This window comes from Rathayibacter sp. PhB179, assembly GCF_004345345.1.
Classification (GTDB): domain Bacteria; phylum Actinomycetota; class Actinomycetes; order Actinomycetales; family Microbacteriaceae; genus Rathayibacter; species Rathayibacter festucae.
Map to the genome: position 1 here is coordinate 111425 of NZ_SLVD01000009.1, position 103181 is coordinate 214605.

Here is a 103181-nt window from a genome sequence, read left to right on the forward strand (position 1 = left end):
CCGAAGAACCGCATCGGGTTCACGTACTCCCCGTCCTCGCGCACCCCGAGGTGCATGCACGAGCCGTCGCAGTGCCCGCCCGAGCCCACCGAGCCGATGACGTCCCCGGCGCGGACCTCCTGACCCTTCGCGACGGACGGCTCCACCGGCTCCACGCTCGACACCAGCCCGTCGGCGTGCGCGATGCTGACCACGCTCCTGTCGACCACCCGCCCCGCGAAGGACACCCGCCCGTCCGCGACGGCCCGCACCGGAGAACCCGCCGTGGCAGCGAGGTCGATCCCGCGATGCCCCGCGGCGTAGCGATGCGCGGGCGCCCGCCACGGCTCGACGACGGGGAAGCCGTCCACCGGCGGGGTCCAGAGCATCGGACCGAGCAGGGCGAGCACCAGGAACACGCCCGGGCGGAGGAGGAGAGGAGCAACCATGCGGACACCCTCGCCGACAGCGCAGAGGCGCGGGCGACTCGCGGCCCGACCGGGGGAGAAGCACCGGAGGACGCCGCCTGTGGAGGAGCGACTGCGAAAGCAGCGCTCCGCAACCCGTCCCGGCGGATTGGCAGGCGGGAGTAACGTGCCTGTGATCCGGAGCGGGCGCGGAGACACCGCACCCACCGGCGGCGAGAATCGGAGACGACCATGACCAGCGGACGATCTGACACCATCCCGAACCCCTCGGCGGCGAAACTGAAGAGGAAGGTGATCGGTCTCGCCATCGCGGCGGCGGTCGGCGGCTTCCTCTTCGGCTTCGACTCGTCCGTGGTCAACGGAGCCGTCGAGGCGGTGCAGGGCGAGTTCGAGCTGTCGGCCGCGCTGATCGGCTTCGCCGTCGCGTCGGCCCTCCTCGGCTGCGCGGTCGGCGCCTATCTGGCCGGTCGCCTCGCGGACCGCTGGGGCCGCATCAAGGTCATGCTGCTCGGCGCAGGCCTCTTCTTCATCTCCTCGATCGGCGCAGGCGCGGCCTTCGCCGTGTGGGACCTCGTCCTCTGGCGCGTCGTCGGCGGCCTGGGCATCGGCATCGCCTCGGTGATCGCCCCCACCTACATCTCCGAGATCGCGCCCAAGGCGATCCGCGGTGCGCTCGCGTCGCTGCAGCAGCTCGCGATCACGCTCGGCATCTTCGCCGCGCTGCTCTCGGACACCGTCATCGCCGAGGGCGCGGGCGGCGCGTCCGAGCCGTACTGGTTCGGCGTCGCGGCCTGGCGCTGGATGTTCATCGCCTGCGCCGTCCCCGCCGTGATCTACGGCCTCCTCGCCCTGACGCTGCCGGAGTCGCCGCGCTACCTCGCCACGCGGGGTCGCTCGCAGGACGCGCGCAAGGTCCTCGCGACGGTCACCCCGCGCGACGAGGTGGACGAGGCACTGGCCGACATCCAGAAGAAGATCGACGAGGACGCCGAGAACGCCCAGCGCTCGAGCCTGCGCGGTCCGGCGCTCGGCCTGCTGCCGGTGGTCTGGGTCGGCATCCTGCTCTCGGTGTTCCAGCAGTTCGTCGGCATCAACGTGATCTTCTACTACTCGACCTCGCTCTGGAGCGCGGTCGGCTTCGACGAGTCGAACTCGTTCGCCATCTCGGTCTTCACCTCGGTCGTGAACGTCGTGGTCACCTTCGTCGCGATCTTCCTGGTCGATAAGGTCGGCCGGAAGCCGCTGCTGCTCGTCGGCTCCGCCGGCATGGCGATCTCGCTCGGACTGATGGCGCTCGCGTTCAGTCAGTCGACGATCAGCGGCGAGGACGTCTCGCTGCCCGGTGCCTGGGGCCCGATCGCCCTCGTCTCGGCCAACGCCTTCGTGGTCTTCTTCGGCGCGACCTGGGGCCCGCTGGTCTGGGTGCTGCTCGGCGAGATCTTCCCGAACCGGATCCGCGCCGCCGCCCTGGGCCTCGCCGCCTCGGCGCAGTGGATCGCCAACTTCGCGATCACGGTGACGTTCCCGATCCTGTCGCAGGACGTCTCGCTGACCCTCGCCTACGGCCTGTACGCGGCGTTCGCCCTCATCTCGTTCTTCTTCGTCTTCCTGTTCGTGCCCGAGACCAAGGGCCGCTCGCTGGAGGAGATGGACACCCTGCACATCCGCACCGTGATGAAGTCGGCGCGCAAGTAGCGCACGGCCTCGCCTTGCTCCGAGCTCCGGCTCGCGAGAACGCCTCCGGCTCGTGGAATCCCAGCGGTTCTGCGTGCCGGAGGCGTTTCCGCGTGCCGGAGCCGCGTGGCTGAGCTGCGCGGCGGACTTCGGGCACGTGATTGCGGGTCGGGCTCGTCAGATCGAGTGGTTCCTGCGTGCCGGAGGTGTTTCTGCGTGCCGGAGCCGCGCGGCGGGACGTCGGGCCCGAGGTTTCGGTCCGGGCTCGTGGGATCGGGCGGCTTCCGAGTGCCGGAGGTGTACTCACCTGCCGAACGTGGGTGGTGGAGCCCCGGGCTCGCGATTTCGGCTCGGGCTCGTCGGATCGGAGATTCTCCGCGTGCCGGAGGTGTTTCTGCGTGCCGGAGGTGAGCAGCGGGACCCCGGGCTCGTGATCTCGGCTCTGGCTCGTCGAATCGGGCGGTTTCCGCGTGCCGGAGGCGTCTCCGCGTGCCGGAGGTGGTCGGCAGCCGGGCGGCGGACGCGCGGGCAGTCACCCGCGGGGGAGGCGGCCGTCCTGGTGCTAGTCTTCTCGGAGCACCTCGCTCGTCGGGGTGACTACGCGCGCCCATTCGGCCAACGCTCCCCACGGTCCCCTTCGCCCAGTGCGAGGAGGGCGGGAGCGCGCCGGGCGCCAGGGCGACGTGCCGACCGGCCGTCGCGGACAACCGAACGGGAGTTCGGCGCCGTCGTGCGCCCGAGCCCCAGAGAAGGAGAACGACTCATGGCAGTCGTCACCATGCGCCAGCTGCTCGACAGCGGCGTCCACTTCGGGCACCAGACCCGTCGCTGGAACCCGAAGATGAAGCGCTTCATCCTGACCGAGCGCTCGGGCAGCTACATCATCGACCTCCAGCAGTCGCTGGCCTACATCGACAAGACCTACGACTTCGTCAAGGAGACGGTCGCCCACGGCGGCACCATCCTCTTCGTCGGCACGAAGAAGCAGGCGCAGAACGCGATCTCCGAGCAGGCGACCCGCGTCGGCCAGCCCTACGTCAACCAGCGCTGGCTCGGTGGCCTCCTCACCAACTTCCAGACGGTCTCCAAGCGCCTCGCGCGCATGAAGGAGCTCGAGGAGCTCGACTTCGACGACACGTCGAAGAGCGGCTTCACGAAGAAGGAGCTCCTCATCAAGAAGCGGGAGCTCGACAAGCTGCACAAGTCGCTCGGCGGCATCCGCAACCTCTCGAAGACGCCGTCGGCCCTGTGGGTCGTCGACACCAAGAAGGAGCACCTCGCGATCGACGAGGCCAAGAAGCTGGGCATCCCGGTCATCGGCATCCTCGACACGAACTGCGACCCGGACGAGGTCCAGTACCCGATCCCGGGCAACGACGACGCGATCCGCTCGGTGAGCCTGCTCACCCGCATCGTCGCCGACGCCGCCGCCGAGGGCCTCATCCAGCGTCACCAGAAGCCCGAGGCCGAGGGCAACGTCTCCGCCGTCGAGCCGCTGGCCGAGTGGGAGAAGGAGCTGCTCACCACGAGCGACGACTCCGCCGCCTCGACCGACGCCGCCGCGACCGACGCCCCGGCGTCCGACGTCCAGGAGCCCGCCGAGCAGGCCGGCGCCGAGACCGAGAAGGTCGCCGACGCCGAGCTCGCGACCGCCGACGAGGCCGTCGCCGAGGCCGAGGCGCCCGCCGAGGCCGACTCGACCACCGAGTCCGCGACCGACGAGACCCCCGCGTCCGTCTGACACCCGCACTGAGCCGGGGGTCGGACGGGTCGCGAGAGCGCCCGGCCGACCCCCGCTCATTCGGTGCACGTTCACCACGAAGCAGAACCGCCGACACCCCGGCGTGATGGAGTCCTCGACACCGAGGCCCGTCGCCGCGGGACCGGCAGACCACGACGTCCTGGCGGGCGCGGGTGCGCGAAGCACCGCGCCGACCGGACACAACAGAGGAGTTCGCAGAACTATGGCTAATTTCAGCCTCGCTGACGTCAAGACGCTGCGCGAGCAGCTCGGAACCGGCATGGTCGACACCAAGAACGCGCTCGTCGAGGCCGACGGCGACCTGGACAAGGCGGTCGAGATCCTCCGCCTCAAGGGCGCCAAGGGCAACGCGAAGCGCGCCGACCGCTCCACGAGCGAGGGCCTCGTCGCCGCCGCCGAGAAGGACGGCGTCGCCACCCTGATCGAGCTCGCCTGCGAGACCGACTTCGTCGCCAAGGGCACCAAGTTCATCGCCCTGTCCGAGGGCGTGCTGGACGCGGTCGTCGCCGCCGGCGCCACCACCGTCGAGGAGGCCCTCGCGGCCCCCGCCGGCGACAAGACCGTCGCCGACCTCATCAACGACGAGGCCGCGATCCTCGGCGAGAAGGTCGAGCTCCGCCGCGTCGCCACCGTCTCCGGCGAGCACTTCGCCGTCTACCTGCACAAGACCAACAAGGACCTGCCCCCGCAGGTCGGCGTGGTCCTGGGCTACTCGGGAGACGACGCGGACACCGCGCGTTCGATCGCGCAGCACATCTCGTTCGCCAACCCCTCCTACCTGTCGCGCGAGGACGTGCCGCAGTCGGAGGTCGACAACGAGCGCCGCATCGTCGAGGAGATCTCGCGCGGCGAGGGCAAGCCCGAGGCCGCCCTGCCGAAGATCATCGAGGGTCGCGTCAACGCGTACTTCAAGCAGGTCGCGCTGCTCGACCAGGACTACGCCAAGGACAACAAGCTGTCCATCAGCAAGGTCGTGGCGGACGCCGGTCTGACCGTGTCGGGCTTCGCCCGCTTCAAGGTCGGCGCGTAGCACGCACAGCGAGGGGAGTCCGGGTCGTTCAGTCGACCCGGACTCCCTTCGCTCTGCCCGGGGGAGGCGCCCGGGCGTGGTCGCGGGGCGTCCCCCGCGCGGGATAGGTTTGTACGGGTCTACGGGAGGAAACGTCCATGACGGAGACGGATGCGAAGACGACGGGCAAGCGCCGCAGGGTGCTGCTGAAGCTGTCGGGGGAGGCGTTCGGAGCCGGCACTCTCGGGGTGAACCCGGACGTGATCAGCGCCCTGGCGCGCGAGATCGCCGACGCCGCGACCGAGGTCGAGATCTCGGTGGTCGTCGGCGGCGGCAACTTCTTCCGCGGGGCCGAGCTCTCGCAGCGCGGCATGGACCGCGGCCGCGCGGACTACATGGGCATGCTCGGCACGGTGATGAACGCCCTCGCCCTGCAGGACTTCCTCGAGCAGGCCGGCGCGGAGACGCGCGTGCAGTCCGCGATCGCGATGACGCAGGTCGCCGAGCCCTACATCCCCCGCCGGGCGATCCGGCACATGGAGAAGGGCCGCGTCGTGATCTTCGGCGCGGGCGCGGGCCTGCCCTACTTCTCCACGGACACCGTCGCCGCGCAGCGCGCGCTCGAGACGCACGCCGACGTCGTGCTCGTCGCGAAGAACGGCGTCGACGGGGTCTACGACGCCGACCCGCGGACCAACCCGGACGCGAAGAAGCTCGACACCCTCACCTACCAGGAGGCGCTGCAGCGCGGTCTCAAGGTCGTCGACTCGACCGCCTTCAGCCTCTGCATGGACAACGGCATGCCGATGCAGGTCTTCGGGATGGAGCCGGCCGGCAACGTCGCGCGCGCCATCCGGGGCACCCGGCTCGGCACCCTCGTCTCCAACTAAGGCGCCCCCGCCCCGAACTAGACTGACCACTTCCCTCTCTTAAGGAGCCCCCTGTGATCTCGGATGTACTCGCCGACGCGACCGTCAAGATGGACAAGGCCGTCGGAGTCGCCAAGGAGGACTTCTCCACGGTGCGCACCGGTCGGGCCAACCCCGGCCTGTTCCAGAAGGTGCTGGTGAGCTACTACGGCACGCCCACCCCGCTCTCGCAGCTCGCATCGCTGCAGAACATCGAGGCGCGCACGCTGCTGGTCACCCCGTACGACAAGGGCGCCCTGCGCGACATCGAGCAGGCCATCCGGGACATGCCGAACCTCGGCGCGAACCCGACGAACGACGGCTCAGTCATCCGGATCAACCTCCCCGAGCTCACCGCCGAGCGCCGCAAGGAGTTCGTGAAGATCGTGCGCACCAAGGCGGAGGACGCGAAGATCGCCGTCCGCAACATCCGCCGCAGCGCGAAGAGCGACCTCGACGCGCTCAAGGGCGACATCGGCGACGACGAGCTCTCGCGCGGCGAGAAGGAGCTCGAGGCCCTGACCAAGCAGCACGTGGACGCCATCGACGAGGCGCTCAAGCGCAAGGAATCCGAACTGCTCGAGGTGTAGTGCCGTGCCCGTGAACCCCGAGGATCCCGAGAGCAGCGACGACGCTCCGGCGCCGCACGTTCCGGGCGCCCGGGGTTCGCGCATGGTCACGCGCGACGCCCTGCGCGCGCGGGCCCAGCAGGGCCGGGCCGACGTCGAGCGACAGCTCGAGGCGACCCGTGCCCAGCTCGAGGCGACCAACGAGCGCCTCACCGCGCGCTCGGGCCGGAACCTCGTCTCCGCGACCGTCATCGGCCTCATCGGCGGCGGCGCGATGGTCGTCAGCCTGCTGGTCGTCAAAGAGCTCTTCATGGTGCTGGCCGGCGCGTTGGTGCTGCTGGCGGCGCTCGAGCTGTCGAACGCGCTGCGCCACGCCGGCCGCGACATCCCGCGCATCCCCACCGGGGTCGTCGCCGTGGTCGCCGTGCCGGCGGCCTACTACGGCGGGATGCAGGCCGCCTGGTTCGCCGTGCTGGGCGGCTCGGCGCTGGTCGCCCTCTGGCGGCTGGGGGAGCAGCTCCTCCGCCGGACAAGGTCGACCGGTCGCGAGCTCCTGCTCGACGTCGGGCTCGGCGCGTTCGTGCAGATCTACGTCACGTTCCTCGGCGCCTTCGCGATCCGCCTCGTCGCGGAGGAGGGCGGCCAGCTCTGGGCGCTGTCCTTCCTGATCCTCGTGATCGTCGTCGACACCGGCGCCTACGTCAGCGGTCTCACCTGGGGCAAGCACCCGATGGCGCCGCGGATCAGCCCGAAGAAGACCTGGGAGGGGTTCGCGGGAGCGGCGGTCGCGGGCGTCGTCGTCGGCGTTCTCCTCGCCCTCCTGCTGCTCGGCCAGCCCTGGTGGGTCGGCGCCGTGTTCGGCGCGGTCGTCCTCCTGACGGCGACGCTGGGCGATCTCGCCGAGTCGCTGATCAAGCGCGACATCGGCATCAAGGACATGAGCTCGTGGCTGCCTGGGCACGGCGGCTTCCTCGACCGGCTCGATTCGATCCTCCCGTCGGCCGCCGCGGCCTACGTGCTCTACTTCGTCTTCGCGCACTGACCGTGCGCGCGGTGATCGGGCCGTGGCCGAGCGCACGGGCTCCGGCCCCTCGCGGCGCGGTCGACGCGCCGATTCCCGGACCGGGCCGCCGTCTTGGCAGAATGACGGGATGAACGCTCCCTTCCCCCGCGCGCGCGAGTCCCGGCCCGGCTACGACACGGACGAGGTCGACTCCTTCCTCGCCTCGGCCAGGGACGCCTACGCCCAGCTCTCGGGCGGTCCGGCCGACCTGCGCGCGGTGGATCTGCGGCACACCGCCTTCTCGCTGAAGAAGGGCGGCTACTCGGCGCCGCACGTCGACGCCGCGCTGGAGCGCCTCGAGGACGCCTTCGCGGTGCGCGAGCGCCAGTACGCGATCGCGGCGCAGGGCGAGGAGGCCTGGCTCCGGAATGCCCGCGAGACGGCGCAGGAGATCGTGAACCGCCTGGCGCGGCCCGCGCGTGAGCGCTTCACCCGCGCCGGCGTGCTGACCACCGGCTACAACATCCGCCAGGTGGACGCCTTCTCGGACCGCGTCTCCGGCTACTTCCGGGACGGCTCCGTGCTGACCGTGGACGACGTGCGGACGGTGTCGTTCGCCCCGCAGCGCGGCGGCTACTCCGAGCCGCAGGTGGACCTCGTGCTCGACGCCGTGGTCGACGTGATGCTGGCGGTGCGCTGAGCGGTCGGCCCCGCACTGGCGGATCGAGAGGTCCTCCGTTATGCTTTCGTGATCGTGGGTATGCATCAGAGAACGTCCGTCGCGCAGCCACCCGTCTCCCGATCCTCGGTCGAGACCTCGAAGCGCCCGGCGGCCCGTCGGTCCCGGACCCGTGTCCCGCTGGCGTTCCTCGCCTTCGCCGCCTCCATCGGCTTCGTCGCCGTCAGCGCGGTCGACCCGTCCAGCGGCGCCGTCGCGTCGCCCTTCTACCAGGCCCCGGAGCGCTTCAACGGCGACCCGGCCCAGCGCCTCGTTGTCGCCGAGGCGGCGGTCGAGCGCACCGTCCAGCGCGACACCTTCGACGCGCAGGCCAAGCCGACCCCCACGCCGACTCCGACGCCGACCCCCACTCCGACGAAGTCGAAGCAGGCCGTCGTCGAGGACGACGAGGAGGAGTCGGCCGCCGCGGCGCCCGTCGCCCGCTCGGCCGCCCCGGACCCCGGCTCGGCGAAGGCCCTCGCCTACGACCAGATCGTGCAGCGCGGCTGGGCCGACAGCGAGTACGACTGCCTCGTGCTGCTGTGGAACCGCGAGTCCGGCTGGAACGTCTACGCCGAGAACAAGTCCAGCGGTGCCTACGGCATCCCGCAGGCGCTCCCCGGGAGCAAGATGGCGACCGTCGGCGGCGACTGGCAGACCAACGCCGACACCCAGATCACCTGGGGTCTCGGCTACATCTCCGGTCGCTACGGCTCGCCGTGCGGCGCCTGGGCGCACTCGGAGAGCGTCGGCTGGTACTGATCGCCGCCGCCGTCCGTCCCCGGGGCGGTCGGTCCGCCCGATAGCCTGAGAGCGTGGATTACGCGCTGCTCGGAGTCGTCGGGATCATCACCGTCGTCACCGTCGCGCGCTTCTCGAGCCGGCTCGGAGTCGCGGCGCCGCTGCTGCTCGTCGTCATCGGCATCGGCGCGTCCTACCTCCCCGGCGTCCCCGAGATCGAGGTCGAGCCGGAGCTGATCCTCGCCGGGGTCCTGCCTCCGCTGCTGTACTCCGCGGCGATCCAGGTGCCGCTCGCCGACTTCCGGCGGAATCTGCGCTCGATCTTCGGGCTGTCGGTGCTGCTCGTCGTCGTCACGGCGCTCGTCGTCGGCTTCTTCCTCTACATGCTGCTGCCGGACCTCAGCCTCCCGGCCGCCATCGCGCTCGGCGCCGTGGTCAGCCCGACCGATGCGGTCGCGGCCACCTCGATCGGCAAGAAGCTCGGCCTGCCACCCCGGCTCGTGACCGTGCTCGAGGGCGAGAGCCTCGTCAACGACGCGTCGGCGCTCGTGCTGCTGCGCGCCGCCACGGCCGCGACCGCGGTGGTGGGCGCCTCCGTCTCGAGCGACGCCATCGACATCGGCGAGGTCGGCGTGCTCTTCGTGTACTCGGTCGTGATGGCCGTCGTCCTCGGGCTGGTGATGGGCGTGCTGACCGTCTTCGTGCGCTCGAAGCTGCGCGACCCGGTGCTGGACACCGCGGTCTCGTTCGCGGTGCCCTTCCTCGCCTACATCCCGGCGGAGGAGCTCGGCGCCTCGGGTGTCCTCGCGGTGGTCGTCACCGGCATCTACACCGGGCACAACAGCGCGCGGTTCCTCAGCCCGCAGTCGCGGATCAGCGAGCGCGTCAACTGGCGGACGGCGCAGTTCCTGCTGGAGAACGGCGTGTTCCTCCTGATGGGCGCCGAGATCAAGGCGATCGTCGGCGACATCGAGCCGGGCGGCGTCGGCGTCGACACCGCGGTCCTCCTCGGGCTCGCGACGGTCGTGATCCTGATCGTGCTGCGCACCCTCTTCGTCTGGCCGCTGCTGCTCTGGCTGCGCGGCTCGGGCCGGCGGGCGGAGCGGATCAACCGCCGGCTCGCGGTCGGGGTGATGCGCCTGCGCAACAGCGCCAGCAGCGACGAGCGTTTCGTCCGCCGCCGGCAGCGGGCGGAGCGGCTGTACCAGCGGCGGGAGACGGACCTCGCGGCGACGACCAGCGAGGCGTTCGGCTGGCGCGGCGGCGTCATCCTCTCCTGGTCCGGGATGCGCGGCGTGGTCACGCTCGCGGCGGCGCAGTCGCTGCCGGAGGAGACGCCGTACCGCTCGCAGCTGATCCTGATCGCCTTCACGGTCGCGGTGGTCACCCTCCTGCTGCAGGGGGCGACGCTGCCGGCGCTCATCCGGGTCACGGGCATCCAGGGGAGCGACGGCGACGCCGACCGCCGCGAGCTGGCCACGCTGCTCGACGAGGTCGCCTCGACCGGCATCCAGGCGCTGCCGGAGGCGGTCGAGGACCTGCCGGCCGGCAGCGTCGGCGAGCGGGTGCTGGAGCGGGTCCGCCGGGACACGCTGACCCGCTCGCAGGTCGCGTGGGAGCAGGTGGAGCGCGAGGCCGACGGCCCGCTGGGCCCGCAGGGGCAGTACCTGCACCTGCGGCGGGCGGTGCTCAGCGCCGAGCGCGAGGCACTGCTGGAGGCGCGCGGTCGAGGGGTCTACTCCTCGCGGATCCTGCGGCGGGCGCAGCTGATGCTCGACGCCGAGGAGACGCGGCTCGAGATGGACGACTCCTCGCACTGACCCGCCCGGGCGGGACGGCTGCGAGCGAGTGCTCGCGCGGCGGCTCCTAGACTGGAGCAATGCCGCGCAGCAATCGACCCCGCGGACGCGGGCGCGAGGACGACGACGAGCAGCGCGACCTCTCGCAGATGCTCGCCGGCTGGCGCCGCACCGAGACGCGCCGCGGCCGGGAGTGGAACGTCCAGCCCGTCTCGTCGTCGCGCGCGGTCAAGAACTACCTCTGCCCGGGTTGCGGCCAGACCATCGACATCGGCCTCGCGCACGTCGTCGTCTGGCGCGGCGACGGAGCACTGGGCGACGCCGCGGACCTCGCCGGTCGTCGCCACTGGCACACCCACTGCTGGCGGATCGAAGGAGCACGATGACGCACGAGATCCGCGGAGGCGTCGTCCTCCCCGCCCGCCGCGAGGACGTGGAGCTGCACACCGCCGACGGGCTGACGCTGGTCGGCGAGCTGGCGCTGCCGCTCGAGGGCGAGCCGGTCGCCACGCTGGTCACCCTGCACCCGCTGCCGACGCACGGCGGCTTCATGGACTCGCACATCCTGCGGAAGGCCGCCGCACGGCTGCCCGCCCTGGCCGGGGTGGCGGTGCTCCGCTTCAACACCCGTGGCACGAGCTCGCCGCGCGGGACGAGCGAGGGCGCCTTCGACGGCGGCACCGCCGAGCGGGCCGACGTCGCCGCGGCGATGGCGCTGGTCGCCGAGCGCGGGCTGCCGCACCCCTGGCTGGTCGGCTGGTCCTTCGGCACCGAGCTGGCGCTGAAGTGGGGGAGGGAGCACCCGGTCGAGGGTGCGATCCTGCTCTCGCCGCCGTTGCACCGGGCGACGGCCGAGGAGGTCGCGGCCTGGGGCGAGGACGGACGGCCCCTGGTCGCGCTCATCCCGGAGTTCGACGACTACCTGCGGCCGGAGGCGGCCGCCGAGCGGTTCGCCTCGGTCCCGCAGCTCGAGCTGGTCGCCGTCGAGGGCGGCAAGCACCTCTGGGTCGGCGAGGCGCAGACGCGCCGCGTGCTCGACGAGATCGTGCGGGTGGTGGCGCCGGAGTCGTCACCGCTGCCGACGGAGTGGGCGGGCGAGCTCGGCTGAGCCCGCCCACGCCGGTCAGCGGCTCTTCGAGCTGTCCTTCGAGTCGCCGTCGTCGTCCTTCGAGTCGTCGTCGTCGTCCGACAGGCCGTCGATGTGCCCGATCAAGCCGCGGAGGCCCGTGACGTAGCCGGCGATCGCGTCGCGCTCGGTGCGGATCTCGTCGAGACGGGACTCGGCCGTGTTCTGCAGCTCTCTGGTGCGGCGCTCGGCGTCGGCGATCATCTCGCGGGCGCGGTCGCGCGCGGAGTCGAGCAGCGCGTCCGACTCGTCCTGCGCCTCGCGGCGCAGGCGCGTGACGTCGTCGAGGGCGTCGCTGCGGAGCGCGTCGGCCTCGAGGCGCTTGTCGTTCGCGCGGCGGATGGCGTCGGCGAGCTGCAGGTTGGACTCGTCGAGGTAGCGCTGCGTCTGGGCGACCGCCTCCTGGTGGCGGAGCAGGTAGTCGCGGTCCGCCTCCTCGCGGCGGGCGGCGAGCTCCACGACGAGATCGATCCGGGCCTGCTCGACCTCGCGCGAGAGTGCGGCGGCCTCGTCGGAGGCGGCGGAGCGCAGCGCGGCGAGCTCGGCGTCCAGGAGTGCGACGGCGTCGGCTCGGTCGCGGGCGAGCGCGGTGCGCAGATCGGCGAGCTCGCGGGCGCCCTCGGCGCGACCGGTGGCCAGCTCCGCGGCGAGGTCGGCGCGGCCGGACAGGACCTCGGCCTCGATCGCGGCGCGGGCCTCGGCGACCTCGGCGGTGACGGCGGCGCGCAGGCGGTCGACCTCGGAGGCGACCTCCGCGCGCAGCAGCTCGTTGCTCTGCGCCAGGCGGGCGGCCTCGGCGCGGGCCACCTCGACCTCGCGGGCGGCGACGGCGCGCATCTCGGCGGCCTCGCGGCCGGCCTCGGAGCGGATCGCTGCGGCCTCGCGCTTCGCGGTCGCGCGGGTCTCGGCGGCCTCGGTGGCGACGGTGCCGCGGATGGCGGCGGCCTCGCGGACGGCGTCCTGGGTCATCACGTCGCGGTCGTCCGCGGCCTTGCCGAGCGTCGCGGCGGCCTGCGCCTCGGACTCCTCGCGGGTGCGGTCGGCGCGGCGGCGCGCCTCCGTCACGAGGCGCTCGGCCTCGTCGCGCGCGTCCTTCAGCAGGCCGTCGCGGTCGTCGCGGGTCGAGCGGCGCAGCGCGGACGCGTCGTTCTCCGCCTGCGCGATGATGCGCTCCGACTGCTCCTCGGCCACCCGGAGGGTGTGCTCGAGCTTCGCGCCGAGTCCCGCGTAGGTGGGCGCACCGACCTGCTGCAGCTCCTTCTCGAGCCCGTCGATCCGGGAGGAGAGGCGCTTGGCCTCGCGACCGCTCTCGGCGGCCTGGGTGTTGGCGTGGATGAGCTCGCGGCGCAGACCCTGGATGGCCTTGTCGACCTCGTCCCGGTCGTAGCCCCGGAACACCTGGGTGAATTCGGCCTCGTCGCTTGCCACGTCGTCTCCTCCGGAACACGGCCGCGGTGGGGTCGCGGCACTCCAGGGAGTTTAGTCAGCGGGTGCCTCGCGGCCCGGGCCGACACCCGCACCGCGCGCCCCTGGATCGGGGCTCTCGGCCGATCCCTGGGTTCGGCTCGGCCCATCCGCTAACCTGGACTGTCTTTGTCTGTTGCCGTCGCGCCCCGGTCCGGCCGTCACCGGAGCCGTCCCGGGCCGCCACCCCCCGATCCGGCAACGCAGGAGGAGTTCTTTCGTGCGGTTCGTCTTCGCCATCATCGCCACCGTCATCGCCGCGGCGCTCATCGCGCTCGGCATCGGCCAGCGGACGGTGTGGGCTCCACCGGAGTCGCTCACCGCGCAGACCGCGCTCGAGTCCGGCGCCCCCTACGCCGTCATCGACGGCAGCACGCTCGGCGCCAATCCCGGCCGGCAGACGATCACGGTCGAGGGCGAGGGCGACCTCGTGATGGCGTACGCGCCGACGACCGACGTGCTGGGGTGGGTCGGCGGCTCCGACTACGACCGCATCGACTACGCGAGCAGCGAGGACGGCGCGGACAGCCTGTCCGCCGAGCAGGAGACCGGGACGGCGCTGACGCTGGCCTCCGACGTGTCGGACGCGAACGCCGCCGTCGTCGATCCCCGTGACTCCGACCTCTGGCTCGAGCAGTTCGAGGGCACCGGCAGCATCACCGTCGCGCTCGACCTGCCGGAGGACGTCTCGCTGATCGTCGCCACCGACGGCACCGCCCCGGCCGCGAGCGACATCCGGGTGAGCTGGCCGGTCGACACCGCGACGCCGCTGGCCGGTCCGCTGCTGCTGGGAGGCGCCGTGTTCCTGCTGATCGGGCTGATCCTCTACATCTGGGCGTTCCTGCACCTGCGCCGCCAGCACGGACCGCGCCGCAAGGGCCCGCAGGGCAAGGTGCCGCGCGGCGTCCGGCTGCCTCGCGCCCGCGCCGGCATCCAGTCCTCCCTCGCGGCGGCTCAGCCCTCGCGGCGCCGCCGGCTGCTGGTGCTCCCGATCGCGCTCGGTGCGACCGTGCTGCTCGCCGGCTGCAGCTCCGACTACTGGCCCGACCTCGCCGCGAGCGCCTCCGGGACGCCGACCGCGTCCGCCACCGCGACCCCGGGCGCCGAGCCCGTCGCCGAGGAGCCGACCCCGGTCGTCACCACCCAGCAGGCGGAGGCGATCGTGGCCTCGGTCTCCGAGGTCGCGGCCGCCGCCGACGCCGCTCGCGACGCGAACATCCTCGCGGAGCGCTTCCAGGGCGAGGCACTGACCGAGCGCACCACGAACTACGAGGTCCTGACGAAGGGCGGCACGATCGACGCGCCGCAGGCGATCCCGGCGTCGCCGGTGAGCCTCGTCCTCCCGCAGGACACCGACAGCTGGCCGCGGCTGGTCACGGCGGTCGTGCAGAACACCGCCGACGCCACGCAGGCGCCGATCGCCCTGATGATGAGCCAGGCGAGCCCCCGCGTCGACTACAAGGTCGACTACGCGATCTCGCTCGAGGCCAACGCGCGGATCCCCGACGTCGCGCCGGTCACGGTCGGCACCTCGATCGTCGCCCCCGACTCGAAGCTGATGAAGCTCGCTCCGGAGAACGTCGGCGCGGCCTACGCGGACATCCTCGCCAACGGCGACTCCAGCCAGTACGCCGGGACCTTCTCGGGCGACGGCGACACCCTCCGCGGCCAGGTCGGCGTCGACAAGAAGAACGCCGATCGCGAGGCGCTGCCGGACACCGCCTCGATCGAGTTCACCAACGCGGCGGGGACCTCGGACACCATCGCCCTCGCCACCAACGACTCCGGCGCGCTCGTCGCCGCGAGCATCGCCGAGACCGCGACGGTCCGCCCGACCGCCGAGGGCTCGACCGTGTCGACGTCCGGCGCCTCGCAGACCCTGCTCGGGATCGACAAGTCGACCACGGGCATCGCGACCACCTACGGTTATCAGTTGCTGTTCTACGTCCCGCCCGTCGGATCGGAGGAGAAGATCGTCATGCTCGGATGGAGCCAAGGACTCGTCTCGGTGGTGCAGCTGCCGTGAGCACCCCCCTGCCCCCGCTGCCCGGCAACCTGCGCGGTGCCGTCGACCTGTCCACCCTCGTGAACCGGCGCACCCCGCCGGCCGCGCCCTCCGCACCCGCGGGCGGCGGTGAGGCCCCCCAGGGTGCCCCCGTCGCCAATCCGCTGCTGCTCTCGGCCGGTGACGCCGAGTTCGACCAGGTCGTCCAGCTTTCCTCGCGGGTCCCCGTGATCATCGACCTGCGCGGCTCGTGGTCCGACCAGAGCCTGAGCATGACCGCGCTGCTCGAGAAGGTCGTGATCTCCTACGCCGGTGCCCTCGTGCTGGTCGGCGTCGACGTCGAGTCGAGCCCCCAGCTCGCGCAGGCGTTCCAGGTGCAGTCGGTCCCGACGATCGCCGCCGTGATCGCCGGCCGGCCGGTGCCGATGTTCAACGGCCTCATCACCGAGGAGCAGCTCCGCGACCTGCTCGAGCAGGTCCTCCAGCTCGCTGCGCAGCAGGGCGTCACGGGCACCGTTCCCGTCGACCCGGCCGCCGCCGGTGCCGAGCCGGGCGCCGAGCCCGAGGCCGCGCCGCTGCCCCCGCACCACCAGGAGGCGTACGACGCGATCGACCGCGGCGACTACTCCGCCGCGATCACCGAGTACGAGACCGCCATCGCGCAGAACCCCCGCGACGACCTCGCCGTCGCCGGACTCGCGCAGGTGAAGCTGCTGCAGCGGCTCCAGGGCCGCACCCTCGACGACATCCGCTCGACCGCGGCCGCCGAGCCCGCGAACCTCGATGCGCAGCTCGCCGTCGCCGACCTCGACGTCTCCGGCGGCCACGTGGAGGACGCCTTCGACCGCCTCCTCTCGATGTACCCGCGCCTCGACGTCGACGGCAAGGCGAGCGTCCGCGCCCGCCTGCTCGAGCTGTTCGAGATCGTCGGCACGACCGACCCGCGCGTGAACAAGGCGCGAGCGCGGCTCACGGGGTTGCTGTATTGAATTGCGGGAGGAGCGCGAGCGCTCCTCCCGCCGCGGTCGGCTGGGTCTGTGGTTGCGATTCGCAGAGCGTGTCGCCGACGGCTCGCGAGAAACGCTGGCACGCGTTTCTCGCCCATCGCCTTGAGGGACTCGGCTGGTTCGGGGGACGAGCGGCTCAGTAGTCGCTGTCTTCGGCGCTCGTGCTCCGCACCTCGTCCTCAGTACTCGCGCCACATGGTGGTCGAGTAGCCCCGCAGGGGCGTATCGAGACCCGCCGTCACCAGCAGGGCGGGTCTGCAGACTCGTCCTGCTGACGGTGGTGGATCTCGATACGCCCGCTTCGCGGGCTACTCGATCAGCATGCGGGGGGCCGCGCTCTGGGCGGCGTCGGCCGCGGTCGGACGGGGCGTCGCGCTCAGCCGCAGGAGCAGTTCTCGGAGCGGGGGGCGGTGATGCTGCGCTGGTGGACGAGCACCTCGCGGGCCACGATCGACAGGTCGAGGCCGCTCGCCGCCGCCTCGGCGCGCAGCGTGAGGAAGGCGACGTCGGCGGAGATCCGCAGGCTCGCGCTCAGGAAGCCGACGGCCTGGAGGACCGCCGCCTCCTCGTCCGTGACGTCGGGCAGGGACTCCACCCAGGAGACGAACACGCCGTCGACCGAGTCCTCAGGCACGGGGGCCACCACCGGCACGACGACGGCTCAGGGAAGTGCGGGACGGTGACAGCATTCCCACCAGTGTCACCGAAACGGTGACATGAGCGCGGGGGGCTCGCCGCTGCGGGAGGAACACGGACGAGGACGACCGGTCCCGCCTCGTGTCGGGCGCCTCAGTGGCGGTGCGTGCCGGGTGAGGAGTGGACACCCGGCGCTCGGAGTCGACGCGAGGTCCCGCGGGCAGCCGATCCGGCGGATCGCTTCGCGTCGGCGCGGATCGACCGCGGAGAAGTCCCATGATGGTCGTCCTGTCTGCCGGGGTCTCGGGTGGATCGGATTGTCGGATCGACGCAGACAAGGTAACTTTTTTGCCGGTATCGCCTTCCTGCGCGGTTGTCCGCTCAGCGCACTCCTCGCACCGCGAGGTCGCTCACGGCGGCGGCTACCGCGCATCGGCCCGGGCGGAAGGGGGAGCAGTGGCGGAGCACCTGCAGTTCGAGCCGAGCGGCGACCGGGCCGCGCGCCTCGTGGAAGCGGTCGTGCACGCGCAGGACGCCCAGCGCCGGCTGACCGCCCGAGGGCGAGTGCAGCTCGGCCTCGGCGCGACCGACATCGCGGCCCTGCAGTACGTGGCGCGGGCCGGCCGCTCCCCGGTGACCCTCGGCCAGCTCGCCGACTGGCTCGACGTCACTCGCGCTGCGGCGTCGATGGCCGCCAAGCGGCTGGTCGCGGCCGGCTACCTGCACCGCGTCGACGACGAGTCCGACGGCCGACGGCGGTGGCTCGCCCTCACTCCACGCGGTCGCGAGGCGATCGACGAGGCGTTCGGCGCTGCCGACCGGGAGGCGTCGGCGCTCGTCGCGCAGCTCGACGACACCGTGGTCGAGTCCGTGCTCTCGACCCTGCAGCAGCTCGCGACCGTGCTCGACCCGCCCGGTGGGCCGGAGCGGACGAGAGCGCCGCATGGCGACTGATCGGGCTCCGGACTCCGCACGGGAGGATCGGGGGAGCATCCGCATCGAGGCGGTCGGCACCGACCTCGAGCGCGCCTCAGAGGTCCTCGGCGGCTTCTACTCGGGGACGGGGTGGTCGGTGGCGGCCACCGAGCAGCCGTTCTCGTTCCGCTACGCGGCGCTCGGCGACCCGGTGATGACGCTGCGCACCTCGCAGATGCGCGGCGCGACCACCGGGGAGGACCCGGCCGGCGGCGACTACGTCGTGCAGTGGCTGGTCGAGGGCAGGGGGATCGTCGACGTCCACCGGGACGCGATGCCGGTGACGCGTGGTGTGCCGCTCCTGAATCCGGCCCATCGACCGTTCGTCTTCTCCTACGCCGACTACGACCAGAAGCTCGTGCATCTGAGCCGTGAGCACGTCGACCGCAGCGCCCGCGAGCACGGCTACCGCCGCACGGGCGTGCTCCGCTTCGACCACCTGCACCGCCACGGCGTGGAGCCCGTGGCGCAGTGGCACGCGGTGATCGGCGAGATCTCGACGGCGATCCGCACCGGCCGGGTGACGTCGCTGCTCTGGGACCGGCTGACCCGCCGGGCGGCGGCCGCATTCCTGGAGCTGTACCCGCCCGAGGGTGCGGCGCTCCCGGAGGTCCTGCTCGCCCCGAGCAACGCCGGGATGCGCTCCGCCGTCGAGTTCGTGCACGAGAACGCGCATCTGCCGATCGGACCGATCGAGATCGCCGCGGCCGCGCACCTCAGCGTGCGCGGGCTGCAGGTCGCGTTCCAGCGCCTGCTCGGCACCACGCCGCTGCAGTACGTCCGGGACGTGCGCCTCGACCGGGTGCACGCGGACCTGCGCCTGGGCGACCCGGCACGCTCGAGTGTCGCCGGCACGGCGCGCAGCTGGGGCTTCGGGCACCTCGGCCGGTTCTCCGCCGCCTACGCCTCGCGCTTCGGCGAGTACCCGAGCCGCACGCTCGGCCGCTGATGCGGGCGCCAAATCAGGGACGGTAGAGCGCCCACTCGTCCCGGGGCAGCTCGCGCAGCTCGTCGACGACCCGCAGCTGCCAGATCGCCGGCGTGTGCCCCTCGAGGCGCCCGTGCACGGTCTCGCTGGTCCAGCCGTCGCGGGTGCGGGTGTAGCGGATGAATCGGACGTGCCGGCCCTCGAGGGGTGCTCCGCTGGTGGCCATCCCTCGATGGTCCCCGATCCGGGGGGCGGTTATCCGCTCTTGACAATGCGCGCGTCCAGCTGGGCGACGCACGGGCAGGGGATCGGCGGCTGAGCACCGACCGCGGAGTGAGGTCGGGGCGCTCGCCACCGCACCCTAGGGTGAGCGGATGAGCACCGCCGCCCTGTCCCCGAGCGCCCGATTCCACCAGCGATTCCTCGTCGAGCAGCGGGAGATGACGGAGCCCGCCCGCCGCCGCCTGATGCGCGCGGGAGGCGGTTCGGTGGCGGTCGGGCTCGTGCTCTTCGCCGCGCTGATCGTGCAGGTCGCGACGGGCACCGGCCTCGCGGCGCTCGATCCCGCGGTCTCGGAGTGGTTCCGCGCGAAGCGCTTCGCGGAGGGGACGGTGGTGATGGACACGCTGGCCACGGTGTTCGGCCCGGTCTTCCTGCCGATCATCATCCTCGGCGTGCTCGTGCTGTGGATCGCGCTCGCCCGGCACCTCTGGCGGCCGCTCCTGCTCGCGGGCGGGATGATCACGGGGATGCTCAGCGTCCAGCTCGCCGCGTACCTGGTGCAGCGGATGCGGCCGCCCGTGGAGTACATGCTGCTCGGGGCCGACGGGACGTTCTCCTTCCCGTCCGGCCACGTGACCGGCGTCTGCGACTTCTTCCTGATCACGACCTTCCTGCTCGCGTCGCGCCGCTCCTCGCCCGTCTGGGCGATCGGCGGCTTCGCGCTCTCGCTCGGGATGATCGCCGGCCAGGTCGTCGCCCGCCTGTACCTCCGCTACCACTGGCTCACCGACACGCTCGCCTCGGTGGCGCTCGCGCTGGTGATGCTCGGGTCGGTCGTGCTCATCGACACCTGGCGCACCGCGGTGGCGCGCGGGGACGAGGCCTGACCGGAGGTCGCCGATCCGCACCGCTCAACGACGACGCCCCCGGGCCGCAGGGCTCGGGGGCGTCGTCGTCTATCGGGGGAGCGTCAGCCGCCGACGGCCTGGCGTGCGCTGTCGAGTCCGGAGGAGAAGGCGTCCGCCGACGAGACGTTGCCGGACTCCAGCTCGACCAGGGCGCCGGAGAGCGCCGCGCCGATCACGCCGGTGTCGGGCCCGTTGACGAAGGACGGGAACTGCTCGACGGAGGTGGCGATCACGTCGCCGATCTTCGAGTCGCCGAAGAACGGGTCCGTGTAGGCGCGGACGCTCTCGCTCTCGAGGGCGTCGGTCGCCGCCGGGAAGGTGCCCGAGGTGGCGAAGTGGTCCTCCTGGCCCTCGGCCGACATCATCGTCTCGATGTACTGCCAGGCGGCCTCGGGGTGCTCGGCGCGGGCCGGGATGGCGATGACGCTGCCGCCCCAGTTGCCGCCGACGCCGGGGACCGTGGTGACCCGCCAGTTCCCGGCGGTGTCGGGGGCGTCGGTCTTGATGCCCTGCAGGATCCACGAGGGAGCGACGGTCACGGCGAAGGCGCCGTTCGCGCGCCCGGGGCCCCAGCCCGAGGAGAACGCGGCGATGCCGGCGCTGATGCCCGCGTCGTGCGCCTGCACGGCGGTGTCGAAGGCGTCCTCGACCTGCGGGTTGGTGTCGTAGACCAGCTCGCCGTCGGGGGAGTAGTACTTCTCGGTCACCTGGTTGATGGTCGAGTAGAAGACGCTGGTCTCCACGTTGTCGACGAACGGCTTGCCGGTCGCGGCGGTGTACTTCTCGCCGGTCGCGAGGAAGCCGTCCCAGTCGCTCCAGAGCGCGGCGACCTCGGCGGGGTCGGTCGGGAGGCCGGCCTGCTCGAAGAGGTCGGCGCGGTAGGCGAAGCTCAGTCCGCCGACGTCGGTCGGGATGCCGACGACCGAGCCGTCCTGCGCGGTGCCGGCGTCGGCGGCCCACTTCAGAGAGGAGGCGTCGAGGTCGTCGCCGCCGAGGGTGCGCAGGTCGAGGAAGTTGGCGCTGTTCTCGACGAAGCGGGGCAGGTCGTCGCCCTGGATCATGACCAGGTCCGGCACCTTGCCGCCGGCGAGCGCGGCGGTCAGGGCGGTGGCGGTCTCCTGCGAGGAGCCGACCTCGGTCAGCTTGACCTTCGCGTCGGGCTTCTTGGCCAGGTACTCGCTGACGTTGTCCTTCGCCTGGATGCCGGTGAAGGACCAGAACTGGACCTCGGCGTTCGGGTCGTCGGACGCGCCGCCGCCACCGCCCGAGGAGCAGCCGGTCAGGGCGAGGGCGACGGTGGCGACCGCGGCGGCCGCGGTCAGGATTCTTCTTCTCACGGGGGAGTCCTCTTCATCGGGGAGTCGCGGTGATGCCCGCGCGCGGGCGGGAGAACGATCTCTAGCTCGACGCTATCCCGCGCCTGGTCCCATACGCAACAACTGTCGATCTCGGCGAGAGTTCGATCTCCCGTCGACGGCGGGTCCGTGCATGCTGGTCGAGTAGCCCCGCAGGGGCGTATCGAGACCCCACGTCCTCTGCAGGGCGGTCTGCAGACTCGGCTTCCGACGCCGGTGGATCTCGATACGCCCGCTGCGCGGGCTACTCGATCAGCATGGCTCGGTCCGCTGCGCGGGCCGCCCGACCGGCACGACGACGAAGGCGGGCGGAGGGACGCGTGTGCGTCCGCTCCGCCCGCCTCCGGGTGGGGTGGTGCCGGTCAGCCCAGGTGGCGCAGGAAGAGCGCGCCGAGCGGGGGCAGGATCAGCTCGGCCGAGGCGGGGCGGCCCGCCCAGGGCTCGTCGCGGGCCTCGACCGCGCCGAAGTTGCCGACTCCGGAGCCGCCGTAGATCTCGGCGTCCGTGTTGAGCAGCTCCTCCCAGCGGCCGGCCTCGGGGAGGCCGACGCGGTAGCCGTGCACCGGCGAGCCGGAGAAGTTGACGATGACCGCGACCGCGCGGCCGGCCTTGTCCTTGCGGAGGAAGGAGATCACGTTCGGCGCCGCGGCACCGCCGTCGATCCACTCGAAGCCGGCCTGGTCGTTGTCGAGCTCGTTCAGCGACGGGACCTCGCGGTAGAGCCGGTTCAGCTCGCCGACGAGGCTCCACAGCCCGCGGTGGCTCGGCTGGTCGAGGATCCACCAGTCCAGCCCGCGCTCCTCGGACCACTCCGAGTACTGCCCGAACTCCTGGCCCATGAAGAGCAGCTGCTTGCCCGGGTGCGCCCACATGAACGCCAGGTAGGCGCGCACGTTCGCCAGCTGCTGCCAGTGGTCGCCCGGCATCTTCTGGATCAGCGAGCCCTTGCCGTGCACGACCTCGTCGTGGCTGATCGGCAGCACGAACTGCTCGCTGAACGCGTAGACGAAGGAGAAGGTGATCTCACCCAGGTGGTACTGGCGCCACAGCGGGTCGTTCGCCATGTAGCGCAGCGAGTCGTTCATCCAGCCCATGTTCCACTTGAGCCCGAAGCCGAGCCCGCCGGAGACGGTGGGCTGGGTGACGCCGGGCCAGCTGGTCGACTCCTCGGCGATCATCATGATGCCGGGGTAGAGCTTGTAGGCGGTGGCGTTCACCTCCTGCAGGAAGCTGATCGCCTCGAGGTTCTCGCGGCCGCCGAACTGGTTCGGCAGCCACTCGCCCTCCTTGCGGGAGTAGTCGAGGTAGAGCATCGACGCCACGGCGTCGACCCGCAGGCCGTCGACGTGGAACTCCTCGAGCCAGAACAGCGCGTTGGCCACGAGGAAGTTGCGGACCTGGGTGTGCCCGAAGTCGAAGACGTAGGTGCCCCAGTCCATCTGCTCGCCGCGGCGCCAGTCCGGGTGCTCGTAGAGCGGCTCGCCGTCGAAGCGGGCGAGCGCGAAGTCGTCCTTCGGGAAGTGCCCGGGCACCCAGTCGACGAGCACGCCGATGCCGGCCTGGTGCAGCCGGTCGATCAGGTACTTGAGGTCGTCGGCGGTGCCGAAGCGGCTCGACGCGGCGTAGTAGCCGGTGACCTGGTATCCCCAGGAGCCGCCGAAGGGGTGCTCGGCGAGCGGCATGAACTCGACGTGGGTGAAGCCCAGCGTGGTGACGTACTCGATCAGCGGATCGGCGAGGTCGCGGTAGCCGAGACCGGGCTTCCAGGAGCCGAGGTGCATCTCGTAGACGCTGATCGGCTGGGTGTGCGGGTCGACGCTCGCGCGCTGCTCCATCCAGCCGGAGTCGCTCCACTGGTGGTGCGAGACGGGGACGCGCGAGGCGGTCGCCGGCGGCACCTCCGTCGCGCGGGCCATCGGGTCGGCCTTGCGGACCCAGCGGCCGTCCCGCGAGAGCAGGTCGAACTTGTAGGAGGCGCCGGGCTCGATGCCGGGGACGAAGATCTCCCAGACGCCGTTGACGCCGAGGTTGCGCAGGGCGTGGCCCTCGCCGCTCCAGTCGTTGAAGTCGCCGACGACGCGGGCGGCCTGGGCGTGCGGCGCCCAGACGGCGAACGAGGTGCCCCAGACACCCTCGTGCTCGCGGTGCCGCGCGCCGAGCGCCTCCCAGAGCCGCTCGTGACGGCCCTCGCCGATCAGGTAGAGGTCGAAGTCGCCGACCGTCTTCGAGAAGCGGTACGGGTCCTCGGCGGTCCAGGAGGAGCCGTCGCCGTAGTGCGCCTCGACGGTGTACGCCTGCGGGTCCTCGTCGTGGACGCCCTGCCAGAGGCCGTCGTGCAGGTGCTCGAGCTCGACGCGGACGCCGCCGGCCAGGACGGCCGTGACGGCGTCGGCGAGCGGCCGGCGGACGCGGACGACCGCGCCGCCGCCGGGGAGCGGGTGCTGCCCGAGGACGTCGTGGGGAAGCGCGTTGCTGCCGGTCGCCAGCTGCTGGAGGACCCACTCGGGGAACTCGGGGAGCGCGTCGACCTCGGCGTCCGGCGCCGGGGCGGGGTCGGAGTCGCTCGTCTCCGCGATCGGTGCGCCGGCCGCGGCGGTCGGCTCAGGCGGCGTCAGCGGCTCGAGGGTCGCGGACGGAGCGGTCGGCTCCGGCGGCGTGAGCGGCGCGGGGGTCGCGGACGCCGTGGCCGGCTCGGGCGGCAGCAGCCGCTCGGGCGGCGCGACGGGCTCGGGCGGGGTGAGCCGCTCGGGCGCTGCGGACGGCTCCTCGGCCGCAGGCTCCGCGACGTGCGCGCCCGTGGTCGTCGCCGAGCTCGTGCCGGTCGTCACGACCGTCTCCACGCGCGGCTCGACGCCCGCCGCGTCGGCGGGGCTGCCGGCCTCGGCGGGGACGACGTTCTGCGCCGGCCCCGTCCCGCGCCTGCTCTCGTCCGTGCTCTCGTCCGTGCTCTCGGCCGGGCTCGTGCCCTTGTCCTCGGGAACCGTCATCGTCCGTCCGCCTTCACGCTCAGGATGTGCACGGGCTCGACGAAGGAGTCGAGCCGCACGTAGTTGTCGCTGCCCCAGGTCCACACGGCCCCGGTGATCAGGTCCTCGACCTCGTAGGTCGCGCTCCAGTCCAGGCCGAGGGCCGGCAGGTCGATGTGCACCGTCGTCTCGCGCGCCGAGTGCGGGTCGGTGTTGACGACGACCAGGAGGGTGTCGTCGCTCCCGGTGCCGGTGAACGCGCGGTCCAGGTGCTTGGAGTAGACGAGGATCGCGTCGTCGTCGCTGCCGTGCACCTGCAGGTTGCGGCGCTGGGCGAGCGCGGGGTGCGCCCGGCGGATCTCGTTGAGCCGGGTGATGTACGGGGCGATCGTGGTCCCGGCGGCATCGGCCGCGGCCCAGTCGCGCGTCTTGTACTCGAACTTCTCGTTGTCGATGTTCTCCTCGGCGCCCGGGCGCGCGACGTTCTCGATCAGCTCGTAGCCGGCGTAGACACCCCAGAGCGGCGAGGCCGTCGCGGCGAGCGCGGCGCGGACCTTGTAGGCCGAGCGGCCGCCGTACTGCAGGTACTCGGTGAGGATGTCGGGCGTGTTCACGAAGAGGTTCGGCCGCATGTAGTCGGCCGTCTCGTGCGAGATGCTCGTGAAGAACTCCTCGAGCTCCTCCTTGGTGTTGCGCCAGGTGAAGTACGAGTACGACTGCTGGAAGCCGACCTTGCCGAGCGCCCGCATGATCGCCGGGCGGGTGAACGCCTCCGCGAGGAAGACGACCTCGGGGTTCTTCGCTTTTACCTCGTGGATGATCCACTCCCAGAAGTCGAGCGGCTTCGTGTGCGGGTTGTCGACACGGAAGATCTTCACGCCGAGCGAGATCCAGTAGCGCAGGACGCGGAGCGCCTCCTGGCGGATGCCCTGGGGGTCGTTGTCGAAGTTGATCGGATAGATGTCCTGGTACTTCTTCGGCGGGTTCTCGGCGTAGGCGATCGAGCCGTCCGGCAGCGTCGTGAACCACTCCGGGTGGCTGGTCACCCAGGGGTGATCGGGCGAGGCCTGCAGCGCGAAATCGAGCGCGAGCTCGAGGCCCGCGGCGGTGACGGCGTCGTGGAAGGCGGTGAAGTCCTCGACCGTGCCGAGGTCCGGGTGGATCGCGTCGTGCCCGCCCTCGGGGGCGCCGATCGCCCACGGCGAGCCGGGGTCGCCCGGGCCGGCGTTCAGCGTGTTGTTCGGGCCCTTGCGGAAGTTGCGGCCGATCGGGTGGATCGGCGGCAGGTAGAGCACGTCGAAGCCCATCGCCGCGACGGCGGGGAGGCGGTCGATCGCGGTGCGGAAGGAGCCGGAGGTGACGGTGCCGTCCTCGTTCCGGACCGCGCCCTCGGAGCGGGGGAAGAACTCGTACCAGGCGCCGACGCCGGCGCGGGTGCGCTCGACGTGCACGGTGCGCGGCTCGGAGACGCTCGCGAGGCTCATCACGGGGCGCGCGGTGAAGGCGCCGTGGACGGCGGGATCCTCGGCCGCGGCGAGGCGCGCCTCGGGGGAGAGCGACTCGTCCGCCACGGTGGCGGCGGCATCGGAGAGCAGGGAGCGCTCGGCCTCGGAGCGGGAGTCGTCGCCCGCCGCGGTGCGGAGGAGGCTCTCGCCGATCGCGAAGGTGACGGCGATGTCCAGGCCGGCCGGGATCTTGACCTCGGCGGTGTGCAGCCAGGTCGCCCAATCGTCGGCGAAAGCGCGGATGCGGTACGTCCAGTCGCCCTCGTCGTCGAGGAGGACGAGGCGCCCGTAGCGGTCGGTCCCGGTGGCGATCAGCGCCATCCGGTGCTCCGACTCGGTGCCGGCGGGGGAGGTGAGCAGCAGGTCGACGCCGATCAGGTCGTGCCCCTCGCGGAACGCGGTCGCCGCGAACGGGACGACCTCGCCGACGAAGGCCTTCGCCGGCCAGCGGTCGTCCTCGAGCCGCGGCTGCGGGTCGATGATCGGGATGCGCTCGGCGCGCACCCGGTACCCGGAGCCGGTCGGAGGGGACTGCTCCGCGGTCTCCGCCGCAGCCTCGGGAGCCGGCGCCGTGTCGGCCGTCCCCGGTGCCACGGGCGCCTGCGCCTGCGCGGCCGGAGCCGGTGCCGTGCGATCCTGCGCATCCGGTGCCGCCGCCTCGGGCGACGGGGGTGTCTGCGCGGCGGGAGTCTCCTCCCGGGCCGCACCTCCCCGAGCCGCTCGTCGTGCGTCCTTGCCGTGCGAAGCCTTGCCGAAAGGTGTCTGAGCCACGTCACGACAGTAGCGACCGGCGATGCCTTTGGCACGCCGGTTGCGAACGCGCGCGCCGCTGTGCAAAAGGGCCTGCGCCACGGCCGACGGCGCCTGCGGGCTCTCCGCTACAGTGTGCGAGCGCGACCGCCCCGGCCGTCCGCAGGGGGTGCTCGCCGGGGTCCGCAGTCGCCGCGATCAGCCGGTCGTCGCACCGGCAGAGAGTCGAGGAGTGCCGTGAAGGCCATCCGCCGCTTCACCGTCCGGTCGGTCCTGCCGCCCGAGCTGTCCGCGCTCGGCGAGCTGGCGGGCAATCTGCGCTGGGCCTGGCACGAGCCGACCCGGCGCCTGTTCGAGCGGGCGGACGCCGAGCTGTGGCAGCGCAGCGGCGGCGACCCGACCGCGCTCCTCGGCGCGATCGCGCCCGAGCGCCTCGCCGAGCTGGCCCGCGACCAGGGCTTCGTCGACGACGCCTGGCGCCTCCGCGACGACCTCGAGCGCTACCGCACCGAGCCGCGCTGGTACCAGTCGCTGCCGGAGTCGGCGCCGCGCTCGATCGCCTACTTCTCGCCCGAGTTCGGCATCGCCGCGGCGCTCCCGCAGTACTCCGGCGGCCTGGGCATCCTCGCGGGCGACCATCTCAAGGCGTCCTCGGACCTCGGCGTGCCGCTGACGGGCGTCGGCCTCTTCTACCGCTCGGGCTACTTCTCCCAGGGCCTCTCCGCCGACGGCTGGCAGCTCGAGTCCTACCCCTCGCTCGACCCCGACGGCCTGCCGCTGCGGATCGTGCGGCTGGCCGACGGCTCGGCGGCGCGGATCGTGCTGGCCCTCCCGGACGGACGCGCGCTCTACGCCCGGGTCTGGCGGGCCGAGGTGGGCCGGGTGACGCTGCTGCTGCTCGACACCGACGTCCGCGAGAACGAGGACGCTCTGCGGACGGTCACCGACCGGCTCTACGGCGGCGGCGGCGAGCACCGCCTCCTGCAGGAGCTGCTGCTGGGCATCGGCGGCGTGCGCGCCCTCGAGCTGTGGGCCGAGGTCTCGGGCACGCCGCTCCCGGAGGTGTTCCACACCAACGAGGGGCACGCGGGCTTCCAGGGGCTCGAGCGCATCTCCGGCCTGATCGGCTCGGGTCTCGACTTCGACCAGGCGCTGCAGGTCGTCCGGGCGAGCACCGTCTTCACCACGCACACGCCGGTGCCCGCGGGCATCGACCGCTTCGACCGCGGGATGATCGAGCAGTACTTCACCACCGAGCTGCTGCCGGGCGTGCAGATCGAGGACGTGCTGGCGCTGGGCTCCGAGTCGACCACGGGCGGCGCGAGCGACGTCTTCAACATGGCGTTCATGGGGCTCCGCCTGGCGCAGCGCTCCAACGGCGTCTCGAAGCTGCACGGCGAGGTCAGCCGCTCGATGTTCTCCGGTCTCTGGCCGGGCTTCGACACGGCGGAGGTGCCGATCGGCTCGGTCACCAACGGCGTGCACGCGGCGACCTGGACCGATCCGATCCTCCGGGGTCTCGCCCGCGACCGGCTCGGCACCGACGACACCACCCGCGCCGACTGGGCGTCCGGCGCCCTGAGCGACGGCGAGCTCTGGCAGGCGCGGCGCTCGATGCGCGAGCAGCTGGTGCGCGACGCCCGGGCGCGCGCCGCCCGCTCCTGGCGCGAGCAGAACCCCGGCGGCCTCACTCCGGCCTGGCTCGACGAGCTGCTCGACCCGGACGTGCTCACCATCGGCTTCGCCCGGCGAGTGCCCACCTACAAGCGGCTGACGCTGATGCTGCACGACCCGGAGCGGCTGCGCGCGCTGCTGACGCACCCGGAGCACCCGATCCAGATCGTGATCGCCGGCAAGTCGCACCCCGCCGACGAGGAGGGCAAGCGGCTGATCCAGAAGCTGGTCCGCTTCGCGCAGGAGCCGGACGTGCGCCGGCGGATCGTCTTCCTGCCCGACTACGACATCGCGATGGCGCAGCTGCTCTACCCGGGCACCGACGTCTGGCTGAACAACCCGCTGCGTCCGCTCGAGGCGTGCGGCACCTCCGGGATGAAGGCGGCGCTGAACGGCTCGCTGAACCTGTCGATCCTCGACGGCTGGTGGAACGAGTACTTCGACGGCGAGAACGGCTGGGCTATCCCGTCCTCCGACCGCGACCTCGACCCGGAGTCGCGCGACACGCTCGAGGCGGATGCGCTCTACGAGCTGCTCGAGAGCGAGGTCGTGCCGCGCTACTACGAGCGCGACCACGACGGAGTGCCGCGCCGCTGGGTGCGCTCGATCCGCCACACGCTGGCGACGCTCTCGCCGGAGCTGTCGGCCGAGCGGATGGTGCGCCAGTACGTCGAGGCGCTCTACCAGCCCGCCGCGGAGGCCGGGCGCGAGATCGCGGCCGACCACTTCGAGCCGGCCAAGGAGCTGTCGGCGTGGAAGCAGCGGGTGCGCGCGGGCTGGCCGGGAGTGGCGGTCGCCTCCGTGGAGTCCGGCGGCATCGACGCGGTGCCCCAGCGCGGCGACCGGCTCGCCCTGCGCGCGGGGGTGCGCCTCGGCGAGCTCTCGCCGGAGGACGTCACCGTGCAGGTCGTCTCCGGCACGACCGCGGCGGACGGCTCGCTCGTCGACGTGCGCCTGCACGAGCTCGAGGTGGCGGAGGAGTCGGGCGCGGTCGTGCCCGCCGACGCGGTCGGCCGCGTGCCCTACGCCGGCGAGATCGTCCTCGACCGCAGCGGCTCCTTCGGCTACACCGTCCGCGTCGTGCCGCGGCACCCGCTGCTCGCCCGCTCGGCCGAGCTCGGCCTGGTCGCGGCGGCCGGCTGACGCGCCCCCCATGCCGGTCGGGTAGCCGCGCAGCGGCGTCTCGAGCGGGGAAGCCGCTTCGCGTCTCAGCGATGAGCGAAAGGACGCGGCTGCGCCGCGACATGCTGGTCGAGTAGCCCCGCAGGGGCGTATCGAGACCCGACGTCACCAGCAGGGCTGGTCTGCAGACTCAGGTTCTGACGGTGGTGGATCTCGATACGCCCGCTCCGCGGGCTGCTCGATCAGCAGGGAAGCCCGCTGCGCGGGCTGCTCGATCAGCATTGACGTGGCCTCAGTGCATGCCGGTGGAGCTGCCGCGAAGCGTCCTCTCAGATGCATGCTGGTCGAGTAGCCGCGCAGCGGCGTATCGAGACCCGCCCCGCTCAGCGCGCGATGTCCGCCAGGGTCGCGCCCGTCGCGTCGACGAGGTCCGCCGGCGCGAGCTCGATGTCGAAGCCGCGCCGCCCGCCGGAGACGAGCACGGTGTCGTACAGCTCCGCCGTCTCGTCGAGCACCGTGCGGTGCCGCGTCTTCTGCCCGATCGGCGAGATGCCGCCGAGCACGTAGCCGGTGCGCCGCTGCGCGAGCGCGGGGTCGGCCATCGTCGCCCGCTTGCCGCCGACCGCCGCCGCGAGCTCCTTGAGCCCCAGCTGCCCGGTCACCGGCACGATGCCGACGACCAGCTCGCCGTCGACATCGACCAGCAGGGTCTTGAACACCCGCTCCGGCTCCACCCCGAGCGCCTCGGCCGCCTCGCCGCCGTAGCTCGCCGCCCCGGGATCGTGCCGGTACTCACGCGGCACGAAGGCGATCCCCGCGGCGGTCAGCGCGAGCGTCGCCGGAGTCCCCGGTCCGCCCTTCATCAGCTCGCGGCGGCCGGACGCGGGCCGTGCGCGGCGAAGAGCTGCATCGAGGTGCCGGCGACGCGGACGACCTGCCCCGGCTCGAACGACTCGCCGTGCTCGAGCGGCACCGCCTCCTCGCTGCTCCACAGCCGGGTGTACCCGGTGACGCCCTCGCTCTCGGCGAGGACCACCGAGGTGTCCGACTCGACGCCGTGCACGATCAGCAGGACGCGGTCGAACTCCTCCGTCTCTGGAGTGGACGCGGCCAGGTACTGCAGCGTGCGGTTCTCCGCCGAGGTCCAGTCGTGCTCGGACATCGTCCGCCCGTGCGCGTCGAACCACTGCATGCTCGTCGCTCCCGGCGTCACCGCACCGCCGCGCCCGTAGCGCGAGGGCCGCAGCGCCGGGTGCTCGCGGCGCAGGCGGATCAGCGTCCGTGCGTGCTCCCGCAGCTCGAGCTGCCAGTCGCTGCGCCCGTCCCAGCGCAGCCAGGTGAGGTCGGAGTCCTGGCAGTAGGCGTTGTTGTTGCCGCGCTGACTGCGGCCGAACTCGTCGCCGGCCGTGATCATCGGGACGCCGGCCGAGAGCAGCAGCGTCCCGAGCAGGTTCCGCATCGCCTTCCGCCGGCCACGGTTGACGGCGTCGTCGGCGGTCGGGCCCTCGAAGCCGTGGTTGAAGGAGCGGTTGGTGTCGGCGCCGTCGCGGTTCGACTCGCCGTTGCCGATGTTGTGCTTGACGTTGTAGGAGACCAGATCGGCGAGCGTGAAGCCGTCGTGCGCCGTGACGAAGTTGACGGAGGCGAGCGGCCCGCGCTCGAGCGAGAACGTGTTCGACGAGCCGGAGAGCCGGGTCGCGAAGCCGCCGATGCCGACCGGCGCCGTTCCCGCTCGCCGGGCGTAGTCGATGTCCGAGAGCCAGAAGTTGCGGGCGCGGTCGCGGTAGCGGTCGTTCCACTCCGACCAGCCGTCCGGGAAGTTGCCGGTCTGCCAGCCGCCCATGCCGACGTCCCACGGCTCGGCGATCATCTTCACGTCGGCGAGCGTCGGGTCCTCGACGGCCGCGCGCAGCAGCGGGTGGTCGCGCTGGAAGTGCGCGATCTCGTCCCGCCCGAGGGTCGCGGCCAGATCGAGTCGGAAGCCGTCGACCCCGACCTCGTCGGACCAGTAGCGGAGCGAGTCGAGCACCAGGCGCTGCGCGACCGGCCGGCCGAAGTCGATCGTGTTGCCGCAGCCGGTCACGTCGATGTAGTGGCCCTCGCCGGTCTGGCGGTAGTACGCCTGGTCGTCGATCCCGCGCAGACTCGAGCGCGGACCCTGCGGCCCCTCCTCGGCGGTGTGGTTGTAGACCACGTCGAGGATCACCTCGAGCCCGGCCTCGTGCAGCAGCTTGACCATGCCCTTGAACTCGCGCAGCACCGCGGTCGGGCCGCCGCGCTGCGCGGCGGGGGAGGCGTAGGCGGCGTGCGGGCTGAAGAAGTTGAGGGTGTTGTAGCCCCAGTAGTTGGTGAGCCCCTGGCGCAGCAGGCGCTGCTCCGAGACGAAGGCGTGCACGGGGAGGAGCTCGACGGCGGTGACCCCGAGGTCGAGGAGCGACGAGACGGTGGACTCGTGCGCGAGGCCGGCGTAGCTGCCGCGCAGCTCGACGGGCAGCGCCGGGTTGAGCTTGGTCAGGCCCTTCACGTGCGCCTCGTAGATCACGGTGCGATCCAGCGGCGTGCGCGGCTTCTCGGAGGAGCCCCAGTCGAAGGAGTCGTCCACGACGACGGAGCGCCACTCGTTCTCGGCGACCCGGTGCAGCCCGCGGGAGTAGGGCTCGAGCAGGGGGACCCGCGGATCGAAGCGGCCGGGGACGCCCGAGGGCCCGTCCACCTTGATCGCATAGCGCCGGCCGACCGTGAGCTGCGCCGCCCGGGCGGACCAGACGGCGTCGTCGCCGCGCACCAGCGGGACGGTGCGGGTGACCCAGCTGGGGTCCTTCTCGTCGTAGAGCAGCAGATCGATGGCGGTCGCGTGCTCCGACCAGACCCGCAGCTCACCGCCGTCCGCGTCCACGGCGACTCCGAGGCGGGCCAGGGAGTCGCGTGTCTGCATGCGATCTACAGTAGTGAGGGGCCGGAGACCTGCTCCGCACCCCGGACGCGGGACGGAGGGCGCCATGATCTATCTCGATCACGCGGCGACCACCCCGCTCCGGGCGTCGGCGCTCGCCGCCTTCGCCGAGGCGTCCACTCAGCCCGGCAACCCCTCGTCGGTGCACGGCTCGGGCCAGGAGGCGCGCCGCCGGCTCGAGGACGCCCGCTCCGCCATCGCCGTCGCGCTCGGCTGCGAGCCGATCGAGGTGATCCTCACCGCGGGCGGCACCGAGGCGATCAACCTGGCGCTGAAAGGCCTCTACTGGCAGCGCGTCGCGGAGTCCCCGGCGCGCACGCGCATCCTCGTGCCCGGCGGCGAGCACCACGCCACGATCGACACGGTGGAGTGGCTCGCGGCCCACGAGGGAGCCCGGATCGAGTGGCTCGCGCTCGACGCGGAGGGGACGCTGCGGCCCGAGACGCTCGAGGCGGCGCTCGCCGCGGATCCCGGCTCCGTCGCGCTGGTCTCCGCGCTCTGGGTGAACAACGAGATCGGCACGATCGCGCCGGTCGCCGAGCTGGCCGCGGTCTGCGCCCGCGCCGGCGTGCCGCTGCACCTCGACGCCGTCGCGGCGCTCGGCCACGTCCCGCTCGAGATCGCGGCGGTGCGGCGCGCCTCCGGCTCCCGCGACGGCGCGGGTCTCGTCGCGGTCAGCGTCTCGGGGCACAAGGTCGGCGGGCCGATCGCGACCGGCGCCCTCGTTCTGGCGCGCGATGCCCGGGTCGTGCCGGTGCTGCACGGCGGTGGCCAGCAGCGCGGGGTCCGCTCGGGCACCCAGGACGTCCCCGGGGCGGCGGCGTTCGCGGCGGCCGTGACGGAGGCGGTCGCGGAGCTGCCCGGCGAGGCGCTGCGGCTGGCGGCCCTGCGCGACCGGCTCGTCGCCGGGATCCTCGCGGCCGTCCCCGGTGCGACGCTGACCGGGCCGGCCGTCGACTCCGGCCGGCGGGTCGCGAGCAACGCGCACGTCGCCTTCCCCGGCGCGCAGGGCGACTCGCTCCTCTTCCTCCTCGACATGGCGGGCGTCTCGGTGTCGACCGGGTCGGCCTGCACGGCCGGCATCCCCGAGCCCTCGCACGTGGTGCTGGCGCTCGGCCGCAGCGAGGACGAGGCGCGCGGCGTGCTCCGGATGACGCTGGGCTGGACCACGACGGACGCCGACGTCGACGCGCTGCTCGCGGCGCTGCCGGGCGCGTACGCGCGGGCGGCCCGCGCCGGGTTGTCCAGCCGCGCCGTGCTCCCCGCCTGACGCCGCCTCCGCGCGCCCGCCCGCCCGGTCCGTTCTGCAGGTGTCCGGCGCGAGTCGCCCGATCCTCCGTGCAGGTCTGCGCCGAACGCGCGCGATCGCCTGCAGATCGGACGCGACGGGGGACGGACCGCCGCGAATCGCGCACACCGCACGCCCGCCGCCCGCTCGTAGACTCGGACGATGAAGGTTCTTGCGGCGATGAGCGGTGGAGTGGACTCGGCGGTGGCCGCGGCCCGCGCGGTGGAGGCGGGGCACGAGGTGGTCGGCGTGCATCTCGCGCTGAGCAGGATGCCCGGCACGCTGCGCACCGGCAGCCGCGGCTGCTGCACGATCGAGGACTCGATGGACGCTCAGCGCGCTGCGAACGTCCTCGGCATCCCCTACTACGTGTGGGACTTCTCCGAGCGGTTCAAGCTCGACGTGGTCGACGACTTCGTGGCCGAGTACGCCGCCGGCCGCACGCCCAACCCCTGCATGCGCTGCAACGAGCGGATCAAGTTCGCGGCCCTGCTCGAGAAGGCGCTCGACCTCGGCTTCGACGCCGTCTGCACCGGCCACTACGCCTCCCTCGAGACGGCGGCCGACGGCAGCCCCGAGCTGCACCGCGCGAGCGACGAGGCGAAGGACCAGTCCTACGTCCTCGGCGTGCTCACCACCGCGCAGCTCGAGCACTCGATGTTCCCGCTCGGCTCGACGCCGTCGAAGGCGGTCGTCCGGGCGGAGGCGGCGCGTCGCGGCCTGAGCGTCGCGAACAAGCCGGACAGCTACGACATCTGCTTCATCCCCGACGGCGACACCCGCGGCTGGCTCTCGGAGCGCGTCGCCCCCGAGACCGGCGCGATCGTCGACCGCGACGGCGCGGTGGTCGGCGCCCACGAGGGAGCGCACGGCTACACCGTCGGCCAGCGCCGGGGCCTGCATCTCGGCGTGCCCGCGCCGGACGGCCGCCCGCGCTTCGTCCTCGAGGTGCGGCCGAAGACCAACGAGGTCGTCGTCGGTCCGCGGGAGGCGCTGCGCATCGGCGAGATCGCCGGCTCGCGCTTCACCTGGGCCGGCGCCGCGCCGGAGGACGCGTCGACGCCGTTCCGCTGCGACGTGCAGATCCGCGCGCACGCCGACCCGGTCCCGGCGACCGCCGTCGTGTCGGAGGTCGATGGAAAGGTGGAGCTCGTGATCACTCCCGACTCGCCGCTCGACGGCGTCGCCCCCGGCCAGACGGCCGTCGTCTACCTCGGCACCCGCGTGCTCGGCCAGTGCACGATCGACCGCACGGTCGCGGCCGATCTCGTCGGTGCCTCCGCGAGCGGGGCGGTGCTCTGATGGCCGCGACGTCCGAGGCGGGCGCGACGTCGGCGGCGGGCCTCGATCCGGCGCAGCGCGTCGATGAGCTGCGCGCGCGGATCCGCTCGGCGAGCGAGGACTACTACGCGGCCGACGCCTCGCCGCTCGCCGACGCCGAGTACGACGCGCTGGTCCGCGAGCTCGCCGAGCTCGAGACGGCGCACCCCGAGCTGGCCAGCGAGGACTCGCCGACGCAGACCGTCGGGGGAGTGGTCGCCGCCGGTCTCGACCCGATCGATCACGCCGAGCGGATGCTCTCGCTCGACAACGTCTTCTCGGCCGAGGAGCTGCGCGAGTGGTGCGACAAGACCGTCGCCTCCGCCGCCCGCCCGGTCGCCTGGCTGACCGAGCTCAAGATCGACGGCCTTGCGATCTCGCTGCACTACGAGAACGGCCGCCTCGTCACCGCGGCCACCCGCGGCGACGGGCGGACCGGCGAGGACGTCACCGTCAACGCTCTGCGCGTGGCCGGCATCCCGCAGCAGCTGGCAGGCGAGGGGCACCCTGCGCTGGTCGAGGTCCGCGGCGAGGTCTTCATCCCCGTGCGCGAGTTCGCGGCACTGAACGCCCTGCAGGAGACCCTGCGGGACGAGGCCGTCGAGGAGGCGCGCGAGCGCTGGTCGGCCCGGCCGAGCGCCACCCGCAAGCCCTTCGACGAGGAGCGGGTCCGCGACAGCGCCCTGCGCCGCTTCCCCACCTTCGCCAACCCGCGGAACGCCGCGAGCGGCGGGCTCCGCCAGCAGCTCGACAAGAAGTCCGGCCTCGACCTCCGCGCCGGCGAGGCGCGGGTCGGCTCGCTCGCGCTCTACGTGCACGGCATCGGCGCCTGGCCGGACCCGCCGGTGCAGAGCCAGTCCGAGGTCTACGGGCTGCTCGCCTCCTGGGGCCTGCCGGTGAGCGCGCACAACCGGGTGTCGGAGTCGGTGGACGAGGTCCTCGCCTTCGTCGAGCAGTACGGCCGCGAGCGCCACTCGGTCGAGCACGAGATCGACGGCGTCGTCGTCAAGGTCGACGAGCTGGAGCTGCACGACGAGCTCGGCGCCACCAGCCGCGCCCCGCGCTGGGCCATCGCCTACAAGTACCCGCCCGAGGAGGTGCACACCAAGCTCCTCGACATCGTCGTCAGCGTCGGCCGGACCGGCCGGGCCACCCCGTTCGCGCAGATGGAGAAGGTGAAGGTCGCCGGCTCCGAGGTGCGCCAGGCCACGCTGCACAACGCCGACGTCGTGAAGGCCAAGGGCGTGCTGATCGGCGACACCGTCGTCCTGCGCAAGGCCGGCGACGTCATCCCCGAGGTGCTCGGGCCGGTGATCGAGCTGCGCGACGGCAGCGAGCGCGAGTTCGTGATGCCGACGCAGTGCCCCGAGTGCGGCACGACGCTCGCTCCCGCCAAGGAGGGCGACGTCGATCTGCGCTGCCCGAACGCCCGCTCCTGCCCCGCGCAGGTGCGCGGCCGCGTCGAGCACATCGGCAGCCGCGGCGCGCTCGACATCGAGGTGCTCGGCGAGGTCACCGCCGCGGCGCTGACCCAGCCGTTCGTGCCCGCGGAGCCGCCCCTGGTCACCGAGGCCGGCCTGTTCGAGTTGCGGATCGAGGACGTCTTCCCGATCGAGGTCGTCGTCCGCGACAGCGAGACCGGGCTGCAGAAGCTCGACGACCGGGGCGAGGCGAAGGTCGTCGGCCCGTTCAAGCGCAAGCGGCAGAAGCGCGACGGCCCGTTCGACCCGGAGGCGGAGGTGTTCGGCGGCGACGCCGAGTACGTGCCGTCGACGACCGGTCTCGCGCTGATCGCCAACATCGAGAAGGCGAAGACCTCGCCGCTCTGGCGCTTCCTCGTCTCGCTCAGCATCCGGCACGTCGGCCCGGTCGCCGCGCGCGCCCTGGCCGGCCACTTCGGCTCGCTCGACGCGATCCGCGCGGCCAGCCGCGAGGAGCTCGCCGCGGTCGACGGCGTCGGCGGCATCATCGGCGACGCGGTGCTCGCCTGGTTCGAGGTCGACTGGCACGCCGAGATCGTCGACCGCTGGGCGAAGGCCGGCGTGCATTTCGCCACGCCCGGCCACCCCGGCCCCGGTGCGGCCGACGCCGCGGGCGGCGTCCTCGCCGGCCTGACCGTCGTCGCGACCGGCTCGCTCGAGGGCTACAGCCGCGAGGGCGCGCAGGAGGCGATCCTCGCCGCGGGCGGCAAGGCCGGCTCGAGCGTCTCGAAGAAGACGCACTACGTCGCTGCCGGCCCCGGCGCCGGCGGCAAGCTCGGCAAGGCCGAGGCGTTCGGCGTCCGGATCATCACCGCCGCGGAGTTCCACCTGCTCGTGACCGAGGGGCCTGACGCGATCGCGCTGCCCGAGGAGACGGCCTCGGAGGAAGCGGCCGGGGACGCGCCTGTGGCCGACGCACCCGCCGCCGACGGCACCGACCCGGTCGCCACCGAGGCGCCGGCCGACGAGACCGCCGATGCGCCGACCGCCGATGCGCCCGCCGCTGAGGAGACCCCCGACGCGGATGCCTGACCGGCCCGGCGAGGAGCGGCGGGCGTTCCTCCGCCGCTCCCTCGTCGAGGCCGCCTCGACCGCGCTGGACGCCGCAGCCCGCGCCGTGCCGCTCACGCCGCGCGAGCGCGAGGCCGCCGCCGCGCTGGCCCGGATCGACCACCTCGTCGTCCTCTCCTTCGCAGGCCGGCCGCGCCGCGAAGTCTTCGGGGCCCTCGACGGCGAGCCGGGCAGCGACTTCGCCGGCGGCACCGACGAGGTGCTGACCGCCCCCGGCCCCGGGACTCCGGGCGACCGCTTCACCTCCGCGATGCTCCCCGTGCACACGCTGCTCGCTCGCTTTTTCGCGCGCGCCGACCACTGGCGCGCGGACGGCCGCGACCCGCTCCGGTCGCTGCTCGACTCGGCCAGGCACGCCGGCACCCCCTGGTCCCTGGTCGTCGACGACCGGCAGGGTGTCTCGACCACACTGCTCGCCGACCCCGAGTGGCCGCACCACGACCCCGCGGCCGTCGCCGCCGCCGAGGGAGCCCTCCTCCCGCTCTCCGGTCTCGCGGAGGCGGCCGCCGCGGGCACCCTGCCGCCGGTCGTCCTGGTCGAGCCCCGCTCGCTCGTCGATCCGGCCGACTTCGCCGCCGCCGACGATCCGAGCGCCTCGCGGTCCGCGGACGCTCGGGTCGCCGAGCGGCTCCTGCACGAGACCGTCGACGCGGTCCGGGCGGCGGAGTCGGTCGGCCGCCGGGTGCTCCTGCTCGTCATCGCGCGCGGACAGGCCGGTCGCCCCAGCGACGTCCCGGCCCTCCTCATCGCCTCGAGCGCGCGGCCCGGTGATCGTCTGACGGCCCGGCTCGGCCCGGCGACTCCCGCCCTCCTGCACCGCGCCCGCTTCGCCGCAGACCGCCGGGCGCTGGCGGACGACGGCGTGCTCGCCGTCGCCGAGGCGCTCTCCGGACCCGCGCGGCCGCTGTCGCGCTACCCGCGCACGGCACCCGCCTTCGCGCCGAAGGACCGGGAGCGCTCGATCGGGCCGGCCCTGGCCGCAGCCCTCGCCGCGGCAGGCATCAGCGGCGCGCCCCTCGACGCCGATCACGCCCTCATGATGCTCCGAGCCGCCGCCCCGGGCGCATCGCTACACTCCCCGGAGGCACGGATCCGCGGCACGCGGGAAGGGCGGGACGCATGAGCGGCACCGACGGCGGCGGCGATCGCACCCCGCGCGACGACGCCCCTCGTTCGCGCTCCCGGCGGCGCTTCCTGGCCGGCAGCGCGGTCGCCGGCGGAGTCGCCGCCGCGGGCCTCACCGGCGGAGCGATCGGCGCGGCCGTCGCCTCCGGCCGGGACCGCGAGGCCGAATCGCCGCTGCCCGAGCGCAGCGAGCCGGGCTTCGACCACGTCGTCGTCGTGATGTTCGAGAACCGTTCCTTCGACAACATCCTCGGGCAGCTCTTTGCGGCCGGCGGCCCGCCCGCGGGCGAGACCTTCGAGGGCCTGCAGACCGGCGAGCACTCCAACACCACCGCCGCGGGCGACACCGTCACCGCGCACGTCTACCAGGGCGCGACCGACACCGTCATGCGCCAGCCCGATCCCGACCCGGGCGAGGAGTACCCGCACGTCAACACCCAGCTCTTCGGCACGATCGACCCGCCGTCGAACGCCGGGGCGTCCGTCGGCGCGATGACGGCCCCCTTCAACGCGCCCGCCGACGCCTCCTCGCCGACGATGAGCGGGTTCCTCGAGGACTACGTGCAGAACCTCCGCCACCTGAAGAAGGGCGAGGAGCCGACCCGCGAGGAGTACGGCACCATCATGGGCGGCTTCTCGCCCGACATGCTGCCCGTCTTCTCGACACTGGCCCGCGAGTTCGCCGTCTTCGACCACTGGTTCTGCGCCGTCCCCTCGCAGACCTTCTGCAACCGCTCCTTCTTCCACGCCTCGACCTCGCACGGCTTCGTCACCAACAAGCACGGCGCCGGCTACGAGAAGTGGCTCGCCGACGACCTCGCCGACGCGCCGACCGTCTTCAACCGCCTCGAGGAGGCCGGGAAGAGCTGGCGGGTGTACTTCGACGCGCTCCAGGTCGTCTCCTACACCGGCTTCCTGCACGCGCCGGTGCTCGAGAAGTACTGGAAGACCAACTTCGCCCCGATGGAGCAGTTCTACGCGGACGTCGCGAACGGCGGGCTGCCCGACTACGCCTTCGTCGAGCCGCGGCTCGTCTTCGACCACAACGACATGCACCCGCCGACGGGCGTCCTGCACGAGGACGAGGTCGACGGGCAGCCGCTCTACGACAGCGCGCTCTCCGACGTGCGCGCGGGGGAGCTGCTGCTGCACCAGATCTACTCGGCGATCCGCGAGAGCGCGTCGACGACGGGCTCGAACGCGATCAACACCCTGCTGCTGGCCACCTTCGACGAGCACGGCGGTCTCTACGACCACGTGCCGCCGCCCGCCGCGACCCCGCCCGGCGACGGCCGCGAGGGCGAGATGGGATTCGGCTTCGACCGCCTCGGCTGCCGCGTGCCGGCGATCGCGATCTCCGCCTACACCCGGGCGGGCACGATCCTGCACGACGAGATGCACCACGGCGCCCTGATCCGCACCCTCAGCCGCCTGCACGGGCTCGAGCCGCTCACGGCGCGCGACGCGGACGCGCCCGACCTCTTCGGCGTGGTCACCCTCGACACTCCGCGGCAGATCGACGACTGGCCGACCACCGTGCCGCAGTACCTGCCGCCGAATCCGGAGGCGACCCCGCCGCACCCGGCCAACGCGAACAGGGACAAGCCGCTCAGCCCGCCGGCCCTCGGGCTGATGGGCCTGCTGCTCGCCCGCTACGGCGAGCCGGGCGACGACCTGCCGACCACCTACCAGGGCGCCTACGAGGCGCTGCTGAAGCACGGCACGAGCCTCTTCGGCACCGGCACGGTCACCGCCTCGCCCACCGCGTCGCCCGGGGCCTGAGCGGAGGGAGCGTCGGTGCCCCTGGCTAGACTGGACGCCGATTCCCACGAACCACCCGACGGAGACGCATGTCCGAGATCACGGCCGACACGGTCGCCCATCTGGCCTCGCTGGCCAGGATCGACCTCACCACCGAGGAGATCGAGAACCTCACCCGGGAGCTCGGTCAGATCGTCGACTCGGTGACGGCGATCCAGGCCGTCGCCACCCCCGACGTCCCGGCCACCAGCCACCCCATCCCGCTCGAGAACGTGTTCCGCCCCGACGTCGTGGGCGAGACGCTGACCCTCGAGCAGGCGCTCTCCGGTGCTCCCGAGCACGACGGCAGCCGCTTCCAGGTCTCCGCGATCCTGGGGGAGGAGCAGTGAGCGCCCACGGCGACGAGCTCGTCCGCCTCAGCGCCTCCGCCCTCGCCTCGCGCCTCGCCGACGGCTCCGTCTCCTCGCGCGAGGCGACGCAGGCGCACCTCGACCGCATCGCCGCGGTCGACGGCGCGGTCCACGCCTTCCTGCACGTCGCGGGCGACGCCGCGACCGCGACGGCCGACGCGATCGACCGCCGCCGCGCCGAGGGCGAGTCGCTGCACCCGCTCGCCGGCGTCCCGCTCGCGGTCAAGGACGTCATCGTCACGAACGACATGCCGACCACCGCGGGATCGCGCATCCTCGAGGGCTGGCGCCCGCCCTACGACGCGACCGTCATGCAGAAGGTCCGTGCGGCCGGCCTCGTGCCGATCGGCAAGACCAACATGGACGAGTTCGCGATGGGCTCGACCACCGAGCGCTCCGCCTACGGCCCCACCCACAACCCGTGGGACCTCGACCGCATCCCCGGCGGCTCCGGCGGCGGCTCGGCCGCGGCCGTCGCGAGCTACGAGGCGCCGCTGGCACTCGGCTCCGACACCGGCGGCTCGATCCGCCAGCCCGCGCACGTCACCGGCACCGTCGGCGTCAAGCCGACCTACGGCGGGGTCTCCCGCTACGGCGCCGTCGCGCTGGCCTCGAGCCTCGACCAGATCGGCCCGGTCTCGCGCACGGTCCTGGACTCGGCGCTCCTGCACGACGTCATCGCCGGGCACGACCCGCGCGACTCGACCTCGCTCCGCGACGAGTGGCCCTCCTTCGCCGATGCGGTCCGCCGCGCCGACGTGAAGGGCCTGCGGATCGGCGTGCTCAAGGAGCTCGACGGGGGAGAGGGCTTCCAGCCCGGTGTCCTGGCCCGCTTCCACGAGGCCCTCGCGGTCCTGGAGAAGGCCGGCGCCGAGATCGTCGAGGTCAGCGCGCCGAGCATCGAGCACGCCGTCGCGGCGTACTACCTGATCCTCCCCGCGGAGGCGTCGAGCAACCTCGCGAAGTTCGACTCCGTCCGCTTCGGCCTGCGGGTCACCCCGCAGGGCGGCGGCACCGTCGAGCAGGTCATGGCCGCGACCCGCGAGCAGGGCTTCGGCCCCGAGGTGAAGCGGCGGATCATCCTCGGCACCTACGCGCTCTCGGCCGGCTACTACGACGCCTACTACGGCAGCGCGCAGAAGGTGCGGACCCTCGTCCAGCGCGACTTCGACGCCGCCTTCGCCTCGGTCGACGTCATCGCCTCGCCGACCGCGCCGACCACCGCCTACCGGCTCGGCGAGAAGCTCGACGACCCGCTGGCGATGTACCGCGGCGACATCGCGACCATCCCGGCGAACCTCGCCGGGATCCCCGGCATCTCGGTCCCCGCCGGTCTCGCCGACGAGGACGGCCTCCCGGTCGGCGTCCAGTTCCTGGCCCCCGCCCGCCAGGACGTCCGGCTCTACACCGTCGGCGGCGCGCTCGAGGCGCTCCTGGAGGAGCAGTGGGGCCACCCGCTGCTCTCGCAGGCGCCCGATCTCGCCGCCGCCCAGCTCTCCGCCCCCCAGGAAGGTGCCGTCTGATGGCCTCCGCGCACGCGTCCGCCCCCGAGCTGATGGACTACGACGAGGTCTTCGAGCGCTTCGAGCCGGTCCTCGGCTTCGAGGTGCACATCGAGCTCAACACGAAGACGAAGATGTTCTCGGACGCCCCGAACATCGCCGGCTCCGAGCCGAACACGAACACGACGCCCGTGTGCCTGGGCCTGCCCGGCTCGCTGCCGGTCGTCAACGAGCAGGCCGTCCGCTACTCGATCAGCCTCGGCCTCGCGCTCGGCTGCTCGATCGCGCCGTCCAGCCGCTTCGCCCGGAAGAACTACTTCTACCCGGACATGGCGAAGAACTACCAGATCTCGCAGTTCGACGAGCCGATCGCGTTCGAGGGCTCGGTGGAGGTCGAGCTCGCCGACGGCAGCGTCGTGCACATCCCGATCGAGCGCGCGCACATGGAGGAGGACGCGGGCAAGCTGACCCACGTCGGCGGCTCCACCGGCCGCATCCAGGGTGCGGAGTACTCGCTGGTCGACTACAACCGCGCCGGCGTCCCCCTGGTCGAGATCGTCACGAAGCCGATCCACGGCGCGGGCAAGAGCGCGCCGGAGTACGCGAAGGCGTACGTCGCCACCATCCGCGACATCGTCCTCGCGCTCGGCATCTCCGACGCGAAGATGGAGCGCGGCAACCTCCGCTGCGACGCGAACGTCTCGCTCAAGCCGATCGGCCAGGAGAAGCTCGGCACCCGCACCGAGACCAAGAACGTCAACTCGCTCCGCTCGGTCGAGCGCGCCGTGCGCTACGAGATCCAGCGCCAGGGCGCGATCCTCGCCGCCGGCGGCACGATCACGCAGGAGACGCGGCACTGGCACGAGGACACCGGCCGCACCTCGGCCGGGCGCCCGAAGAGCGACGCCGACGACTACCGCTACTTCCCCGAGCCCGACCTCCTGCCCGTGGTGCCGAGCCCCGAGCTGATCGAGGAGCTGCGCGCCGCGCTGCCCGAGAAGCCCGCCGCCCGCCGCCGCCGGCTGAAGGCCGACTGGGGCTTCACCGACCTCGAGTTCCAGGACGTCGCGAACAGCGGTCTCCTGGTCGAGATCAGCGAGACCGTCGCCGCCGGCGCCACGCCGCAGGCCGCTCGCAAGTGGTGGACCGGCGAGGTCGCCCGGCTCGCCAACGCGGCAGGGCAGGATCCGGCCGAGCTGGTGTCGCCCGAGCAGGTCGCCGAGCTCGCCGGGCTGATCGACGCGGGCACCCTCACCGACCGCCTCGCCCGTGAGGTGCTCCAGGGCGTCATCGCCGGCGAGGGCACCCCGCAGGAGGTCGTCGACGCCCGCGGGCTCGCGGTCGTCTCGGACGACGGCGCCCTGATCGAGGCGATCGACGCCGCCCTGGCCTCGCAGCCCGACGTGCTCGCGAAGATCCGGGACGGCAAGGTCCAGGCCGCCGGCGCGGTCATCGGCGCGGTGATGAAGGCGATGAAGGGCCAGGCCGACGCGGCCCGCGTCCGCGAGCTCGTCCTCGAGCGCGCGGCCGGCTGAGTCGATGCGCGGGGAACGGACGGCGGCGTGAGCACCCTGCCCGGCGACGCGTCCGTCCCCGCTCGGCTCGATCTGCCGGGCGGGGCGTTCCTCCGCCCGCTCGTGACGAGCGACGCGGATCTGCTGCACCCGGTGATCGGGCAGCGCCGCGGCTGGCTCGCCGCGCTGCTGCCGGAGGGCGACCCGAGCGGCCTGCCCTCCGCTTCCCCGGGTGACGACCTGCGCGCGCTCCGGCTGCTCGAGACCGCCGCGCGCGATCGGCGCCTCTTCGCCTACCTCCTGGTCGGCGCGGACTGGACCGAGGTCCTCGGTGCCCTGAGCGTCCGGCCCGTCGGCGACGACCACGCCGAAGCGTCCTGGTGGGTGGTGCCGAGCCTCGTCGGGTCCCGCCTCGAGGAGGAGCTCGACGCCTACGCGCGACGCTGGCTGCTGCTGCGCTGGCCGTTCGAGCGCGTCGAGACCCCCGACAACCACCCCGAGGAGCCGGCCGCCCTCGCCGGGGCCAACCTGCTCCCGCTGCTCCCCGACACTCCGGCGCGCACCCCGCTGCCCGAGCCGGACCCCGCGGCGGCGGAAGCGCTCTGGGCCGCCTACCGGGTGCATGAGCCGGGCGTGCCCGAGGAACTGCCCCTCGTCGAGTCCTTCGGCGACTCGGTCGAGCTCGCCGACGAGCTGCTCGCCCTGGTGCGGCGCGGCGTCAAGACCGCGACGGCCTCGCTCGTCGGCGACGAGCCCGTGCCCCGCGTCGGCGACCACTGGATCGTCTGCGACGGCGCCGGTGTCGCCCGCGTCGTGCTGCGGACCGTCGAGATCCGTCTCGGTCCGCTCGACAGCGTGGACGACGCCTTCGCCTGGGACGAGGGCGAGAACGACCGCTCGCGGGAGTCCTGGCTCGCCGGGCACCGCCGCTACTTCGAGCGCGAGTCGCCGGGCGGAATCGGCACCGTCGTCTTCGAGCGCTTCCGTCTGGTCTGGCCGGAGGAGGATGCGACGGTCGCCGCGGGCTTCTCGCGGCGGATCGCCTCCGAGCGGCCGGACGGCGCACCCTAGGCCGGTTCGGGGGGTTCCCCTGATGCTCCACTCAGCGGCCCTGCGCCAGAGTGGAGTCATGGCTACTCTCGTGCGCCCCCGTCGGGGCAAGATCATCGCCGGCGTCTGCGCCGGCCTCGCTAACCGCTTCGGCTGGAGCCCCTTCCTGGTCCGGCTGCTCTTCGTGCTCTCCTGCCTGCTCCCCGGGCCGCAGATCATCGCGTACCTCGTGATGTGGGTGGTCGTCCCGAAGCAGAAGTGACCCCGGCGCTCCTCCGCCCGTCCGCCTCCCTCGGGAGCGGTGGCGGGGGAGCGTCTCTCTTCGCGTGGTGAACGTTCACGGCGACGTTCCGCGCCACGCTTGACCCGGCCCCTCGTGCCGCTCTAGCGTGGTGCGTGAACGTTCACGTCGACGACGCCGCGAAAGGGCCACGCATGACCGACTCCACCCCCACCACCACCACCGCACCGGGCTGGGCGGTGCTCGGCCCCGGCAGCATCGCGCGCCGGTTCCTCTCCCAGCTCCCGGCGAGCAGCCGCGGGGCTCGGCTCGTCGCGGCGGGCAGCTCCGATCAGGGGCGCGCCGCCGCCTTCGCCGCCGAGGCCGTCGAGCACGGCTTCCCGGACGCGACCGCCGGCGACTACGCCGCGGTCCTCGCCGATCCGCAGGTCAGTGCCGTCTACATCTCCACGGTGCACACCGGCCACGCGGCGCTCGTCCTCCAGGCGCTCGAGGCCGGCAAGGCCGTGCTCTGCGAGAAGCCGCTCGCCGTCAACCACGGCACCGCGATGGCCCTGGTCGACGCCGCCCGCAGCGCCGGGCTCCCGCTCGTCGAGGCGTACATGTACCGCTTCCACCCGCAGACCGCCGCGCTGCTCGACCTCGTCCGCGACGGCGTGATCGGCGACGTCGTGCACATCGACGCCTCCTTCTCCTTCCGCACCGGGTCCCGCGAGGGCCGCCTCTACGACCTCGCGACGGCCGGCGGCGGCATCCTCGACGTCGGCGGCTACACCGTCACCGCCGCGGCGGCCGTGGTCCAGGCCGCGACCGGCGTCGCGGTCGCCGAGCCCGTCGAGTTCGACGCGCAGGGCACGCTCGGCCCGACCGGCGTCGACGAGTGGAGCGTCGCCCGCGCGACCTACCGCGGCGGCATCACCGCGACCCTCCGCACCGGAGTGGCGCTGGACGACGTGAACGCCCTGACCGTCCACGGCACTCGCGGCCGTCTGCACGTGGCCGACCCGTGGTTCGGCGCCGCGGAGACGGGCATCGAGATCAGCGTCGTCGGCGAGGAGCCCCGCATCGTCGCCTTCGAGGGGGAGAGTCCCTACGCGCTCGAGGCGGACGCGACGACCGACGCCCTGGCCGCCGGCGCTGTCGAGGTGCCGCAGATGACCCTCGACGAGACGCTCGCGACCGCCCGCACGCTCGACCGCTGGCGCTCCGCGGTCGGCCTGCGCTTCCCGTTCGAGGCCGAGACCGCGGACATCCCCACCGTCTCCGGCCGGCCGCTGCGCGTCGCTGTGGACGCGCCGATGCTCTCCGGCGAGATCCCCGGCGTCGGCAAGCGGATGTCGCGGCTCGTGATGGGCGTCGACAACCAGCCCGACCTCGCGCACGCCTCGGCGATCTTCGACGCCTTCGTCGAGCAGGGCGGCACCGCCTTCGACACCGGCTACATCTACGGCGGCGGCGTGCTCGAGGGCCGTCTCGGGCAGTGGATCCGGAACCGCGGCATCCGCGAGGACGTCGTCGTGATCACCAAGGGCGCGCACACCCCGTACTGCGACCCGGAGTCGCTCACTCGCCAGCTGCTCGAGAGCCTCGAGCGCCAGGGCACCGACTACGCCGACATCTACCTGATGCACCGCGACAACCTCGAGGTGCCGGTGGGCGAGTTCGTCGACGTGATGGACGAGCACCAGCGCGCCGGGCGGATCCGCGCCTACGGCGTCTCGAACTGGACGCCCGCGCGCTTCGACGAGGCGCAGGAGTACGCCCGGGCCAACGGCCGGGCCGGCTTCCAGGCGCTGAGCAACCACTTCGGCCTGGCCGAGGCGTACGACGTGCCGTGGGAGGGCTGTGTGCACGTCACCGACCGGGCCTCGAAGGAGTGGCTGGTCGAGCGGCAGATCCCGCTGCTGCCGTGGTCCTCGCAGGCCCGCGGCTTCTTCACCGGCCGAGCCCGCCCGGACGACACCAGCGACGCCGAGCTGGTGCGCTGCTACTACGGGCCCGACAACTTCGAGCGGCTCCGCCGGGCCGAGCAGCTGGCGGCCGAGCACGGCGTCGGAGCGACGGCCATCGCCCTGGCCTACGTGCTCGCGCAGCCGTTCCCGACCTTCCCGCTCTTCGGACCGCGCACGATCACCGAGCTGCGCTCGTCGATGCGCGGCCTGTCGATCGAGCTGACTCCGGAGCAGACGGCGTGGCTCGACCTCCGCGCCTGAGCGGTGCCGAGGCCGGCGGCCGCGCGACGATCCACGACGTCGCGGCGGCCGCCGGGGTCTCCCGCCAGACCGTCACCCGGGCGATGAACGGCATGCCGGGCATCAGCGAGGAGACGAAGCAGCGGGTCCTCGACGCGGCGGAGCAGCTGTCGTACCGGCCGTCGCGCTTCGGCCGCGGCCTGGTGACGGGTGGCGAGCACCAGCTCGGGCTCGTCGTCGACGACCTGCGGAACCCGTGGTCGCCGGAGCTCGCCTCCGCCGTCGTCCGGGTCGCCGCGGCGCGGGGCTGGAACGTGTCGCTCGCGGACGTCGGCCTCGCCGCCGACTCCGATCGGATGATCCAGGCGCTCGGCGCGCAGACGGATGCGGTGATCGGCACCTTCGGCGATCGGGCCGCGGAGTGGATCGAGCGGCTCGGCTCCGTGCCCGTGGTGGAGCTCGATCCCACCGGTGATCCGCTGCGGGCCGCGGTCGTGCTCGACCACTCCGACGCGGTCGAGGCGCTGGCCGAGCACCTCGCCGGAGCGGGCGTGCGGCGTCCGGTGATCGTCGACGTCTCGGGGGACGCGCGGACGAGCAGGCGGGCCCAGCTGCTGCTGGGCGCCTTCGCCGCGCACGGCCTCGAGCCCTCGGTCGTCCGCGCCGACGGCCCGACTGCCCAAGCCGCGGCGGAGGCGACCGAGCGGATCGTCGCCCGGCCGCGGGTCGCCGACGCGATCGTCGCGTTCAACGACCTCTGCGCGCTCGGCGTGCTCTCCGCCTGCCGCCGGGCGGGCGTGGACGTGCCCGGCGACGTCCGGGTGGTCGGCATCGACGGCCTCTCGATCGGACGGCTGCTCGCGCCGACGCTGACCACCCTCGCCGTCGACCTCGACGAGCTCGCCCGGCACGCACTCGACCTCGCCGTCGCCATGATCGCCGGCGACCTCCCGAAGGGCGGCCCGTCGGTGCACCGCACGGTCCGCCACCAGCTGGTTCTCCGCGAGTCCGCCTGACCCGACGTGGAGGTCTCGCGTGCCGCGAGCCGTTCTCCCCGTGGAGGACTCGCGTTCCGCATGCCGCGCTCTCATGTTGGTCGAGTAGCCCCAGAGGGGCGTATCGAGACCCAGCGTCGCCCGGTGTGGGGTCTGCAGACCTCGCCTGCTGACGGGGGTGGATCTCGATACGCCCGCTGTGCGGGCTACTCGATCAGCATGGAACGGAGGCATCCGTCTGAGGGGGGCGCCGGCATGTCCCTCGCGCCTCATGCTGGTCGAGCAGCCCCGGAGGGGCGTATCGAGACCCGCCGTCCTCAGCAGGGCGGGTGTGCAGACTCTTCTGACGCGGGTGGATCTACTTGGAAGAGACGCCCGCAGACATGCTGGTCGAGTAGCCCCGCAGGGGCGTATCGAGACCCACCACCGCATGAACGTCAGTCTCTTCCCCGCCCTGCGCTGGCGCCGAAGGCGCCCCCTCCGCTCGATGCGCCCGCTCCGCGGCCTACTCGATCAGCAGGGAGACGGAGTGGCGCTTCGCGCCACCTCTCCTGTCTTCGTCGACGGCTGATGACCGACGCTGGGCTCGCTCTGAGTGAACCCTCAGCGATCCCTGCGGAGGGAGGCCTAGCGTTGCGCTGTGCGTGCGCATCCTGCCGCGCCGAGGAGGAGATCATGGGATTCCTGGACCGACTGCTGGGCCGCGAAGAGCGACCCGAGGAGCGCCGCCCCGCCGCCGGCTACCCGGCCCCTGCGGCCGCGGAGCGCCGTGCCGACGCCCCGTCCTACGGCACCCCGCCCGCGCAGTCCGCGCGCAGCAAGGACGAGATCGCGATCGAGCGCTACCGCTACCTCCTGCGCACCGCGCCGCCCGAGGCGATCGAGCAGGTCCACCGCGAGGCGTTCGAGCAGCTGACGCCCGAGCAGCGCCAGCAGGTCTTCCGCGAGCTCAGCGAGGGTGCGCCCGCGGGCGACGCCCCGCGCGCCGACGACGCGCAGTCGCTCGCGCAGTCCGCGACCCGCAGTGAGCTGCGCCAGCCCGGCTTCATGGAGCGGCGCTTCTCCGGCGGCGGCGCCGGCGGCATGGGCTTCGGCGGCGTGCTCGCCTCGTCGATGCTCGGCACCATCGCCGGATTCGTGATCGGCTCCGCCATCGCCGACGCGTTCATCCCCGACGGTGTCGGCGAGTCGGTCCAGGCCGAGGGTGCCGACGGTGCAGACGGCGGAGACGCGGGAGCGGACGGCGGCGACGCCGGTGCCGGCGACGCGGGGGGCGACTACGGCGGAGGCGACTACGGCGGAGGCGACTTCGGCGGCGGAGGCGACATCGGCGGAGGCGGCGACTTCGGGGGCGGCGACTTCGGCGGAGGCTTCGACTTCTGACCCCCGCGAGTCCTGAGGCCGGCGAAGGATCGCCCGGCCTCAGGACTCGTCGAGCAGCAGCGCTTTCACCTCGCGGCGCAGCACCTTCCCGATCATGCTCCGCGGCAGCTCGTCGACGACGACGATCCGCTTGGGCACCTTGTAGGGCGTGAGCGCCTCGCGCACGGTGCGGCGCGCCTCCTCCTGATCGAGGTGAGCACCCGGCTCGAGGACGACCGCGGCAGCGACCTGCTCGCCGCTGCGGGCGTCCGGCAGGCCGACGACGGCCACGTCGCGGACGGCGGGCAGCCGGCGGAGCACCTCCTCGACCTCCGACGGCGAGACGTTGAAGCCGCCGGTGATGATCAGCTCCTTGATCCGGTCGACGATGGTGACGAAGCCGTCCTCGTCGATCGTCGCGATGTCGCCGGTGCGGAACCAGCCCTCGGCGGTGAACACGGCCGCGGACTCGTCGGGCTTGCGGTGGTAGCCGCGGAACACCTGCGGGCCGCGGACGACGAGCTCGCCCTGGCCGCCGGCCTCAACCTCGGTCTCCGGGTCCTCCGGATCGACGATCCGCACGTCCGTCCCCGGCAGCGGCAGCCCGACGGTCCCGGCCCGGCGCGCGGTGCTGACCGGGTTCGCCATCAGCACCGGAGAGGTCTCCGACAGCCCGTAGCCCTCGACGAGCGTGCCGCCGGTCAGCGCCTCGAACGACTCGACCAGATCCGGGTCGAGCGGCATCGCGCCTGAGATCGCGATCCCGATGCCCTGCAGCGAGACGCCCTTCTCCTTCGCACGGAGGGCGAGCCGCTCGGCAATCGGCGGGACCGCGGGCAGGAACGTCGCCGGGTGCTTCCGGACGACCTTGAGGACCAGGTCCGGATCGAACTTGGGGAACAGCACGAGCCGTGCGCCCATGCTCATCGCGAAGGTGAGGCAGAGGGTCAGCCCGTAGGCGTGGAACATCGGCAGGACCGCGTAGACGACGCAGTCGCCGCGACGGACCGTCGGCACCCAGGCGCGGGACTGCGCGGCGTTGGCCGTGAGATTGAGGTGCGTCAGCTCCGCGCCCTTCGGGGCGCCGGTCGTCCCGCTGGTGTACTGGATGACCGCGAGGTCCTCCGCCGTCGGCCGCGGGTGCGTCGGATCGAGTCGGCGGCGCAGCAGCGAGTCCCACTCGATCGCGCCGCGGACCTTCCCGGTCAGGGCGGCGCGCGACTCGCGGGCCTTGCGGATCGGCAGCCGGAGCGCCGCGCGCATCGGCGCGGGCATCGCCCGGGTCAGGTCGACGGAGACGATCGTCTCGACGCCGAGGTCCTCGGGGAGGTCCTGGACGAGCGGCACCACGCGGTCCCAGGCGATCGCGACCCGCGCGCCGTGGTCCTCGAACTGGTGCCGCAGCTCGCGCGGCGTGTAGAGCGGGTTGTGCTCGACGACGACCGCGCCGAGACGCAGGACCGCGTAGAAGGCGACCACGTGCTGCGGGCAGTTCGGCAGGATCAGCGCGACCGAGTCACCGGACCGCACGCCCAGCCGGCGCAGGCCCTCCGCGGCCTTCTCCACGTCGTCCGCGAGCTGGGCGTAGCTGGTCGAGCGGCCGAAGAACTCGAGCGCGACCTGGTGCGGATAGAGCCGCGCGGACTCGGTGACGATGTCGACGAGCGAGCCGGCCGGGAGCTCCAGCTCCTCCGGCACTCCCTCGGCGTAGCTGCGGATCCAGGGGCGGGGCGGGTGAGTGCTCACCCGCCCCACTCTAGGTGCAGGGCTCCCGGCGCCCGACGGGCCGGTGAGCGCTCAGGCGCCCTTCGCGACCGCGTCCTCGATGGCGACGTCGCCCGAGACGATCTCCCAGGTCCTTCCGATCGAGGAGGGATCGGCGAGCACCGCGATCACGGTGGCGGCGACGTCCTCGCGCGGGATGCTGCCCCGCTCGACGCTCTCGCCGAGCTCGATCCGGCCGGTGCCCTCGTCGTTGGTCAGACCGCCCGGGCGGAGGATCGTCCAGTCGAGGTCGGTGCCGCGCAGCGCCGTGTCGGCGTCGCGCTTGGCCTCGACGTAGGCGCGCCAGCCCTCCTCGGTGTCGTCGTCGAGCGGGGCGTCCACGCCGATCGCGCTGATCTGCACGAAGCGGCGGATGCCGGCGATCGCGGCCGCCTCCTGGCTGAGGACGGAGGCGCCGAGGTCGACGGTGCGCTTGCGCTCGGGACCCGAGTCGGGTCCGGCGCCGGCGGTGAAGACGAGGGCGTCCACACCCTCCAGTCGCCCGGCGAAGTCCTCGGCGGTGGAGTGCTCGAGGTCGTGGACGAGCGGCTCGCCGCCGAGGCGGACGATGTCCTCCGAGTGGTCGGGGTTGCGGACGACTCCGACCGCTTCGTGTCCGGCGTCGTAGAGCAGATGGAGGATCTGCTGGCCGACCTTGCCGTGTGCTCCGATGACGGCGACGCGTGTCATGGGTGTCCCTTCCTCGTCGGGGCGCTGGGCCCCTGGTGCCGTCCGCGCGGTGGGCGCGGACCTCCCCATCCTGCCGTCGGCAGCCTGGGGTCGTTCTCAGGTGGTGCGGCTCGTGCAGCGCCGCTCAGGTGCCGCGGCTCACGCGGCGAGGCGGTCGTCGCGGCCGGTGACCGCCAGCAGCCGGCTCTGCAGCGGCGCGGTGGCGTCGATCGGCACGGGCGCCGCGAACAGCCCGCTCGCGCGCAGCGTCTCCTCCTGCGGCGCGAAGAGCTCCCACACGGCGGCGACGAGGCCCTCCTCCATCGCCTCCTCGCTGCCGGTGGCCCGCGCGAGATCCCAGGTGTGCACGGTGATGTCGGCGACCTGCTCCTGCAGCAGCTCCAGGGCGGTGACGGTGTCGCGGCCGAGGCGGAGCTCCGCGGCGGGGTCGACCTCGCGGGACACCGCGCGCAGCAGGGTCGTGACCCGGGTCCACTCGCTCCGCAGATCGGCGGCGACGGGCTCGAGGCGGATCGGCGACTCGTCGCCGCCGGAGAGGAGCGTGTGCGCCCGCTGCTGCTCGCGGACGACGTGCAGAACGAGCGCGCGCGTGTCCCACTCGGTGTCGGGGGTCGGCGCCGTCCAGTCGACCACCGCGTCGAGGCGGATCTCGAACGCGGCGTGCGCGCGGGCCTGCAGATCGAGCCAGAGGCTCAGGTCGGAGTCGGGGGAGGCGGGCTCGTGCTCGTGCGTCATGTCTTCTCCGATGGAGTGATCGTGGGTGCTCGGGTCAACCGCCTGAGCGGCGCCGCCATTCCCACCGGGGCGGGTCCGCGCGAGGGCGGCCCGGTGTCGGTGGTGCGTGCGACCATGATCCTCGGAAGCACCGCCGTCATGGGGAGCGGTGCGCCACTCGAGCAGGGCGGAACGTGAGCAAGCAGGACGGCAGCGGGCGGCAGGTCACCACCGAGCCCTTCGACGACCCGCGCGCGAGCATCCTGCACGTCGACATGGACGCGTTCTTCGCCTCCGTCGAGCTGCTCGAGCACCCGGAGCTGCGCGGCAAGCCGGTCGTCGTCGGCCACATCGGCTCGCGCTCGGTGGTCACCGCCGCCACCTACGAGGCGCGCAAGTACGGCATCAACTCGGCCATGCCGATGGCCGTCGCCCTCCGCCGCTGCCCGCACGCGATCATCCTCGAGCCGCACATGGACCGGTACCGCGAGGCCTCGCGACGGGTGATGGCGATCTTCGACTCCTTCACCCCGCTCGTCGAGCGGCTCAGCATCGACGAGGCGTTCCTCGACGTCGCCGGCGCGCGGCGCATCTCGGGCTCGCCCTGGGCCATCGGCACCGAGATCCGCCGGAGGGTGCACGACGAGCTCGGTCTCACCTGCTCGGTCGGCATCGCCAGCACCAAGTTCGTCGCCAAGCTCGCCTCCGGCCGCTCCAAGCCCGACGGCCTGCTCGTCGTGCCGTCCGACGGGGTGCAGGCCTTCCTCGACCCGCTGCCGGTGAGCGCGCTCTGGGGCGTCGGCGCCAGCACGGAAGAGGCGCTGGTGCGCCGGGGCCTGCGGACCGTCGCCGACGTGGCGACCACGCCGCTCGCCTCCCTCGTCTCGGCGCTCGGCGAGGCCACCGGCCGCCGCCTGCACGCGCTGTCCAACGGCGTCGATCCCCGCCCGGTCGACACCCGGCAGATCGAGAAGAGCGCCGGCCACGAGATCACCTTCGCGGACGACGTCGCCGACCCCGAGCTGGTCCGCCGCGAGCTGCTGCGCCTCTGCGACAAGGTCGCCGTGCGGATGCGCCGCTCCGGAGTGCGCTGCCGCACCGTCGCCGTCAAGGTCCGATTCGGCGACTTCAGCACCCTGACCCGCTCGCGCACGCTGCCCGAGGCGACGGACGTGGCGCGCGTGCTCTACGACGCGTCGTCCGCGCTCCTCGAGGCGGCCAATCCGCTGCGCCGGCCCGTGCGCCTGATCGGCGTCCGCGGCGAGCAGCTCGTCGAGGGCGACGACGTCGCCTTCTCGCTCTGGAGCGACTCCGACGACTGGCGCGACGCCGAGCTGGCGGTCGACGGCGTCTCGGCGCGCTTCGGCACCGGGGCCGTCCGGCCTGCGTCGCTGCTCTCGCGCTCCGCTCCCGAGTCGGCCAAGGGCATCGACATCAGCGACACCCTCGCTACGCGGAACCGATCGTCAGACTGATCGGCCGGTGGTCCGAGCCGTTCGGCGGCAGGACCTCGAGGGTCGCGGCGGGCACCCCGTCCGCCAGAGCGTGATCGAGGGAGACCAGCGGCAGCAGAGCCGGCCAGGTCGCCGGGAAGCCGATGCCGGAGGTGCGGACCAGCGCCGCCTGGTCGAGGACCGGCGCGAGCAGGTGGTCGTCGGTCGCGGTGTTGAAGTCGCCGACCACGAGCGTGCGGTCCGACGCGTCGTCCGCGAGCGCCGAGGCGAGGCCGCCCAGCATCGTGTCGCGCTCGGCGTGATCGCCGAGGCGGAACGAGGCGAGGTGCACCACGAAGAGCCGCGTCGCCCCGAGCGGGGTGTCGACGTCGACCGCGAGGGCGCGGTTCCAGTCCAGCCCGAGATCGAGCGGCTCGCCGTTCGAGAGCTCGGTGCGGCTCCACAGCCCGACCGTGCCGACCACGTACGAGTGCGGGTACGCGTCCGAGAGCTCCGCGTCGACCGCCTCGCGATCCTCGCCGGCCAGCTCCTGGAAGGCGAGCACGTCCGGCTCCCTCGCCGCCAGCTCCGCCGCCAGCGCTCCGGCGTCGTCGCCGGTGCCGAGGTTCTGGCTGATCACGGTGAACGATCCGGAGCGGACCGCCGGTGCGGGGAGCGCCACCGGGAGCACGAGCACGCCGTAGACCATCACGAGCACGGTCACCGCTGCTCCGGCGCCGCGCGAGCGCAGAGCGACCGCGGCGGCCACGAGGAGGAGCACCGCGAGTCCGGACCACGGGATCGCGGTCTCGACCACCGACAGCCAGCCGGCCGCGTCCCCCAGCACGCGGTGGAAGGCGAGGAACGCCGCCAGCAGCAGGCTCGCGACCGCGACGGTCGCGGCGCGACCTGGTCGGCGGCGGCGCGGGCGGGACGGCATCCGACGATCATCGCAGCAGACCTCGGGGAGGAGGTGGGGGAGTCCTGTGCGCGCCGGTGCGCCGCTTGTCGCCCGTTCGACCCGCGGAGTAGCGTCGGGCCATGCCCAACATCGCTGTCTCCCTGGCCGACAAAGTGACCTCCGCGGGTGCCGCGACGAGCTACGGAGACCCGATCGAGGTCGACGGCGTCTCGCTCGTCCCCGTCTCGCTCCGCTGGTTCGGCTTCGGCGGCGGCAGCGGCTCCGAGGACGGCCAGGAGGGCGGCGGCGGTGGCGGCGGCGGTGCCGTGGTGCCGATCGGCGCCTACATCAAGGACGACCTGGGACTGCGCTTCCAGCCGAACATCGTCTCGGTCCTCGCCGTCGGCGTCCCGCTGGTCTGGGTCTCCGGCAAGGCGCTCGCGCGGATCATCCGCGCGCTCAAGAAGTAGCAGCCCGGGCGCGGTCTCAGCGCTGGGGCCGCGCCGTGAACCAGGTCTTCTTCGTCCGGCCGAAGCCGACGATCAGCCGCTCGGCGTCGTTCGGCCGCCGCGGGTCGTAGATGACGGCGACGGGCTCACCCGCCATCCAGGCGTCGCCCCGCCGCTGCGGGGTCTTCACCAGGTGCCGCTCCTCGCCGTCGACGAGGCGGTAGGCGACGAGCAGACGCCCGAGATCGCGCGCCGCCGAGGCGTCTCCGCGGGACGGATCCTGCGCGACCACCCGACCGGACACCCGCGTGCCGTAGCTGAGCAGCTCGCGGCGGATCCGGAAGCGGCGCCGCCAGAGCAGCACCTGCAGGAGCACCACGAGGACCGCGGCGAGGACGAGCACCACCGACCACGACATGCTGTCTATGATTGCTGACGAACACGGGAGTCCGGTGCACCGGGCTGAGAGGAAGGCAGCAGCCTTCGACCGTCGAACCTGATCTGGGTCATGCCAGCGAAGGAACGTTTCGATCTCCTCTTCTTCGACCCGTGCCCCGTTTCGCTTCCACGAAAGGGCACGTCAGTGCAGAACACACCAGCGCAGAACACACCAGCGCAGAACACCGCCGCGCAGAACACCGCCGCGCAGAAGTCCACGCCCTCCTCCGCCGGCCGTCCCCGGGACCTCCGCTGGCGTGTCGTCGACATCGTCGTGGCCAGCGTCGTGGCCGTCGCCGCCGGCATCGTCTTCTGGGCGTGGGGCATCGCGACCAATGTCCTCGGCGTCGCGTTCGAGTTCCTCCCCGGGCTCGGCGGCCTCCTCGGCGGCGGCTGGCTCTTCGCCGGCGTGCTCGGCGGCCTCATCATCCGCAAGCCCGGCGCGGCGCTCTACACGGAGCTGCTCGCGGCGGTCGTCTCGGCGCTGATCGGCACGCAGTGGGGCTTCGCCGTCCTGCTCTCCGGCCTTGTCCAGGGCCTCGGCGCCGAGATCGTGCTCGCCCTCTTCCTCTACCGCAGCGGACGCTCGCTCGTCGCGATGCTCGCCGGAGCGGGCGCGGGCCTCGCCCTCGCCGTCAACGACCTGCTGGTCTACTACCCCGCCGTCGACGACCTGTTCCGCACGGTCTACGTCGTCTCGTCGCTCGTGTCCGGCGCCGTCCTCGCCGGCCTCCTGCCCTGGTTCGCGGTGCGCGGCCTCGCCGCCTCCGGGGCGCTGGACCGCTTCGTCTCCGGCCGGGAGGGCCGCGTGGTCGAGGGGGCGGGCGCGGGCGCTCGATGAGCGGCGCGTCGATCCGGGCCCGCGGCTGGAGCTGGCGCCACGCGGGCCGGTCGACCGCGGCCGTGACAGGGCTCGACCTCGAGGTGCGGCCGGGCGAGCGCGTCCTGCTCCTCGGCCCGTCCGGCGCGGGCAAGAGCACCCTCCTGCACGCGCTGGCCGGGGTGCTCGGCGGCGAGGAGGACGGCGCCGACGAGGGCGAGCTGAGCATCGACGGCGCCTCGCCTGCGGAGCGCCGCGGAGTGGCCGGACTCGTCCTCCAGGACCCGGACACCCAGGCCGTGCTGGCCCGCGTCGGCGACGACGTCGGCTTCGCCTGCGAGAACCTCGGGGTGCCGCGCGCGGAGATCCCGGCGCGGGTGCGGCGCGCGCTCGACGACGTCGGTCTCGACGTCGCCCTCGACCGCTCGACGTCCGCGCTCTCGGGCGGGCAGAAGCAGCGGCTCGCCCTCGCCGGCGTCCTCGCGATGCAGCCCCGCCTGCTGCTGCTCGACGAGCCGACCGCGAACCTCGATCCGCGCGGCGTCGAGGAGGTGCGCTCCGCGGTCGAGCGGACCACGGCGCGCACCGGCGCCACCCTGATCGTCGTCGAGCACCGCGTCGACGTCTGGATCGACCTCGTCGACCGGATCGTCGTGCTCGGCGCCGACGGCACGGTCGTCGCGGACGGCGAGCCGCGTCCCGTGATCGAGCGCGCCCGCGGTGTCCTCGTGGCAGCGGGTGTCTGGCTCCCCGGCGAGCACCCGGAGCGGCGCGTCGAGTCGCCGGCACCCGCATCGACCGCCCTCACCGCCGCCGCGCTCGATCTCGCCCGCCCCGTGTTCGGCCGCCGCACGCCGCCCCTCATCGCGACGGGCCTCGACCTGACGATCGACGCCGGCCGGGTGACCGCAGTGCTGGGCCCGAACGGCGCGGGCAAGTCCACGCTCGCCCTGACGCTCGCCGGTCTCCTCCCGCCGGCCGGGGGCGAGGTCGCGGCCTCCCCGTCGGTGCGCGACGGAGCGTCGCCGCACCCGCACCGCTGGAGCTCGCGACAGCTCGCCGATCGGGTCGCGATGGTCTTCCAGGAGCCGGAGCACCAGTTCCTCACGGCGCGGGTGCGCCAGGAGCTGCACCTCGGCGCTCGCGACGAGGCGGAGCGGCGCCGCGCCGACGAGCTGCTCGAGCGCCTGGGCCTCGCGCACCTCGCCGAGGCGAACCCCTTCACCCTGTCCGGCGGTGAGAAGCGGCGGCTCACCGTCGCGTCGGCGCTGGTCCGGCGTCCTGCCGTCGTCGTGCTCGACGAGCCGACCTTCGGCCAGGACCGGCGCACCTGGGACGTGGTCGTCGACCTGCTGGCCGAGCTGCGCGCGGACGGCCGCGCCGTGCTCGCCGTCACCCACGACGAGCACCTGGTGTCGGCCCTCGCCGACGCGGTGGTCCGCCTCGGCGAGCCGACGGTGGTGACTGGATGACGCTCCTGGACGCGATCCCGGCCCGCGGCCGCATCGCCCGCGCCAACCCCGTCGCGAAGCTCGTCGCGAGCCTCGTCATCGCCGTCGTCCTCATCCTGACGGTCGACGTCGTGTCCGCGGCGACCGCGCTCGCGCTCGAGCTGCTCGCGCTGCCCTTCGTCGGGCTCAGGTTCGGCGACCTGGTGCGCCGCACTGCTCCGGTCTGGATCGCGGCGCCGCTCGCGGGCATCACGACGGTGCTCTACGGCCGCGACAGCGGCGCGGTGCTGGGGCAGTTCCTCTTCGTCTCCGTCACCGAGGGCTCCGTCGCCCTCGGCGCCGCGATCGCCCTGCGCGTGCTCGCCATCGGCCTGCCGAGCGTCGTGCTGATCGCGACGACCGATCCGACGGATCTCGCGGACGGGCTCGCGCAGATCCTCCGGCTGCCGGCGCGCTTCGTCCTCGGCGGCCTCGCCGGGATGCGCCTCGTCGGCCTGCTCACCGACGACTGGCGCACCCTCGCGATGGCGCGCCGGGCGCGTGGCGTGGCCGACGGACGCGGACCGATCGCGGCGCTGAGGAGTCTCGGTGCCCGCAGCTTCTCGCTGCTGGTGCTGGCGATCCGGCGCGGCAGCCGCCTGGCCACGGCGATGGAGGCGAAGGGCTTCGGCTCGGACACGCCGCGGACCTGGGCGCGGGAGTCGCGTCTGGGCGCGTTCGACGGGCTGCTGATGCTGGGCGGCGCGGCGATCGCGGCGGTCGCGGTCACCGCGGCCGTGCTGACCGGCGCCTGGAGCTTCGTGCTGAATGGCTGACCCGAAGCACCTCACCGGGGCGACCGCGCGGATGCTCGCCGCCGGCCTCGTCGCCCGCCGGGCGCGCACGGTGCTGCTCGACGGCCCGAGCGGCTCGGGGAAGTCGACGTTCGCGCGGGCGCTGCTGGCGGAGCTGTCGCGGTCCGCCCGCGCTCCTGCGGCGACGCTCGTGCGGATGGACGACGTCTACCCCGGCTGGTCGGGGCTGGACCGCTCGGTCGCGATCGCGGCGGACCGGATCGTCCGGCCGCATGCGCTCGGGCTCGGCGCGCGCTGGCAGGCCTGGAACTGGGCGGCCGCCACGGCCGCTGGCCCGCGCACCGCCGAGGCACCGCTCCTCCTGCTCGAGGGCTGCGGCGCCGCGGGGGAGCGGAGCCGGCGCTTCGCCGATCTCACCGTCTGGATCGAGGCGGACGAGGCGCAGCGGAAGCAGCGCGCGCTCGCCCGCGACGGCGCGCTCTTCGAACCGCACTGGGACTCCTGGGACGAGCAGTTCCGGCGCTACTGCGCGCGGGAGCGTCCCCGCGAGGGCGCCGACCTGGTGCTGGACTCGAGCGACCCGGAGGCCATCGCTCCAGGCTGAGGGGTCAGGCCCAGCCGAGCTCGTGCAGCCGGTCGTCGTCGATGCCGTAGAAGTGCGCGATCTCGTGCACGAGGGTGACGTGGATCTCGTCGCGCAGCTCGTCGAGGGTCTCGCAGGCGGCGAGGTGCGGCTCGCGGTAGAGGATGATCCGGTCGGGCATCTCGCCGAAGCCGTAGCGCTCGCGCTCGGTCAGCGCGACGCCGTCGTAGAGCCCGAGCAGATCGAGCGAGCCGTCCTCGGGACGGTCCTCGACCACGAAGACCACGTTCTCGAGCCCGTCGACCATGTCGTCCGGGAGGGCGTCGAGCTCGGCGACGACCAGCGTCTCGAACTCGGCCTCGTCGAGGGTGAGCATCGCCTGGCCTCTCGTCGTCGATCGGGTAGGGGAGCGGTCGGATCTCCGGCGGTGGAAAGACGGAAGGCCCGGAGCCATCGACTCCGGGCCTTCCGAGCTGGTTCTTCTACAACTGGGGTGAGTAACGGGGCTCGAACCCGCGACCTCCTAGACCACAACCAGGCGCTCTGCCAACTGAGCTATACCCACCAGGACGGTGTTCCGCGGGGCGAACCCGCGAAGCAACTGTACGAGAGTACTACATCCGCGAGGCGAACTCGTCCACGACGGCGGCCGAGACGGCCTGCACCTCGGCGGAGGTGGGGCCCGGCTCGGGGACGAAGACGGCCCGGCGGTAGAAGCGGAGCTCGCGGATGCTCTCGAGGATGTCGGCGAGGGCGCGGTGGCCGCCGTGCTTGGCCGGGGCGTTGAAGTAGATGCGCGGGAACCAGCGGCGGGCCAGTTCCTTCACGGTCGAGACGTCGACGTTGCGGTAGTGCAGGTGCGCGTCGAGACGCGGCATGAACTTGACCAGGAACGCCCGGTCGGTGCCGATGGAGTTGCCGGCGAGCGGCGCCTGCTGCTCGGCGGGGACGTGCTTGAGCACGTACTCGAGCACCTCGTACTCGGCCTCGGCGACGCTCACGCCGTCCGGGATCTCCTTCAGGAGGCCCGACGTCTCGTGCATGTTCCGGACGAAGTCGCCCATGTTCTCCAGCGCCGACGCGTCGGGGCGGATGACGATAGACAGCCCCTCGTCGAGGGGTTCGAGATCGAAGTCGGTGACGATCACGGCGATCTCGACGAGCTCGTCGACGGCGAGGTCGAGTCCCGTCATCTCGCAGTCGATCCAGACAAGACGGTCGGGGGCGCTACTCATGCGCCGAAGTCTATCCGCGGCCACCGACACGGCCGGGGCGGCGGGGGAGCGCCTCCTAGAATCGTTCTCCGTGATGATCCTCGTCTGCGTGCTGCTGATCGCCAACGCCGTCTGGAACGCCGTCGTCTGGCCGCCGTTCCTCCGCCGGGTGCGCAAGGACCCGCGGGCCCGCGACGCGTCCGGCCGCGCCACGACGTTCCTCCGCGTCCACACGATCCTGATCGGCGTCTCGCTGCTGCTTGCGGCGGTGTCCCTGGTCGTCGGCGTGCTCGGTCTCGTGCGGGGCGCCTGACCCGGTCCCGCTGCCGGCGCCGTGGCGACGCCGCCTCGTGGAGGCGCCGTAGTAGCCTGGCGAGACGCCCCCGTAGCTCAGCGGATAGAGCAGCAGCCTTCTAATCTGACGGTCGCAGGTTCGAGTCCTGCCGGGGGCACGAAAACGCTGGGACCCGGCCGGTCGCGGGGTCGCGTGAGACGTCCAGCCATCGCTTACTCATCGGAAACGTAGTGCAGCGCCCGCCCGCGACTGCTGATATCGGATGCGTCGCAGACGTACTCTGGCCGTGGCCGCTCGCGAACGCCAGGACGTCGAGGTCGATCATCCGCTCCCTCCGCGGCGGTCTGTCTCGGCGCCGTGACGGAAGTGGCCCGTCTCCGGCCCGGCCGCTTCCTCGTCGGCGTCGCGGTAGTCCTAAACGGACGAGTCGACGAAGACACGGGGGAGTTGGGGGTAGTTCGGATCGTAGGCGACTCCTATCTGACGTTCGTGCATCCGACCACCGACATCAGCGCTCCGCGCCGCGCCACGCGAGGAACGCCCCCGCGACGTCGTGCAGGGTGTCGCCGCCGCCAATGACCCAGCTGTCGCGGCTGATTATGCGTGCGTATGTCGTGAAGCCTTGATAGTCGCCAAGGCAGATCCAGCCGAAGTGTTCGCGCTTGTCGCAAGTAGACCACTCATCGGGAGTACCAATCGCCGGGTAAGGTTCGCGACAACAGGGTCGTGCAATTGCGCAGGTACGTCGATACCTTGCTCGCTGACGCCGATACCGGAATCACTTGCGTGTTAACTCTACCGATAGCCTCGGGGATGCTGCTCAGTTCGGTCGTCGCGTGATCAGCTCCGCGATGCTGGTGAGTAGTTGAGTTGCTCCGGTCTCATCGACTGATTTCCCCAAATCAGGTGGTGAGCCGAGGACTCTCCTTGCGAACGCTTCGTAGACGCGCGATTGAGCCTCGTGGTCGTTCATAGGATCGACAAAGGCCAGGAAGGATCTGAGTTGGACTGCGATTCCCTCGGCCCAAACGGCAGTCTGACGATGATGTGTTGATTGTCTAGCAAGATATGCGGCCAAAGCGGATAGAGCAGAAAGGAATGCCAGGTGGTAAAGGCTCTGACGCCAATCAAACACTCCGCTGGTACTACCGGGTGCAAGATACTCAACTGCAATGAGAGCGCTTGCGGCCGCCACGACCACTCCCAGGATGGTCATCGTCGAAACTCGAAAGCGTTTTGAGGTTTTATTCTCGTCCTCGGCGTAACGGCTGAAGGCAGATTCTAAGTCCGTAGCGCCGCGCTCACCCGCAGACCTCGCCGCGTTTTCGGCTGCGGTCTCCGCCCGCTGCGCCGCATCCGCAGCAATGCCTACTTGCGTGTCAACCCGCGCACTGAGCTCCTTCAGCGCACTCGTTGCCGAGGCCTCACTAGCGAGAACCGCGAATCGCACTCGAGAAGACGAGAAGATGCGAATCAATCGAAGCGACTCGTGTGGTAGGCCTGCTGAATTTGTCAACGTGATCATCTGCTCTTCGATTAAGATAATCAAAGACTCAAGCGAAGTACTGGCTTCGGCGAAGTGATCAAGCACTTCACTGTCAGACGAAGCAATGGAAAGCCGTTCTATCTCCCTGATTGCACTATCCGCTATTTCGGTCATCGAGTCTCGCCGAAGTTGAACTATAGCCCAGGTGTGTTCGCCCGAGAGTGACTCAAGTAGATCACTGAAGATCTGTGCGATTTGCGCGGCAGTGCTGCCGTAGGGCTTGGCTCGTATCACGCCCTTCCGTTTGTCCGCAAAATAGGTGGCGTACTGAGCAATTTCTTCTGAGGATAGGATCGGGCTCTCGTCAACTTCCATGAAGCGACTCTAGCGTCGCATTCAGCAGAGAGGCGACGCGGATGTCCCATCGTTGTTCTCGAAGAATTGGCGATCGGGCATTTGTGCTTCGGTGAGGTCCGTCAGGTCGCACTGGTGGGGCCGCCGCAGCCCGAGGAGGCGAACACGAGGGCGAGGTACGACTGCGGTGGTCGACGTCCGCGCCTCGAAGCTCTTCGTCGAGAAAGGTCACACCGGCTCCGTCGCCACCACCTGGGCCGTCGTGCCCGGAGGCACCCCGATCTCCTGACGCTCCATCAGTAGAAAGACACAACTCAGGTGCTCACCCAGACCGCCACCCGGCCCGTCCCGGTCGACAACGACGACGAGTCTTACCGCGAGCCACTCCACTTCGCGGCGCTGGCCGCGGAGTACGCCCTCCTCGCCGCGGTGGCCGCGGAAATAAAGGAGCGGCAGGAGTCAATCGCGAAGCAGCGGCGCGACGGCCACGGCTTCGGGACGCACGAGACGGGGAACCTTATGGTCGCGATCCAGTACAACCGCCGGCCGAACATGGCGGCGATCGAGAAGGACTACCCAACGGACTAGTGCGCCGCGATCTACGTCTCGAAATTCGACATGGCCGCGTTCGGGAAGTGAGTCGCCCCGATCATCTTCTAGAACTATCCGCTCTAGGAACCCTAGAAGGTCCTGATGAAGTGATGGGAACCGAATCAGCCCTCAGCGCCACCGCCATCGATCGTGCGGTCGAACGTGCTGCTCGCCGTCCCCCCATCGATCGTCTCGGTAGCTGCCTCGAGGTGCTCGATCCGCTCCAAGAGGTGACCGACCATCGCGGTGAGGTAGGAAATCGTCGTCGTTTCTTGGTACTCCCTGTCGGCTTCTGTGCCGACAGTGATGGACATTCGCGGCGCACGCATCTGCTGCACGCGGTTCACGTCGGCGTAGTAGTCGGCGGAGGTCTTGCGCTCAAATTCGTCAGGCATGGCGGGACTCTACAGGCGGTGGCCCCTCGCTGACTATCACCGTTCTCTTTTGTGACGCGGGCGGTTCTTCGTCCGGCGCGACGTCGGCCTCGGGCTCGTCGTCCGCATGGCAGCGAACCACTGAACTCTCGCGACCGAAACCCACAACACCAGCTACCCGGAAACCGACCACGAGTGTGCCAGCTTCTTCGTCGACCGGATCAACTTCATGGCCGGCGCCGGCACCCGCATGGGCGAGGTCTTCGCCCTCCGTTGGACCGACGTCGACGTGTACGCCGCGACCGCGACGATCAACGGGACCACCCTCTGGACCGAGGGCGCCGGCATGAGCGTCCAGACGCACCCGAAGTCGTCGACGTCGCGGCGCCGCCTCCTGCTCCCCGACTTCGTCGCCGAGATGCTCGCCGCCCGCGACCGCGACGGCGAGCTCGTGTTCCCGTCCCTGTTCCTCGACCGGTCGACGTCCGCGACCCGAACAAATTCCGGAAGCAGCTGCGCCGCTTTACTGCGGGCACCGAGTGGGACTGGGTGACGCCGCACACCTTCCGCAAGTCCGTCATTACGCTCGTCGAGGACCTCGGCGAGGTGTCCCGGCAGCTCGGCCACGAGGGCGTCAAGATCACCGAGCGGCGCTACCGGGTGAAGACGCACGAAGGCCCCGACCTCCGCGCACGCCTGCAGCTCACGGCCACCGGGTGACGGGGGTCGGGGCGCTCATCGTTTAGTCGACGGAAACAGGGCCAGGAGCCGCGATCGGCGACCAGGCACCGCGAGATAGCGGGACCGATTCGGCCTGATCAGCGGCAGTAATGAGGAGGGTCGGCCACGGGGTCGGCAAGACATCGACCGGTAATCTGACGGTCGCAGGTTCGAGTCCTGCCGGGGGCACTTCCGCGTCACGACGACCGCGGCGATCGCTCCGCCCGCCCGTCGGATCCTCTCCGTCGAGCCCCGTCCGCTCGTGCCACCCGGACGCGGGTCGGCAGGTCCCCCGGACGCGGGCTCGCGGTCCGCGCGGCGCTAGCACAGTGCAGATATCTGAGCAACACCGGCGTGTTTCGCCGCATCAGCCGTTTCGCCCCTCCACCCGCCCCTAGGCTGATCGAGCACCGGAATTACAACGACGTAAGAAACGGAGGTACGACCATGTTGCTCCTCGCCATCCTCGGCGGAATCGCCGTCGCGTGGACGATCATCGCGGCGCCCCTCGCTGTGCTGGTCGGTCGAGTCGCTCGTGCTCGAGATGCGCACGTCTGAGGCGTACGAACTGCACCACGGAGAAGGCCCCGATCGCACTCGCGATCGGGGCCTTCTCTTCTTCCCGGGGACGGCTACTCGGCCGGGCGGGTGGTCGCGGCGCTCTGATCGCGTTCGGCTGAGCGCTCGTCCGGCTCCTCCGCGGAGTCCGCCTCCGTGCTCGTGACGCGCTGCTCGACGGGCGGCAGCTCCTCGACGGGCCGCTCGCGCGACGGGACGTCGAGTCGGTCGACGTCGGCCATGAGTCGGCGCGTTTCGTCGTTGTGCGGTCCGTCGGAGACGGGCGGCAGGACGATGGTCGGCGTCGACGGCCGCTCGAAGGCGGTGGTCGGCTCGGTCGAACTGGCGCCGACGACCACCGGGGTGGCCGCCGCCGTGGAGGGAGTCGGACGGACGGGCTCCGGGGCGCGGTCGGCCGAGCCCTCCGTCGAGCCCGACGTCGACCCGGTGGTCTTCGCGGCCTCGGGGCGCGAGGTCTCCGAGAAGCGCCAGCGCTCGAGGTCGGCGAGGAACGCCTTCCGGGCGCGGTTCGGCTTGTCGCGCCAGAGCACGAGGCGGTCGCGGAACTCGCCGACGCTCGCCTGCGTCTGGTACCCGCCGGTCGACGAGGTGTGCTTGAGGTCGGCGAGCTCGTGCGCGGCCCAGTTGGCGGCGACTCCCGAGCCCTTGACGGGGAGCAGGCGGAGGTGCGTCTCGGCCTGCGCGGCGGCTCGATCGCTCAGGATGCGCTCGGACTGGCTGAGCACGTTCCAGGCGGAGGCGTCGACCGCGGCATCGATCAGCGTCGCAATGACCGCGTTCTTGCGCTCGTGCTCCTGCTGCCGGATGAGGCGCGCGATCGCCGAGCGGAGGACGAGCGCAGCCAGGATCACCCCAATGATCACGGCGAGGAGGACGAGTGCGCCGACGAACACCGACTGGCGCCCTTCAGCCGTCTGGACCCAGGTCACGAATTCGTTCCACCACTGCATGAGCCGAACGTTAGCCCGGGGCCCGGCGGCACACCGGTCAGGCGCGCCGCCCCCCGGGGGATCGGCGCGCCGAGCCGGGGCTCAGGCGACCCGGAAGACCTCGACGGCGTCCTCGACGCTCCAGAACTCGCCGATCTCGGCGCCGGCCGGCATGCCCGCGCGCAGCAGCCGGGCGCGGTACTTCTCGCCCTGCGGGCCCTCGACGAGCTCGACGTGCCCGACTATCGAGCCGGCTCCGGTGCTCACGCGCCAGAGGCGGGCGTTCACACGGGTGAGGGTGGGCGGGACGCGGGTGGCGTGAAGGGTGGTGAGGGACACTGCTTCCTCCTGCTGGTCGTCGAATGCGGGAGCACCCACCGGCCGAGTGCTCTCGCAGACTACGAGCGACCACCGACATCGCCGCCGGACCGCGGCGGCCGGTTCGGAGACGTCAGCCGGGAGCGTCAGTTCAGCGACGTCCCGTGCACCGCGAACTCCTCGATCGCGGCGGTCTCCGACTCGGTCAGCGGTCCGGCCTCGAGGGCCGCCACGTTCTGCTCCAGCTGGGCGACGCTCGAGGCGCCGATGATGGCGCTGGTGACCGTCGGCACGCGCAGGACCCAGCTCAGGGCGAGCTGCGCGAGGGTCTGGCCGCGGCCCTCGGCGATCGCGTTCAGACCGCGGGCCCGCTCGAGGTACTTCTCGTCGATCCGATCGGAGGAGAGGAAGCGCGAGGTCGCCGCGCGGGAGCCCGCGGGCACCGTGCCGTCGAGGTAGCGGTCGGTCAGCAGGCCCTGGGCGAGCGGCGAGAAGACGATGCAGCCCGTGCCGATCTCGTCCAGGACCGGGAAGAGGCCGTCCTCGATGTGGCGGTCGAAGAGGGAGTAGCGCGGCTGGTGCAGCAGCAGGTGCACGCTGCTGCCGGCCAGGGCGGCCTCGGCGGCGCGGGTCTGCTCCGGGCTGTAGTTCGAGATGCCGACGTAGAGCGCCTTGCCCTGCTCGACGGCCGAGACCAGCGCGCCCATCGTCTCCTCGATCGGCGTCTCGGCGTCGGGGCGGTGCGAGTAGAAGACGTCGACGTAGTCGAGTCCGAGCCGGGTCAGGCTCTGATCGAGCGAGGAGAGCAGGTACTTCCGCGAGCCGCCGTCGCCGTAGGGACCCGGCCACATGTCGTAGCCGGCCTTGGACGAGATGATCATCTCGTCGCGGTAGGGGCGGAAGTCCTCGGCGAACAGGCGGCCGAACGCCGTCTCGGCGGCGCCGTAGGGCGGGCCGTAGTTGTTCGCGAGGTCGAAGTGGGTGATCCCCAGGTCGAACGCGCGGCGCAGGATCGCGCGCTGGGTGTCGAGGGGACGATCGGATCCGAAGTTGTGCCAGAGGCCGAGCGAGAGGGCGGGCAGCTTCAGCCCGCTCCGTCCAGCGCGTCGGTAGTCCATGGCGTCGTAGCGGGCGGGGGCGGCGTCGTAGCTCACGCGCCGACTCTATTCCAGCGCCCGAGCCGTGCGGAATGCGCACAGCCCCGGAGGTGTTGGATCGAGAGACGTGCCCGGCACCCCGGCCGCGTCGATGCGACAGGAAGTGAGTCACACGCAATGCGCACATTCGTACTCGCCGGAGGATGCTTCTGGTGTCTGGACGCCGTCTACCGCGTCCTCGACGGCGTGACCGACGTCGTCTCCGGCTACACCGGCGGAGCGACCCCGAACCCCGACTACGAGTCCGTCTGCACGGGCCGCACCGGGCACGCGGAGGCCGTCGCCGTCACCTTCGACCCCGAGGTCATCCCGGAGCAGGTGATCCTCGACGTGTTCTTCACGCTGCACGACCCGCGGCAGCTCAACCGCCAGGGCAACGACGTCGGGACGCAGTACCGCTCGGCCATGTACTACTCCTCCGACGAGGAGAAGGAGCTGTTCGAGACCGCCCGCGACCGCGCCTCCGAGTGGTGGGACGGCCCGATCGTCACCGAGATCGCGCCGCTGAGCGTCTATCACGAGGCCGAGGACTACCACCAGGACTTCTTCGCCAAGAACCCCGGCCAGGGCTACTGCCTCGCGGTGGCGCTGCCGAAGGTGAACAAGATCCGCAGGTCGTACTCCAAGTACATCCTCGCCTCCTAGCTCTCCTCCCCAGGCGACGATGTCGCCGGCTCTCCACCGAAGGGCCCGCCTCCACCACGGAGGCGGGCCCTTCGTCGCGACACTGTCCCTGCGTCGCCCGGGTGGTTCCGGCCCCCTCCGCCCGGGCGGCGTCCCCGTCGCAGTCGCGTCGGGAGCAGAGGAGCGCCGCCCGTGGGCGGCGACCGAGGAGAGGACAGCAGCATGACCGACACCCTGACCGTCATCGGAGTCATCGGGACCGAGCCGCGCAGCGTCGACACGGCGAGCGGCACCGCGATGACGACCTTCCGCCTGGCGTCCGCCCAGCGGCGCTACGACCGCTCCACTCAGCGCTGGGTGGACGGCTCGACCAACTGGTACACCGTGAACGCCTTCAACGGGCTGGCGGGCAACGCCCTGGCCTCGCTCGCGCGCGGCGACCGCGTCCTCGTCACCGGGCGCCTCTCCGTCCGCTCCTGGGAGTCCGGCGGCAAGACGGGGACGGACGTGAGCGTGATCGCCGAGGGCCTCGGCCACGACCTGGCCTGGGGCACGACCCGCTGCACCCGGACGGTCGGGCGGGCGAAGGCGGCAGCCCCCGAGGCGGCAGCGCCGGAGGCGGCCACGACCGGCGCGAGCGGCTGGAGCCCGGAGGCGCCGGCCGCCGTCGAGGGCGCGACCTCCGCGTCCTCCGGCGGCGACTGGGGCGCAGCGCGCGCCTCCGCGTCGGAGCCGTCCGAGGCCTCGTTAGACTCGGCCGACGCCCCGTTCTGACGCGGCGTTCGGCGTGCGTCCGGCCGCCGCGGGAGGGATTCGAGTGAGCACACGGACCGTCGTCCGCGCCGGCCTGCGAGCGGGAGCGGTGCTCGCGCTGCTGACCGGGATCGCCGGCTGCACGGCCCCCGCCGCGCCTCCCGCCGCGGAGAGCCCGTCGGCGTCGGCCGCCCCGTCCACCGAGGAGCCGGCCACCCCGGTCGCGCTCGTGCCCGGCGGCACCGCCGAGGAGAACCTCCCCTTCTTCCGGGAGATCGTCACCGCCGCCGCCGGCTCCGACCCGGAGACGCCCGGCCGGAGCGTCGTCGACGCTCTCGTGGCCGCCGGCTTCGCGAAGGAGTCGATGCAGCTCACCGCCGACGAGACCTCGGTCGGCCTCGAGGCGGACTCCGTGCAGGTCTCGGTGAAGGCGAGCGACGCCTGCCTCATCGGGCAGTACGGGCCGAAGGTGGACGGCGTCCGCGCGGTCGTCGCAGCGCCGATCGCGACCGGCGCCTGCCTCATCGGCAGCACCGTCCCGCTCGACGGCTGAGCCGACGGCCGGAGCCGGAGCAGCGAGCCGAACGCTCCGCGCGTCCAGCCGGTATCCTCGGTACCGGCCCGGCCTCCGACCTTCCCGCCCGCGCTCCCGCGTGCGGTGGTCGATCACCGGCGACATTCCGGCCGAGGGGCACCCGACGAACGGGACGCCCGCGGCGGAGAGCGGGGCTCCGAGAACGTACGAGCGGTTGAGGGACTGAAGTGGCTGAATACATTTACTCGATGGTGCGCGCCCGCAAGGCGGTCGGCGACAAGCTGATCCTGGACGACGTCACGATGTCGTTCCTGCCCGGGGCGAAGATCGGCGTGGTCGGCCCGAACGGCGCAGGCAAGTCGACGATCCTGAAGATCATGGCGGGGCTCGACACCCCCAGCAACGGCGAGGCGCGGCTGAGCCCGGGCTACACCGTCGGCATCCTGATGCAGGAGCCGGAGCTCGACGAGACCAAGACGGTGCTCGAGAACGTCCAGGAGGGCGTCGGCGAGATCAAGGGCAAGATCGACCGCTTCAACGAGATCTCGCTGGCGATGGCCGACCCGGACGCCGACTTCGATACGCTCCTCGCCGAGATGGGCACCCTGCAGGAGGCCATCGACGCCGCCGACGCCTGGGACCTCGACTCCCAGCTCGAGCAGGCGATGGACGCGCTGCGCACCCCGCCGGGCGACTCGCCCGTCACCAGCCTCTCCGGCGGTGAGAAGCGCCGCGTGGCGCTGACCAAGCTCCTGCTGCAGAAGCCCGACCTGCTGCTGCTCGACGAGCCCACCAACCACCTGGACGCCGAGAGCGTGCTCTGGCTCGAGCAGTTCCTCTCCAAGTACCCCGGTGCCGTCCTCGCCGTGACCCACGACCGGTACTTCCTCGACAACGTCGCGGAGTGGATCGCCGAGGTCGACCGCGGCCACCTCTACCCCTACGAGGGCAACTACTCGACCTACCTCGAGAAGAAGAGCGCCCGCCTCGAGGTGCAGGGCAAGAAGGACGCGAAGCTCGCCAAGCGCCTGACCACCGAGCTCGAGTGGGTCCGCAGCAACGCGAAGGGCCGCCAGACCAAGTCGAAGTCGCGCCTCGCGCGCTACGAGGAGATGGCGGCGGAGGCCGAGAAGACGCGCGTCCTCGACTTCGAGGAGATCGTCATCCCGGTCGGCCCGCGCCTGGGCTCGCAGGTCATCGACGCGAAGAAGCTGCACAAGTCCTTCGGCGACCGCGTCCTGATCGACGACCTCAGCTTCACCCTCCCGCGCAACGGCATCGTCGGCGTCATCGGCCCGAACGGCGTCGGCAAGACCACGCTCTTCAAGACGATCGTCGGCTTCGAGCCGCTCGACTCGGGCGACCTCAAGATCGGCGATACGGTCGACATCTCCTACGTCGACCAGACCCGCGGCGGCATCGACCCGAACAAGAACCTCTGGGAGGTCGTCTCCGACGGGCACGACTACATCCAGGTCGGCAAGACCGAGATCCCCTCGCGGGCCTACGTCTCGCAGTTCGGCTTCAAGGGCCCGGACCAGCAGAAGCGTGCCGGCATCCTCTCCGGTGGTGAGCGCAACCGCCTCAACCTGGCGCTGACGCTCAAGCAGGGCGGCAACCTGCTCCTGCTCGACGAGCCCACCAACGACCTGGACATCGAGACGCTCGGCAGCCTCGAGAACGCACTGCTCGAGTTCCCCGGCTGCGCCGTGGTGATCACCCACGATCGCTGGTTCCTCGACCGGATCGCGACGCACATCCTCTCCTACGAGGGCACCGAGGAGGACCCGGCGAACTGGTACTGGTTCGAGGGCAACTTCGAGTCGTACGAGCAGAACAAGATCGAGCGCCTCGGTCCGGACGCGGCGAAGCCGCACCGCTCCGCGTACCGCAAGCTCACCCGCGACTGATGCGCCTGCACGTCGCCATCCCGCTGCGCTGGTCGGACTTCGACGCCTACGCGCACGTCAACAACGCCGAGATGCTCCGCCTGCTCGAGGAGGCGCGCATCCAGGCGTTCTGGCGCCCCGACTCCCCGGAGCCGGGCGGAAGGGCGACGGCGGTGCTCGACGCCCGGCCCGGCGCGCGCACGATCAGCCTGATCGCGCGGCAGGAGATCGAGTACCTCGCGCCGATCCCGTACATGCGCGCCCCGCTCGACATCGAGCTGTGGATCGGGCGGATCGGCGGCGCGAGCCTCGAGGTCTGCTACGAGCTGTACTCGCCGACCGGCGTGGAGCCGCGCGTGCTCTACACCAAGGCCGCAACGACGCTCGTCATGGTGACCGCTGCGACGGGTCGCCCGGAGCGCATCCCGGAGGAGCTCCGCGAGGTCTGGGCGCCGTACGTCGAGGAGCCCGTCGCCTTCTCCAAGCGGAGCTGATCGCGCGTCCCGCCCGGCGGGCGCTCCCGGCGTGAGCCGGACTGCTCAGCCGAGCGGGACGCGGACCATGCCCTCCTGGGCGACGCTCGCCACCAGGCGGCCGTCCCGGGAGTAGATCCGGCCGAGCGAGAGCCCGCGGCCGCCGGAGGCGCTCGGCGACTCCTGCACATAGAGCAGCCACTCGTCGACGCGCGCGGGGCGGTGCCACCACATCGCGTGGTCGAGGCTCGCGATGCGCAGTCCCGGGGTGATCCAGGCCGCACCGTGCCGCCGCAGCGTCGACTCGAGGATCGTGTAGTCGCTCGCGTAGGCGAGGGCGGCGCGGTGCAGCAGCGCGTCGTCCGGCAGCGGGCCGAGCGCGCGCATCCAGACGCACTGGTGCGCCGTGCGGCTCGGATCGGCGCGGAGGTACACCGGCTGCTCGACGTGGCGGACGTCGAACGGCCGCTGCGTCGCCCAGAAGCTGCCGACCGGGTGGTCGACGCCCTTCAGCACCTCGGCGGTGCTCGGCAGCGACTCCGGATCGGGCACGCCCTCCGGCATCGGCGTCTGGTGGTCCAGGCCCTCGTCCTCGGTCTGGAACGACGCGATCATCGAGAGGATCGGCGCCCCGTTCTGATAGGCCTGCGTCCGCCGGGTGGCGAACGAGCGGCCGTCGTGGATGCGGTCGACCGAGAAGGTGATCGGCTGCGAGACGTCGCCCGGGCGGAGGAAGTAGCCGTGCATCGAGTGCACGCTGCGCTCGTCCACGGTGCGGCCGGCGGCGATCAGCGACTGCGCCAGCACCTGGCCGCCGAAGACGCGGCCCTCCGGCATCCACTGCGAGGGGCCGGTGGAGATGTCCTCGCTGGTGCGCGCGCCCGTGTCGACCAGATCGAGGGCGGTGAGGAACGAGGAGAGCGGATCGGACACGGGACCTCCGGGGTGTCTGCCGATCAGGAGAGCGGCCTCGGGTAAGTTTATCGACGCGATGATGTCGTCCTTCTCCCTGGCGGATCCGCCCAGCCTCTCCGATCTGCGCGTGTTCCTCGGCCGGTCCGCGCGTGTCGAGGACGGCGCCGTGCGCCTCCTCGCGCAGGATCGCATCCTGGCCGCGTACACCGCGATCCTCCAGCCGCGCGGCCTGCTCGACCGGTCCTCCACCGTGCTCGGCCTGCGCGTCTTCGCGCTCGACGAGCCGACCGCCTTCGACCGGGTGGTGCCGATCCGCGCGCTCTCCGACCGGCTCGCCCGCCTGCAGTGGGAGCCCGGGGGAGCGGACGGCAAGCCGGTCGTGCTGCCTGACGGCGACGACGCCACGGCGGGCGCCTGGGCCGGCATCTCGCCGCCGCGCGGCGGCTGGCAGCGGCGCGAGCCGGTCGACCCGGCGTTCCTCGAGAAGGTCGCCCGCGACGGCATCGACGAGATCGCCGCGGCGGTCGGCTCCGAGACCGGCGAGCAGATCGTCGGCCGCGTGCGCTCCACCGTCTGGGGCCGTCCGCTCGACGGTCTCGAGGACGTGCCCGCCGGCGCCGCCTTCGCGCTGTTCGCGCTCGGCTTCCTCGGCGCCGACGACCCCGTCGCGCTGCTCGAGAGCGGCCAGTGGCGGCGGCTCACCTCGCGGCGCGGGCACGTGCTCGTCCGCACCCCCGCCTGACCCGACGCCGGCGGGAAGCGCCGAGCGCTACTCCTCGAAGGTGTTGACCATCGCGTGCGCCGCGCGCTCCAGGTAGTCCCAGAGCATCGCGTCGTCGGCCGGAGCCAGCTCCAGCTCGTCGACCGCGACCCGCATGTGCGCGAGCCAGTGGTCGCGCGCCTCCGGGTTCACCTTGAAGGGCTGGTGCCGCATCCGCAGGCGCGGGTGCCCGCGCTCCTGGCTGTAGGTGCCGGGGCCGCCCCAGTACTGCTCGAGGAAGCCGGTGAGCCGCTGGATCGCGCCCTCGAGGTCGTGCTCGGGGTACATCGGCCAGAGGACCTCGTCCTCGCGGACGCCCTCGTAGAAGCGGCGGACGAGACGCTCGAAGGTCGGTCGCCCGCCGAGGTGCTCCCAGAAGGAGCGCATCGGGGGAGTGCCGCCGATCTGCAGGCCGCTCACGAGCGCGGTCCCGTCTGCGGCGGCACGGAGCCGCCGTCCTGCGGACGCTCGGTGGACTCGGTCGCCTTCGGCCGCCGCAGAGCACGCGGCAGGCGCACCGGCTTCCCGTGCTCGGTCGTGACCGTGGCGGTCGGCGTCGTGCGCGGTCCCTTCACGCCGCCGACGCTCGTCGCGCCCTCGAAGCCGCTGAGCACCACCGCGCTGAGCGAGGGCAGCTTGACGTCGAGCGTGTCGAGGGCGCGCTTGAGACGGATGCGGAGCTCGCGCGCGACGTCGTCCTTCGCGGTGGTGCGGGTCTTCAGCACCACGCGGATGACCAGCGCGTCGTCGGCGATCGACTCGAGGCCCCACAGCTCGGGCTTGTCGATGATCCGGGCCCGCCAGCGGCTGCTCGAGGCGAGCTCGTTCGCGGTGCTGAGGATCGTGCTCTGCACCGACTCCAGGTCGGTCTCGTAGGGCACGGCGAGGTCGATGATCACTCGCGACCAGCCCTGCGACATGTTGCCGACCCGGACGATCTCGCCGTTGCGGACGAACCAGAGCGTGCCGTTGACGTCCCGGATCTGGGTGATCCGGACGCCGACGTTCTCGACCACTCCCGTGGCCTGGCCGGTGTCGACGACGTCGCCGACGCCGAGCTGGTCCTCCGCGACCATGAACAGGCCGTTGAGGACGTCCTTGACGATGTTCTGCGCGCCGAAGCCGAGGCCGGCGCCGAGCGCGGCGGTCAGCAGCGCGAAGGAGCCGATCAGAGTGTTGTCGATGGTGTTCACGATCATCACGACGGCGATGACCACGATGAGGATCGAGCTGATGTTGTTGAGGATCGAGCCGAGGGTCCTCGTGCGCTGCACGACCCGGACGGCCGCGAGCGGGGAGGCGGCGATCGCCTGCGTGTCCTCGACCCGCTGGCGCTTCTTCACCCCCGAGACGATCTGGTCGACGACCCGCCCGACGACGAAGTGCGCGATGACGCGGGCGAGCAGGGCGCCGAGCACGATCGCGAGGACGGCGACGCTCTTCCAGAAGAGCTCGGAGTCGAAGAAGGAGATGGTCGCGGCGACGGGGTCTGGGGTGGAGGTCTCGAGTAGCAGCATCCCGTCCAGGTTAAGGGACGCGCGCTGGCCGGCTCCGGTGACGCCGGAACGACGCCGAGCGGCGTCCGAGGGATAGATTCGACGAGGGCCTGCCGGGCCCCCGAACTCCGCACCCGAACTCCGCCCCAGGGGAAGGACGCCCGATGCTCCACTCCACCCGGACTCCCGCCGAGAAGCGCCGCCTCTTCCGCGAGCGGCTCGCGACCGGCGAGCTGCTGCAGCTGCCGGGGGCGTTCACCCCGCTGTCGGCGCGGCTGATCGAGGAGAAGGGCTTCGACGGCGTCTACGTCTCGGGCGCGGTGCTGTCGGCCGAGCTCGGCCTGCCGGACATCGGCCTGACCACGCTGAGCGAGGTCGCGGGCCGCGGCCAGCAGATCGCGCGGATGACCGATCTGCCCGTCCTGATCGACGCCGACACCGGCTTCGGCGAGCCCCTCAACGTCGCGCGCACCGTGCAGATGCTCGAGGACGCCGGAGTGACGGCCCTGCACATCGAGGACCAGGTCAATCCCAAGCGCTGCGGACACCTCGACGGGAAGGCCGTCGTCGACGAGAGCACCTCCGTGCGGCGCATCGCCGCCGCGGTCGACGCCCGCCGCGATCCGGGTCTCGTGATCATGGCCCGCACCGACATCCGTGCCCTCGACGGGCTGCAGGCCGCGATCGACCGGGCGAAGCGCCTCGTCGACGCCGGTGCCGACGCGATCTTCCCCGAGGCGATGCGCGACCTCAGCGAGTTCGAGGCCGTCCGCGCCGCGATCGACGTCCCGGTCCTGGCGAACATGACCGAGTTCGGCAAGAGCGAGCTCTTCACGACGCAGCAGCTCGCCGACGTCGGGGTGAACATCGTGATCTACCCGGTGTCGCTGCTCCGCATCGCGATGGGCGCGGCGATGCGCGCGCTCGACGCGCTGAAGGCCGAGGGCTCGCTGCAGTCCGAGGTCGCCGGGATGCAGACCCGGGCCGAGCTCTACGAGCTGCTCGACTACTCGTCCTACAGCCGCTTCGACGAGGGCGTCTTCGACTTCAGCCTCGCCGGCCACCACGGCGCCTGAGCCACGACCCACCCCGGCGGCCCCGGCCGCCGATCCGATCGCGAAGGAGCGAGCGATGAGCACCACCGAGCAGGACATCCGCAAGGGACTCGTGGGGGTCGTCGTCGACACCACGGCGATCTCGAAGGTCGACCCGGAGTCGAACTCGCTGCTGTACCGCGGCTATCCGGTGCAGGAGCTGTCGGCGTCCTGCTCCTTCGAGGAGGTGTCCTGGCTGCTGTGGAAGGGCGAGCTGCCGACTCCGGCCGAGACCGAGGAGCTCCGCGCCTTCGAGCGCGCGCACCGGGAGCCGGCGCCGGAGGTGCGCGCGGTGGTCGAGCTGCTGCCGGTGACGGCGCATCCGATGGACGTCGTTCGCACTGCGGTGAGCGTGCTGGGCGCGCTCGAGACGGACCCCGAGGACGAGTCGCCGGAGGCGGTCCTGCAGCGCTCGATGCGGCTCTGGGCGGTGCTGCCCGCCGTCGTCGCCGCGATCCAGCGCCGCCGGCACGGGCAGGAGCCGATCGCCGCGCGCGACGATCTCGACTACTCGGAGAACTTCCTCTGGATGACCTTCGGCGAGCTGCCCGACCCGGTGGTCGTCGATGCCTTCCGGGTGTCGCTCGTGCTGTACGCCGAGCACTCGTTCAACGCCTCGACCTTCACGGCGCGCGTCGTCACCTCGACGCTCTCGGACGTCCACTCGGCGGTGACGGCGGCGGTCGGCGCGCTGAAGGGGCCGCTGCACGGCGGCGCGAACGAGGCCGTCCTGCACGTCTTCGACGAGATCGGCCTCGGGCCGGAGGCGGGTCCCCGCGCGCGGGCCTGGCTGGCGGTGGCGCTCGGGGCGAAGCGCAAGGTGATGGGCTTCGGCCACCGCGTCTACAAGTCGGGCGACTCGCGCGTGCCGACGATGGAGGCGGCGCTCCGCCGGGTCGCGGACCAGGCCGGGGCGGACGACATGCTCGAGCTCTACGACGCGCTGGCCGCGGAGATGGCCGAGCGCACGGGCATCCTGCCGAACCTCGACTACCCGTCCGGTCCGGCCTACCGCCTGATGGGCTTCGACACGGAGCTCTTCACCCCGCTCTTCGTCGCGGCCCGCGTCGTCGGCTGGACCGCGCACGTCCTGGAGCAGCGCGCCTCGAACGCGCTCATCCGCCCGCTGTCCGCGTACGACGGCCCGGCCCGCCGCACGGTCCCGGAGCGCTGACCCCCCGCATCTCGCCGTCCTGCGGAGCCGGCGCGGTCGGCGCGGTTCCCAGTGCGCGCTGCGCGCGCCTCCCATGCTGGTCGAGTAGCCGCGCAGCGGCGTATCGAGACCCACCCTCCTGGTGGCGGGGGATCTCGATACGCGCGCTGTGCGCGCTACTCGATCAGCATGGAGGGGCGCCACCGCCGCGTGATGATCAGCAGGAAGGGGCGCCACCGGCGCGTGATCCGCGGGCTGCGCATGCTGGTCGAGTAGCCGCGCAGCGGCGTATCGAGACCCACCCCTCCTGGTGTCGGTGGATCTCGATACGCGCGCTGCGCGCGCTACTCGATCAGCAGGGCCGACGCGCTCAGAGCGCCGCGTCGCGCTCCTGCGCGCGCAGGGCGCGCTCGACGCCGGCCAGGTTCTCGATCACGAGGCGGCGCAGCGCCGGCACGTCGGGGTTCGCGTCGAGCCACGCGCGGGTGACGTCGACGATCGCGGGCGTCGGCGTCGCCGCCGGGTAGAAGCCGACGACGAGGTACTCCGCGATCTTGTAGCTCTTCGCGTCCCACAGCGAGCGGAGGGCGTCGAAGTACACCGGCACCATGGCCTCGAGGACGGCGGGGTCGCTGGTGTGCTGGAAGCCGAGACCCGTCGCGCGCACGATGGTGTTCGGCGCCGAGTCGTCGAGCGTCACCGAGTCCCAGGCCGCGCGCTTGGCCTCCGCCGTCGGGATCGCCGCGCGGGCGTTCGCCGCGGACTGCGCACCGGTCGCCGTGTTGTCGGCCGCGAGCGCCGCGTCGATGTCCGAGGCGTCCGCCCGTCCGCCGGCCACGAGCGCGATCAGCAGCTCCCAGGAGAGGTCGGTGTCGATCTCGAGCCCCGGCAACGTCGTGGTCCCGTCGCGCAGCGCCTGCACCGCGTCCAGGTGCGCGGGCGTCGTGGCGACCGCGGCGAGCACCTTCACGAACTGGAACTGCGCGTCGCTGCCGGCCTCGGCGCCCTGCGCCAGCGTCCACAGCCGGTCGCCCACCTCCGCGAGGACCTCGTCGCGGTGCTCCGGCGCGACGTACTGCGAGGCGGTGCTCACGAGCTGGCCGAGTACCGTGCGCAGCGTCGTCGACTCGGTCTCGGTCGCGATGTTGCCGAGCACGAGGCGGACGAAGTCGCGCGGCGCCGACTCGGCGTCGCGGGTCGCGTCCCAGACCGAGCCCCAGACCAGCGAGCGCGCGAGCGGGCTGCTGATGCTCGCGAGGTGCTCGATCGCGACGGCGAGCGAGGCGTCGTCGAGCCGGATCTTCGCGTAGGCGAGGTCGTCGTCGTTGAGCAGCACCAGCGCGGGGCGGGTGCGGCCGATCAGCTCGGGCACCTCGGTGCGCTCGCCGTCCACGTCGAGCTCGAGACGGTCGATGCGCACGAGGCGGTCGCCCTCGAAGTCGTAGAGGCCGATCGCGAGGCGGTGCGGGCGGATCGTCGGGTAGTCGGCGACCGCGCTCTGCAGGATCGCGAACGAGGCGATGGCGCCCTCCTCGTCGACCACGATCTCGGGCCGGAGCGTGTTCACGCCGGCCGTCTCGAGCCACTGCGCCGACCACTCGGTCAGGTCGCGGCCGCTGGTCGCCTCGAGCTCGACCAGCAGGTCGCGCAGCTCGGTGTTCGAGAACGCGTGCTTCACGAAGTACTCGTGCACGCCGGCGAGGAACTCCTTCTCGCCGACCCAGGCCACCAGCTGCTTGAGCACCGAGGCGCCCTTGGCGTAGGTGATGCCGTCGAAGTTGACCTGGACGTCCTCGAGATCGTTGATCGTCGCGACGATCGGGTGCGTCGAGGGCAGCTGGTCCTGGCGGTAGGCCCAGCTCTTCTCCATCGCGGCGAAGGTGGTCCAGGCCTCGGTCCACTCGGTCGCCTCGGCGGTCGCGAGGGTGGAGGCGTACTCGGCGAACGACTCGTTCAGCCAGAGGTCGTTCCACCACTTCATGGTCACCAGGTCGCCGAACCACATGTGCGCGAGCTCGTGCAGGATCGTGACGACCCGGCGCTCCTTGACCGCGTCGGTCACCTTGGAGCGGAAGACGTAGGTCTCGGTGAAGGTGACCGCTCCCGCGTTCTCCATCGCGCCGGCGTTGAACTCCGGCACGAAGAGCTGGTCGTACTTCGCGAACGGGTACGGCACCCCGAACTTCTCCTCGTAGAAGGCGAAGCCCTGCTTGGTCTTCTCGAAGACGTAGTCCGCGTCGAGGAACGGCGCGAGCGAGGCGCGGGCGAAGACGCCGAGCGGTACGGTGCGGCCGTCGGAGGAGACCAGCGAGTCGGTCTCGACGACGTAGGGGCCCGCGATGAGCGCGGTGATGTAGGAGGAGATCCGCGGAGTGGGCTCGAAGCTCCAGGTCGCGACGCCGTCGCCGGCGGGCACGGGCTCGGGGGTGGGCTGGTTCGAGACGACCTGCCAGGCGGCGGGCGCGGTCACCGTGAAGGAGAAGGCGGCCTTGAGGTCGGGCTGCTCGAACACCGCGAAGACGCGGCGCGAGTCCGGGACCTCGAACTGCGAGTAGAGGTAGACCTCGCCGTCGACCGGGTCGACGAAGCGGTGCAGGCCCTCGCCGGTGTTCGTGTAGAGCGCATCGGCGTCGACGCGCAGCACGTTCTCGGCGGCCAGCGAGTCGAGGCGGATCCGCACGCCGTCGGCGACGTCGGCCGGATCGAGCTCCACGCCGTTCAGCGTGACCGAGTGCACGGTCTTCGTGATCGCGTCGATGAAGGAGGAGGCCCCCTCCGTCGCGGTGAAGCGCACGGTCGTGATGCTGCGGAAGGTCTCGGCCCCCCGCGTCAGGTCGAGGGCGACGTCGTAGGCGTCGACCTGGATCAGTGAGGCGCGCTCCTGCGCTTCGCTCCGGGTGAGGTTGTCTCCAGGCACAGGGTGCTCCATCCGTTCGTCTCGGCGCTGCCGCTTCGGCGCCGGGGTGCGGGCGCCACCGATCCACCCTAGGGCCGCGCCGCACCCGCGCACCCGAGAGGCGCCGAGAGGCGTAGCGTTGCCTCATGACCGCCGTTGACTTCTGGTTCGATCCCTCCTGCCCCTGGGCCTGGATGACCTCCCGCTTCGTGGACGAGGTGACGGAGGGGCGCGACCTCGACGTCACCTGGCACATCATGAGCCTCGCCGTGCTCAACGAGGACCAGGACGTGAGCGACGACTACCGCGCGTTCTTCCCGCGCGCCCTGCGCTACACCCGCCTCGTCGCCGCCGTCGGCGAGCGCGAGGGCCAGGAGAAGGTCAAGCCGCTCTACGACGCACTGGGCACGCGGATCCACAACGGCGGCCGCACGGACGTCGACGCGGTCATCGCCGAGTCACTCGCCGAGGTCGGCCTCGACGCGAGCCTCGCCGCCTTCGCCGACACCGACGAGTACGACGAGCCGATGCGCGCCTCGCACTTCGACGGCATCGGCCGGGTCGGCCAGGACGTCGGCACGCCGGTCATCGCGATCGGCGACATCGCCTTCTTCGGACCGGTCATCTCTCCCATCCCGCGCGGCGAGCAGGCGCTCTCGCTCTGGGACGGCCTCGTCGCCGTGGCCTCGTACGACGGCTTCTTCGAGCTCAAGCGCTCGCGCACCCGCGACCCGATCTTCGACTGAGCCGCGATCCGCGTCGGCGACCCGGTCCTCGGCTGAGGACCGGGCCGCCGCGCGAGCGGTACCCTGACTCCCGGCCCCGGATCCACGGGCCACGAACGGCTTTCCGGAGGACGAGCGCGTGCGCATCCACATCGCAACGGACCACGCCGGGCTGGACTTCAGCCGGCACCTGATCGAGCACCTCGGTGCCGCCGGCCACGACGTGGTCGACCACGGCCCCACCTCGTACGACCCGCTCGACGACTACCCCTCGTTCTGCATCAACGCGGCCGCCGCGGTCGTGCGCGACCAGGAGGCCGGCGTCGAGGCGCTCGGCATCGTCTTCGGCGGCTCGGGCAACGGCGAGCAGATCGCGGCCAACAAGGTCGCGGGCGTCCGCGCCGCGCTGGTCTGGAGCCTCAGCACCGCGGTGCTCGCCCGGCAGCACAACGACGCCAACGTGATCTCGATCGGCGCCCGCCAGCACTCGGTCGAGGAGGCGACGGACTTCATCGACGCCTTCGTCGCCGAGCCGTTCTCCTTCGAGGAGCGACACGTGCGCCGCATCGCGCAGCTCGCCGAGTACGAGGCCACGGGCGACATCGCCGGCCGCACGGTCGACTCCGCCGCGAGCGGCCGCTAGGTGCCCGAGGGCCACTCCGTCCACCGCATCGCGCTGCAGTTCGAGCGCGACATCGTCGGCCACTCCGTCGCGACCAGCAGCCCGCAGGGACGCTTCGTCGAGGGCGCCGCGCTGCTGGACGGCCGCACCGTGCTCGAGTCGACCGCGGTCGGCAAGCACCTGCTGCTGCGCTTCGAGGGCGACGCGACGCTGCACGTGCACCTCGGCCTCTACGGCGCCTGGGACTTCCTCGGCCACGTCTCGCCGCTGTTCGACGACGGCAAGGCGGGCAGCAGCATCGGCGCCCCGCGCCGCCGCCGAGCGGTCCGACTGTCGGAGACCGAGCACGAGACCGACAGCGATCTCGAGGAGTTCCCGCCGGCGCCGATCGGCGCCGTGCGCGTGCGCATCCAGACGGAGGAGACGGTCGCCGACCTGCGCGGCCCGACGGCCTGCGAGGTGATGGACGACGCGCAGGTGGAGGCGCTGCTCGCCCGGCTCGGCCCGGACCCTGCGGCGGACGACTCCGACGAGGCGCGCGACCGCTTCGTGAACCGGCTGCGCAAGACGGCCACGCCGGTGGGGCTCGTGCTGATGGACCAGTCGGTCGTCAGCGGGATCGGCAACATCTATCGCGCCGAGCTGCTCTACCGCGCCGGACTCGACCCGCACACGCCGGGCAAGCTGGTGCCGCTCGAGCTCGCGCGCGAGCTCTGGGCCGACTGGGCGCTCCTGCTCGAGGACGGCATCCGGACCGGGATGATGATCACCCGCCGGGGCCTGACGAAGACGCAGCGCTCCGCCGCCGTGCGCAGCCGGGCCGAGCGCAACTACGTCTACAAGCGCGAGGGACTGCCCTGCCGGGTCTGCGGCACGAACGTCCTGCTCGAGGAGATCGGTGCACGCAAGCTCTACTGGTGCCCGGTGTGCCAGTCGTGACCGCCTGAACCGCCCGTGATGAGCGACGACCGAGAGGACCCCGTGACCCCGAGCCTGCTCCTGCGCACCGCGCGGCTCCTCGGCCGCGACGAGCCGGTGTCCGTGCTGCTCCGCAACGGCCGGATCGAGGCGATCGCTCCGGACGGCGCTCTCGACGCCGGCCGGGCGGGCGACGCCGAGGTCCGCGACCTCGACGGCCGCTGGCTGCTGCCCGGGCTCTGGGACGAGCACGTGCACTTCTCCCAGTGGTCGATGACCGCGCCCCGCCTGGACGTCTCGACGGCGCGGTCGGCAGCGGAGGCGGTCGAGGCGGTCCGTGCGCGGCTCGCCCTGGCACCGGACTCGCCGGCGACCCTCGTCGGCTTCGGCTTCCGCGACGGGCTCTGGCCCGATCTGCCGACGACCGCCCTGCTCGACGCGGTGGCGCCGGAGCGACCGGTGGTGCTCGTCAGCGGCGACCTGCACTGCGCCTGGGTGAACTCCGCGGCGCTGCGCCGCTACGGCTTCCCCGCTCAGGACGACATCCTCCGCGAGGAGCCCTGCTTCCGCCTCGTCACGGCACTCGGTGCGCTGAGCGACGACGAGCTCGACGAGCTGGCCGACGAGGCGGCGCGCCGCGCGGCCGCTCGCGGAGTCGTTGGGGTCGTTGACCTCGAGATGCGCTGGAACGCGGGGGACTGGACGCGGCGGATCGCCCGCGGCACCCGCTCGCTGCGCGTCGACATCGGCGTCTACCGCGACCACCTCGACCGGGCGATCGCGGAGGGGCTGCGCACCGGGGACGAGGTCGAGGGCTGTGAGGGCCTGCTCCGGATGGGTCCGCTCAAGGTGCTGATCGACGGCTCGCTGAACACCCGGACCGCCTACTGCGTGCACCCGTACGCCGGGCACGAGGGCAGCGGCGTCCTCACCGTGGACCCCGTCGAGCTCGACGAGCTGCTCGCGCGCGCCGCCGCGGCGGGCATCCGGCCGACGGTGCACGCGATCGGCGACGCGGCCGCGACGGTCGCGCTCGACGCGCTGGCCGAGGTCGGCGGCGGGCGGATCGAGCACGCGCAGCTGCTCTCTGACGCCGACCTGCCCCGCTTCGCCGAGCTCGGCGTCGTCGCCGGAGTGCAGCCGGCGCATGCGCTGGACGACCGGGAGGTCGCCGACCGCTACTGGGCCGGACGCACCGGCCGGGCCTTCGCGCTGCGCTCGCTGATCGACTCCGGAGCGACGGTCGTGCTCGGCTCGGACGCCCCGGTGGCGCCGCTCGACCCCTGGGTGGCGATCGCCGCCGCCGTCTCCCGCGCCCGGGACGGCGACGAGCCGTGGCACCCCGAGCAGCGGGTCACGATCGCGGAGGCGCTCGTCGCGTCGACCCGCACCCGGCGGCTCGCTCCGCAGTCGGGAGACGCCGCCGACCTGGTCGTCGTCGAGCGCAACCCGCTCGCCTCCGACGGCGAGCAGCTGCGCTCGATGCCGGTCGCCGCGACGCTGCTCGCCGGACGCGTCACGCACGAGGTCTGACCGGATCGTGAACGACGGACGGCCCGCCGGATCCGAGGATCCGACGGGCCGTCGCGGCGTGGGAGGCGCGTGCTCAGCTCTCGCTGACGTGGGCGAAGAGGAACCAGCGGTCCTTCTCGAGGCCGCGGCCGATCTCGATCGCGACGTCCTGGCTGCTCGCGTCGATGTCGGCGAGCTCGGCGATCGCGGTGTTGACCGTGGTGATCGCGACGTCCATCAGGCCGATGACCTCGACGATGGCGTTCTCGGAGCGCTGGAAGCCCGGAGTGAGCGGCGCGGTCTGCGTGGCCGACGCGACGGTCTGGATGCGGGCGTCGACGGGGAGGCCGAGGGCGACGACGCGCTCGGCGGCCAGGTCGGCCCACTCGATCGCGTGGCCGACGACGACGTCGAGCAGCTCGTGCACGCCGATGAAGTTGGCGCCGCGCACGTGCCAGTGCGCCTGCTTGCTGTTGACGGCCAGGGCGGTCATCTCGACGACGACCGGGCTGAGGAACTGGGCGACTCCGGATGCGACATCCGGGTTCGACGAGGTGAGCGACGTGACGGATGCAGTGGACATCGTCTGTTCCTTTCGAGAGGGGGTGACTGATCGTCAACACTACGCCGCAGCCCAGTGTTCGCAAGGAAGTGCAGGCTCGGCTAAGGCGGGAGAAGGGGAGCCTGGCCTGTCCCGGCCCGGCCCGTGCGGTGGGCCTCCGAGACGGAACCGGGGGTCAGCCCCCGCGTCGCCGCGAAGGGTCGCCGGTACCCTCGAGAGGATGTCCGCGCGCCCGCGAGGACCGGGGGAGGAGGCTCGCGTGCCCGCAGCGCCGACCGCCCTCGGTGAGGCCTCCGCGGCGTACCTCCGGCTCTGGCGCGAGCTGCCCCGCGAGGCCCTGTCGCTCCTGCTCGCCGTGCCGCTGGCGCTGGCGGGTGCGTTCGCGACCGGAGTCTCCCTCGCTCTGGGCCTCGGCCTGATCGGCGTGCTGATCGGCGCGGTCTTCCTCCCGCTGGCGCTGCACACCGCCCGGGGCTTCGCTCGGGCGACCCGAGCGCTCGACCGGCTCGCCGGCCGCCCTCGGATCGAGGAACCGCAGTGGCGGCGTCCGCCCGCCTCGGTCGCGCCCGCCACCTTCGCCCTCTACGGCCCGGTCGTCGACGGGCACTACTGGCTCGCGCTGCTGCACACGCTCGTCGTGGCGCCGCTGCTCGCGCTCGTCTTCGCCGCGGTCCTCGGGCTCTGGAGCTGGGCCGGCCTCGGCTCGCTGACGGCGCTGCTCGCCGGCGACTCCTCGGCGATCGTCCGGCTCGTCTCCGGGCAGTCGAGCGCAGTCCTCGGCGTTCCCGGGCCGCCCACGGCCTTCCTGGTGCTGGCCGATGTCGCACTCGTCGTCCTGTTCCTCGCGACGCTGCCGTTCGTCACCCGCGGGCTCACCCTCGCGCGATTCCTCGTCGATCGGCTGCTGCTCGGGCCCTGGGGCTCGGAGGCGCTGCAGCGCGAGGTCGCGGAGCTCAGCGTCTCCCGCGGTGCGGCGGTCGCCGCCGAGGACCGGGCGCTGCGCCGGCTCGAGCGCGACATCCACGACGGTCCGCAGCAGCGGCTGATCCGGGTGCAGATGGACCTCGGATCGGCTCTCAACCGGGTGCGCTCCGATCCCGACTCCGCGGCGGCGCTGATCGACGAGGCGCGCGAGCACGTCCGCTCGGCGCTCGACGAGCTGCGCGCGCTCTCCCGGGGAGTCGCGCCGCCGATCCTGCAGGACCGGGGCTTCACCGCTGCGGTGCACTCGCTGGCGGTCCTGAGCCCGGTGCCCGTCGAGGTGCTGGTCGAGCATCCGGTGGCGGAGGTGCCGCCCGAGGTCGAGCGCAGCGTCTACTTCGTCGTCGCGGAGCTGCTCGCGAACGTGTCGAAGCACGCGTCGGCCCGCTCGATCCGCGTGCACCTCGACGTGCGGGGGACGGGCGGACCGGAGCGCTGGCTGGACGTCTGGGTCGTCGACGACGGCGTCGGCGGCGCTTCGCCGCTGCCCGGTCACGGTCTCGAGGGGGTCGCCGGGCGCGTCAGCGGGCTGCGCGGGCTGGTCACCGTCGATTCGCCCCCGGGCGGCCCGACCACGGTGGGTGTGCACGTGCCGTTCCTGCCCGCACCGCCGCCCGCCCTATCCTGAGGGCGTGCCGCCCGCCTCACCGATCCGCGTCGCCCTCGCCGAGGACTCCGTCCTCCTGCGCGAGGGCCTGGTCCGACTGTTCGAGGACGCCGGCTTCTCCGTCGTCGGAGCCCACGGCGACGCCGAGGGGCTGCTCGCGGCCGTCGCTGCGGAGCCGTCCTCGGTGGACGTGGCCGTGCTCGACGTCCGCATGCCGCCGACCTTCCGCGACGAGGGCGTCCGCGCGGCCCTCGACCTCCGGCGCCTGCACCCGCGGATCGCCGTGCTCCTGCTCAGCCAGTACGTCGAGGTGACCTACGCGCACGAGCTGCTCGGCTCGGGCGAGGGTGGCATGGGCTACCTGCTCAAGGACCGCGTCGCCTCGGTGGAGGAGCTGCGCGACGCCGTCGAGCGCGTCGCTGCGGGCGGGACGGTGCTCGATCCGCAGGTCGTCGCGTCGCTGCTCCAGCGCAACCGCGACCCGCTGGCCCTCCTGACCCCGCGCGAGCGCGAGGTGCTCGAGGCGATGGCCGAGGGGCGCACGAACGCCGGCATCGCCGCCGCGCTCTTCATCGGCGTCGGCGCGGTCGAGAAGAACGTCACCTCGATCTTCCAGAAGCTCGGACTCGAGGACTCCGGCTCGGACCACCGCCGCGTGCTCGCGGTGCTGGCCTGGCTCCGCGCCGCGCGCTGAGCCGGCCCAGCAGTCGCGTCGCGTCTACTTGGCGGAGACGCCCGCACACATGCTGGTCGAGAAGCCCCGCAGGGGCGTATCGAGACCCGCCACCGCATGCACGTCGGTCTCTTCCCCGCCCTGCGCTGGCGCCGGCGCCCCCTCCGCTCGATACGCCCGCTCCGCGGGCTACTCGATCAGCATCGACCTGACAGCCGTCCGCGCACGCCTACTTCAGCGCCGTGCGCTCCGTGTCGTAGAGCGCCTTGACCTGGTCGGCGGTGAGGGCCTTGTCCCAGACCCGGATCTTCGCGAAGGTGCCCTTCGCGTAGTTGCCGGGGCCGGAGGTGAGCTCGACCGCGCCGACCGTGAAGTCGCCGGCGTTCGGGTTCAGGCCCTCGGTGAAGAGGTAGGGGTTCTTCGCGTAGGTCGCGCCCTTGTTGTCGACGAAGCGCGGGTAGGCGACGGAGGTGCCGTCCAGGTACGAGACCGCGTAGGTGCCGTCGTAGGTGCCGACGTGCAGCTGCCAGGTGTTCCGAGTGAACGTGTTCCCCGAGGCCGAGTAGTCGCGGGAGTACGGATAGCCGGGGGTCGGGCCGCCGGTCCGCGAGACGTGGAAGGCCGATCGCTCGTCGCCGCCGTAGAGGCCGAGGTCGTAGAAGAGGCCGTAGGAGCGGCCCGCGCGCTCGCCGTGCTCGTTCCAGGCGCCGGCGACGTAGCCGGTGCTGTCGTCGGTCATGTAGACCCAGCTCGCGACGGTGACCGCGTTGCCCGTGGCGCCGATCGTCAGGCGACCCGCCGACTCCTGCGGCACCCGGAGGAAGCTCGACCCGGTCATCGAGATCCCGGAGCCCCAGGGCGTCGACGTGGTCGTGGCCTTGGTCTTGCCCGCCTGGAGCAGGGGCAGGTCGTTCGCGGTGGAGTAGTACGGCGCGGCGGACTGGGTGAAGTCCCACTGCGCGAGCGGCGCCGGGACGCCGGGCACGGTGGGGGGAGTGGTGGGCGTCGCCGTGGGGGTCGGCGTCGCGGTCGGGGTGGTCGTGGGGGTGGCCGTGGGGGTCGCCGTCGGTGTCGCGGTGGCGGTCGGGGTCGCCGTGGGCGTCGGGGTCCTCGTCGGGGTCGCGGTGGGCGTCGGAGTCGCGGTCGGTGGCGTCGTCGGTGCCGTGGCCGAGACGGTCAGCGCGATCGAGCCGCTGCTGCCGATGTTGCCGGCGGCGTCGCGGGCCTTGGCGATGATCACGTGCGAGGCCACGGCGAGGCTCGAGGTGGTGAGCGACCAGTCGCCGGAGGCCTGCTGCACGGCGTTCCCGACCCGGGTGGAGCCGGACCAGAAGGAGAGAGCGGTGACTCCGGTGTCGTCCGACGCGGTGGCGACGAGCGTCACGGTCCGCGGGACGGTGCTCCCGGTGGCGGGCGAGGTGATCCGCGCGGTCGGCTTCGTCGTGTCGGGCTTCGGCGAGCCCGTGGCGGTCGCCGTGGCGCTGGGGCTCGGTGCGGTCGTCGGGCTCGCGGTCGGCGAGGGAGTGGTCGTCGCAGTGGGCGTCGCGGACGGGATCGGGGTCTGCGTGGGGGAGGGACTCGTCGTCGGGACGGGGGTCGAGCCGGTGTTCTGCACGGTGACGCGCGTGGCGGCGCTGTTGCCGATGTTCCCCGCCGCGTCCTTGCCCTTGGCCACGAAGACGTGCGAGCCCTCGGCCAGCGTCAGCGTGTCGAGCGGCAGCGTCCAGACGCCCGCCTGCACGGTGGCGTAGCCCAGACGGCGGGTGCCCTCCCAGAACGAGAGCTGAGTGGTCCCGACCGCGTCCGTCGCGGTTGCCGCGAGGGAGATCGTCCCCGCGACCGTCGATCCGCTCACCGGAGCGGTGATGCTCACGACCGGCTTCACCGTGTCGGCGGCGGCGCTCGCCGAGCTGCCGGGCGCGGTGGCCGCCATCGGCACCAGGAGGAGGGCTGCGAGCGCTCCCATGATCGTCGCCCGTGCGGTACGTCGTCGCATTGCAGTCCCCTTGTTCCGTCGGTCACGGAAATCCCCCCGGACCGGGGTCAGCCTAGGTCGTGCCGCCTCCTCCGCGCGTGCCCCGGACGGGGACAGATCGTGGTCGGGGTCCGACGACCGGCCAGGATCGCCGCCCGGGCGGTGACCGACGCCCCTGCGACACTGGGATCCGGCGACCGCACCGTCCGCCGAGGAGGAGGACCGATCGCATGGCACCAGGAGCGCACCCGGACGCCCGATTGATCGCTCTGCCGAGCGGATCCCCGGTCGTCGCCGACTCGGCCTGGGTCGCCCCGGGCGCGACCCTCGTCGGAGCGGTGGTGCTGGAGGAGGAGTCGAGCGTCTGGTACGGCGCCGTCCTCCGCGCGGAGAAGGCGCGCATCCGGATCGGCCGCGGCAGCAACCTGCAGGACGGCGTGATCGTGCACGTGGACGAGGGGTTCGACGCGAGCCTCGGCTCGGGTGTCTCGGTCGGGCACAACGCCGTGCTGCACGGCTGCACCCTCGAGTCCGACGTGCTCGTCGGGATGAACGCGACCGTCCTGAACGGGGCGGTGATCGGCTCCGGGTCGCTCGTGGCCGCCGGCGCCGTGGTGCTCGAGGGCACCGTCGTGCCGCCGGGCTCCCTCGTCGCGGGCGTTCCGGCGAAGGTGCGCCGCGAGCTGTCCGAGCAGGAGCGGGACGGGATCCGCCGCAACGCCGCGTCCTACCTCGTCCTGGCCGATCTGCATCGGGGAGCGGCCGGCGGCGGGACCGACTGAGGCGGTCAGGGAGCGCCAGGGGATCGATCGGCGCCAGAAGTTTCCGCCTCTGCGGTGAGGGTCTCTACCGTTCGGGAACAGGTTCCGCCGCGTCACTCCCGGTGCGCGGTCGCCGCCCTCGGATCGACGGCTCGCCGATCGATCGGACACCTCTGTCTCCGTCCCACTCTTCCCGAGGAGAATCGTGTCCCCGCATCGACCCCGCCGTTCCCCCCTGATCGTCCTCGGCCTCGCCGCGGCCGTGCTCGCGGGAGGGGCGATCGCCCCCGCCGCCGCCGCCGCGACACCGTCCGAGCTGTCCGTCGTCGCCTTCGGCGATTCGATCACCCGAGCCGCCGCGACCTGCGGCACGGAGGACGACTGCCCGGTCAACTCCTGGTCGACCGGTTCCGCGCCCGAGGTCCGCTCCATCGCGACCCGCCTCCAGGAGGTGGCTCCGCAGCGCACGGTCACGACCGACAACCGCGCGAAGTCCGGCAGCCGCATCGCCGAGGTCTCCGCGGCCGTCACGGCGGCACAGGCGGCCGGGGCCGCTCCGGACGTGGTCACGCTCCTCATCGGCGGCAACGACCTCTGCAGCCCCGACGTCCCGGCCGGGCCGGACGGCTACGCGATGACGCCCGCCGCGGACTTCTCCGCGTCGGCGTCGAGTCTGCTCCGGCAGATCAGCTCGGCCTGGCCCCGGGCGACCGTGCTGCTCGGATCGGTGCCGGACATCGGGTCCGAGTGGGAGGTCGTCCAGGGCACACCGGGCAAGCTGATCTGGGGACTGTTCAGCATCTGCCGGACCACGCGCGGCGCCAAGGCCGACAACCACGTCCAGAGGGGGGCCGCCTTCGAGGCGGCGGTCGCCGCAGCCGAGGAGCGCACGGATCGGTACAACGAGGCTCTGGCCGCGGCCTGCTCCGCAGCGGGCCCCCAGTGCGTCTGGGACGGCGGTGCTCTCACCAGGACGCCCGTCACGAAGGACGTCCTCTCGACGGTCGACTACTTCCATCCGAACGTCGCCGGCCAGGCGCTGGTCGCGAGCGTCCTGTGGGGCCCGGAGGCGGTTCCCGCGTGGGCGGCTCCGCACTCCGCGGGCGCTCCGGCTTCGGCTCCGGCGGACCTCCCGACGCTCGACGAGATCGGCATCGCCGATTCGACCAGCGGCGCCCCGGACGACTCGAGGACCCGGGTCGGCATGCGCGAGAACGTGACCGAGCGCGTGACGCTCGGCCGTCCGGCCGGAGCGCAGCCGTCCGAGGGGAGGCCGTCTCCGGCGGACCTCCAGCAGACCGCCGCCGTCGGCCGCTAGCTCGAGGGAGGCGCACGGATCGTCAGAGTGCGCCACGTGGTCAAATGCCGACAACTGCTCGATGAACGCCAGTCGAGTCGATCCGTGCCACAAGTTGGCGGCCTGCGGAGGAGCGGAAATACCTTTCCCCACGAGGTTCCGCCGGCGTCGTCCGCGGACCTCACCGCGGTCGGTCGACCGCTGGAGCCGACGGTCGAACGACCGTGCTCCGCCCTCCTTCATCACCGTCCTTGAGAAGAGCCATGTCCCTCCGTTCCCGCCTGTCCACCGTCGCTCTCGCGGCACTGCTCCTCGCCGGAGGAGCAGCCGCCCCGTCCGCCACCGCCGCCGAGGCCCCCGCGCTCTCGGTCGCCTCGTTCGGCGACTCGATCACCCGCGCCGCCACCACCTGCGGAGGCCGGGGCGACTGCCCCGTCAACTCCTGGGCCACCGGTTCCGCACCCGCGGTCCACTCCGTCGCCACCCGCCTCCAGGAGCTGAACCCGGGTCGCACCGTCACGTCGACGAACTACGCCAAGTCAGGCAGCCGGATCGCGGGAGTCGCCTCGGCGGTGTCCGCCGCGGCGGCCGCCGGGGCCCGACCCGACGTCGTGACGCTGCTCATCGGCGGCAACGACCTCTGCCACCCCGATCTCCGGGCCGCCGCCGACGGCTACGCGATGACGCCCGCCGACGCGTTCGCCGCGTCCGCGACGAGTGCGCTGCAGCGGATCAGGTCCGCCTGGCCGGAGGCGACCGTCCTCGTCGGGTCGGTCCCGGACGTGGCGTCCGAGTGGGCCGCGGTGCAGACCGGCGCGGGCGCGAGGACCTGGCCGTCGGCCAAGCTGTGCCGGACGACGCGCGGGGCCCTCGCCGACAACGTCGTCCAGACCGGTGACGCCTTCACCTCGACGGTGGCGGCCGCGGCCGAGCGCACGCGGCAGTACGACGACGCCCTCGCCTCGGCGTGCGCGGCCGAGGGCCCGCACTGCGTCTGGGACGGAGGCGCCCTCAGCCGCACGGAGATCAGCCCCGAGATCGTCTCGAGCGTCGACTCCTTCCACCCGAACGTCCAGGGCCAGGCCCTGATCGCGCGGGTGCTCTGGGGTCCCGAGGCGGTCCCCGCCTGGGCCGCGCGCCTCACCCAGGGCGCTCCGGTCTCCCCGCCGGTGCCGGCGGTCACCGGCGCACCGGTCCCGACGACGCCCACTCCGACGACGACTCCCGCCCCGAGGACCACCCCGTCGTCGAAGACCACCCCCGCGCCGAAGGCCGCTCCGGCCCCGGCCGGCGCGCGCCGAGCGACGAAGACCGTGACTCCTGCGCGGCCCACGACCCCGGCACCCGCAGCGACCCGCGCTCCGGCGTCCGGCTCGACCCCGAGCACGACTACGAGCCGAGGCCTCGCCGGCACGAAGGACACGACCGCGCCGACGGTGCGCATCACCGGCCCGGTCGCCGGCGGCTCGGTCTCGGGGAACGTCGCCCTGGCCGCCGTCTCCGACGACGACACCGCGTCGCTCGTCTTCTCGAGCGAGGGTCGCCGCCTCGGCTCGGCGAAGCACGCGGCGAACGGCGGCTGGACGCTGACCGTGTCGACCAGGGGCTTCCCGAAGGGCGAGCACGATCTCGTCGCCACCGCGACCGACCGCTCGGGCAACACGGGGACGAGTGCCCCCGTCACCGTCACGGTCCGCTGACCAGCAGGGGCCGCCGTCAAGCGCCCAGGGGACCGCGGTGGTCCTCGTCGGAGCGGTGCAGGACGCACCGAAGGATTCGACCCGTGCCGCGCCTCACCTATGGGGGGAGCAGGCCGGTCGTGAGGCGGTATCGCGGTGCTGCGCCGTCGGCCAGGCTCTGATCAGCCGGCACCGCCGGAGTGGCCGGGCTCCCTGAGCGGCGCTTCTCCGGGCGGATCCGGCGGTTCCCCTCCCCGTCCCCCCGGTCGCCCGGTCGACGGAGCCCGCGCCCCCGCCTCGCTCCGCCGCCGCGGCACCACGTCGCCCCACGAGAGCAGAGTCATGCCCCCGCGCCCGGCCCGCCGTTCCCCCCTGTCCGTCCTCCTCCTCATCGCCCTCCTCCTCGTCGGCGCGGCCGCGGTGCCCGCCGCGGCCGCCGAACCGGCCCCGACCCTGTCGGTCGTCTCCTTCGGCGACTCGATCACCCGTGGCGCCTCGAGCTGCGGCACCCGCGCCGACTGCCCGGTCAACTCCTGGTCGACGGGAACCGCGAGTGCGGTCCGCTCGATCGCCACCCGCCTCCAGGAGGTGAACCCGGGCAGTATCGTCACCACGGCGAACTACGCCAAGTCGGGGAGCCGGATCAACGCCGTCGCCTCGACCGTGACCGCTGCCGCCTCGGCCGGCGCGGACCCCGACGTCGTCACCCTCCTGGTGGGCGGGAACGACCTCTGCCACCCCGACCTCACGGGCGCCGCCGACGGGTACGCGATGACTCCCGCCGCGTCCTTCAGCGCGTCGGCGTCGAGCCTGCTGCGTCAGATCGGCTCGACCTGGCCGGAGGCGACGGTCCTCGTCGGCTCGATGCCGGACATCGCGTCCGAGTGGGCGGGCCTGCGCGGGGGACCGGCCGAGGCGGGCTGGCCCGCGAACCGGCTCTGCCGCACGACCCGCGGGGCGACGGCCGACAACGTCGTCCAGACCGGTGACGCGTACACCGCGGCGGTCGCCGCAGCGGCGCAGCGCACACGTCAGTTCAACGACGCCCTCGCCGCGGCCTGCTCCGCCGTCGGCTCCCGCTGCGTCTGGGACGACGGCGCCTTCACCGCCGCCACCGTCTCGCCCGACATCGTGTCCACCGTCGACTACTTCCACCCCAACGCCCGCGGCCAGGCCCTCATCGCCGACATCCTCTGGGGACCCGAGGCCGTGCCCGACTGGGCGGCGTCCGAGCCGACGTCGACGCCCGTGCCGTCCGCGCCGCCGACCGCTGAGCCGACGAGCGTGCCGACGCCCAGCGCCTCCCCGGCACCGACAGCCGTCCCCGAGCCGACCGATCCTGCCGAGACCCCGACCGCGACCCCCACCCCGACGGCCTCCCCGACCACCACTCCGACTCCGTCTCCGGCCGCGACCGCTACGCCGACCGCGACTGCCACGCCGACCGCGACCCCGACTGCGACTCCGATCGCCACCCCGAGTCCGACTGCAACCGCGACTCCGACTGCATCGCCGACGCCGACTCCGACCGCGACCGCGACTCCGACTCCGACTGCCTCTCCGACCCCGACGCACACGCCGACGCCGACGCCGACTCCGGCCCGAGACACGGCCGCACCGTCCTCGCGCGTCACCAGCCCGACCGCGGGCAGTACCGTCGTCGGAACGGTCACCCTCGTCGCGGTCGCGGACGCCGACACCACGTCCCTGGTCTTCTGGACGGGCAGCACGCGGATCGGGACGGCGAAGAAGGCGGCCGACGGCACCTGGAAGCTGACCGTCTCCACCAAGGGCTTCCCCAAGGGCGAGCACCAGGTCGTGGCGAAGGCGTCGGACGCCGCGGGCAACACCGCGACGAGCGCCCCGGTCGCCGTCACCGTCCGCTGAGCTCCGCCGCCGTGCTGATCGAGTAGCTCTTGCAGGGGGCGTGTCGAGATCCACCTCTGCTGAGGACGGTGGGTCTCGATACGCCGCTAAGCGGCTGCTCGACCAGCATGCGGAAGCGCGCGGAAGCCCAGCTGATCGAGTAGCCCTCGCAGAGGGCGTGTCGAGATCCGTCCCTGCTGAGGACGGTGGGTCTCGATACGCCGCTGTGCGGCTACTCGACCAGCAAGAAGGAAGAAAGAATCGGAGGGGCTGACGAGAATCGAACTCGCATCATCTGTTTGGAAGACAGAGGCTTTACCACTAAGCTACAGCCCCGAAATCGGCAGTCCGGAGAACCCGCCGCGGGCCGCCCTCTCGGGCGAGGCCCGTCGTCTCGACCGGGCACCAGGACACTGTAGTACACGAGGCGAAGCGGCGGCGACGCCGACCCGCGGAAGCCGCCCCGCGCGCCTGTTCCGGCCGCAGGAGTGCGGTGCAGTACACTTGCGAAGGCCATTTCGGCGTGTCGCGCCAGTGACCGTGCAGGAAGGGCTCGACGAGAGTCCTCATCGGCACGGTGCACCGGCCCGCGCAACCGGGGCGTAGCTCAGCTTGGCTAGAGCGCCCGCTTTGGGAGCGGGAGGTCGCAGGTTCGAATCCTGTCGCCCCGACCACGAGTACTCATCGTGACGACATCGACCCGTGACGACCGGTCACACGGCGCCGACACCAACCAGCACAGGAGATCCCCTCACGTGAAGACCACGGTAGAAAAGCTGAGCCCGACCCGCGTCAAGCTCGCGATTTCGGTCACCCCGGACGAGCTCGGCCCCAGCATCACCCACGCCTACGGCCACATCGCCGAGCAGATCAACGTCCCCGGCTTCCGCAAGGGCAAGGTCCCGCCGGCGATCGTCGACCAGCGGGTCGGCAAGGCCGCCGTCCTCGAGCACGCCGTCAACGAGGGGCTCGACGGCTTCTACCGCGAGGCCGTCCGCGAGACCGAGGTGCGCCCCCTGGGCCGCCCGCAGGCCGACATCGTCGCCTGGCCGAGCGACAAGGACTTCACCGGCGACCTCGAGCTCGCCATCGAGGTCGACGTCCGCCCCGAGATCACCGTCCCGGCCTACGACGGCCTCGAGCTGACGGTCGACGCGGCCGAGGTGACCGACGCCGACGTCGACGCCGAGCTCGACAAGCTCCGCAGCCGCTTCGGCACGCTCGTCACCGTCGATCGCCCCGCGACGACCGGCGACTTCGCGCAGATCGACCTCATCGCGACCATCGACGGCGTCGAGGTCGACACGGCCAACGCCATCTCCTACGAGCTCGGCTCGGGCGAGCTGATCGAGGGCATCGACGAGGCGCTCGACTCGCTCACCGCGGGGGAGAGCACCACGTTCACCGCTCCGCTGCTCGGTGGCGACCACGCCGGCCAGCAGGCCGAGATCGCCGTCACGCTCACCGCCGTCAAGGAGCGCGAGCTCCCCGACGCCGACGACGACTTCGCGCAGATCGCCAGCGAGTTCGACACCATCGCCGAGCTGCGCGACTCGCTCAAGGAGCAGGCCGCCCAGCAGAAGACCTTCGGTCAGGGCGGCCAGGCGCGCGAGAAGCTCGTCGAGGCCCTCCTCGGCCTCGTCGAGGTCCCCGTCCCCGCCGCGCTCGTCGAGGACGAGGTGCACCGCCACCTCGAGGGCGAGAACCGCCTCGAGGACGCCGAGCACCGCGCCGAGGTCACCGAGGCGAGCGAGAAGACCTTCAAGACCCAGATCCTCCTCGACCACGTCGTCGAGCAGGAGAAGGTCCAGGTCAGCCAGGACGAGCTCACGCAGTACCTGATCCAGGGTGCGGCGCAGTACGGCATGGAGCCGAACGAGTTCATCAAGATCCTCTCCGAGAACAACCAGATCGGCCAGATGGTCGGCGAGGTCGCCCGCAACAAGGCGCTCGCGATCGTCCTGGGCAAGGCGAAGGTCACCGACACCGAGGGCAACGCCGTCGACCTGACCGCGTTCACCGCCGTCCCCGGGGACGACGCGGACGAGACGGACGCCGACGCCGCGACCGACGAGGTCGACGCGCCCGCCGCCGAGGTCGTCGAGGAGGCCGTCGTCGAGGAGGCCCCCGCCGCCGCCGAGGCGCCCGCCGCCGAGGAGGAGGCCGCTCCGGCCCCCAAGAAGAAGCGCGCCCCCGCGAAGAAGAAGGCTCCGGCCGCCAAGGAGACCCCGGCCGCCGAGTAGTCCTCGACGCAGAACGACAGGAGCCGCTCCCGGATCACCGGGGGCGGCTCTCGTCGTCCCGGCCCGAGTCCGGGGTCGAGTCCCGGCCCGGGTCCCGCCCGCAGTCCGCCCCGGGCGAACACCGGCCGCTCCGGCTCCGCCCCCGGCGAACACGGCCGGGTCGCCCGGGTGCCGTCCGATAGATTCGCCTCCGAAGCGACAACTGAAACGGAGCGACACATGGCCGATATGGCGATGCCCAACAGTGTTTTCGACCGCCTTCTCAAGGACCGGATCATCTGGCTCGGTTCTGAGGTGCGCGACGAGAATGCGAACGAGATCGCAGCGAAGCTCCTGCTCCTCGCGGCCGAGGACGCCGAGAAGGACATCTTCCTGTACATCAACTCGCCCGGCGGCTCGATCACCGCGGGAATGGCGATCTACGACACGATGCAGTTCGTGCCGAACGACATCGTGACGGTCGGCATCGGCATGGCGGCGTCCATGGGGCAGCTCCTGCTCACCGCGGGAACCCAGGGCAAGCGCTACATCACGCCGAACGCCCGCGTCCTGCTGCACCAGCCGCACGGCGGGTTCGGCGGCACCGCGTCCGACATCCAGACCCAGGCGCAGCTGATCCTCGACATGAAGAAGCGCCTCGCCGAGATCACCGCGAAGGCGACCGGCAAGACCGTCGAGCAGGTCAACGAGGACGGCGACCGCGACCGCTGGTTCAGCGCCGAGGAGGCCCTGGCCTACGGCTTCGTCGACCACATCCGCTCCTCGGCGACCGACGTCGCCGGCGGCGGCGGAACCGCCACCGACAGCTGAGCACCCCGACGCGCCGAGAGATCAGGAAGAGACAATGAACACACCCACCTTCGGCGGGACGGCCTTCGGCTCCGGAGCCGCGCCCTCCTCCCGCTACATCCTCCCCACGTTCGAGGAGCGCACGGCCTACGGCTACAAGCGCCAGGACCCCTACGCGAAGCTCTTCGAGGACCGCATCATCTTCCTCGGCGTGCAGGTCGACGACGCGTCCGCGGACGACATCATGGCCCAGCTCCTCGTGCTCGAGAGCCAGGACCCGGACCGCGACATCGTGATGTACATCAACTCGCCCGGTGGCTCCTTCACCGCGATGACGGCGATCTACGACACGATGCAGTACATCCGCCCGCACATCCAGACCGTCGTCCTCGGTCAGGCCGCGTCGGCCGCAGCGGTGCTCACCGCGGCGGGCACGCCCGGCAAGCGCCTGGCGCTGCCGAACGCGCGCATCCTGATCCACCAGCCGGCCGTGCAGCAGGGCGGTGGCCAGGCCTCGGACATCGAGATCCAGGCCGCGGAGATCATGCGCATGCGCGAGTGGCTCGAGAAGACGCTGTCCTTCCACTCCAACCGCTCCCCGGAGCAGGTCAAGAAGGACATCGACCGCGACAAGATCCTCGGCGCCGACGACGCGCTCGAGTACGGACTGATCGACCAGATCCTGACCAGCCGCAAGGGCGTTCCCGCCCTCACGGTCTGACCTCGGGAGCCCGACCGATCGTCGAAGGGCCGGGAGGCGGAGCGATCCGCCGCCCGGCCCTTCCGCGTGCCGGCGGGCGGATCTGCGCCGCCGGACCGTAGCAAACCGACACGGACGGGGCAATGGTCCGCCGATCCGGCCCGCCTGCCGAGCCCCCTCGGCTCAGCGGCTAGGCTCGGTCCTGAGTTCGGCGGTTCCGCATGACCGCCCTCTGCGAGACGCTCGACGGCACCGCCGCCCGAGAGCACCGACGCACGACAAGGAAGTGGGGCATCCCCGTGGCACGTATTGGCGAAAGCGCCGACCTGCTGAAGTGCTCGTTCTGCGGCAAGAGCCAGAAGCAGGTCCAGCAGCTCATCGCCGGTCCCGGCGTCTACATCTGCGACGAGTGCGTCGAGCTGTGCAACGAGATCATCGAGGAGCGCCTCTCCGAGTCGAGCGAGGAGACGAGCCACGAGTTCGACCTCCCGAAGCCGAAGGAGATCTACGGCTTCCTCGAGGAGTACGTGATCGGCCAGGAGCAGGCCAAGCGCGCCCTCGCCGTCGCGGTCTACAACCACTACAAGCGCGTGCGGGTGCGCAACACCATCACCGCCGCGGACGCGATCCACGACGAGATCGAGATCGCCAAGAGCAACATCCTGCTGATCGGCCCCACCGGCTGCGGCAAGACCTATCTCGCGCAGACGCTGGCGAAGCGGTTGAACGTCCCGTTCGCCGTGGCCGACGCGACGGCGCTGACCGAGGCGGGCTACGTCGGCGAGGACGTCGAGAACATCCTGCTCAAGCTGATCCAGGCCGCGGACTACGACGTCAAGCGGGCCGAGACCGGCATCATCTACATCGACGAGGTCGACAAGATCGCCCGCAAGACCGAGAACCCGTCGATCACGCGCGACGTCTCGGGCGAGGGCGTGCAGCAGGCGCTGCTGAAGATCCTCGAGGGCACCGTCGCCTCCGTGCCGCCGCAGGGCGGCCGGAAGCACCCGCACCAGGAGTTCATCCAGATCGACACGACGAACGTGCTGTTCATCGTGGCCGGTGCCTTCGCCGGGCTGGAGGACATCATCTCCTCGCGCGCGGGCAAGCGCGGCATCGGCTTCGGCGCCCCGCTGCACAACAAGCAGGACGAGATCAACATCTTCAGCGAGGTGCTCCCGGAGGACCTGCACAAGTTCGGGCTCATCCCCGAGTTCATCGGCCGCCTCCCGGTGGTCACCACCGTCACGCAGCTCGACCAGGTCGCGCTGATGCAGATCCTGACCGAGCCGCGCAACGCGCTGGTCAAGCAGTACCAGCGGATGTTCGAGATCGACGGGGTCGAGCTCGAGTTCGACCGCGGCGCCCTCGAGGCGATCGCCGATCTCGCCGTGCTGCGCCAGACCGGCGCCCGCGGCCTCCGCGCCATCCTCGAGGAGGTGCTCGGCCCGATCATGTTCGAGGTGCCGTCCTCCGACGAGGTCGCCCGCGTGGTCGTCACCCGCGCCGCGGTGCTCGACAACGCCGCGCCGACCATCGTGCCGCACGCTCCCCGCCGCCAGGAGAAGAGCGCCTGAGTCGCCTCCGCCGGGCCGTCGCGTGACCAGTTCGCGCTGATTGGCCCGGCGTTCGTGCGCCCGGGCGCGACGCGGTTCCCTACTCTGGCGGAGCGCATCGCCGATGCGTCCGCCGGCCCAGCGCTCGGCCGGGTCAGCGACCGGAGGCACCGTCATCGTCCAGCCGCTCCTCGCCGGGATCGTCGCCGCGCTCACCGGCTTCTCCAGCTCCTTCGCGATCGTCCTCGCGGGCGTCGTCGCCGTCGGCGCCACCGATGCTCAGGCCGCGTCGGGTCTGCTCGCGGTCTGCGTGCTGCAGGGCGTGCTCTGCATCGCGCTGAGTGTGCGCTACCGGGTGCCGATGACCTTCGCCTGGAGCACCCCGGGCGCCGCGCTGCTCGCCGCCACCGCGACCCTGCCCGGGGGCTTCGACTGCGCGGTCGGCGCGTTCCTCGTCGCCTCCGCGCTGATCGTGGTGACCGGGCTCTGGCCGGCACTCGGGAGGCTCGTGGCGCGCATCCCGCGGCCGCTCGCCAACGCGATGCTCGCCGGCATCCTGTTCCCGCTCGTGCTGGCGCCCGTGCGGGCCGCGGTCGAGATCCCGCTGCTCGCGCTGCCGGTCATCGCGCTCTGGCTGATCCTGCTCCGCCTGCTGCCGCGCTGGGCGGTGCCGGCGGCGATCGCGCTCGCGATCGTGCTGCTGCTCATCACGGACGGCGCCGCCCTCGCCGGCGCGCCGCTGCTGCCGGTCCCCGAGTTCGTCGTGCCGGTCTTCGAGATCGGCGCGATGGTCGGCATCGGGCTGCCGCTCTACGTCGTCACGATGGCGGGGCAGAACATCCCCGGCATCGCGGTGCTGTCGAGCTTCGGCTTCGAGGCGCACTCCCGTCCGGCGATCGTGTCCAGCGGCCTCGCCTCCGGCGTCTCCGCGGTGTTCGGGGGAGTGCCGGTCAACTACGCGGCGCTGAGTGCTGCTCTGACCGCGGGTCCGGAGGCCTCGCCGCAGCCGGAGAAGCGGTGGATCGCCTCGGTCTCGGCGGGAGCGTCCTATCTGGTGCTCGGCGCGGTCGCGGGAGCGGCCGCAGCGCTCGTCTCCTCCGCCAGTCCGCTGCTGATCGAGGCGGTCGCCGGGCTGGCGCTGCTCGGCGTGTTCGTCTCGTCGGTGCAGGCCGCGGTCGAGGACGCGCGACTGCGCCTCCCGGCCGCCTCGACCCTGCTCGTCACCGCGTCCGGCATCGCGGTCGCGGGGATCGGCTCCGCGTTCTGGGGCCTCGTCGTGGGGCTGGTCGTGCTGGCCTGGCTGCACCCGCGTCGGGTGGCCCGCCACTCCTGACCCCCGGGACGAGCCCTCGGATCAGGCGAGTCCGCGGCGCCGCAGCAGGGGCTCGGTGCGCGCGTCGCGCCCGCGGAACTCCCGATAGGCGACGAGCGGGTCGCGCGAGCCGCCGATCTCGAGGATCCGCCGCCGGAACCGCTCGCCGGCCGCGCGGTCGAGTCCGCCGTTCTCCTCGAACCACTCGACGGTGTCGGCGTCGAGGATCTCGCTCCAGATGTAGGAGTAGTAGCCCGCGGAGTAGCCGCCCGAGAAGACGTGCTTGAAGTACGTGCTGCGGTAGCGCGGCGGGATCGCAGGGACCAGCAGCCCGGCGGCCTCCAGCGCGCGCGTCTCGAACTCCACGACGTCGGCACGGTCGGCGGAGGCCGACGTCTCGTGCCAGGCGAGGTCGAGCAGAGCGGCGGCCAGGTACTCCGTGGTCGCGAAGCCCTCGCCCCAGAGCGCCGCCGCCTCGAGCTGCTCGACGACGGCGGCCGGCAGTGGCTCGCCGGTCTCGACGTGCCGCGCGTAGACGGGCAGCAGCTCCGGGTGCCGGATCCACATCTCGTTGACCTGGCTCGGGAACTCGACGAAGTCGCGGAAGACGCTCGTGCCGCCGAACCGCGGGTAGCGCGTGGTCGCGAAGAGGCCGTGCAGCGCGTGCCCGAACTCGTGGAAGAGGGTCTCGACCTCGTCGAGGCTGAGCAGCGCCGGCTCCCCGTCGCCGGGCGCCGAGATGTTCAGCGTGTTCACGACGACGGCGGAGTCGCCGAGCAGCGTCGTCCGGGTCCGGAGCGAGTTCATCCAGGCGCCGCCGCGCTTCGAGTCGCGCGTGAACGGGTCGAAGAGGAACAGACCGAGCGGGACGCCGTCCTCCTCCGCGACCTCGAAGACACGGACGTGCGCGCTGTGCCCGACCAGGTCGGGCCGCTCCGCGAACCGGACGCCGTAGAGCCCGGTCGCGGCGGCGAAGACGCCCTCGCGCAGGACGCGCTCGAGCTCGAAGTACGGCCGGAGCGCGCTGGAGTCGACGGCGTAGCGGGCGGTGCGCACGCGCTCCTCGTAGTAGGCCCGGTCCCAGGCCTCGAGCGTGAAGCGCGGCTGCCCCGCGGCGTCCTGCTCGGCGTCGGCCTGCTGCTGCATCTGCTCGAGCTCGGCGCGGGCGTTCCAGGCGGCGGGGATCGCGAGCTCCTCGAGGAGGGCGCGGACGCGCTCGGGTGTGCCGGCCGTCTGGCCCGAGATCACGAACGCTGCGTGCGAGGAGTGGCCCAGCAGCGCGGCGCGCTCGGCGCGCAGGGCGACGATGTCGAGCAGGACTTCCCGATTGTCGTGCAGTCCGCCCTCCCCGGCGCGGCCGAGGGAGGCGCGCACGATCCGCTCGCGGACGGAGCGATCGCGCAGGCGGGCGAGCCACGGGTGCCCGGAGTAGAGGGGAAGCGTCACGAGGTGGCCGTCGGCGCCGCGGTCCGCGGCGGCACGGGCGGCGGCGGAGATCTCGGAGGCGTCGAGTCCGTCCAGCTGCTCGGCGCGCTCCAGCAGCACGGCCCGCTCGTTGGTATCGGCGAGCAGGTTCTTGTCGAATCGGGTGGTGAGGCTCGACAGCCGCTCGTTCAGCGCGCTGAGCCGGGTCTTGCCGGCGTCGTCGAGGAGGGCGCCCGCGCGCTCGAAGCGCAGGAGGACGCGCTCCAGCAGGTACGCGGTCTCGTCGTCGAGGTCGAGCGTCGCTGCCCGGTCTGCGAGGGACCGGACGCGCGCGTAGAGGCGCGGGTCGAGGGTGATCGCGTCGTCGTGCGCGGAGAGCAGGGGAGCGAGCTCCTCCTCGACGGCGTCGGTCAGCGGCGTGCGATCGGAGGCGCCCACCGTGAAGAAGACCGCGCTGACCCGGCGCAGCTCCCGCCCGGAGCGCTCGAGCGCCACCAGCGTGTTCTCGACCGTCGGTTCGTCGGGGGAGGAGGCGATGTCCTCGATCTCGGCCCGGTGCCGGCGCAGCGCCTCCTCGAAGGCCGGGCGGTACGCCTCCGGCTCGACCGCCGCGAAGTCGGGCAGCCCGTGCGGCAGCCCGCTCGGCTCGAGGAGGACGGCGACGGCGGCGGAGGTGCTCATCCAGCGAGCCTAGAGCCGCCGCCGCCGTCCACTCATGCTGATCGAGTAGCGCGCGCAGCGCGCGTATCGAGCGGAGGGGGCGCCTTCGGCGCCAGTGCAGGGCGGGGAAAGGATCTTGTGGCTGGCTCGTTGTGGTTGGACGATGGAGGGGTCGCGG

General features: G+C 72.3%; 90 protein-coding genes, 4 tRNA genes, 1 pseudogene and 1 riboswitch. Of the genes and pseudogenes, 65 read left to right on the plus strand and 30 right to left on the minus strand.

Annotation, left to right across the window (positions count from 1 at the left end; translation table 11 throughout):
• Positions 1 to 26: 26 nt before the first annotated feature.
• Positions 27 to 428, minus strand: a pseudogene (locus EDF43_RS17290) (M23 family metallopeptidase); the annotation flags it as partial.
• Between the two features lie 210 nt (positions 429 to 638).
• Between EDF43_RS17290 and EDF43_RS17295 the strand changes: the two are divergent.
• The 11 genes from EDF43_RS17295 (at position 639) to EDF43_RS17345 (ending at position 11698) form a co-directional block, all read left to right on the plus strand.
• Positions 639 to 2102 carry a sugar porter family MFS transporter gene (locus EDF43_RS17295; RefSeq protein ID WP_123445729.1) on the plus strand — a complete coding sequence of 488 codons (1464 nt, stop codon included), beginning with the start codon at positions 639 to 641 and terminating at the stop codon, positions 2100 to 2102.
• A 742-nt stretch (positions 2103 to 2844) separates the two neighbouring features.
• Complete coding sequence (rpsB, locus tag EDF43_RS17300) at positions 2845 to 3822, plus strand: 30S ribosomal protein S2 (RefSeq protein WP_127886405.1); 978 nt, start codon at positions 2845 to 2847, stop codon at positions 3820 to 3822.
• 223 nt (positions 3823 to 4045) lie between these two features.
• The gene (gene tsf, locus EDF43_RS17305; protein ID WP_132437835.1) at positions 4046 to 4873 is read left to right on the plus strand and encodes a translation elongation factor Ts; all 828 of its coding nucleotides are present in this window, start codon (positions 4046 to 4048) and stop codon (positions 4871 to 4873) included.
• Between the two features lie 137 nt (positions 4874 to 5010).
• Complete coding sequence (pyrH, locus tag EDF43_RS17310; RefSeq protein WP_123445732.1) at positions 5011 to 5742, plus strand: UMP kinase; 732 nt, start codon at positions 5011 to 5013, stop codon at positions 5740 to 5742.
• Positions 5743 to 5795: 53 nt separating this feature from the next.
• A complete protein-coding gene (gene frr, locus EDF43_RS17315; RefSeq protein ID WP_123445733.1) occupies positions 5796 to 6350 on the plus strand; it encodes a ribosome recycling factor in 555 nt (184 codons plus the stop codon).
• An 82-nt stretch (positions 6351 to 6432) separates the two neighbouring features.
• A complete protein-coding gene (locus EDF43_RS17320; protein WP_123704777.1) occupies positions 6433 to 7371 on the plus strand; it encodes a phosphatidate cytidylyltransferase in 939 nt (312 codons plus the stop codon).
• A gap of 109 nt (positions 7372 to 7480) precedes the next feature.
• Positions 7481 to 8032: a DivIVA domain-containing protein gene (locus tag EDF43_RS17325; RefSeq protein ID WP_123703370.1), complete on the plus strand. Its 552-nt coding sequence runs from the start codon at positions 7481 to 7483 to the stop codon at positions 8030 to 8032.
• Between the two features lie 60 nt (positions 8033 to 8092).
• Positions 8093 to 8812 (plus strand): lytic transglycosylase domain-containing protein, encoded by a 720-nt coding sequence (locus EDF43_RS17330; RefSeq protein ID WP_132437836.1) that lies wholly within the window; start codon positions 8093 to 8095, stop codon positions 8810 to 8812.
• Between the two features lie 53 nt (positions 8813 to 8865).
• Positions 8866 to 10611: a sodium:proton antiporter gene (locus EDF43_RS17335; protein WP_123736860.1), complete on the plus strand. Its 1746-nt coding sequence runs from the start codon at positions 8866 to 8868 to the stop codon at positions 10609 to 10611.
• Between the two features lie 59 nt (positions 10612 to 10670).
• A complete protein-coding gene (locus EDF43_RS17340; RefSeq protein WP_123445737.1) occupies positions 10671 to 10976 on the plus strand; it encodes a hypothetical protein in 306 nt (101 codons plus the stop codon).
• On the plus strand, positions 10973 to 11698 hold the full coding sequence (locus tag EDF43_RS17345) for an alpha/beta fold hydrolase (RefSeq protein ID WP_132437837.1): 726 nt from the start codon (positions 10973 to 10975) through the stop codon (positions 11696 to 11698). Before EDF43_RS17340 ends, EDF43_RS17345 begins: the two co-directional genes overlap by 4 nt.
• A gap of 15 nt (positions 11699 to 11713) precedes the next feature.
• Here EDF43_RS17345 and EDF43_RS17350 read toward each other — a convergent pair whose 3' ends face one another.
• A complete protein-coding gene (locus EDF43_RS17350) occupies positions 11714 to 13144 on the minus strand; it encodes a DivIVA domain-containing protein (protein WP_132437838.1) in 1431 nt (476 codons plus the stop codon).
• A 256-nt stretch (positions 13145 to 13400) separates the two neighbouring features.
• On the opposite strand from EDF43_RS17350, the gene EDF43_RS21970 reads away from it, so the two are divergent.
• Both EDF43_RS21970 and EDF43_RS17360 read left to right on the plus strand, forming a co-directional pair.
• Positions 13401 to 15206 carry a hypothetical protein gene (locus tag EDF43_RS21970; RefSeq protein ID WP_165909162.1) on the plus strand — a complete coding sequence of 602 codons (1806 nt, stop codon included), beginning with the start codon at positions 13401 to 13403 and terminating at the stop codon, positions 15204 to 15206.
• Complete coding sequence (locus EDF43_RS17360) at positions 15203 to 16174, plus strand: tetratricopeptide repeat protein (RefSeq protein WP_243581620.1); 972 nt, start codon at positions 15203 to 15205, stop codon at positions 16172 to 16174. Before EDF43_RS21970 ends, EDF43_RS17360 begins: the two co-directional genes overlap by 4 nt.
• A 394-nt stretch (positions 16175 to 16568) precedes the next feature.
• On the opposite strand, the gene EDF43_RS17365 is transcribed toward EDF43_RS17360, so the two are convergent.
• Positions 16569 to 16826 (minus strand): ANTAR domain-containing protein, encoded by a 258-nt coding sequence (locus EDF43_RS17365; RefSeq protein WP_132437839.1) that lies wholly within the window; start codon positions 16824 to 16826, stop codon positions 16569 to 16571.
• Positions 16827 to 17284: 458 nt separating this feature from the next.
• On the opposite strand from EDF43_RS17365, the gene EDF43_RS17370 reads away from it, so the two are divergent.
• Both EDF43_RS17370 and EDF43_RS22190 read left to right on the plus strand, forming a co-directional pair.
• Positions 17285 to 17782, plus strand: a complete 498-nt coding sequence (locus tag EDF43_RS17370; protein ID WP_132437840.1) for a crosslink repair DNA glycosylase YcaQ family protein — start codon at positions 17285 to 17287, stop codon at positions 17780 to 17782.
• On the plus strand, positions 17772 to 18752 hold the full coding sequence (locus tag EDF43_RS22190) for an AraC family transcriptional regulator (protein ID WP_207901824.1): 981 nt from the start codon (positions 17772 to 17774) through the stop codon (positions 18750 to 18752). Before EDF43_RS17370 ends, EDF43_RS22190 begins: the two co-directional genes overlap by 11 nt.
• Positions 18753 to 18765: 13 nt before the next feature.
• Here EDF43_RS22190 and EDF43_RS17380 read toward each other — a convergent pair whose 3' ends face one another.
• Positions 18766 to 18957, minus strand: coding sequence for a hypothetical protein (locus EDF43_RS17380; protein ID WP_123445744.1), 192 nt, complete (start codon positions 18955 to 18957; stop codon positions 18766 to 18768).
• Positions 18958 to 19105: 148 nt separating this feature from the next.
• On the opposite strand from EDF43_RS17380, the gene EDF43_RS17385 reads away from it, so the two are divergent.
• On the plus strand, positions 19106 to 19840 hold the full coding sequence (locus EDF43_RS17385; RefSeq protein WP_132437841.1) for a phosphatase PAP2 family protein: 735 nt from the start codon (positions 19106 to 19108) through the stop codon (positions 19838 to 19840).
• A gap of 83 nt (positions 19841 to 19923) precedes the next feature.
• On the opposite strand, the gene EDF43_RS17390 is transcribed toward EDF43_RS17385, so the two are convergent.
• The 3 genes from EDF43_RS17390 to EDF43_RS17400 form a co-directional block, all read right to left on the minus strand.
• Positions 19924 to 21198, minus strand: a complete 1275-nt coding sequence (locus EDF43_RS17390; RefSeq protein WP_132437842.1) for an extracellular solute-binding protein — start codon at positions 21196 to 21198, stop codon at positions 19924 to 19926.
• A gap of 380 nt (positions 21199 to 21578) precedes the next feature.
• Positions 21579 to 24203: a 1,4-alpha-glucan branching protein GlgB gene (glgB, locus tag EDF43_RS17395; RefSeq protein ID WP_132437843.1), complete on the minus strand. Its 2625-nt coding sequence runs from the start codon at positions 24201 to 24203 to the stop codon at positions 21579 to 21581.
• Entirely contained in the window at positions 24200 to 26170 is a 1971-nt protein-coding gene (locus tag EDF43_RS17400; protein WP_243646357.1) for an alpha-1,4-glucan--maltose-1-phosphate maltosyltransferase, read from the minus strand. The genes glgB and EDF43_RS17400 overlap by 4 nt, the downstream gene beginning before the upstream one ends.
• 504 nt (positions 26171 to 26674) lie before the next feature.
• Here EDF43_RS17400 and glgP point away from each other — a divergent pair.
• The gene (gene glgP / locus EDF43_RS17405) at positions 26675 to 29254 is read left to right on the plus strand and encodes an alpha-glucan family phosphorylase (protein WP_132437845.1); all 2580 of its coding nucleotides are present in this window, start codon (positions 26675 to 26677) and stop codon (positions 29252 to 29254) included.
• A 362-nt stretch (positions 29255 to 29616) separates the two neighbouring features.
• Here glgP and ybaK read toward each other — a convergent pair whose 3' ends face one another.
• Positions 29617 to 30096, minus strand: coding sequence for a Cys-tRNA(Pro) deacylase (ybaK, locus tag EDF43_RS17410; protein ID WP_132437846.1), 480 nt, complete (start codon positions 30094 to 30096; stop codon positions 29617 to 29619).
• A complete protein-coding gene (glgX, locus tag EDF43_RS17415; RefSeq protein WP_132437847.1) occupies positions 30096 to 32168 on the minus strand; it encodes a glycogen debranching protein GlgX in 2073 nt (690 codons plus the stop codon). The genes ybaK and glgX overlap by 1 nt, the downstream gene beginning before the upstream one ends.
• A gap of 64 nt (positions 32169 to 32232) precedes the next feature.
• Here glgX and EDF43_RS17420 point away from each other — a divergent pair, with 64 nt between their 5' ends.
• The 13 genes from EDF43_RS17420 to EDF43_RS17480 all read left to right on the plus strand — a co-directional run bounded on the left by EDF43_RS17420 (position 32233) and on the right by EDF43_RS17480 (position 49519).
• Positions 32233 to 33456, plus strand: coding sequence for a cysteine desulfurase family protein (locus tag EDF43_RS17420; protein ID WP_132437848.1), 1224 nt, complete (start codon positions 32233 to 32235; stop codon positions 33454 to 33456).
• Between the two features lie 180 nt (positions 33457 to 33636).
• Positions 33637 to 34776 (plus strand): tRNA 2-thiouridine(34) synthase MnmA, encoded by a 1140-nt coding sequence (mnmA, locus tag EDF43_RS17425; protein WP_132437849.1) that lies wholly within the window; start codon positions 33637 to 33639, stop codon positions 34774 to 34776.
• Complete coding sequence (gene ligA, locus EDF43_RS17430) at positions 34776 to 37307, plus strand: NAD-dependent DNA ligase LigA (RefSeq protein WP_132437850.1); 2532 nt, start codon at positions 34776 to 34778, stop codon at positions 37305 to 37307. The genes mnmA and ligA overlap by 1 nt, the downstream gene beginning before the upstream one ends.
• Positions 37300 to 38469 carry a hypothetical protein gene (locus EDF43_RS17435; RefSeq protein ID WP_132437851.1) on the plus strand — a complete coding sequence of 390 codons (1170 nt, stop codon included), beginning with the start codon at positions 37300 to 37302 and terminating at the stop codon, positions 38467 to 38469. The genes ligA and EDF43_RS17435 overlap by 8 nt, the downstream gene beginning before the upstream one ends.
• Positions 38466 to 40253, plus strand: a complete 1788-nt coding sequence (locus EDF43_RS17440) for an alkaline phosphatase family protein (protein ID WP_132437852.1) — start codon at positions 38466 to 38468, stop codon at positions 40251 to 40253. Before EDF43_RS17435 ends, EDF43_RS17440 begins: the two co-directional genes overlap by 4 nt.
• Before the next feature lie 68 nt (positions 40254 to 40321).
• Positions 40322 to 40621, plus strand: coding sequence for an Asp-tRNA(Asn)/Glu-tRNA(Gln) amidotransferase subunit GatC (gene gatC / locus EDF43_RS17445; protein ID WP_123445757.1), 300 nt, complete (start codon positions 40322 to 40324; stop codon positions 40619 to 40621).
• The gene (gene gatA, locus EDF43_RS17450) at positions 40618 to 42165 is read left to right on the plus strand and encodes an Asp-tRNA(Asn)/Glu-tRNA(Gln) amidotransferase subunit GatA (protein WP_132437853.1); all 1548 of its coding nucleotides are present in this window, start codon (positions 40618 to 40620) and stop codon (positions 42163 to 42165) included. The genes gatC and gatA overlap by 4 nt, the downstream gene beginning before the upstream one ends.
• On the plus strand, positions 42165 to 43679 hold the full coding sequence (gene gatB / locus EDF43_RS17455; protein WP_132437854.1) for an Asp-tRNA(Asn)/Glu-tRNA(Gln) amidotransferase subunit GatB: 1515 nt from the start codon (positions 42165 to 42167) through the stop codon (positions 43677 to 43679). Before gatA ends, gatB begins: the two co-directional genes overlap by 1 nt.
• Before the next feature lie 27 nt (positions 43680 to 43706).
• Entirely contained in the window at positions 43707 to 44729 is a 1023-nt protein-coding gene (locus tag EDF43_RS22425; protein ID WP_243581616.1) for an ASCH domain-containing protein, read from the plus strand.
• A 58-nt stretch (positions 44730 to 44787) separates the two neighbouring features.
• Complete coding sequence (locus EDF43_RS17465) at positions 44788 to 44970, plus strand: PspC domain-containing protein (RefSeq protein WP_123445760.1); 183 nt, start codon at positions 44788 to 44790, stop codon at positions 44968 to 44970.
• 173 nt (positions 44971 to 45143) lie between these two features.
• Positions 45144 to 47162: an aldo/keto reductase gene (locus EDF43_RS17470; protein WP_132437855.1), complete on the plus strand. Its 2019-nt coding sequence runs from the start codon at positions 45144 to 45146 to the stop codon at positions 47160 to 47162.
• Complete coding sequence (locus tag EDF43_RS17475) at positions 47141 to 48157, plus strand: LacI family DNA-binding transcriptional regulator (RefSeq protein WP_132437856.1); 1017 nt, start codon at positions 47141 to 47143, stop codon at positions 48155 to 48157. The genes EDF43_RS17470 and EDF43_RS17475 overlap by 22 nt, the downstream gene beginning before the upstream one ends.
• A gap of 654 nt (positions 48158 to 48811) precedes the next feature.
• The gene (locus EDF43_RS17480) at positions 48812 to 49519 is read left to right on the plus strand and encodes a hypothetical protein (RefSeq protein ID WP_132437857.1); all 708 of its coding nucleotides are present in this window, start codon (positions 48812 to 48814) and stop codon (positions 49517 to 49519) included.
• 39 nt (positions 49520 to 49558) lie between these two features.
• Here the strand turns inward: EDF43_RS17480 and EDF43_RS17485 are convergent, their stop codons facing one another.
• The 3 genes from EDF43_RS17485 to EDF43_RS17495 form a co-directional block, all read right to left on the minus strand.
• Positions 49559 to 51244, minus strand: coding sequence for a long-chain-fatty-acid--CoA ligase (locus EDF43_RS17485; RefSeq protein ID WP_132437858.1), 1686 nt, complete (start codon positions 51242 to 51244; stop codon positions 49559 to 49561).
• A gap of 51 nt (positions 51245 to 51295) precedes the next feature.
• Positions 51296 to 51952, minus strand: a complete 657-nt coding sequence (locus tag EDF43_RS17490) for an SDR family oxidoreductase (RefSeq protein ID WP_123736885.1) — start codon at positions 51950 to 51952, stop codon at positions 51296 to 51298.
• Between the two features lie 138 nt (positions 51953 to 52090).
• The gene (locus EDF43_RS17495) at positions 52091 to 52687 is read right to left on the minus strand and encodes a TIGR03086 family metal-binding protein (RefSeq protein WP_132437859.1); all 597 of its coding nucleotides are present in this window, start codon (positions 52685 to 52687) and stop codon (positions 52091 to 52093) included.
• Positions 52688 to 52860: 173 nt separating this feature from the next.
• On the opposite strand from EDF43_RS17495, the gene dinB reads away from it, so the two are divergent.
• Entirely contained in the window at positions 52861 to 54141 is a 1281-nt protein-coding gene (gene dinB / locus EDF43_RS17500) for a DNA polymerase IV (protein ID WP_123736887.1), read from the plus strand.
• Here the strand turns inward: dinB and EDF43_RS17505 are convergent.
• Entirely contained in the window at positions 54116 to 55039 is a 924-nt protein-coding gene (locus tag EDF43_RS17505) for an endonuclease/exonuclease/phosphatase family protein (RefSeq protein ID WP_132437860.1), read from the minus strand. The two genes, dinB and EDF43_RS17505, sit on opposite strands and share 26 nt — an antisense overlap.
• A 101-nt stretch (positions 55040 to 55140) precedes the next feature.
• Here EDF43_RS17505 and EDF43_RS17510 point away from each other — a divergent pair, with 101 nt between their 5' ends.
• On the plus strand, positions 55141 to 55470 hold the full coding sequence (locus EDF43_RS17510; protein ID WP_123445768.1) for a hypothetical protein: 330 nt from the start codon (positions 55141 to 55143) through the stop codon (positions 55468 to 55470).
• 16 nt (positions 55471 to 55486) lie between these two features.
• Here EDF43_RS17510 and EDF43_RS17515 read toward each other — a convergent pair whose 3' ends face one another.
• Positions 55487 to 55867 carry a DUF3592 domain-containing protein gene (locus EDF43_RS17515; RefSeq protein ID WP_123703439.1) on the minus strand — a complete coding sequence of 127 codons (381 nt, stop codon included), beginning with the start codon at positions 55865 to 55867 and terminating at the stop codon, positions 55487 to 55489.
• A gap of 14 nt (positions 55868 to 55881) precedes the next feature.
• Positions 55882 to 55989: riboswitch (TPP riboswitch) on the plus strand.
• Positions 55990 to 56032: 43 nt separating this feature from the next.
• Here EDF43_RS17515 and EDF43_RS17520 point away from each other — a divergent pair.
• Genes EDF43_RS17520 through EDF43_RS17535 form a run of 4 tightly spaced genes read left to right on the plus strand, consistent with a single transcriptional unit; the run spans position 56033 to position 59556 of the window.
• Positions 56033 to 56728, plus strand: a complete 696-nt coding sequence (locus EDF43_RS17520) for an ECF transporter S component (RefSeq protein WP_132437861.1) — start codon at positions 56033 to 56035, stop codon at positions 56726 to 56728.
• Positions 56725 to 58179, plus strand: coding sequence for an ATP-binding cassette domain-containing protein (locus EDF43_RS17525; RefSeq protein WP_165909164.1), 1455 nt, complete (start codon positions 56725 to 56727; stop codon positions 58177 to 58179). Before EDF43_RS17520 ends, EDF43_RS17525 begins: the two co-directional genes overlap by 4 nt.
• Positions 58176 to 58973, plus strand: a complete 798-nt coding sequence (locus EDF43_RS17530) for an energy-coupling factor transporter transmembrane component T (protein WP_132437863.1) — start codon at positions 58176 to 58178, stop codon at positions 58971 to 58973. Before EDF43_RS17525 ends, EDF43_RS17530 begins: the two co-directional genes overlap by 4 nt.
• Positions 58966 to 59556 carry an AAA family ATPase gene (locus EDF43_RS17535; RefSeq protein WP_207901825.1) on the plus strand — a complete coding sequence of 197 codons (591 nt, stop codon included), beginning with the start codon at positions 58966 to 58968 and terminating at the stop codon, positions 59554 to 59556. The genes EDF43_RS17530 and EDF43_RS17535 overlap by 8 nt, the downstream gene beginning before the upstream one ends.
• Before the next feature lie 4 nt (positions 59557 to 59560).
• Here EDF43_RS17535 and EDF43_RS17540 read toward each other — a convergent pair whose 3' ends face one another.
• From EDF43_RS17540 to orn, 3 genes are all read right to left on the minus strand, one after another.
• A complete protein-coding gene (locus EDF43_RS17540; RefSeq protein WP_123445773.1) occupies positions 59561 to 59911 on the minus strand; it encodes a metallopeptidase family protein in 351 nt (116 codons plus the stop codon).
• Between the two features lie 113 nt (positions 59912 to 60024).
• A tRNA-His gene (locus tag EDF43_RS17545) sits at positions 60025 to 60100 on the minus strand.
• A gap of 49 nt (positions 60101 to 60149) precedes the next feature.
• On the minus strand, positions 60150 to 60770 hold the full coding sequence (gene orn / locus EDF43_RS17550) for an oligoribonuclease (RefSeq protein WP_123445774.1): 621 nt from the start codon (positions 60768 to 60770) through the stop codon (positions 60150 to 60152).
• 73 nt (positions 60771 to 60843) lie between these two features.
• On the opposite strand from orn, the gene EDF43_RS17555 reads away from it, so the two are divergent.
• Together EDF43_RS17555 and EDF43_RS17560 are read left to right on the plus strand one after the other, a co-directional pair.
• Complete coding sequence (locus EDF43_RS17555) at positions 60844 to 61062, plus strand: hypothetical protein (RefSeq protein WP_207901830.1); 219 nt, start codon at positions 60844 to 60846, stop codon at positions 61060 to 61062.
• Positions 61063 to 61128: 66 nt separating this feature from the next.
• Positions 61129 to 61201: transfer RNA gene (locus EDF43_RS17560), tRNA-Arg, on the plus strand.
• Between the two features lie 663 nt (positions 61202 to 61864).
• Here the strand turns inward: EDF43_RS17560 and EDF43_RS17565 are convergent.
• Positions 61865 to 62905 (minus strand): hypothetical protein, encoded by a 1041-nt coding sequence (locus tag EDF43_RS17565; protein WP_132437865.1) that lies wholly within the window; start codon positions 62903 to 62905, stop codon positions 61865 to 61867.
• Positions 62906 to 63202: 297 nt separating this feature from the next.
• Here EDF43_RS17565 and EDF43_RS17570 point away from each other — a divergent pair, with 297 nt between their 5' ends.
• Complete coding sequence (locus tag EDF43_RS17570) at positions 63203 to 63472, plus strand: hypothetical protein (protein ID WP_132437866.1); 270 nt, start codon at positions 63203 to 63205, stop codon at positions 63470 to 63472.
• 125 nt (positions 63473 to 63597) lie between these two features.
• On the opposite strand, the gene EDF43_RS17575 is transcribed toward EDF43_RS17570, so the two are convergent.
• Entirely contained in the window at positions 63598 to 63870 is a 273-nt protein-coding gene (locus EDF43_RS17575; RefSeq protein ID WP_132437867.1) for a hypothetical protein, read from the minus strand.
• Between the two features lie 208 nt (positions 63871 to 64078).
• Between EDF43_RS17575 and EDF43_RS17580 the strand changes: the two genes are divergently transcribed.
• Together EDF43_RS17580 and EDF43_RS21975 are read left to right on the plus strand one after the other, a co-directional pair.
• Positions 64079 to 64402 carry a hypothetical protein gene (locus EDF43_RS17580; RefSeq protein ID WP_132437868.1) on the plus strand — a complete coding sequence of 108 codons (324 nt, stop codon included), beginning with the start codon at positions 64079 to 64081 and terminating at the stop codon, positions 64400 to 64402.
• Entirely contained in the window at positions 64399 to 64569 is a 171-nt protein-coding gene (locus tag EDF43_RS21975) for a hypothetical protein (protein ID WP_165909165.1), read from the plus strand. Before EDF43_RS17580 ends, EDF43_RS21975 begins: the two co-directional genes overlap by 4 nt.
• A 632-nt stretch (positions 64570 to 65201) precedes the next feature.
• Here the strand turns inward: EDF43_RS21975 and EDF43_RS17590 are convergent.
• From EDF43_RS17590 to EDF43_RS17600, 3 genes are all read right to left on the minus strand, one after another.
• Positions 65202 to 66077, minus strand: a complete 876-nt coding sequence (locus EDF43_RS17590; protein ID WP_165909166.1) for a hypothetical protein — start codon at positions 66075 to 66077, stop codon at positions 65202 to 65204.
• Positions 66078 to 66179: 102 nt separating this feature from the next.
• Positions 66180 to 66416 carry a hypothetical protein gene (locus EDF43_RS17595; RefSeq protein WP_123445777.1) on the minus strand — a complete coding sequence of 79 codons (237 nt, stop codon included), beginning with the start codon at positions 66414 to 66416 and terminating at the stop codon, positions 66180 to 66182.
• Positions 66417 to 66541: 125 nt separating this feature from the next.
• The gene (locus EDF43_RS17600; protein WP_132437870.1) at positions 66542 to 67549 is read right to left on the minus strand and encodes an aldo/keto reductase; all 1008 of its coding nucleotides are present in this window, start codon (positions 67547 to 67549) and stop codon (positions 66542 to 66544) included.
• A gap of 120 nt (positions 67550 to 67669) precedes the next feature.
• Between EDF43_RS17600 and msrA the strand changes: the two genes are divergently transcribed.
• The 5 genes from msrA (at position 67670) to EDF43_RS17625 (ending at position 71847) form a co-directional block, all read left to right on the plus strand.
• Positions 67670 to 68197 carry a peptide-methionine (S)-S-oxide reductase MsrA gene (gene msrA / locus EDF43_RS17605; RefSeq protein ID WP_132437871.1) on the plus strand — a complete coding sequence of 176 codons (528 nt, stop codon included), beginning with the start codon at positions 67670 to 67672 and terminating at the stop codon, positions 68195 to 68197.
• Positions 68198 to 68398: 201 nt separating this feature from the next.
• A complete protein-coding gene (locus EDF43_RS17610; protein ID WP_132437872.1) occupies positions 68399 to 68950 on the plus strand; it encodes a single-stranded DNA-binding protein in 552 nt (183 codons plus the stop codon).
• A gap of 43 nt (positions 68951 to 68993) precedes the next feature.
• Positions 68994 to 69482 carry a hypothetical protein gene (locus EDF43_RS17615; RefSeq protein WP_132437873.1) on the plus strand — a complete coding sequence of 163 codons (489 nt, stop codon included), beginning with the start codon at positions 68994 to 68996 and terminating at the stop codon, positions 69480 to 69482.
• Between the two features lie 209 nt (positions 69483 to 69691).
• Complete coding sequence (ettA, locus tag EDF43_RS17620) at positions 69692 to 71374, plus strand: energy-dependent translational throttle protein EttA (protein ID WP_123445782.1); 1683 nt, start codon at positions 69692 to 69694, stop codon at positions 71372 to 71374.
• Entirely contained in the window at positions 71374 to 71847 is a 474-nt protein-coding gene (locus EDF43_RS17625; RefSeq protein WP_123703462.1) for a thioesterase family protein, read from the plus strand. The genes ettA and EDF43_RS17625 overlap by 1 nt, the downstream gene beginning before the upstream one ends.
• A gap of 45 nt (positions 71848 to 71892) precedes the next feature.
• Here EDF43_RS17625 and EDF43_RS17630 read toward each other — a convergent pair whose 3' ends face one another.
• Positions 71893 to 72759: an acyl-CoA thioesterase II gene (locus EDF43_RS17630; RefSeq protein WP_185020212.1), complete on the minus strand. Its 867-nt coding sequence runs from the start codon at positions 72757 to 72759 to the stop codon at positions 71893 to 71895.
• A 61-nt stretch (positions 72760 to 72820) separates the two neighbouring features.
• Between EDF43_RS17630 and EDF43_RS17635 the strand changes: the two genes are divergently transcribed.
• The gene (locus EDF43_RS17635) at positions 72821 to 73483 is read left to right on the plus strand and encodes a hypothetical protein (RefSeq protein WP_308197316.1); all 663 of its coding nucleotides are present in this window, start codon (positions 72821 to 72823) and stop codon (positions 73481 to 73483) included.
• 27 nt (positions 73484 to 73510) lie between these two features.
• On the opposite strand, the gene EDF43_RS17640 is transcribed toward EDF43_RS17635, so the two are convergent.
• A complete protein-coding gene (locus tag EDF43_RS17640) occupies positions 73511 to 73888 on the minus strand; it encodes a globin (protein WP_123446018.1) in 378 nt (125 codons plus the stop codon).
• A 29-nt stretch (positions 73889 to 73917) separates the two neighbouring features.
• Complete coding sequence (locus EDF43_RS17645) at positions 73918 to 75018, minus strand: mechanosensitive ion channel domain-containing protein (protein WP_132437874.1); 1101 nt, start codon at positions 75016 to 75018, stop codon at positions 73918 to 73920.
• 143 nt (positions 75019 to 75161) lie between these two features.
• On the opposite strand from EDF43_RS17645, the gene prpB reads away from it, so the two are divergent.
• Both prpB and EDF43_RS17655 read left to right on the plus strand, forming a co-directional pair.
• Complete coding sequence (prpB, locus tag EDF43_RS17650; RefSeq protein WP_123445786.1) at positions 75162 to 76073, plus strand: methylisocitrate lyase; 912 nt, start codon at positions 75162 to 75164, stop codon at positions 76071 to 76073.
• A 55-nt stretch (positions 76074 to 76128) separates the two neighbouring features.
• Positions 76129 to 77265: a bifunctional 2-methylcitrate synthase/citrate synthase gene (locus EDF43_RS17655; protein ID WP_132437875.1), complete on the plus strand. Its 1137-nt coding sequence runs from the start codon at positions 76129 to 76131 to the stop codon at positions 77263 to 77265.
• Between the two features lie 349 nt (positions 77266 to 77614).
• Here the strand turns inward: EDF43_RS17655 and pepN are convergent, their stop codons facing one another.
• Positions 77615 to 80161 (minus strand): aminopeptidase N, encoded by a 2547-nt coding sequence (gene pepN, locus EDF43_RS17660; protein WP_132437876.1) that lies wholly within the window; start codon positions 80159 to 80161, stop codon positions 77615 to 77617.
• 125 nt (positions 80162 to 80286) lie between these two features.
• On the opposite strand from pepN, the gene EDF43_RS17665 reads away from it, so the two are divergent.
• From EDF43_RS17665 to EDF43_RS17680, 4 genes are all read left to right on the plus strand, one after another.
• Entirely contained in the window at positions 80287 to 80886 is a 600-nt protein-coding gene (locus EDF43_RS17665; protein WP_132437877.1) for a DsbA family protein, read from the plus strand.
• Between the two features lie 118 nt (positions 80887 to 81004).
• Entirely contained in the window at positions 81005 to 81508 is a 504-nt protein-coding gene (locus tag EDF43_RS17670; RefSeq protein WP_127886453.1) for a ribose-5-phosphate isomerase, read from the plus strand.
• Positions 81509 to 82426, plus strand: a complete 918-nt coding sequence (locus EDF43_RS17675; RefSeq protein ID WP_132437878.1) for a DNA-formamidopyrimidine glycosylase family protein — start codon at positions 81509 to 81511, stop codon at positions 82424 to 82426.
• Positions 82427 to 82444: 18 nt separating this feature from the next.
• Positions 82445 to 83938 (plus strand): amidohydrolase family protein, encoded by a 1494-nt coding sequence (locus tag EDF43_RS17680; RefSeq protein ID WP_132437879.1) that lies wholly within the window; start codon positions 82445 to 82447, stop codon positions 83936 to 83938.
• Positions 83939 to 84011: 73 nt separating this feature from the next.
• Here the strand turns inward: EDF43_RS17680 and EDF43_RS17685 are convergent, their stop codons facing one another.
• On the minus strand, positions 84012 to 84500 hold the full coding sequence (locus EDF43_RS17685; RefSeq protein WP_123445793.1) for a DNA starvation/stationary phase protection protein: 489 nt from the start codon (positions 84498 to 84500) through the stop codon (positions 84012 to 84014).
• Between the two features lie 238 nt (positions 84501 to 84738).
• Here EDF43_RS17685 and EDF43_RS17690 point away from each other — a divergent pair, with 238 nt between their 5' ends.
• Positions 84739 to 86088 (plus strand): sensor domain-containing protein, encoded by a 1350-nt coding sequence (locus tag EDF43_RS17690; RefSeq protein ID WP_165909167.1) that lies wholly within the window; start codon positions 84739 to 84741, stop codon positions 86086 to 86088.
• A 4-nt stretch (positions 86089 to 86092) separates the two neighbouring features.
• Complete coding sequence (locus EDF43_RS17695; RefSeq protein ID WP_123703482.1) at positions 86093 to 86761, plus strand: response regulator transcription factor; 669 nt, start codon at positions 86093 to 86095, stop codon at positions 86759 to 86761.
• A gap of 208 nt (positions 86762 to 86969) precedes the next feature.
• On the opposite strand, the gene EDF43_RS21980 is transcribed toward EDF43_RS17695, so the two are convergent.
• Positions 86970 to 88736, minus strand: a complete 1767-nt coding sequence (locus EDF43_RS21980) for an Ig-like domain-containing protein (protein WP_165932480.1) — start codon at positions 88734 to 88736, stop codon at positions 86970 to 86972.
• Positions 88737 to 88945: 209 nt separating this feature from the next.
• Between EDF43_RS21980 and EDF43_RS17710 the strand changes: the two genes are divergently transcribed.
• From EDF43_RS17710 to EDF43_RS17730, 4 genes are all read left to right on the plus strand, one after another.
• On the plus strand, positions 88946 to 89497 hold the full coding sequence (locus EDF43_RS17710; protein WP_132437883.1) for a gamma carbonic anhydrase family protein: 552 nt from the start codon (positions 88946 to 88948) through the stop codon (positions 89495 to 89497).
• Positions 89498 to 89681: 184 nt separating this feature from the next.
• Positions 89682 to 90794, plus strand: coding sequence for a GDSL-type esterase/lipase family protein (locus EDF43_RS17715; RefSeq protein ID WP_165909169.1), 1113 nt, complete (start codon positions 89682 to 89684; stop codon positions 90792 to 90794).
• Positions 90795 to 91036: 242 nt separating this feature from the next.
• Complete coding sequence (locus EDF43_RS17720; RefSeq protein WP_132437885.1) at positions 91037 to 92473, plus strand: GDSL-type esterase/lipase family protein; 1437 nt, start codon at positions 91037 to 91039, stop codon at positions 92471 to 92473.
• A 321-nt stretch (positions 92474 to 92794) separates the two neighbouring features.
• A complete protein-coding gene (locus EDF43_RS17730; protein ID WP_132437886.1) occupies positions 92795 to 94339 on the plus strand; it encodes a GDSL-type esterase/lipase family protein in 1545 nt (514 codons plus the stop codon).
• A gap of 244 nt (positions 94340 to 94583) precedes the next feature.
• Here EDF43_RS17730 and EDF43_RS17735 read toward each other — a convergent pair.
• Positions 94584 to 94654: transfer RNA gene (locus tag EDF43_RS17735), tRNA-Gly, on the minus strand.
• A 260-nt stretch (positions 94655 to 94914) separates the two neighbouring features.
• Between EDF43_RS17735 and EDF43_RS17740 the strand changes: the two genes are divergently transcribed.
• The 6 genes from EDF43_RS17740 to EDF43_RS17765 all read left to right on the plus strand — a co-directional run bounded on the left by EDF43_RS17740 (position 94915) and on the right by EDF43_RS17765 (position 100939).
• Positions 94915 to 94992: transfer RNA gene (locus EDF43_RS17740), tRNA-Pro, on the plus strand.
• 81 nt (positions 94993 to 95073) lie between these two features.
• Complete coding sequence (gene tig, locus EDF43_RS17745) at positions 95074 to 96561, plus strand: trigger factor (protein WP_132437887.1); 1488 nt, start codon at positions 95074 to 95076, stop codon at positions 96559 to 96561.
• Between the two features lie 168 nt (positions 96562 to 96729).
• The gene (locus tag EDF43_RS17750) at positions 96730 to 97371 is read left to right on the plus strand and encodes an ATP-dependent Clp protease proteolytic subunit (protein ID WP_260300538.1); all 642 of its coding nucleotides are present in this window, start codon (positions 96730 to 96732) and stop codon (positions 97369 to 97371) included.
• Positions 97372 to 97405: 34 nt separating this feature from the next.
• On the plus strand, positions 97406 to 98071 hold the full coding sequence (locus EDF43_RS17755) for an ATP-dependent Clp protease proteolytic subunit (RefSeq protein ID WP_123445811.1): 666 nt from the start codon (positions 97406 to 97408) through the stop codon (positions 98069 to 98071).
• A gap of 278 nt (positions 98072 to 98349) precedes the next feature.
• Positions 98350 to 99627 (plus strand): ATP-dependent Clp protease ATP-binding subunit ClpX, encoded by a 1278-nt coding sequence (gene clpX, locus EDF43_RS17760; RefSeq protein ID WP_132437901.1) that lies wholly within the window; start codon positions 98350 to 98352, stop codon positions 99625 to 99627.
• 103 nt (positions 99628 to 99730) lie between these two features.
• Positions 99731 to 100939, plus strand: a complete 1209-nt coding sequence (locus EDF43_RS17765; protein WP_132437888.1) for a benzoate/H(+) symporter BenE family transporter — start codon at positions 99731 to 99733, stop codon at positions 100937 to 100939.
• Between the two features lie 21 nt (positions 100940 to 100960).
• Here EDF43_RS17765 and EDF43_RS17770 read toward each other — a convergent pair whose 3' ends face one another.
• The gene (locus tag EDF43_RS17770) at positions 100961 to 103024 is read right to left on the minus strand and encodes a M3 family metallopeptidase (RefSeq protein WP_132437889.1); all 2064 of its coding nucleotides are present in this window, start codon (positions 103022 to 103024) and stop codon (positions 100961 to 100963) included.
• Between the last annotated feature and the right edge of the window lie 157 nt (positions 103025 to 103181).

Coding starts and splice junctions, on each gene's coding strand:
- EDF43_RS17535 (WP_207901825.1), top strand. CDS start 58,966: ATGGCTGACCCGAAGCACCTCACCGGGGCGACCGCGCGGATGCTCGCC.
- EDF43_RS17610 (WP_132437872.1), top strand. CDS start 68,399: ATGACCGACACCCTGACCGTCATCGGAGTCATCGGGACCGAGCCGCGC.
- EDF43_RS17435 (WP_132437851.1), top strand. CDS start 37,300: ATGCCTGACCGGCCCGGCGAGGAGCGGCGGGCGTTCCTCCGCCGCTCC.
- EDF43_RS17730 (WP_132437886.1), top strand. CDS start 92,795: ATGCCCCCGCGCCCGGCCCGCCGTTCCCCCCTGTCCGTCCTCCTCCTC.
- glgX (WP_132437847.1), bottom strand. CDS start 32,168: ATGCAGACACGCGACTCCCTGGCCCGCCTCGGAGTCGCCGTGGACGCG.
- EDF43_RS17710 (WP_132437883.1), top strand. CDS start 88,946: ATGGCACCAGGAGCGCACCCGGACGCCCGATTGATCGCTCTGCCGAGC.
- EDF43_RS17320 (WP_123704777.1), top strand. CDS start 6,433: ATGGTCACGCGCGACGCCCTGCGCGCGCGGGCCCAGCAGGGCCGGGCC.
- EDF43_RS17505 (WP_132437860.1), bottom strand. CDS start 55,039: ATGCCGTCCCGCCCGCGCCGCCGCCGACCAGGTCGCGCCGCGACCGTC.
- EDF43_RS17770 (WP_132437889.1), bottom strand. CDS start 103,024: ATGAGCACCTCCGCCGCCGTCGCCGTCCTCCTCGAGCCGAGCGGGCTG.
- EDF43_RS17685 (WP_123445793.1), bottom strand. CDS start 84,500: ATGTCCACTGCATCCGTCACGTCGCTCACCTCGTCGAACCCGGATGTC.
- EDF43_RS17325 (WP_123703370.1), top strand. CDS start 7,481: ATGAACGCTCCCTTCCCCCGCGCGCGCGAGTCCCGGCCCGGCTACGAC.
- EDF43_RS17440 (WP_132437852.1), top strand. CDS start 38,466: ATGAGCGGCACCGACGGCGGCGGCGATCGCACCCCGCGCGACGACGCC.
- EDF43_RS17645 (WP_132437874.1), bottom strand. CDS start 75,018: ATGCTGCTACTCGAGACCTCCACCCCAGACCCCGTCGCCGCGACCATC.
- gatC (WP_123445757.1), top strand. CDS start 40,322: ATGTCCGAGATCACGGCCGACACGGTCGCCCATCTGGCCTCGCTGGCC.
- EDF43_RS17665 (WP_132437877.1), top strand. CDS start 80,287: ATGACCGCCGTTGACTTCTGGTTCGATCCCTCCTGCCCCTGGGCCTGG.
- pyrH (WP_123445732.1), top strand. CDS start 5,011: ATGACGGAGACGGATGCGAAGACGACGGGCAAGCGCCGCAGGGTGCTG.
- EDF43_RS17755 (WP_123445811.1), top strand. CDS start 97,406: ATGAACACACCCACCTTCGGCGGGACGGCCTTCGGCTCCGGAGCCGCG.
- EDF43_RS17575 (WP_132437867.1), bottom strand. CDS start 63,870: ATGCCTGACGAATTTGAGCGCAAGACCTCCGCCGACTACTACGCCGAC.
- EDF43_RS17525 (WP_165909164.1), top strand. CDS start 56,725: ATGAGCGGCGCGTCGATCCGGGCCCGCGGCTGGAGCTGGCGCCACGCG.
- gatB (WP_132437854.1), top strand. CDS start 42,165: ATGGCCTCCGCGCACGCGTCCGCCCCCGAGCTGATGGACTACGACGAG.
- EDF43_RS17470 (WP_132437855.1), top strand. CDS start 45,144: ATGACCGACTCCACCCCCACCACCACCACCGCACCGGGCTGGGCGGTG.
- EDF43_RS17625 (WP_123703462.1), top strand. CDS start 71,374: ATGCGCCTGCACGTCGCCATCCCGCTGCGCTGGTCGGACTTCGACGCC.
- EDF43_RS17565 (WP_132437865.1), bottom strand. CDS start 62,905: ATGGAAGTTGACGAGAGCCCGATCCTATCCTCAGAAGAAATTGCTCAG.
- EDF43_RS17295 (WP_123445729.1), top strand. CDS start 639: ATGACCAGCGGACGATCTGACACCATCCCGAACCCCTCGGCGGCGAAA.
- EDF43_RS17640 (WP_123446018.1), bottom strand. CDS start 73,888: ATGCGCTCCTTCTGGGAGCACCTCGGCGGGCGACCGACCTTCGAGCGT.
- EDF43_RS17490 (WP_123736885.1), bottom strand. CDS start 51,952: ATGACACGCGTCGCCGTCATCGGAGCACACGGCAAGGTCGGCCAGCAG.
- EDF43_RS17510 (WP_123445768.1), top strand. CDS start 55,141: ATGCCCAACATCGCTGTCTCCCTGGCCGACAAAGTGACCTCCGCGGGT.
- EDF43_RS17420 (WP_132437848.1), top strand. CDS start 32,233: ATGATCTATCTCGATCACGCGGCGACCACCCCGCTCCGGGCGTCGGCG.
- mnmA (WP_132437849.1), top strand. CDS start 33,637: ATGAAGGTTCTTGCGGCGATGAGCGGTGGAGTGGACTCGGCGGTGGCC.
- EDF43_RS17765 (WP_132437888.1), top strand. CDS start 99,731: ATGCGTCCGCCGGCCCAGCGCTCGGCCGGGTCAGCGACCGGAGGCACC.
- EDF43_RS17330 (WP_132437836.1), top strand. CDS start 8,093: ATGCATCAGAGAACGTCCGTCGCGCAGCCACCCGTCTCCCGATCCTCG.
- orn (WP_123445774.1), bottom strand. CDS start 60,770: ATGAGTAGCGCCCCCGACCGTCTTGTCTGGATCGACTGCGAGATGACG.
- EDF43_RS17345 (WP_132437837.1), top strand. CDS start 10,973: ATGACGCACGAGATCCGCGGAGGCGTCGTCCTCCCCGCCCGCCGCGAG.
- ybaK (WP_132437846.1), bottom strand. CDS start 30,096: ATGAAGGGCGGACCGGGGACTCCGGCGACGCTCGCGCTGACCGCCGCG.
- tsf (WP_132437835.1), top strand. CDS start 4,046: ATGGCTAATTTCAGCCTCGCTGACGTCAAGACGCTGCGCGAGCAGCTC.
- EDF43_RS17540 (WP_123445773.1), bottom strand. CDS start 59,911: ATGCTCACCCTCGACGAGGCCGAGTTCGAGACGCTGGTCGTCGCCGAG.
- EDF43_RS17480 (WP_132437857.1), top strand. CDS start 48,812: ATGGGATTCCTGGACCGACTGCTGGGCCGCGAAGAGCGACCCGAGGAG.
- EDF43_RS22190 (WP_207901824.1), top strand. CDS start 17,772: ATGGCGACTGATCGGGCTCCGGACTCCGCACGGGAGGATCGGGGGAGC.
- EDF43_RS17380 (WP_123445744.1), bottom strand. CDS start 18,957: ATGGCCACCAGCGGAGCACCCCTCGAGGGCCGGCACGTCCGATTCATC.
- EDF43_RS17340 (WP_123445737.1), top strand. CDS start 10,671: ATGCCGCGCAGCAATCGACCCCGCGGACGCGGGCGCGAGGACGACGAC.
- EDF43_RS21980 (WP_165932480.1), bottom strand. CDS start 88,736: ATGCGACGACGTACCGCACGGGCGACGATCATGGGAGCGCTCGCAGCC.
- EDF43_RS17680 (WP_132437879.1), top strand. CDS start 82,445: ATGAGCGACGACCGAGAGGACCCCGTGACCCCGAGCCTGCTCCTGCGC.
- glgB (WP_132437843.1), bottom strand. CDS start 24,203: ATGACGGTTCCCGAGGACAAGGGCACGAGCCCGGCCGAGAGCACGGAC.
- EDF43_RS17495 (WP_132437859.1), bottom strand. CDS start 52,687: ATGACGCACGAGCACGAGCCCGCCTCCCCCGACTCCGACCTGAGCCTC.
- EDF43_RS17720 (WP_132437885.1), top strand. CDS start 91,037: ATGTCCCTCCGTTCCCGCCTGTCCACCGTCGCTCTCGCGGCACTGCTC.
- EDF43_RS17580 (WP_132437868.1), top strand. CDS start 64,079: ATGGCCGGCGCCGGCACCCGCATGGGCGAGGTCTTCGCCCTCCGTTGG.
- EDF43_RS17655 (WP_132437875.1), top strand. CDS start 76,129: ATGAGCACCACCGAGCAGGACATCCGCAAGGGACTCGTGGGGGTCGTC.
- EDF43_RS17530 (WP_132437863.1), top strand. CDS start 58,176: ATGACGCTCCTGGACGCGATCCCGGCCCGCGGCCGCATCGCCCGCGCC.
- prpB (WP_123445786.1), top strand. CDS start 75,162: ATGCTCCACTCCACCCGGACTCCCGCCGAGAAGCGCCGCCTCTTCCGC.
- EDF43_RS17515 (WP_123703439.1), bottom strand. CDS start 55,867: ATGTCGTGGTCGGTGGTGCTCGTCCTCGCCGCGGTCCTCGTGGTGCTC.
- EDF43_RS17465 (WP_123445760.1), top strand. CDS start 44,788: ATGGCTACTCTCGTGCGCCCCCGTCGGGGCAAGATCATCGCCGGCGTC.
- EDF43_RS17635 (WP_308197316.1), top strand. CDS start 72,821: ATGTCGTCCTTCTCCCTGGCGGATCCGCCCAGCCTCTCCGATCTGCGC.
- ligA (WP_132437850.1), top strand. CDS start 34,776: ATGGCCGCGACGTCCGAGGCGGGCGCGACGTCGGCGGCGGGCCTCGAT.
- rpsB (WP_127886405.1), top strand. CDS start 2,845: ATGGCAGTCGTCACCATGCGCCAGCTGCTCGACAGCGGCGTCCACTTC.
- msrA (WP_132437871.1), top strand. CDS start 67,670: ATGCGCACATTCGTACTCGCCGGAGGATGCTTCTGGTGTCTGGACGCC.
- EDF43_RS17555 (WP_207901830.1), top strand. CDS start 60,844: ATGATCCTCGTCTGCGTGCTGCTGATCGCCAACGCCGTCTGGAACGCC.
- EDF43_RS17385 (WP_132437841.1), top strand. CDS start 19,106: ATGAGCACCGCCGCCCTGTCCCCGAGCGCCCGATTCCACCAGCGATTC.